This window comes from Paenibacillus sp. JT31N11, from assembly GCF_056269285.1.
In genome coordinates, this window is the sequence record NZ_JBWDNQ010000008.1 from 115,344 (window position 1) to 230,686 (window position 115,343).

The 115,343-nt window shown below is 51.1% G+C and carries 103 protein-coding genes and 1 riboswitch (2 of these 104 cut by a window edge); of the genes, 15 read left to right on the forward strand and 88 right to left on the reverse strand.

The genetic code is table 11. The features are described from left to right. Positions 1-560, reverse strand: the start of a protein-coding gene (gene arfA, locus AC0YNV_RS24890; protein ID WP_475770439.1) for an arabinosylfuranosidase ArfA. It extends 964 nt beyond the left edge of the window; the window shows 560 of its 1,524 coding nt (coding positions 1-560); its start codon is at positions 558-560; the stop codon falls past the left edge of the window. 324 nt (positions 561-884) lie between these two features. Here arfA and AC0YNV_RS24895 point away from each other — a divergent pair, with 324 nt between their 5' ends. From AC0YNV_RS24895 to AC0YNV_RS24910, 4 genes are all read left to right on the forward strand, one after another. Next, positions 885-1,862 (forward strand): ABC transporter permease, encoded by a 978-nt coding sequence (locus tag AC0YNV_RS24895; RefSeq protein WP_475770440.1) that lies wholly within the window; start codon positions 885-887, stop codon positions 1,860-1,862. A 12-nt stretch (positions 1,863-1,874) separates the two neighbouring features. Beyond that, a complete protein-coding gene (locus tag AC0YNV_RS24900) occupies positions 1,875-2,771 on the forward strand; it encodes a carbohydrate ABC transporter permease (RefSeq protein WP_475770441.1) in 897 nt (298 codons plus the stop codon). Between the two features lie 291 nt (positions 2,772-3,062). Then, entirely contained in the window at positions 3,063-4,874 is a 1,812-nt protein-coding gene (locus tag AC0YNV_RS24905; RefSeq protein ID WP_475770442.1) for an extracellular solute-binding protein, read from the forward strand. Positions 4,875-4,897: 23 nt separating this feature from the next. Further along, entirely contained in the window at positions 4,898-5,992 is a 1,095-nt protein-coding gene (locus AC0YNV_RS24910) for a hypothetical protein (RefSeq protein ID WP_475770443.1), read from the forward strand. 55 nt (positions 5,993-6,047) lie between these two features. On the opposite strand, the gene AC0YNV_RS24915 is transcribed toward AC0YNV_RS24910, so the two are convergent. The 19 genes from AC0YNV_RS24915 to AC0YNV_RS25005 form a co-directional block, all read right to left on the reverse strand. Next, positions 6,048-8,288 carry an AraC family transcriptional regulator gene (locus AC0YNV_RS24915; protein ID WP_475770444.1) on the reverse strand — a complete coding sequence of 747 codons (2,241 nt, stop codon included), beginning with the start codon at positions 8,286-8,288 and terminating at the stop codon, positions 6,048-6,050. 75 nt (positions 8,289-8,363) lie between these two features. Continuing rightward, entirely contained in the window at positions 8,364-9,320 is a 957-nt protein-coding gene (locus AC0YNV_RS24920) for a phosphotransferase family protein (RefSeq protein ID WP_475770445.1), read from the reverse strand. 242 nt (positions 9,321-9,562) lie between these two features. Beyond that, a complete protein-coding gene (locus AC0YNV_RS24925; RefSeq protein WP_210040846.1) occupies positions 9,563-10,819 on the reverse strand; it encodes a beta/alpha barrel domain-containing protein in 1,257 nt (418 codons plus the stop codon). A gap of 56 nt (positions 10,820-10,875) precedes the next feature. Beyond that, positions 10,876-12,327, reverse strand: coding sequence for a response regulator (locus AC0YNV_RS24930; RefSeq protein WP_475770446.1), 1,452 nt, complete (start codon positions 12,325-12,327; stop codon positions 10,876-10,878). A gap of 14 nt (positions 12,328-12,341) precedes the next feature. Further along, on the reverse strand, positions 12,342-13,631 hold the full coding sequence (locus AC0YNV_RS24935; protein WP_475770447.1) for a hypothetical protein: 1,290 nt from the start codon (positions 13,629-13,631) through the stop codon (positions 12,342-12,344). A gap of 22 nt (positions 13,632-13,653) precedes the next feature. Beyond that, entirely contained in the window at positions 13,654-15,216 is a 1,563-nt protein-coding gene (locus AC0YNV_RS24940) for a type 2 periplasmic-binding domain-containing protein (RefSeq protein WP_210040840.1), read from the reverse strand. A 44-nt stretch (positions 15,217-15,260) separates the two neighbouring features. Next, positions 15,261-16,130 (reverse strand): carbohydrate ABC transporter permease, encoded by an 870-nt coding sequence (locus AC0YNV_RS24945; RefSeq protein WP_210040838.1) that lies wholly within the window; start codon positions 16,128-16,130, stop codon positions 15,261-15,263. 34 nt (positions 16,131-16,164) lie between these two features. Next, positions 16,165-17,118 (reverse strand): ABC transporter permease, encoded by a 954-nt coding sequence (locus AC0YNV_RS24950; RefSeq protein ID WP_475770448.1) that lies wholly within the window; start codon positions 17,116-17,118, stop codon positions 16,165-16,167. Positions 17,119-17,204: 86 nt separating this feature from the next. Then, on the reverse strand, positions 17,205-19,019 hold the full coding sequence (locus tag AC0YNV_RS24955; protein ID WP_475770449.1) for a sensor histidine kinase: 1,815 nt from the start codon (positions 19,017-19,019) through the stop codon (positions 17,205-17,207). A 332-nt stretch (positions 19,020-19,351) separates the two neighbouring features. Next, complete coding sequence (locus tag AC0YNV_RS24960) at positions 19,352-20,719, reverse strand: family 4 glycosyl hydrolase (RefSeq protein WP_475770450.1); 1,368 nt, start codon at positions 20,717-20,719, stop codon at positions 19,352-19,354. Continuing rightward, positions 20,716-21,672 carry a carbohydrate kinase family protein gene (locus AC0YNV_RS24965; RefSeq protein ID WP_475770451.1) on the reverse strand — a complete coding sequence of 319 codons (957 nt, stop codon included), beginning with the start codon at positions 21,670-21,672 and terminating at the stop codon, positions 20,716-20,718. Before AC0YNV_RS24965 ends, AC0YNV_RS24960 begins: the two co-directional genes overlap by 4 nt. A gap of 46 nt (positions 21,673-21,718) precedes the next feature. Further along, entirely contained in the window at positions 21,719-22,744 is a 1,026-nt protein-coding gene (locus tag AC0YNV_RS24970; RefSeq protein WP_475770452.1) for a LacI family DNA-binding transcriptional regulator, read from the reverse strand. Between the two features lie 57 nt (positions 22,745-22,801). After that, a complete protein-coding gene (locus AC0YNV_RS24975; protein WP_475770453.1) occupies positions 22,802-23,713 on the reverse strand; it encodes a carbohydrate ABC transporter permease in 912 nt (303 codons plus the stop codon). A gap of 86 nt (positions 23,714-23,799) precedes the next feature. Next, positions 23,800-25,515, reverse strand: a complete 1,716-nt coding sequence (locus AC0YNV_RS24980) for an extracellular solute-binding protein (RefSeq protein ID WP_210040826.1) — start codon at positions 25,513-25,515, stop codon at positions 23,800-23,802. A gap of 49 nt (positions 25,516-25,564) precedes the next feature. Further along, entirely contained in the window at positions 25,565-26,524 is a 960-nt protein-coding gene (locus AC0YNV_RS24985) for an ABC transporter permease (RefSeq protein WP_475770454.1), read from the reverse strand. A 261-nt stretch (positions 26,525-26,785) separates the two neighbouring features. Beyond that, entirely contained in the window at positions 26,786-28,348 is a 1,563-nt protein-coding gene (locus AC0YNV_RS24990; protein ID WP_475770455.1) for a hypothetical protein, read from the reverse strand. A gap of 576 nt (positions 28,349-28,924) precedes the next feature. Continuing rightward, positions 28,925-29,956 carry a Cfr family 23S rRNA (adenine(2503)-C(8))-methyltransferase gene (locus AC0YNV_RS24995; RefSeq protein ID WP_475770456.1) on the reverse strand — a complete coding sequence of 344 codons (1,032 nt, stop codon included), beginning with the start codon at positions 29,954-29,956 and terminating at the stop codon, positions 28,925-28,927. A gap of 344 nt (positions 29,957-30,300) precedes the next feature. After that, positions 30,301-31,779 carry an Lsa family ABC-F type ribosomal protection protein gene (locus AC0YNV_RS25000; protein WP_475770457.1) on the reverse strand — a complete coding sequence of 493 codons (1,479 nt, stop codon included), beginning with the start codon at positions 31,777-31,779 and terminating at the stop codon, positions 30,301-30,303. A 318-nt stretch (positions 31,780-32,097) separates the two neighbouring features. After that, entirely contained in the window at positions 32,098-33,084 is a 987-nt protein-coding gene (locus tag AC0YNV_RS25005; RefSeq protein WP_475770458.1) for an SMP-30/gluconolactonase/LRE family protein, read from the reverse strand. A 270-nt stretch (positions 33,085-33,354) separates the two neighbouring features. On the opposite strand from AC0YNV_RS25005, the gene AC0YNV_RS25010 reads away from it, so the two are divergent. Continuing rightward, the gene (locus AC0YNV_RS25010) at positions 33,355-33,813 is read left to right on the forward strand and encodes a hypothetical protein (RefSeq protein WP_475770459.1); all 459 of its coding nucleotides are present in this window, start codon (positions 33,355-33,357) and stop codon (positions 33,811-33,813) included. Between the two features lie 135 nt (positions 33,814-33,948). Here AC0YNV_RS25010 and AC0YNV_RS25015 read toward each other — a convergent pair whose 3' ends face one another. The 5 genes from AC0YNV_RS25015 to AC0YNV_RS25035 form a co-directional block, all read right to left on the reverse strand. Next, positions 33,949-35,154, reverse strand: a complete 1,206-nt coding sequence (locus tag AC0YNV_RS25015) for an S-layer homology domain-containing protein (protein WP_475770460.1) — start codon at positions 35,152-35,154, stop codon at positions 33,949-33,951. A 328-nt stretch (positions 35,155-35,482) separates the two neighbouring features. Continuing rightward, complete coding sequence (locus tag AC0YNV_RS25020) at positions 35,483-36,826, reverse strand: FAD-binding oxidoreductase (RefSeq protein WP_475770461.1); 1,344 nt, start codon at positions 36,824-36,826, stop codon at positions 35,483-35,485. A 306-nt stretch (positions 36,827-37,132) separates the two neighbouring features. Beyond that, positions 37,133-37,516 carry a VOC family protein gene (locus AC0YNV_RS25025; protein WP_475770462.1) on the reverse strand — a complete coding sequence of 128 codons (384 nt, stop codon included), beginning with the start codon at positions 37,514-37,516 and terminating at the stop codon, positions 37,133-37,135. 391 nt (positions 37,517-37,907) lie between these two features. Beyond that, positions 37,908-39,422: an MFS transporter gene (locus AC0YNV_RS25030; RefSeq protein WP_475770463.1), complete on the reverse strand. Its 1,515-nt coding sequence runs from the start codon at positions 39,420-39,422 to the stop codon at positions 37,908-37,910. Positions 39,423-39,453: 31 nt separating this feature from the next. Continuing rightward, entirely contained in the window at positions 39,454-40,032 is a 579-nt protein-coding gene (locus AC0YNV_RS25035) for a TetR/AcrR family transcriptional regulator (RefSeq protein WP_475770464.1), read from the reverse strand. A gap of 305 nt (positions 40,033-40,337) precedes the next feature. On the opposite strand from AC0YNV_RS25035, the gene spoVB reads away from it, so the two are divergent. Continuing rightward, complete coding sequence (spoVB, locus tag AC0YNV_RS25040; protein WP_210040806.1) at positions 40,338-41,888, forward strand: stage V sporulation protein B; 1,551 nt, start codon at positions 40,338-40,340, stop codon at positions 41,886-41,888. Positions 41,889-42,047: 159 nt separating this feature from the next. Here the strand turns inward: spoVB and AC0YNV_RS25045 are convergent, their stop codons facing one another. After that, the gene (locus AC0YNV_RS25045) at positions 42,048-42,623 is read right to left on the reverse strand and encodes a TetR/AcrR family transcriptional regulator (protein ID WP_475770465.1); all 576 of its coding nucleotides are present in this window, start codon (positions 42,621-42,623) and stop codon (positions 42,048-42,050) included. A 185-nt stretch (positions 42,624-42,808) separates the two neighbouring features. On the opposite strand from AC0YNV_RS25045, the gene AC0YNV_RS25050 reads away from it, so the two are divergent. Next, positions 42,809-43,270, forward strand: coding sequence for a nuclear transport factor 2 family protein (locus tag AC0YNV_RS25050; protein WP_475770466.1), 462 nt, complete (start codon positions 42,809-42,811; stop codon positions 43,268-43,270). Positions 43,271-43,423: 153 nt separating this feature from the next. On the opposite strand, the gene AC0YNV_RS25055 is transcribed toward AC0YNV_RS25050, so the two are convergent. Beyond that, a complete protein-coding gene (locus AC0YNV_RS25055; protein ID WP_475770467.1) occupies positions 43,424-43,894 on the reverse strand; it encodes a PH domain-containing protein in 471 nt (156 codons plus the stop codon). A 186-nt stretch (positions 43,895-44,080) separates the two neighbouring features. Between AC0YNV_RS25055 and AC0YNV_RS25060 the strand changes: the two genes are divergently transcribed. Both AC0YNV_RS25060 and AC0YNV_RS25065 read left to right on the forward strand, forming a co-directional pair. Further along, positions 44,081-44,899, forward strand: a complete 819-nt coding sequence (locus AC0YNV_RS25060) for an alpha/beta fold hydrolase (RefSeq protein WP_475770468.1) — start codon at positions 44,081-44,083, stop codon at positions 44,897-44,899. Continuing rightward, positions 44,896-45,792 (forward strand): DMT family transporter, encoded by an 897-nt coding sequence (locus AC0YNV_RS25065; RefSeq protein ID WP_475770469.1) that lies wholly within the window; start codon positions 44,896-44,898, stop codon positions 45,790-45,792. Before AC0YNV_RS25060 ends, AC0YNV_RS25065 begins: the two co-directional genes overlap by 4 nt. Positions 45,793-46,136: 344 nt before the next feature. Here the strand turns inward: AC0YNV_RS25065 and AC0YNV_RS25070 are convergent, their stop codons facing one another. The 13 genes from AC0YNV_RS25070 to ku form a co-directional block, all read right to left on the reverse strand. Beyond that, complete coding sequence (locus AC0YNV_RS25070; RefSeq protein WP_475770470.1) at positions 46,137-47,594, reverse strand: DHA2 family efflux MFS transporter permease subunit; 1,458 nt, start codon at positions 47,592-47,594, stop codon at positions 46,137-46,139. A gap of 146 nt (positions 47,595-47,740) precedes the next feature. Beyond that, positions 47,741-48,334 (reverse strand): TetR/AcrR family transcriptional regulator, encoded by a 594-nt coding sequence (locus AC0YNV_RS25075; protein ID WP_475770471.1) that lies wholly within the window; start codon positions 48,332-48,334, stop codon positions 47,741-47,743. A 234-nt stretch (positions 48,335-48,568) separates the two neighbouring features. Beyond that, a complete protein-coding gene (locus AC0YNV_RS25080) occupies positions 48,569-49,045 on the reverse strand; it encodes a DinB family protein (protein WP_475770472.1) in 477 nt (158 codons plus the stop codon). A gap of 271 nt (positions 49,046-49,316) precedes the next feature. Then, the gene (locus AC0YNV_RS25085; RefSeq protein WP_475770473.1) at positions 49,317-50,264 is read right to left on the reverse strand and encodes a helix-turn-helix transcriptional regulator; all 948 of its coding nucleotides are present in this window, start codon (positions 50,262-50,264) and stop codon (positions 49,317-49,319) included. A gap of 96 nt (positions 50,265-50,360) precedes the next feature. Then, positions 50,361-51,515, reverse strand: coding sequence for a cation:proton antiporter (locus AC0YNV_RS25090; protein ID WP_475770474.1), 1,155 nt, complete (start codon positions 51,513-51,515; stop codon positions 50,361-50,363). Positions 51,516-51,743: 228 nt separating this feature from the next. Next, complete coding sequence (locus AC0YNV_RS25095) at positions 51,744-51,992, reverse strand: hypothetical protein (protein ID WP_475770475.1); 249 nt, start codon at positions 51,990-51,992, stop codon at positions 51,744-51,746. Between the two features lie 86 nt (positions 51,993-52,078). Further along, entirely contained in the window at positions 52,079-52,975 is an 897-nt protein-coding gene (locus AC0YNV_RS25100; RefSeq protein ID WP_475770476.1) for a hypothetical protein, read from the reverse strand. A 264-nt stretch (positions 52,976-53,239) separates the two neighbouring features. Beyond that, positions 53,240-53,461 (reverse strand): hypothetical protein, encoded by a 222-nt coding sequence (locus AC0YNV_RS25105; protein ID WP_475770477.1) that lies wholly within the window; start codon positions 53,459-53,461, stop codon positions 53,240-53,242. A gap of 37 nt (positions 53,462-53,498) precedes the next feature. Then, positions 53,499-54,815: a deoxyguanosinetriphosphate triphosphohydrolase family protein gene (locus tag AC0YNV_RS25110; protein ID WP_475770478.1), complete on the reverse strand. Its 1,317-nt coding sequence runs from the start codon at positions 54,813-54,815 to the stop codon at positions 53,499-53,501. Between the two features lie 120 nt (positions 54,816-54,935). Continuing rightward, on the reverse strand, positions 54,936-56,234 hold the full coding sequence (gene odhB, locus AC0YNV_RS25115) for a 2-oxoglutarate dehydrogenase complex dihydrolipoyllysine-residue succinyltransferase (RefSeq protein WP_475770479.1): 1,299 nt from the start codon (positions 56,232-56,234) through the stop codon (positions 54,936-54,938). Then, positions 56,227-59,151, reverse strand: a complete 2,925-nt coding sequence (locus AC0YNV_RS25120) for a 2-oxoglutarate dehydrogenase E1 component (protein ID WP_475770480.1) — start codon at positions 59,149-59,151, stop codon at positions 56,227-56,229. The genes odhB and AC0YNV_RS25120 overlap by 8 nt, the downstream gene beginning before the upstream one ends. Positions 59,152-59,393: 242 nt before the next feature. Beyond that, positions 59,394-59,897: a hypothetical protein gene (locus AC0YNV_RS25125; RefSeq protein WP_475770481.1), complete on the reverse strand. Its 504-nt coding sequence runs from the start codon at positions 59,895-59,897 to the stop codon at positions 59,394-59,396. A 268-nt stretch (positions 59,898-60,165) separates the two neighbouring features. Next, the gene (ku, locus tag AC0YNV_RS25130) at positions 60,166-61,257 is read right to left on the reverse strand and encodes a non-homologous end joining protein Ku (protein WP_475770482.1); all 1,092 of its coding nucleotides are present in this window, start codon (positions 61,255-61,257) and stop codon (positions 60,166-60,168) included. Between the two features lie 272 nt (positions 61,258-61,529). Between ku and AC0YNV_RS25135 the strand changes: the two genes are divergently transcribed. Beyond that, positions 61,530-62,450, forward strand: a complete 921-nt coding sequence (locus AC0YNV_RS25135) for a LysR family transcriptional regulator (protein ID WP_475770483.1) — start codon at positions 61,530-61,532, stop codon at positions 62,448-62,450. Here the strand turns inward: AC0YNV_RS25135 and AC0YNV_RS25140 are convergent. The 29 genes from AC0YNV_RS25140 to AC0YNV_RS25280 all read right to left on the reverse strand — a co-directional run bounded on the left by AC0YNV_RS25140 (position 62,445) and on the right by AC0YNV_RS25280 (position 93,927). Beyond that, positions 62,445-63,677: an MFS transporter gene (locus AC0YNV_RS25140; protein ID WP_475770484.1), complete on the reverse strand. Its 1,233-nt coding sequence runs from the start codon at positions 63,675-63,677 to the stop codon at positions 62,445-62,447. The two genes, AC0YNV_RS25135 and AC0YNV_RS25140, sit on opposite strands and share 6 nt — an antisense overlap. Positions 63,678-63,739: 62 nt before the next feature. Next, positions 63,740-64,573: a polysaccharide deacetylase family protein gene (locus AC0YNV_RS25145; RefSeq protein WP_475770485.1), complete on the reverse strand. Its 834-nt coding sequence runs from the start codon at positions 64,571-64,573 to the stop codon at positions 63,740-63,742. A 66-nt stretch (positions 64,574-64,639) separates the two neighbouring features. Beyond that, entirely contained in the window at positions 64,640-65,398 is a 759-nt protein-coding gene (locus AC0YNV_RS25150) for an ABC transporter permease (protein ID WP_210040757.1), read from the reverse strand. A 27-nt stretch (positions 65,399-65,425) separates the two neighbouring features. Then, positions 65,426-66,265 carry an ABC transporter ATP-binding protein gene (locus AC0YNV_RS25155; RefSeq protein WP_475770486.1) on the reverse strand — a complete coding sequence of 280 codons (840 nt, stop codon included), beginning with the start codon at positions 66,263-66,265 and terminating at the stop codon, positions 65,426-65,428. 44 nt (positions 66,266-66,309) lie between these two features. Next, a complete protein-coding gene (locus tag AC0YNV_RS25160) occupies positions 66,310-67,362 on the reverse strand; it encodes an ABC transporter substrate-binding protein (protein WP_210040753.1) in 1,053 nt (350 codons plus the stop codon). A 60-nt stretch (positions 67,363-67,422) separates the two neighbouring features. Continuing rightward, positions 67,423-68,112, reverse strand: coding sequence for a cysteine hydrolase family protein (locus AC0YNV_RS25165; protein WP_475770487.1), 690 nt, complete (start codon positions 68,110-68,112; stop codon positions 67,423-67,425). A gap of 344 nt (positions 68,113-68,456) precedes the next feature. Continuing rightward, on the reverse strand, positions 68,457-68,894 hold the full coding sequence (locus tag AC0YNV_RS25170) for a disulfide oxidoreductase (protein ID WP_475770488.1): 438 nt from the start codon (positions 68,892-68,894) through the stop codon (positions 68,457-68,459). Further along, complete coding sequence (locus tag AC0YNV_RS25175; RefSeq protein ID WP_379113835.1) at positions 68,894-69,607, reverse strand: DsbA family protein; 714 nt, start codon at positions 69,605-69,607, stop codon at positions 68,894-68,896. Before AC0YNV_RS25175 ends, AC0YNV_RS25170 begins: the two co-directional genes overlap by 1 nt. Positions 69,608-69,745: 138 nt before the next feature. Continuing rightward, the gene (locus AC0YNV_RS25180) at positions 69,746-70,807 is read right to left on the reverse strand and encodes an oxidoreductase (RefSeq protein WP_379113837.1); all 1,062 of its coding nucleotides are present in this window, start codon (positions 70,805-70,807) and stop codon (positions 69,746-69,748) included. 169 nt (positions 70,808-70,976) lie between these two features. Then, positions 70,977-73,403, reverse strand: coding sequence for a bifunctional diguanylate cyclase/phosphodiesterase (locus AC0YNV_RS25185; RefSeq protein WP_475770489.1), 2,427 nt, complete (start codon positions 73,401-73,403; stop codon positions 70,977-70,979). A gap of 214 nt (positions 73,404-73,617) precedes the next feature. Then, on the reverse strand, positions 73,618-74,748 hold the full coding sequence (locus AC0YNV_RS25190) for a response regulator (protein ID WP_475770490.1): 1,131 nt from the start codon (positions 74,746-74,748) through the stop codon (positions 73,618-73,620). Between the two features lie 145 nt (positions 74,749-74,893). After that, positions 74,894-75,673 carry a DeoR/GlpR family DNA-binding transcription regulator gene (locus AC0YNV_RS25195; RefSeq protein ID WP_475770491.1) on the reverse strand — a complete coding sequence of 260 codons (780 nt, stop codon included), beginning with the start codon at positions 75,671-75,673 and terminating at the stop codon, positions 74,894-74,896. Beyond that, entirely contained in the window at positions 75,674-77,098 is a 1,425-nt protein-coding gene (locus AC0YNV_RS25200) for an ABC transporter substrate-binding protein (protein ID WP_475770492.1), read from the reverse strand. A gap of 142 nt (positions 77,099-77,240) precedes the next feature. Further along, positions 77,241-78,668, reverse strand: a complete 1,428-nt coding sequence (locus AC0YNV_RS25205; protein ID WP_475770493.1) for an MBL fold metallo-hydrolase — start codon at positions 78,666-78,668, stop codon at positions 77,241-77,243. Positions 78,669-78,737: 69 nt separating this feature from the next. Then, positions 78,738-79,598 carry an HAD family hydrolase gene (locus tag AC0YNV_RS25210; RefSeq protein ID WP_475770494.1) on the reverse strand — a complete coding sequence of 287 codons (861 nt, stop codon included), beginning with the start codon at positions 79,596-79,598 and terminating at the stop codon, positions 78,738-78,740. A gap of 45 nt (positions 79,599-79,643) precedes the next feature. Further along, positions 79,644-80,537 carry a carbohydrate ABC transporter permease gene (locus AC0YNV_RS25215; protein ID WP_210040736.1) on the reverse strand — a complete coding sequence of 298 codons (894 nt, stop codon included), beginning with the start codon at positions 80,535-80,537 and terminating at the stop codon, positions 79,644-79,646. 14 nt (positions 80,538-80,551) lie between these two features. Next, positions 80,552-81,628, reverse strand: a complete 1,077-nt coding sequence (locus AC0YNV_RS25220) for a carbohydrate ABC transporter permease (RefSeq protein ID WP_475770495.1) — start codon at positions 81,626-81,628, stop codon at positions 80,552-80,554. A 271-nt stretch (positions 81,629-81,899) separates the two neighbouring features. Further along, on the reverse strand, positions 81,900-83,342 hold the full coding sequence (locus tag AC0YNV_RS25225; protein WP_475770496.1) for a nicotinate phosphoribosyltransferase: 1,443 nt from the start codon (positions 83,340-83,342) through the stop codon (positions 81,900-81,902). Between the two features lie 197 nt (positions 83,343-83,539). Continuing rightward, a complete protein-coding gene (locus AC0YNV_RS25230) occupies positions 83,540-84,061 on the reverse strand; it encodes a hypothetical protein (protein ID WP_475770497.1) in 522 nt (173 codons plus the stop codon). Between the two features lie 91 nt (positions 84,062-84,152). Further along, the gene (locus AC0YNV_RS25235) at positions 84,153-85,802 is read right to left on the reverse strand and encodes a nucleoside recognition domain-containing protein (RefSeq protein WP_475770498.1); all 1,650 of its coding nucleotides are present in this window, start codon (positions 85,800-85,802) and stop codon (positions 84,153-84,155) included. After that, positions 85,796-86,923, reverse strand: a complete 1,128-nt coding sequence (locus tag AC0YNV_RS25240; RefSeq protein WP_475770499.1) for an NAD(P)/FAD-dependent oxidoreductase — start codon at positions 86,921-86,923, stop codon at positions 85,796-85,798. Before AC0YNV_RS25240 ends, AC0YNV_RS25235 begins: the two co-directional genes overlap by 7 nt. 210 nt (positions 86,924-87,133) lie before the next feature. Further along, entirely contained in the window at positions 87,134-87,328 is a 195-nt protein-coding gene (locus AC0YNV_RS25245) for a DUF1572 family protein (protein WP_475770500.1), read from the reverse strand. 20 nt (positions 87,329-87,348) lie between these two features. Beyond that, entirely contained in the window at positions 87,349-87,600 is a 252-nt protein-coding gene (locus AC0YNV_RS25250; protein WP_475770501.1) for a DUF1572 family protein, read from the reverse strand. Continuing rightward, complete coding sequence (locus AC0YNV_RS25255) at positions 87,597-88,631, reverse strand: DUF3500 domain-containing protein (RefSeq protein ID WP_475770502.1); 1,035 nt, start codon at positions 88,629-88,631, stop codon at positions 87,597-87,599. Before AC0YNV_RS25255 ends, AC0YNV_RS25250 begins: the two co-directional genes overlap by 4 nt. 136 nt (positions 88,632-88,767) lie before the next feature. Then, on the reverse strand, positions 88,768-88,941 hold the full coding sequence (locus AC0YNV_RS25260; RefSeq protein WP_475770503.1) for a DUF2197 domain-containing protein: 174 nt from the start codon (positions 88,939-88,941) through the stop codon (positions 88,768-88,770). Between the two features lie 106 nt (positions 88,942-89,047). Continuing rightward, positions 89,048-89,593: a QcrA and Rieske domain-containing protein gene (locus AC0YNV_RS25265; protein WP_475770504.1), complete on the reverse strand. Its 546-nt coding sequence runs from the start codon at positions 89,591-89,593 to the stop codon at positions 89,048-89,050. Continuing rightward, on the reverse strand, positions 89,586-90,476 hold the full coding sequence (locus tag AC0YNV_RS25270) for an alpha/beta hydrolase (RefSeq protein WP_475770505.1): 891 nt from the start codon (positions 90,474-90,476) through the stop codon (positions 89,586-89,588). Before AC0YNV_RS25270 ends, AC0YNV_RS25265 begins: the two co-directional genes overlap by 8 nt. Positions 90,477-91,797: 1,321 nt before the next feature. Continuing rightward, complete coding sequence (locus AC0YNV_RS25275) at positions 91,798-92,478, reverse strand: glutamine amidotransferase-related protein (protein WP_475770506.1); 681 nt, start codon at positions 92,476-92,478, stop codon at positions 91,798-91,800. 120 nt (positions 92,479-92,598) lie between these two features. Beyond that, positions 92,599-93,927, reverse strand: a complete 1,329-nt coding sequence (locus AC0YNV_RS25280) for a voltage-gated chloride channel family protein (protein WP_475770507.1) — start codon at positions 93,925-93,927, stop codon at positions 92,599-92,601. Positions 93,928-94,215: 288 nt separating this feature from the next. Beyond that, positions 94,216-94,279: riboswitch (Fluoride riboswitch) on the reverse strand. A gap of 207 nt (positions 94,280-94,486) precedes the next feature. On the opposite strand from AC0YNV_RS25280, the gene AC0YNV_RS25285 reads away from it, so the two are divergent. After that, on the forward strand, positions 94,487-94,642 hold the full coding sequence (locus AC0YNV_RS25285) for a DUF1540 domain-containing protein (protein ID WP_210040708.1): 156 nt from the start codon (positions 94,487-94,489) through the stop codon (positions 94,640-94,642). A gap of 152 nt (positions 94,643-94,794) precedes the next feature. Here the strand turns inward: AC0YNV_RS25285 and AC0YNV_RS25290 are convergent, their stop codons facing one another. The 4 genes from AC0YNV_RS25290 to AC0YNV_RS25305 all read right to left on the reverse strand — a co-directional run bounded on the left by AC0YNV_RS25290 (position 94,795) and on the right by AC0YNV_RS25305 (position 99,620). Then, entirely contained in the window at positions 94,795-95,781 is a 987-nt protein-coding gene (locus AC0YNV_RS25290; protein WP_475770508.1) for a D-alanyl-D-alanine carboxypeptidase family protein, read from the reverse strand. A 214-nt stretch (positions 95,782-95,995) separates the two neighbouring features. After that, entirely contained in the window at positions 95,996-97,084 is a 1,089-nt protein-coding gene (locus AC0YNV_RS25295) for a sensor histidine kinase (protein ID WP_475770509.1), read from the reverse strand. Then, the gene (locus AC0YNV_RS25300; protein ID WP_210040706.1) at positions 97,074-97,769 is read right to left on the reverse strand and encodes a response regulator transcription factor; all 696 of its coding nucleotides are present in this window, start codon (positions 97,767-97,769) and stop codon (positions 97,074-97,076) included. The genes AC0YNV_RS25295 and AC0YNV_RS25300 overlap by 11 nt, the downstream gene beginning before the upstream one ends. A gap of 51 nt (positions 97,770-97,820) precedes the next feature. After that, positions 97,821-99,620, reverse strand: a complete 1,800-nt coding sequence (locus tag AC0YNV_RS25305; RefSeq protein ID WP_475770510.1) for an ABC transporter ATP-binding protein — start codon at positions 99,618-99,620, stop codon at positions 97,821-97,823. Between the two features lie 179 nt (positions 99,621-99,799). On the opposite strand from AC0YNV_RS25305, the gene AC0YNV_RS25310 reads away from it, so the two are divergent. Further along, positions 99,800-100,165 carry a glyoxalase superfamily protein gene (locus AC0YNV_RS25310; protein ID WP_475770654.1) on the forward strand — a complete coding sequence of 122 codons (366 nt, stop codon included), beginning with the start codon at positions 99,800-99,802 and terminating at the stop codon, positions 100,163-100,165. Here AC0YNV_RS25310 and AC0YNV_RS25315 read toward each other — a convergent pair. Continuing rightward, a complete protein-coding gene (locus tag AC0YNV_RS25315) occupies positions 100,134-101,132 on the reverse strand; it encodes a serine hydrolase domain-containing protein (RefSeq protein ID WP_475770511.1) in 999 nt (332 codons plus the stop codon). The two genes, AC0YNV_RS25310 and AC0YNV_RS25315, sit on opposite strands and share 32 nt — an antisense overlap. 219 nt (positions 101,133-101,351) lie before the next feature. On the opposite strand from AC0YNV_RS25315, the gene AC0YNV_RS25320 reads away from it, so the two are divergent. Beyond that, positions 101,352-102,131 (forward strand): alpha/beta hydrolase, encoded by a 780-nt coding sequence (locus AC0YNV_RS25320; RefSeq protein WP_475770512.1) that lies wholly within the window; start codon positions 101,352-101,354, stop codon positions 102,129-102,131. Between the two features lie 57 nt (positions 102,132-102,188). Here AC0YNV_RS25320 and AC0YNV_RS25325 read toward each other — a convergent pair whose 3' ends face one another. Together AC0YNV_RS25325 and AC0YNV_RS25330 are read right to left on the reverse strand one after the other, a co-directional pair. Then, positions 102,189-103,505: a beta-propeller fold lactonase family protein gene (locus tag AC0YNV_RS25325; protein WP_475770513.1), complete on the reverse strand. Its 1,317-nt coding sequence runs from the start codon at positions 103,503-103,505 to the stop codon at positions 102,189-102,191. Between the two features lie 183 nt (positions 103,506-103,688). Continuing rightward, the gene (locus AC0YNV_RS25330) at positions 103,689-104,669 is read right to left on the reverse strand and encodes a LysR family transcriptional regulator (RefSeq protein WP_475770514.1); all 981 of its coding nucleotides are present in this window, start codon (positions 104,667-104,669) and stop codon (positions 103,689-103,691) included. A gap of 349 nt (positions 104,670-105,018) precedes the next feature. Here AC0YNV_RS25330 and AC0YNV_RS25335 point away from each other — a divergent pair, with 349 nt between their 5' ends. Beyond that, positions 105,019-105,228, forward strand: a complete 210-nt coding sequence (locus AC0YNV_RS25335; RefSeq protein ID WP_475770515.1) for a helix-hairpin-helix domain-containing protein — start codon at positions 105,019-105,021, stop codon at positions 105,226-105,228. Positions 105,229-105,456: 228 nt separating this feature from the next. Here AC0YNV_RS25335 and alr read toward each other — a convergent pair whose 3' ends face one another. Genes alr through AC0YNV_RS25350 form a run of 3 tightly spaced genes read right to left on the reverse strand, consistent with a single transcriptional unit; the run spans position 105,457 to position 109,102 of the window. Next, entirely contained in the window at positions 105,457-106,590 is a 1,134-nt protein-coding gene (gene alr / locus AC0YNV_RS25340; protein WP_475770516.1) for an alanine racemase, read from the reverse strand. Positions 106,591-106,611: 21 nt separating this feature from the next. Beyond that, complete coding sequence (locus tag AC0YNV_RS25345) at positions 106,612-108,015, reverse strand: UDP-N-acetylmuramoyl-tripeptide--D-alanyl-D-alanine ligase (RefSeq protein ID WP_475770517.1); 1,404 nt, start codon at positions 108,013-108,015, stop codon at positions 106,612-106,614. A gap of 7 nt (positions 108,016-108,022) precedes the next feature. Beyond that, positions 108,023-109,102, reverse strand: coding sequence for a D-alanine--D-alanine ligase family protein (locus tag AC0YNV_RS25350; RefSeq protein WP_475770518.1), 1,080 nt, complete (start codon positions 109,100-109,102; stop codon positions 108,023-108,025). A gap of 217 nt (positions 109,103-109,319) precedes the next feature. Here AC0YNV_RS25350 and AC0YNV_RS25355 point away from each other — a divergent pair, with 217 nt between their 5' ends. After that, entirely contained in the window at positions 109,320-109,868 is a 549-nt protein-coding gene (locus tag AC0YNV_RS25355; RefSeq protein ID WP_475770519.1) for an NADPH-dependent FMN reductase, read from the forward strand. A gap of 6 nt (positions 109,869-109,874) precedes the next feature. Here the strand turns inward: AC0YNV_RS25355 and AC0YNV_RS25360 are convergent, their stop codons facing one another. The 9 genes from AC0YNV_RS25360 to pucD form a co-directional block, all read right to left on the reverse strand. Next, positions 109,875-110,531, reverse strand: a complete 657-nt coding sequence (locus tag AC0YNV_RS25360) for a FusB/FusC family EF-G-binding protein (RefSeq protein WP_475770520.1) — start codon at positions 110,529-110,531, stop codon at positions 109,875-109,877. Between the two features lie 264 nt (positions 110,532-110,795). Further along, on the reverse strand, positions 110,796-111,257 hold the full coding sequence (locus AC0YNV_RS25365) for a nuclear transport factor 2 family protein (RefSeq protein ID WP_475770521.1): 462 nt from the start codon (positions 111,255-111,257) through the stop codon (positions 110,796-110,798). A gap of 267 nt (positions 111,258-111,524) precedes the next feature. After that, a complete protein-coding gene (locus AC0YNV_RS25370) occupies positions 111,525-111,734 on the reverse strand; it encodes a hypothetical protein (RefSeq protein WP_475770522.1) in 210 nt (69 codons plus the stop codon). Positions 111,735-111,886: 152 nt separating this feature from the next. Further along, positions 111,887-112,249, reverse strand: a complete 363-nt coding sequence (gene uraH, locus AC0YNV_RS25375; protein WP_475770523.1) for a hydroxyisourate hydrolase — start codon at positions 112,247-112,249, stop codon at positions 111,887-111,889. Further along, positions 112,246-113,274, reverse strand: a complete 1,029-nt coding sequence (gene pucL, locus AC0YNV_RS25380; protein WP_475770524.1) for a factor-independent urate hydroxylase — start codon at positions 113,272-113,274, stop codon at positions 112,246-112,248. Before pucL ends, uraH begins: the two co-directional genes overlap by 4 nt. Before the next feature lie 35 nt (positions 113,275-113,309). Next, the gene (uraD, locus tag AC0YNV_RS25385; protein ID WP_475770525.1) at positions 113,310-113,819 is read right to left on the reverse strand and encodes a 2-oxo-4-hydroxy-4-carboxy-5-ureidoimidazoline decarboxylase; all 510 of its coding nucleotides are present in this window, start codon (positions 113,817-113,819) and stop codon (positions 113,310-113,312) included. After that, a complete protein-coding gene (locus AC0YNV_RS25390; RefSeq protein ID WP_475770526.1) occupies positions 113,816-114,019 on the reverse strand; it encodes a hypothetical protein in 204 nt (67 codons plus the stop codon). The genes uraD and AC0YNV_RS25390 overlap by 4 nt, the downstream gene beginning before the upstream one ends. 2 nt (positions 114,020-114,021) lie before the next feature. Next, positions 114,022-114,528, reverse strand: a complete 507-nt coding sequence (locus tag AC0YNV_RS25395; protein WP_475770527.1) for a (2Fe-2S)-binding protein — start codon at positions 114,526-114,528, stop codon at positions 114,022-114,024. Further along, positions 114,525-115,343 carry the 3' portion of a xanthine dehydrogenase subunit D gene (pucD, locus tag AC0YNV_RS25400; RefSeq protein WP_475770655.1) on the reverse strand. It continues 1,557 nt past the right edge of the window, so the window shows 819 of its 2,376 coding nt (coding positions 1,558-2,376); the start codon falls outside the window, past its right edge — the gene reads right to left on this strand; its stop codon occupies positions 114,525-114,527. Before pucD ends, AC0YNV_RS25395 begins: the two co-directional genes overlap by 4 nt.

Sequence of the window (115,343 nt, forward strand, 5' to 3'; positions counted from 1 at the left end):
GCCGTTTTATGACCGATCTGCCAAGGTCCGTCCATTTCATTGCCCAGACACCACATCTTAATGCCGTGCGGCGTCTCGCAGCCATGCTGCTTCCTTAAGTCACTCCAGTACGTTCCTCCCGGATGATTGCAGTATTCGAGCAAATTTATGGCGGCATCGATGCCGCGTGTACCCAAATTTACAGCCATCATGACATCCACATTTGCTTTCCTTGACCAGCTTACAAACTCATTCGTCCCAACTTGATTGGTCTCCACTGATCTCCAGGCCAGATCAAGCCGGCGGGGACGGGCTTCTTGAGGTCCGACACCGTCCTCCCAATTATACCCGGAGACCATATTCCCGCCAGGGTAACGTACGACAGGGACGTTCAACTCCCTGACCAATTCGATGACATCGTTACGGAATCCCAACTCGTCGGCCAGCGGGTGATCCGGCTCATATATCCCTCCATAAACCGCCCTTCCCAAATGCTCGATGAAGGATCCGTATATTCTCGGATCTACCTCTGATATACGAAATTCCTTGTCAACGATCATAACCGCTTTAAACTGAGTCATCCTCTCGCCTCCATGGTTAATATAAATGTTATTTAATTAACATTTTAACAGTATGATACACGACTTTAGTTTGTCAATTCATGAACATAAACACTTTCGGAACACGGATCAACATGATTCCACTCAACGCGGGATTTCCGAAATTGTGCATCAAGTCATTATTGCTGCTGCAGGCCGATTTTTAGTTTCCTATGCGAAATGAACGAAAGCGGTTCGTCATTGTACATATGGTGCATGCAAGGGAATCTTGTTTGTTGAACAATAGATCCAGATTCCTTATCGTAATGGAAGTACGGAACAACTAGTGAAGGAGGGAAGCCTTGTATGGAGAAGGCAGACATGGATTTGGATCTCCTCAGTACGGACCGGGTGAGCCGGTCCAAGGGGCGGTCGGACTCCTCGTCGTTATGGAAAGCTTGCGTTAAGAATAAAACCTTATACTTGTTCTTGCTGCCGGCCATCATCTGGTATATCGTGTTCTATTACGTCCCCATGTACGGAATTACAATCGCTTTCAAGGACTTCACGATTGACAAAGGAATTTTGGGCAGTCCCTGGGTGGGCATGGAACATTTCAAGACGATGTGGAACTCGCCTGAGTTTACCAGGGTACTTAGAAACACGCTTGTCATCAGCGGATTAAAGTTACTTTTTGTGTATACTTCCGGAATTGTATTGGCGCTGGCCCTGAATGAAATTTTCCATGAGAAGTTCAAGAAGCTTGTACAAAGTGTCACTTACCTGCCGCATTTTCTGTCCTGGGTCATTATCGGCAGCATCATGGTTGAGCTCCTCTCTCCTTCCAGCGGACTGATCAATAAAATCATCATGCTTTTTGGAGGGAATCCCATTTATTTTCTGGCGGAAGAGAAGTGGTTTGTGCCTATTCTGATTCTGTCGGACATCTGGCAGAGCTGCGGCTGGGGCTCCATTATTTATTTGGCTGCCATCGCAGGCATCGATCAGCAGCTTTACGAAGCAGCTACCATGGATGGCGCAGGCAGATTGAGGAAGATGATCAGCATCACACTGCCGTCCATTGCCAACGTTATTGTAATTATGATGATCTTCAATATCGGCTATATCATGAACAGCGGCTTCGATCAAATCTTCAACCTGTACAATCCGCGCGTCTACGAGGTGGGTGATATCCTTGATACCTATGTCTACCGGGTCGGGCTCGTCCAGATGAATTACAGCTTCTCGGCGGCGGTAGGTGTCTTCAAGAATGTCATCGGTCTGGTGCTGGTTCTGTTAGCCAATCGATTGGCTCGACGTTTTGGGCAAAAGGGATTATGGTGAGGAGGATATGACATGTCAACTGCCGGACAGCGGCAACGCATGAATGTGCTGGATTATCTGAATTATGCACTGCTTATTTTTTTATCGCTTTCCGTCTTATATCCGATCCTGTATTTGTTCTTCCTGTCACTCAGCTCGCGGGAAGCGATGGCGGGTTCAGGCGGCAGCGTATGGTTCTGGCCGCAAGGCTTCACTCTTGAAGCGTATAAGGGCTTTTTAAGACAATCGTTTATCTACTCCGGTTATTTCTATACAATTTTCAGGACGGTGGTCGGAACCTTCCTGTCCGTACTGCTCATGTCGTTTGCCGGTTACGCCATCTCCAAGGCCATTCCTTTCCAGAAATCCGTTACACTGTTTTTCGTATTTACAATGTTCTTTACCGGAGGGCTTATCCCCACTTATCTCGTTATTAAAAGTCTGGGATTGATCGACAATCCATTGGTCTATATATTGGCGCCCCCCTTCCTGTACAACACGTTCTATATACTGATTCTGAGAAACTTCTTCATGACGATTCCGGATAGTCTGGAGGAATCAGCCCGGATAGATGGAGCTAGCGATACACGTATTTTCTTCAGCCTGATCGTCCCGCTGGCAGCACCGGCCATCGCAACCATTAGCTTGTGGGTAGGCGTTAATCACTGGAACTCCTGGTTCGATTCCCTGATCTATGTCCAGAACCCGGACCTTCAGGTTATCCAGGTTCATATCCGTAAGCTTGTCATCGAACAAAGCGCCTTGCTCATGAGCGACGCCTTGAGTTCCATAGACAAGAAGAATGTCCCCTCGCCGGAAAGCATGCGGGCAGCAGCTATATTGATCACCATGCTTCCGATTTTGTGCATTTATCCGTTCATCCAGCGTTTCTTTGTCAAAGGGGTTGTCATGGGAGCGGTCAAGGGCTAGACACGCCCCGTCACGCCGCTTTCGCATGATCTGAAGGAGGTGATGCTTGGCAAGATAGGCGCAGCGCTGCATTGAAGCAGATGTACACATTGAAAAAGGAGGGGAACAAGCCGCGGCTAAACTGATTCCATCCTTTCGGATCTTTCAAGAAAAGCCGGTCCGAAGCACAATAAACAAGAGCGCCTCATACAGACAATGCGGCTGTTTCAAATCGAAAGCACCACTGTTGCTCCCAGCAAGGATATCGTCAAGGTATAAAAATTCAGTCCACACCAAAACGGAGGAATCACGATGCCGAAAATGACAAAAAAATCAATGATGATGCTGTCGTTAGTCGTGTTCTTAATCTTCCCCGCCCTGATCGGCTGCTCCAACAGCCCGGGTTCCAACACCGGCTCCGGCAGCACCGACAGCGGCACGGAAGCAGCGCCGGCTGCAGAAGCCAAAGACCCCGCCGATCCGCTGTCCGAAGCGGCCGACAACAAAATCATAGAAGCCGATCTGGCGAAGGTCGAGACACCGGAATATTTTGCAAATAGCACGCAATATGAATATACGATTCAGCTGGGGCCTACCCCGCTCAGCGAAGAAACGTATGGGCAGCGCTATTTTGAGAAGAAATTTAATGTGAAGCTCAAGTTCGTCAATATTGACGAATCCAACCGGAAGGAGCAATTGAATTTGATGTTTGCGACAGGCACGATACCGGATATCGTTCAAGTCGCGCTTCCGGATGTATCCGATTACAGCAAGCAAGGTCTGTTAGCCGAGATTCCGGTTGAGATGACCAAGGAAAATATGCCGAACTATTTTAAAGTCATAGAAAAGTACGACCCGCAGCTGCTCTCGATCACCAATGTCGATGGGAAGAACATGGGACTTGCCCGCTTCAATCCGAACGGCGGAGTTCCGCGTCCTGCAAGCATCCGGGCGGATTGGCTCAAGAATGTCGGAATTACCAAAGTGCCGCAGACCATTCAGGAGCTTGAAGATGCCTTTGTCAAATTTCGCAACGACGACCCGGATCAAAACGGAGCAAAGGACACGTATGGGATGTCCAATCCCAGCGATTTTGCCGGAAACCAATGGTTTCAATCGATATTCGGCGCCTATAATACCAATCCGTTCAACTGGGTGGAGCGGGAGGGCAAGCTGCAGTTCGGTCTGACCACGCCCGAAACCAAAGAAGCGCTGAAGCTGCTCAACAAATGGTATAAGCTGGGCTTAATTGATCCGGAATTTATCACGGATAAGGGACGAAGCAGCGATGCCCTGGATCTGGCCACCAAGTTCGCACAAGGAAAGCTCGGATACATCGATAATCTGAACTTCGACGACGTTCAGTGGGATAACGACGGGCACCTCAGCTTCCGCTGGGTAGCCAATCAACCGGACTGGCAGAAGTGGTTCGAAGCGAATAAAGACGATAAAGCCAAACTGTATTCAACCAAGATCTACACCGATTTTGACGAGAATGCTCCAGGACCGATCTACATTACCATGCCTCCGGTCAAAGGGCCAAGCGGAGCAAGCGGTTATCAGCGGGAAGGGTATCAAAACTCCGTCCTCGTATTCGGCAAGCAGCTGGCAACGGATCAGGACAAGTTTGTGAAGCTGCTGAAAATCATGGAATATCAGCATACGGATGCGGACGCTTATCTGCATCTAGGCTATGGTCCCGAGGGCTTGATGTGGATTACCGACGATAAAGGCAATAAACTGTTGAATACCGATTGGCCCAAGCATGAGCTGTTCCACCCGCAATTCAAGAAACTAGGCGTCAACTGGATCACCAACATCATGACGTGGACCAATCCGGATTTCATGGCGATCTGGGGTCCTCAGACAGAGCAGCGCTACGAGCTGACAGGCGACATCATCCGCGAATTCCCTTATTACGAGAACCAGCTGAAGGTCGTTCTGCCGTCTCAGGGAAAATATACGGAGCTGCTTGACACGAGAGTCAAGGAATACGTTATCAAAACGGTTACCGGCGATCTGGATATCGACAGCACCTTCGACAAGACCGTGGAACAATGGTACAAGGATGGCGGAGAGGCGCTTACGAAGGAAGCAAATGATTGGTACAGCACGGTCAAATAATCCGATTAGTGAGGTGCAAAGCAGTGAAAGATACGTTAAGCCCCGAGGAGTTCAAAAAGAAATATCCGAATATTCATATCACAACCAAGGATCATAAGCCCTATTCGGGGGCTCATGTACTGGATAATCCGCCGAGATTTCATGAGAAGCTGCTCGATTACGGTGAACGGCCCTACTGGTCTCCGGACGGCAAAAGAATAGCATTCGTCGGAAGCAATTACGGGGACATATGCGAGATTGATTTCGAAACAAGAGAAGTCCGCAACCTCACCAGGGACCTGGGAGAGCATCACTCCTTTCTGCGTGTCCTCTTCCTGCCTAACGGAGATTACCTGCTGATCGGACCGAAGAAATTTAAAAACCGCAGCATCAGCAGACATGTGGAATCAGAGCTCTGGATTATGGATAAAGACGCATCGTCTCCGCCCAAAGCACTCGGGAGAGCCATGTATGAAGGCTGCGGCGTCTCCGCCTTGTCCAACAAAATCACATATTCAATGAATGGCAATCATGATCCCCGGCTCAAATCGCCGCTGGACTTCGAGGTTCATGTCACCGAGATTGAATATGGGCCGAACGGCCCTGAGCTTGGCCTTGATAAGATCATCCACCGAACCGACAGCGGAGGCCGGCCCGAGCCGCAGGATTTCCGCCATAACGATACGGAGGTGATAATGGCGGAGTATTATAATAACGCTTCCACTTCACCCGAGGACTGGAACGCCAAGGTAAAGGGGATCAACATTGCAACGGGGGAAGTTCGGACCTATATAGACGAAGCGTTGACCCACAATGAGTGCGAAGGAATCTTCCCGGATAACGAGCATATCTGTCTGGAAAGCTCACGGGATTTCGAGAACTCCTTCCCTCCCATCGATCTCTGGAAAATGAAGCTTGACGGAACGGGCCGCCGGGTAAGGATGACACGTATGTTCGAGCACCCGCCATGGCGGATGAACAACTCCAACGTTAGCCCGGATGGAAAATGGCTGGCGTACATGGTCAATACGCTGACCGATGAACCCGGCTATGGCAGAGGACTGGGACTGTTGAATCTGGAGGAATGGGAGAAGAGCGATTGGGCTCAGCAGTGGGAGCTGCCTATTCCGAGAAAATAGCCATCATAATCGCATCATTTTAAAGGGCTGTCCTCTGCAGGAGCAGCCCTTTTTATTATTTCCGGTAATCCCCGGGCGTGATGCCCTCGTTGTTCTTAAACATCCGGATGAAGGAAAAGGCATGGATATATCCAACCTTCAAGGCCACCTCATGAACGGGATCTTTGGTTTCCCGGAGCAATTCTTTGGCCTTCTCGAGGCGAACCCTGACAAGATAATCCACAAATTTCTCACCGAACTCATCTTTGAACAGACGGCTCAAATACCGGGTGCTCAGATTAAATTCATCACTCAGCTGGTTGAGCGAAAGATCAGGATTTGCATAATTATCTTTGACGTACTGTTTGACTTTGTGGATGATTTGGTGCGTGCTTCTGTGCTCCCTGAGCTTTCCGATTTCCTGAAAGCTCATGTTCAAAATCAGCCTGGCGCTGGCTTGAAATTCTTCCAGCGTATCGAGATTATCGAGCAGCTTGTTCAGCTCAGGCAGGCTGTCCTTTTTCCAGTAATCGCAGATGGATTCGGACAATCCCATTACTTCACGATCTAAATTATAAATTAGGTTGTGCAGGATATTCGTCACATCGTCACGAGAGATCATGCTGATCTGGATCGTGTGAAACAGCTCCTCGAAACGGGCTTCCCATTCCGATTCGCCCAGCTTGAAGGAAAGAGTTACGGTCCTGATCAATTGGATGGGCTGAAACATATCCGTCCTGCGTTTGGATGGCATCTCCTGACTGAGAATAATGCGGGAACTGCCCAGAACAGCTTTATATTTCAGCGCCTCCACCGCATCCTCGTAAAGGAGGGGAATATCATCGACCAGATCTGAAGTCCCTCCCATTCCGATTGTAACGGTAAACTTCAAATGACCGGTCACCCAATGAATAAATGCAGTGCAGGCCGCCTCGATACTTTCTTCTTCGATTTGCTGGCCATTCTCACCGGCATGCTCCAGGAGAAATACAATTCCGAGACGGGAGCTGCCGATATATTGGGTCCACGCCCTGATTCTCCGCTCCTCTGCAAGCTCGGTAAGGACGCTGCTTATGACAAATTTAAGCAAATACTGGTCGCGTTCAGAATAAGAGCTGCAGAAATCCGCATACTTGTCGATCTCCATCACGGCGACCTTCGCCCGTTTGAACTCATAATTCAGTTCCAGCCGCTCCATCGCCAATTTCCATTCTTCAGCACCAATCTGTCTGGTGCCGTCAAGAAGCTCATTAAAAAAATGCCGCCGCATGCTGACTTGATCCTCTTCAACCCTGCTCTGCAGCTTGACTGACTGCTCCAGCAGCTTGTCGATGGCTGTAGATATGAACCGCATTTCATCATCATTGTTCCTGGATAAAAGCTCGCTGCTCTTATTGACGAATATTTCATTGATATGCCCGACAATCGATTCAATCGGTTTGTAGTTCCTTCTGGTTACATATACGATAAATACTGATCCGGCAACAATGGATAAGAACCCCAAGGTTACCCAAATATACGGAAATGAAGAGAAAAACTCAAAGGCGTGTCTTTGCTTCAAACCGCTTTGCACATTCCATCCCAGATAGGGGGAATGAGTGAGTGAAACTTTATTACGCGGATTGTCCTGTACCTGTGTGCTTCCTTCTTCCGTACTGACAATCAGTTGCTCCTGCGCATCGATAAAATCCACGTAATTGATTTTCAGACTTGACATATTCATTGTAAAATCACGAATCGAATTTGTACGTATGTTGACTACAAACAATCCCTGCTGGCCGGAAATGATCGGAACTCTCCGGACGAGCGAGACGACATCCTTGGTGGTAAAGGTTCTCGGGTCCTGGTAAGACCTTTTTCCCGTCCAGGAAACAATGCTGGAGGTTTCCAGCTGACCCAGCAGAAATTCGCGGTCTGCAAACGTATCCGCATGTGTGAACATATTATTGGTCAGAACCAGTTGGTCCGACAAACGGTACACATAGATGGAATCAATGATCGGGTAGCTCGCAATCATATTATTGAGAGCCTGAATGCTTTGATAGATCATATAAGAGCTGTTTTCATCTTCAAAAAATTGGCTCAGCGTATCATTAGTCATAATTTCTTTTATGATCAGTTTATCAACGGGCTTCAGCAGGTTTTCCACGGATTGGGCGATTTGTACATTAAAAGCCTGAGTTGCTTTATTGGTGGACTCCTTGACATATTGGCTGAAAGCCAGAAAGAACAGCAGGAACAAAATCGAGGTTATGACAAAAAATATTGGAAGATATGAAAATAAGGAGCGATAAAACCAGGTTCTGCTGTTGCGCATTCTGTTATCTCCTCTTATTTAACCTCCCAATCCTGGCCACTCAACCCCCGAGCCGGAGAACAAGGTAATGGTATATCATTCTATTTTCGACGGAATGTTTTGGAATCCTCCATTCCGGTTCTGTGAGATGCAGGTCAGCAGTTGATTAGCGTGGCGTTTCATATCCTCCGGACGCTGCCTAAAGGCGCTGTAGGCGATATGATCGAGACCAATGTGGATAAGGCAGCAGTGAAGACGTTCCTCCATCTGTACGGGCAAGTCTCCGCGCTTCTCCCAGTGGAGATCCAGAATTTCCGGCAAGTTAATCCCCTGCCATTCCGGATACCAAGGCCACCAGTAAAGAAACCAGGCGATGTCATAAAGAGGATCACCATAGAACGCATTTCCCCAATCGATTACCCCGGTTATCCTCCCGTTGTCCACCAGCACGTTTCGGTTCAAGAGGTCGTTATGGACGATTCCCCGGTACTCCGGAAGCTTCGGCGCAAGCAGGCGCAGTCTTTCCATCCCGACATCGAAGGCCCGTGCCTCCTGAGGTGAAGCGTCAAGCCGGTCGCGCCAGCCCGCCAGTCGATCCCGGGGCTCGGCCACAGAGAGAAGCTCAGCTCCCCAGCGCGGTCCAACCCCCTCCGGACGCCAAAGGCCAACATTCTGTGTGCCAGTGAAGTCAAGCTTCTGAAGTTCATGGAGAGCGTCCAGCAGCTGCGGCAGGACAAGTCGTATTTCCGGTCCATTCAGCTCATCGAGATGCTTTCCCGGAACCCGCTCAGATATGGCGTAAAAACCGCTACCCGTCTCGCCAACCTCAAGAACCCTCGGAATCGGGAGCGTCTTGGATGAGTAAGTTCCCATCACATGATCCTTTTCAAAGTCGTCACGATAATCGCCGAAACGGATAACCATTTCATTCCCGTCGAGCATGAAGGAATAGGCTTTTGACCAATCGCCGGCAGCGAGGGGCATCAGATTTTGGGCACGGTTACCATAGCGGGCCTTTAAAAAACGGTTCGCCGTGTAATTGAAATTCTCCATTGTGATTCCTCCTTTTTGGAATTGCTTTGGAATTCCATTCCTTTGCAAACTAACCTTACAGCAAAATCAACGGTATCCTTATTTTACCACGATATTTTTCTGCTTGAACATTTAGCTGCCGGGATTTGTGCAGGGCTGAAATAAAAAAAGCGACAACCGGCCCCTTGCAGCGCGGTTGTCGCTTTTTACTTAAACGAGCCTAATCGTCTATCTTAAAATCCCGTACGGTCAACAGCACCGTATCACCTGAGCTTGATTTCGCAATCGGCCATCCCCGCTTTGATCGCCTCCAGTCTTTCTATCGTTGCGCCGTCATAAAAGCCGTACGCCAGACCGTCTGCCCCGCCCAGCGCAACCGTGCGTATTCCCTTGCGGATCAGGTCCGGCGTTGCCTTGGCGCGGGGAGCGATGCTGTCGATGATGATCTTATCCTCGCCCACCTGACGTCTGACATTGGCAAGCCATTTGCCTTTGTTCAGCACACGCTCTTCATCGCCGGTCTGCTCGGCATAGTCCATGATCCGGATCGAATCCACATATTTGCCGATCTGCGTCAGATCCTGTCCGATGAATTCAGCCTCTGGCCAGCAGGTGTTGAAGCGGAAGTCGACCTTTGCGTTGGCGGCATGGATGGCCTCCGATAATTCCTTGAAGTAGCGGGTAATCGAATCGCAGCGGAATTTAAGCCATTGGTACAGCTCCGGGCTTTCCAGCAGGAACATGACCGCTGACGAGCTGCCCCTCTGCAGCAGAAGCCAATCTTCATTCGCCTCCAGGGTCGCTCTTTTCATAATATCCGCATAATGCCGGACCGTGGCCCTGATTTTGTCCCAGTCCAGCCCCGCCTTGCGGGCTTCCCGCTCGCAGTTCTCACAGAAGCAGCCGCCAAGCGTAACGCCAAGGAAGGGATGGATGGATAGCTGCCCTTGATTGAGCAGGAACGAGCATGTCTGAATCATGTCGATATCGTAATGGGTGACCAGGTCGGTCGCAATCGCACACATGTACGCCCTGGCATCCGGGCTGTTCCAGCAAAGCTGCTGGTTCGAGAAATAGCCGTGACCCGGCGGATTTCCGTAGATGTCGCGCTGGATGCAGTCGGCGAACTCTCCCGCTCCCCGCACAGAATCAAGCGGCGTATGGGAAATTTCGGCTCCGGGACTCATCCCCCGTTTGCGAAGCGCCGTAGTGAAGATTTCCAGCCAATCCGTTCCCTGCAGAAATTCGCGGTCGCTTGGCAGCGGCTTGATCCGGGAATTTGTGTACGATTCCGGGTGAATGGTGAAATAGCTCCGGCTGTCCTCGGCCAGATAGCGTTTGCGCACGGGGTTGTGATGATAATAATTGTCATGAAGCGGACGTTTCTCATGATGCATGACGGCGAGCATATACGCTGCGTTGTTGCCTGCATGGTTTTGTAAATGATCTAAGATATTTTCAATCCCTTCGTCGTGCATATCCCATGGATAAATTCCGGTTGTCAGTTCCTTCCAATACATGCCGATTACCTCCGATGGATGATCTGGATTTTCTTGGCCCATTGACTCCTCAAGGTCTATTTCGCATTAAACTTGGACGGCGTAATCCCGTAGAATCTTTTGAAAATTTTACAAAAATAATAGTAATCGTGATAGCCGGTCATACCGCTGACCGTATCAACTGAATATTTGCCGGACTGCATCAGCTCCGCAGCCGTCTCCATCCGCAGCTTTGTTACATAGTAACGGAATGTATAGCCGGTCGCTTTTTTGAACAGCTCGCTGCAGTAGCTCATGTTCAGGAAGAATTTGTCGGCCAGCTCGCTTAGCGAAAGCTCCTTGGCATAATTTTGATTCACATGCTCAAGCAGCGCCATAAAGTTCCCGTTGTAGCTCGTATGACGGTCAGGCGCTTCCACCGGATGGCAGACGTTTCTGATCATACCCGCAATGGCAGCGCACAGGGAGGACAGGCTCCCAAACCGGCTGACCAACTCCTCATAGTCAAGAAAATCATTGACAGCGGCAGCCTGACCGCATTCCTGCCTCTGACTGATCATGACGGCGAACTGATTCCATAAGCAGGCGGCGTGATAGATGCCATAATTCTCCTCCCGGAAGAGACCGGGAAGACTCTCCATGATTGAGCTGATCTCCTCATCGTTTTTAGCCAGCATCAATCTTTCCGTCTTCCTGACCACTTTATCGAGTCCGGCGCTGCCGGCTGCGGTGAATTTGACGGCACCCGGCTGCCCGCCGACAAAGTAATGGGATGCCGCCATATCAGCCTCTTTGATCAGCCTTCCCAGATTCCCGATGTCATCCGCGGCGCTGCTGATTCCGACATACGCGCTTGTCCCTCTGGCCCAGCTGTCCATAATCGGGATCAGCTCCTCTTCATCCTCCTGCCTGTCGCCATTGAGGATCATCAGGGTCCTGGCATCCCCGACCGCAACGGCAAGATGATGGACAGACGTGATGAATGGCGGCATCTTGCCGTTGTCATCGTGCGATTTCCCTGAAACCATGATAACCTGCCAGTATTTCCCCTTCGGTATAAACCCCCTTGTCTTCAATACCTCCAGCGGGCTGCCCGAACCGGAAGTCAGCTCTTTCATCATGTTCGCACCGGCGCTCCGCTCCTGCTCCAGATTCTGATCGAGCTGCGCCTTCAGCTTCTGAAGCAGCAGGCCGGCTTCATCCGGATCGATTGGCTTGAGCTGATAGTCGAAAGCGCCTCGACGCAGCGCTTCCTGCGCATATTCGAATTCGGCAAAGCCGCTTACGATCACAAATTCACTCTGTATTCCAGCCTTTCTCGTCTTGGTCAGCAGTTCAATGCCCGATATCTCAGGCATTCGGATATCGGTAAATACGACATCCGGTTTGGTGCTGCATATGAGATCGTAAGCTTCTGACGCATCGGTTACCTGAGCTGTCACTGTAAAGCCTTGTTTCTCCCAGTCAAACAGCTTTCTTATTCCTTCCAGGGACCATATCTCATCGTCAACCAACAGAACGCTGTACATATGCAACCCCCAATTTATTTTCTGATTTCGATTCCCGCCTCCTGCATTCCCTGCTTCACCGCATCCAGCAGCTCGAAGGTTGCACCGTCATAGTGTCCCAGCGACAGCCCGTCGACGCCGAGCGTACTCAGAATCTTGATGCTTTCCCGCACCAGCTCCGGCGTCGCGTTCGGTCTTGGAGCGAATGCCGCGATCAGATCCTTGTCGTAGCCGATGCCGCGTCTGATCTTGAGGATCGTATTCTTCTTTCGCTTGAAATTGTCGGGAGCGCCGTACTGCTCCGTATAATCGGAATCCCGCACCGAATCCAGACTGTCCTTCACCGAAGCGAAATCGAGTCCGGCAAGCTCGGGATACTTCAGGTAATTGTTGTAGCGGAAATCGACATTTTTGTTGGCTGATTTAATCGATGCGTTAATTTCGGTGAACAGAGCGGCAATGGACTTCATCCTGAACTCCAGGAATTGATAGAGGGACGGATATTCAAGCAGCAGGCCCGTTTCCAGCAAATCGCTTCCCATCAGCACATGGGCATCCATGACCGCATCAAGGTTGTTATAGGCGCTTGCATGTACAAAACGCTCCAGTTCCTTCAAGTCGCTCACGATCTTATCCCAATCGTAGCCCATATGGATGGCTTTCGCCTTGCAGTGGCCGCAGAAGCATCCGCCTTTCAGCACGCCCAGCAGGGAGCCGACCTTGTTCTCGGGATCGTTCTCCATGAACCAGGGGGCTTTGACGGGTTCGCCTGTCGCGAAAAGCATCATGCAGGTCTGGATAAAATCGATATCATGATTCTTGACCGTATCGTAAAAGATAGCTTTCATGTAGGCTTTGACATGGTCGTTGTTGCAGCAGAAATGGCGTTCAATAATGCCGCCGTGTATATTTTTTTGCAGCACATCGGGAAAATCGGTCTTCGCTTTCTCGCAATCGTAGAAGGTATGGGAAATTTCGGCCCCGGTTTTCAGGTTATTCTTTCTTCCGTATGCGGTAAGCTCGTCAAGCCAGTCTTTCTCCTTCAGAAAATCCCTCGTCGAATACAGCGGCTTCAGCGGTGTATCCGCAAAATTAGTCTCATCCATTCTGTAATAAATGCGGCTGTCCTCGGGCAGATAGAATTTCCGCTTCGGATTATGCGTGTAGAACAGGCTGGTGAGCGGTCTCTTCTCCTTATGCATGATGCCTACCAGATAGACACTGTTGACAAGGCTGTGTTCCATTACATTGTTCACGCAGGTCTCGACTCCTTCGTCGGCGAGGTCCCACGGATAGAGGCTGGATGCTACTTCTTTGATATACATAACGCATTTCTCCTGTCTGTTTTTATTTTTGTCCGCCCGGGAAGAATTGATCGTAGCTGGCGGCAAATTCGGTTGCGGACTTGATTACATCGGGATCCTGCAGCAATTTCTCTTGATAGGCCCTGAATTCATCCATGGATATCGCGCCGGTGATTGCCTTTGCCTCCATGGATTCAAACTCATCCTGCACTCTGGACCATGCGCTGCTCCACGAATCGGATTGCAGTACATTGAACAGTTCCACCTTTGCATCGATATCGTAAAGCGCCTTCATCTCTTCCCGGGTCTGCAGATTGTAGGACATCGGGGCAAGCGGGCTGTCGACCTTGGCGAATTCGGCTGTGGAGAAAATAAACGGCGCATTAAACGAGCTGTTGACTTCCTTCTTGCCCAGATCAGTCAGCGAAGGGAAGCCATCCTGCATGGTGTAGTTGACGCCTTCAATTCCGAAATTGACGAAATTATAATATTTCTCGTCCGTCGTCGCATTGAAAAATTGCAAAATCCGCTGCATTTTCTTCTCGTCCACTTTCTTGGAGATTACCATCCCGCCGAAGTAACCCAGATCATAGATGTGCGCGTAGCCCTTGGGCCCTTCCAGATAAGGAATCAGCGTCAGCTTCGCTCCCGGCTGGGTTTTCTGCAGATCCTGCTCCATATCGTATTTATGCCAGGCGTTCTTGACAAAAGTAGCCGAACGGCCTGTCGTGAACATCTCCTGCTGCTGCGTGCCGTTGATCAGAGCAAATTCCTTAGGAATGGCCCCGTCCGCATAGAGGTCTCTCATGTACTGAACATAGTCCGCATAATTAGAGGTTAAATTCGCATGGATGATGCCGCCGTTGCTGTCCCGAAAGGGATCTCGCGTGCCAAAGGCGGCTGCGAAGAAGCCCGAAACCGGTATCGTGCCGATCGTATCGATCTTCCCATTGCCGTCCGGATCGCTTTGTGCAATGACCTTCATTACATTCTCGAACTCTTCGATAGTGGTCGGTACCTGCAGATTCAACTTGTCGAGCCAGTCCTGCCGGATAAACAAGGCGGAATCGAGATTTCCGCGGGTCCGCGGGATAAAATAATTCTCCCCGTTCACCTTGCTGAGCACCCAGGCATTCTGATTGGTGTATTGCTTGAAGTTCGGATACTTGCTAAAATCGCCCAATTCCGTGGTCAAATCCCAGAATGCGCCTGCTTTAACCGCTTTCAATACACTTGGCGCCGTAATGCTGGTGACCTGCATAATATCGGGTATGTCGCCAGATGCCAGCACCAGATCCAGCTTCTGCTGATAATTGTCCGCCGGTACCCAGTCCACCGAGTAATCCACATTAAACTCCTTCTCCATGCTCTTCCAGAAGTCGCTGTCCTTGGCAGGCGCCTGCTGATAGAGATTGGCCATTCCTTTGAGCACGAGCGGAGCCTCCTGCTCGCCATTCTCCGCTGCCGCGCCTGGCGCATTCGTTTCCTTCGGATTGTTGTCCGAGGCGCTTGGCGTGTTCGTCGATGTCGAGCTGCAGGCCGCCAGGATGGACAACGTAATCGTGATGCATGTCACAAGCAATAACCTTTGCCGCTTCTTCCCCATTTCGCTTTCTCCCTTCCGTACTTGAGATGAAATTCATATCGAGCTCAGCCCTTGATAGAGCCAAGCATGACACCTTTAATGAAATACCGCTGCACGAAAGGATATACCGCCATAATCGGCAGCATGGCCAGCACCACTGTCGCCATCCGCACTGTCTCGGAAGGAAGATTCAGCATATCCACCGAACCGGTGCTGCCCGCACCGCTTGTCGAAGCGTCGACCAGGATGGATTTGACGTAAAGCTGCAGCGTTGTTTTCTGGGAGTCGGTCAGATAGATAAGCGCACTGAAATAGGTATTCCAATGTCCGACCGCGAAGAAGAGCGTAAGGGTGGCGATGGAGGCCTTGGACAGCGGAATAATAATGCGGAAGAACGTCCCGATCTCGGTGCACCCGTCGATCTTCGCGGAGTCCTCAAGCTCCTCCGGGAGGGCATCGATGAAGCTCTTGGCAACGATCAGGCTCCATGAGTTCGTTAGCACCGGGAGAATCAGCGACCAGAGACTGTTCATTAATCCAAGATTTTTGATCAGCAGATAATTCGGAATAATCCCTGCACTGAATAGCAGTGTGAAAATAACAATGCCCATGAACAAATTCCGGTGCGGCATCTCCTTCTTCGTCAGCGCATAGGCCATCGTGTAGGTAAACGCAATATTGAGCGCCGTTCCCACTACCGTTATGAACAGGGTGTTCTTCACCGAATTGATGAAATTCGACGTCGAGAGAATATACGAATAGGATGCGAGTGATAATTTTTCCGGGATAATATACAGCTTAAACGGCACATAGATCGATGGATCGGTTAACGACACGCTGACAATGTAGAAAAAGGGAGCGATACAAATCAATGAGATCAGGCCGGACACGATATAAATGACGACATCCGCAACCGACATTTTTTTGGAATGCATAGCACCTCATCTCCTTCAAATCCATTATCGCTTTTCAATAGATACCGGTATGCCCCATTCTTTTGACAATGCGGTTGGAGATGATGACCATGATGAGTCCGGCGAGGCTCTTGAATATGCCAACTGTCACCGCAATGCTGAAATTCCCTTGATTGATCCCCTGATTGTACGAATAAGTATCGAATACTTCGGCAACGTCCCTTACGAACGGATTGCCCATCAGCAGCACCTGCTCGAAGCCTACATCCATGACCTGCCCGAGCCTCAGAATAAAGAGCACGATAATGGTGGGCAGTATCGATGGCAGCGTAATCCTCAGCAGCCTCTGCATGCGGGAAGCCCCGTCAATGGTCGCCGCTTCGTACTGGGAGGGGTCGATCTGTGTGATAGCCGCCAGAAAGAGGATCGTTCCCCATCCAACCTCCTTCCAGGTGTTCTGAACCAGCAGCACCCACCAGAAAAGCTTCGGATTGGAAAGGAAGGCCACGGGCTCGCCGCCCGCATTTACAATAAACTTGTTCACCAGCCCGATATCGGAGCTGAGCATGAAGAAGGTAATCCCTGTAATCACTACCCAGGATAGAAAATGTGGCATATAAATAATGGTCTGATTCAGCCGTTTGAACTTGGCGGAGCGAATTTCATTGATGAGCAGTGCAAGAATAATGGGAGCCGGGAAGTAGAAAATAATATTCATCAGGCTGATGACCAGCGTATTGCGGAACATCATATAAAAATAAGCGCTGGAAAAGAAATCAGCAAAATATTTAAAACCAACCCACGGACTGCCCCATATCCCTGCGAAGGGACTGTAATCCTTGAAGGCGATAATCAGGCCCCACATCGGCGCAATTTTAAAAATCAGGAAATAGATTAATCCGGGCATGACTAAAAGATAGACATAGCGGTATTTGTAGTACAATCCTTTTCGTTTATCCCATTTATTCTTCAAGATGCGCTTTTCGCTGCCTGCACGTAACGGATACACCTATACTTTTCACCTCCATTCATTTATGGTCATGCCATCAACGTATGAAACCGCTTTATTAACAATCTAATCCAATCCGGGCAGCATTAAAATGTACGGTTTTCGGAACTATTGGACAGATTTCGGTTTTCGGTTTTGGCAGGCAGCTCGATCACCACCCTGGTTCCTACCAGCTGGATGCTATTGATCGACAGTCCATAACGAGTGCCATACAACAATTTAATCCTCCTGTCGATGTTAATAATGCCGATGCTTTTCTTTTTCATGGCGGCAGGCATCTCATCCAGCATGTCTTTTTCAAAGAAGCTGCTTCTTATCTGCTCCAGCACCTCCGCGGACATTCCCTTTCCGTCATCCTCGATAGTAAACCGGATCGTGCCGCTGCCGTCCGCATGCCCCCGAATAATCAGGGTCCCTGCTCCCTTCTTCTGCTCGAGACCGTGGAATACGGCATTCTCCACAATGGGCTGCAAAATCATCTTTGGGATGATGCAGTCCATGATCGCTTCATCTACCTCATAGATGATGGTAAACCGGTTCCTTTGGCGGATCTGAATGATTTTAAAGTACTCCTTGATACAGCCGATTTCATCTCCTACCCGCACATCGTTGTTTTCCTTGATGCTGTACCGGAAGATCTTCGCCATGGCGGTTGTAATCTCGATAATCTCCGGCACCTCCCGGGTTAAGGCGATACCTCGGATGCAATCCAGCGTGTTGTACAGAAAATGTGGATTGACCTGACTCTGGAAAGCCGAGAACTGTGCATTCTTCTTGGCCAGCTCCGCTTTATACAGCTTCTCCTGCGAGGTTACCACCGCTCCGGTCATCGTATCGATATTATCCAGCATTTTATTCAGCGCTCTGGCCAGCAGGCTAATTTCATTGGCCGTATGGATGGTCAGCCGCTGACTGCTGTACCTGTGCCCGATCGAATTCATGAAGCGGGCCATTTTTATGATCGGCGTGGCAATGCTTTTATTTATCGCAAGTCCGAATCCCGTCAGGACGATGACAATTACAACTCCCATGAGAAGCGCAAACTGCTTCAGCGCGAACAGATCCTTGTCAATCTCGACATTCGGAATAATCCCGATAACCCGCCAGTTCAAATTGCTGACCGATCTTTGGTATACCAGCGAATTTTTACTGCCGTTAAACCCTCCGTCGAGGCTAGCCGTCTTCTTGTCGGCCAACGCGGCGCGGATCAGCTCCATGTCCTTCTGCTTCAACTGCTTGTGGTTGGAGGCCACAATGTTATCTTCGTCATCTGCAATAATAAAGAGTGAATTATAATCGGGCTGCAAGCTTGAGACGGTACTGATGAAGCTGTCCGCGTTATAAATGACGACGGTAATAAATTTGTCGTTCGTTACCTCCGAAATGAACGACTTTGTTATACATACATAAAATGCTCTGCCGTTCTCGCGGTCGTTCAGCAAATAATGGGTAGGCTGCTCTAACTGGATAGTGCCGTTATTGAAGCGTCTCTTGATTTCATTCAGCACCCAGAAGTCCTCGCTTCGATTGGCGCCGATATTGATCATATCGAGATCACTAATAATAATGCCGCTGATACTCCTGTTCGAGAGCATGATGGATTCGATCATGAGCTGCATGTCATTGCTGAATTTGAGCAGCTCATCGATACGCTGTGTGTTTATAAATTGGTTGGTAATATTGTTATAAGAGGTAATGTTGGCAATATTATTAATATCCGTTGTAAATGTAACCGCTTTCGTAACTAATTGGTTTGAGGCCTCTTTCAGAAATTCCGAATAGTTTCTTCTGTTGATCGAGTCAAACCAGCTTAGCGATATCGCCTGGAGCATGATAATAATGCCGATGGATATGCATATCAGAATCAGCAGCTGAGACTTCAACTTGATCTTGCTAATCATGCGCTCCCTCCTCTAACGCTGACACCAGTTTGCTGACGGGGACATGCGGGAATTTAATCATCTCCATTCCGGGACTTGGCTGTAGAGGCGGGCCGGACAGGCAGTGAAGCCGGCAGCACGCCCCTATCCCTTGGCTGCATTTGACAGGGGTCAGACTGATGTGAGGCCAAAAAAGAAAAAGCTCCCGGCCTTTGTGAAGGATCCCGGGAGCATGAACAATTTGACAAGACCAAAATACTACCTTTCGAATATTCTTGCAAGACTTATTTTCCATTTTCGTATTCCGCGACTGCCGGCTGCGCCGTTATTCCAATCAGAATTCCACCTGCGCTTTAAGTCCAGTCGCCCAGAAGGTCCCGATAAGCCTCCATATAATCCCCGATAAGCCCTTTTGCAAGCGAGTACGAGTTGACAAGCGGATGGACGGTGAGCGCCTGAACCGCCAGCTCGCGCGAGCGCCTGGCCACAGCTTCGACAGTCAGCCGCTCGAACAGCTTCACGTTTTTCATCAGCAGCGTCATATCCTCCGGTACCGATCCTATGAACACGGGCCTCGCCCCGTCCTTCGTGATCGTACAGGAAATCTCCACTACATCGTCGTCCGCGAATCCCTCGATGGCGCCTTCATTCGGCACCGACAATACGATATTATTCTCTCTCCCCGTCTGAAGCGATTCGACAAAATCCAGCATAACGCCGGCATAGCCCAGCGAATTCGGCAGCTCCAGCTTCTCTGCCGCGGGAATGGCCCTGGCTTGCGAATTGGTCTCGATTGCCATATAAGACGCTTCCCGTTTCTGCGTATAGTACAAATAAGTTTGAATGGCGGCATCGGGATTAGCCCCGATATCCATGTGACGAAGCTGCTCCAGCATGGCTCTGTTGTTCTCGGCAATCATTCCGCCCCGCGTCATCTCCGCGTCCCGGATATTCGCAAAAGCCTTCTCGCGATGATAGTAATAGTACAAATATTCGTTGGGCAAATACGGCAGCGTATGCAGCAGATCGGGATCGAACATCGCAAATTCGCTGACCCGGCTTGTGAACCCGATATCGTTCTTCAGCTCCGGCAGCAGATCCCGGCCGCGGTACACAGCCTTGCTCATCCACGACAGATGATTCAGCCCGAAAAATTCAACATGCAGCTCCCGCGGATCGATTCTGAGGGTTTCCGCCATTCGCAGTTTGGTATGGCCGGGTGTATCGCAGATGCCGATAACCCGGTCGTAACCGGCACTTCGCAGCGCCTGGGTTACAAGCCCGGAAGGGTTGGAGAAGTTGAAGATCCAGGCGTGCGGAGCAAGCTGTTTGGCAATTTCACAATACTCCATCAACACGGGAATCGTCCGGATGGCCATCGAGAAGCCGGCCGGTCCGGTCGTCTCCTGCCCGATGACGCCGTGCTTCAGCGCAATCCGCTCATCGGTGTAACGGGACTGCTCTTTGCCGACACGGACGGTCGTTACGATATAATCGGCGCCGCGAATCGCCTGCCGGCTGTCGGTAGTCATCGTCAGCTTCAGTACGATGCCGCTCCGGTCGATCACGATCCGGCACAGCTTGCCGATAATGCCGAGCTGCTCTTCATCTGTATCGTGCAGCGTCAGCTCGGTAATTCCGGCAGCCTCGGCTTTGAGCGTCAGACTTTTTGTGAAAAGAACAGCCCGCACACCGCCTCCGCCTATCAATGTCAGCTTCATGACGAGACCTCCTGATTTACCGATTGATCCTGGTTTGCGCGGATGAAAGCCTCCAGCTCCGCCCGGTCAGGCGCCCCCCCGCTTCCTCCGTACGAAGCGACCGAAAGCGCACCGCATGAATTGCCATAGCTGAGACAGGTACCCGTGTCCAGCCCGTTAAGGAACCCGTACAAATATCCGGCGTTGAACGAGTCTCCCGCACCCGTGGTATCTACCGCTGTTACCGGATATGCGGGACGGTGCATTCTGATACCGTCCTTATGTGCAATCGCGCCCTTGGGTCCGAGCTTGACTACAATATGATTGCTGAATGCCGACATATGCTCCAGGCTGTCTTCAACCTGTTCAAGACCCGTATAGTGCAGCGCTTCGGTCTCGTTCATCAGAAAAACATCCATATAGGTCATCAGCTCAAAAACGCCCTTATTCCATTCGCCCGTATCGTCCCAGCCAACGTCGCAGGACAGCGTTACGCCCTTCGCCTTCAGCGCCCTTGCCAGCGCAATGACCGCAGCATGGTTGCGCGTTCCTTTATAGCAGGTCAAATGAACGTGCTTGCCCTCCGTAATCCGGTCGAGATCAAGCTTGCCGACGTCGAGCTCCTGATTCGAGCCTGCGTAAGTGATGAACGACCGGTCCACCTGTGGATTGATGGCGATCGTAACGCCGGTATTGTAAATTTGACTGGTTCCCAATAAACTGGTATCGATACCATATTGAACGAACTGATCCCGGATAAAGTGTCCGTAGCCATCATCTCCGAGAATGCCGTTGAAAGCAACCTTCATGCCGAGCTTGGCGAAGGAGATGGAGAACAATGCAGCTCCCCCGCCAACGTGCATCATCATGTTGTCCACGAATATTTCCTGCCCCGGCTGGGGGATTTCATTGCATCCCACCACTACCAGGTCGATATTGGCATCGCCGATCACAACCGCATCGAATTTTTTCACTGCACTCTCCCTCTTCCGCTCCAGGTCTTTGTATGACCCCAGTTTTTCATGTCTCTTGCTGTTTGACGACGGGTCTGCAGCTGTCCCGGACAACCAGGCGGTGCTTTAAAATCAGATCCTTCTTGAAGCCCGTTTGTTGTTGCGTCATGAAGTCGATCAGGGAAAGAACCGTCACCTTGCCCATTTCCTCAATCGGCTGCTCCATGGAAGACAATCGCGGTCTTACCAGCTCGGTCAATTGAGAACCGTCAAATCCGATCACGGAAATATCGTCAGGGACCGAGAGCAAATGGTCGTTAATACAGTTCATCGCGCCTGCCGCCATATCATCGCTGACCGCGAATACCGCCGTCGGACGGACGCGGCTCGCCAGCAGCTCCTTCATCCGCTCGTAGCCGCTCTGCGGCTTGTAATCGCCGAACCGGATGTAATCGTCCTCAATGGGAATATGGTTGTCTTCCAGAGCTTTCCGGTATCCGGCATATCTGCTTTGCCCGGACGTTACGTCCCGCATATCGCCTCCGATAAAAGCAATCCGCTCATGGCCAAGGCCGATCAGATAGCAGGTCGCGTCGTAAGCCGCGCTGTAATCGTCGATTATGACCGACATAAACTTCTGGTCCGCCGGTCGGACACTGGAAAAAATAACGGGTATATCCAGCTTGTCGAGGAACGCGCGGATCTCGTCGTCCAGCTTCTCGTGCATGATGACGATCCCTTCCACGCGCATTTCCTTGAATATGTTCAAATATTTCAATTCTTTGCCGGTGTCCTCATGAATATCGCATACGAGCAGAAAGTAGCCCGCTTGGCTCGCCGTCTGTTCAACGCTGCTCAGAATGGTGGCGTAGAAGCTCGAAGTCAGATCCGGAACGATGATCCCGATCAGGTTTGTCTTCTGGCGGACAAGGCTTCTGGCGATATGGCTAGGTGAATAGCCCAGCTCGTCAATAACGCGCTGCACCTTTGCTTTCAGATCATCCTTGACATATTTTTCACCGTTCAGCACTCTTGAGACCGTCGTGGTCGATACTCCAGCCTGCTTGGCGACATCCTTGATTTTCGGTTTCAACCCTCTCATCCTTCCCGTCTAAGCACTACTGACAAACAAACTATATTTTACTCCAGATTATTCCTTTATGGAACCAATCATTGCGCCTTTGGCAAAATACTTTTGAATAAACGGATACACGCAAATGATAGGCGCAACGACGACCATAATGGTCGCCATCTTGAGCGAATCGCCCGTAAGCTGGATTTTGGCAAGCAGATCCTGTTGATTGGATCCCGCCGCCGTCATCAAATATTCGCGGATCGCATCCTGCTTGGTCAGCATCTCCTGCAGCAGGGTGGATAGCGGCCGGAGATCGGCTTTTCGTACGAAGAAAGAGCCTGTAAACCAATCATTCCAGTGGCCCACCGCCGTAAATAGGGAAATCGTCGCAAGAACCGGCTTGCTGAGGGGCAGGATGATGCGCCAAAATATGCTGAAATCGTTGCAGCCGTCAATTCTGGCCGCTTCCTCGAGACTTATGCCGATTTGCTGAAAGAACGTCCGCATAATGATGATATTCCATGCGCTGTACAAGCTGGGGATGACATAAACCCATATTGTATTTGTCAGATGCAGACTGCTGAGCAGCATATAATACGGAATAATTCCACCGGAGAACAGCATGGTGAAGAAAATCATCAGCGTGATAAATCTCACGCCCGGCAGCGTTCTGCTCTTCAAGGCGTATGCCGCCATGGCCGTCAGGAAAACGCCCGCTGCTGTACCCAGCACCGTCCGGAACAGGGAGATGGCAAAAGCTCTGCCGATGTTCGCGGAGGTGAATACCTCCTGGTAGTTCTCAAGCGTCCAGACCCGCGGCCAGAACGAGATGCCTCCGCGTTCCGCATCTTTGCCCGCATTAAAGGAAAGCGCCAGAATGTTGAAGAAAGGAAGCACAATTGACAGGCACAGGAGAATGATCAGCGCGTAATCGACGAACTTGAACAACTTCTCTCCGGTTGTGAGCTTGTAAAATTCGTTGCCCACGTCTTTCCCTCCTCATGCGATCGGCTGCGTTCCCAGCGTTGCCCGGACAGGAACGCAGCCCTCTTTAGGCTTTTATGATGAACCGGTTACTGCAAAATGAGCTTTGTTTTCGGATCGGAATCTTTTTGATCCAGCAGCTTCTCGTAATCTTCCAGTCCGGCCGCCTTCAGCTGCTTCGCTGCCGAGTCCATGATTTCCTTGGCTTTATCCATGCCTTTCGCATAGAAAGCGCGGATCATGCTGTCATTGTAGTTGTCCAGCGCCGTCTGCAGATCGGTTCCCGACGGGAATTCGTTGATAAATGAGAGTGGACGGTAGCCGTCGACCACGACCTCCTGTTTCTTCTTCTCGTCATAGCCCCAGTAATCTGCGATTTTATTTTGCGACTCGTAGAGATTCGGCATAACCGACAATCCGTATTCCGCCTCGCCGAAGTCATCGAACCGATTGGCGTCGGTCAAGCCCAGGTACTGCCCCCAGTTGTTTCCCGCTCCCTCAAACCCCAAGGCCTTGGCTGCTTCCGGATCCTTTGCCTTCAAGTCGAGAACCTCCTGTTTTACAACCGGATTGCCCTTGGCATCAAGCGTATAGTCTCTGCCTTCAAGGCCGTATTGCCAAAGCAGCTTGCCTTCGCGGCTTGCAAGGAAATCGGCGAAGTCCATCACCTCTTGCGGTTTTTTCGTCGTGCTCGGAATCGCCCATATGAAGGAACCTTCCTTGTACGTCCTCGTCATCTGGAACGGACCGTCGACGTAATTGATCGGTCCAAGCGGAAGATAGGTCATATCTTTATTGAAGTCCAGGTTGTTGTGCATTTCGCTGATGATGCCGAACGACCCGTTGATCGCCCCTTCTGTCGCCTTGCTGCCTTCCATGGCGTAATAATCGGGCGCCATCAGCTTCTCGCCCAGCATCTTCTGAACCAGCTCGATGCGTTTCATCATATAATCGGTCTGGCTTTCGTGAATGATCTTGCCGTCCTTGTCCTTATAAAACTTCTGGTCAACCTTGCCCCAGGTAACATCCCGGAAGAGCGTGCCGACCTCATGGTTGCCATTCCCCCAGTACTGCGGACCGACCGGAATGACCGCCTTTCCGTTTGCATCCTTGAAATTGCCGGCCTTGATTTTCTGTGCCAGCTCGTACACTTGCTCAGTCGTCGTAATCGTGCGCGGGTCGATGCCAAGCGCATCGGCGATATCTTTCCGGATAAAGGGACCGCCGAAAAATTTGAGGCCGTCATGGGGCTCGCCCTTGGCTATGCGCATATGGATGAAGTAGCTCGAGCCATTGAACTCGGGACGGAACATGATTCCATATTTCGTATCCAGCGGCAAGTAGTCGTCTTCCAGATAATTCTTGTAAACCTCGGTGTTTTTCATCAGGGGCGTCAGGTCGGTGAGAACGCCTTCCTTGGCTGCCTTCGCAAGGACCGGCATTTCCGGACGGGCGCTGTTGTCCAGGTAGGAGACGATAAAGTCCGGCAAATCGCCGGAAGCGAATCCGGCAATCATGCCGTCTACCGCGCTGCTCGCATTTACGGCTTCCAGCTTGAGGGTAATGCCGGTCTTCTCTTTGATGACCTTCGCAATGTCTGGATTGATGTCTTTGCTCACATCGTCGCTGTCGATGAACAGCAGTCCCGTTACCGTCCGGTCGGCAATCCATGTCGCCGGCTTCCCGGCATTGTTCTCGGCCGTTTGACCTTCATTGTTTGCCGGCTTTGCCTTGTCCGTACAGCCAGCCAGCAGCATGACGGCCGTCAGCGGCAGTGCAATCCATTTGCCCCATTTTGTAAGCATACTCATCCTCTTTTCTGTCATTTTTTTATGATGATTCGGAATGGTATCGCTACCATATCGATTCGTCAAGAAATTTTTTGGAGGCGCGATTGGCCGAAATAACCAGAATCAGTCCGATCAACCCCTGCATGAGACCAACTGCCGTGGCATAGCCGTATTGTCCATTTTGCAGACCAACTCGGATAATATATGTATCGAGGATATCCGCCACTTCCATATTGCCCGGCGTTCTCATGAGATAAATCTGGTCGAAGCCCGCCTGCAGAATGCTGCCCAACCCGAGAATGAACAGGATCGCAATCGTCAGACGTATGCCCGGCAGCGTAATATGCCAGATTTCATGCCATTTGTTGGCTCCATCTATCTTGGCTGCTTCGTACTGCTCCGGGCTGATGCCGGCAATGGCAGCCAGATAAATGATCGAATCCCAGCCGATGCTCTGCCAGATATGGCTGCCGAACATGAGCGGATAGAAATAGCTGCTTTCCATCATGAAGAACGTGCTGCCCTCTCCGCCGAAAAATTTGATCACTTCGTTGACAATGCCGGTATCTGGAGCGAACACGCGCTGCATCAAGCCGATTACGATGACCCAGGAAAGGAAATGCGGCAGATAGGCGATGCTCTGCGTGATGCCCCGGAACCTCTTGCTCCGTATTTCGTTGAACATGAGTGCGAGAAGGATGGGAAACGGCAAGCCCAAGAACATTTTGACGCAGCTTATAATAAGGGTGTTGCGGATCAGGGCTCCACTTTGATAGTTGTCGAAGAAGGATTTGAAGTAAGTGAACCCGACCCATGGACTTCCCAGAATCCCCTTATTGAATTGGTACTCCTTGAAGGCCAGAATAACGCCGCCCATCGGGATGTAGGAGAAGATAATGAAGAATGCGATACAAGGCAGCAGCATCAAGTATAAAATTCTATGCTCAAGAATTCGCTTCATCAGCTTTGACTGCATCTTCATCTCCGCTTTGCTTCTGCCCCTAACCGGCAGCTCGGTTTGCATGGTCGATCACCGTCCCTATTTTGGTCTGCCTGACAATGGTAGCGATTTCATGTTGCTCAACAGCTGCCAGGCTTTTGTGAATCTGTCATAATTCTGATCGAAATCCGTATCCTTCCGTCTCTATCGTTGACTCCCCCAGGATGGGACAAACGCTTTAACCCGTCATGGACAACACCTCCCCAATAAAGTAAATAAACGCAGTCCGACAGGATAGAAGGATACTGGAATCGATACCCATAAAAGCGGCAGCTGGTTATATCTTTAGATTACATGGGCTGTAAGGCTGCGGCTGCGGAAATTGAACACAAATGTTACAACAGTATTCTCACGTTCGATTTCCAGTGTTGACCGGGTTTCCGATCCGCTGCGCGGATAAGTGTCGATCGAATAGAGCTGGGACAGCGTTCCGTATGGCGCTACGGCATATTCGAAGGATCCCCGGAATGGAAAGACGAAGGAGCGTTTATAGATGCCGTCCCCAACGTAGTACATCCGTGTTGTTTCACTGTTGGAGTCATGGTTGATCGCGCCCAGGTGATGCTGGAAGCTGCCGAACAGGATGACGCGGGCAGGCAGCTTGATGCCGGTTTCCGGGTCATAGCTGTCCTCGGCTCCATAGGAAGTGTTTGGCAACGGGTTGCCAGCCTTCTGCCGCAGGTCGGTTTCCGATTGCCACAGTCGTTTAATCGTCTCTTCCTGTCCAAAACCGAGCGGACATCCTTCGCCGGGCGTATTCGCCTGATAGCAGCTGCTTGAGCTCAGTTCTCCCGTACCCCAAGCAGTCATCTGAATCCGGCAGCTGCCCAATGTCCTTCGCACGGGCATTTGCAAATACGCGTTGGTATTGTTCACAGCCGTCCATTTCAGGGCGTATTCGAGAAACCGGTTGCGGCTCTCTTCATCCTGTGAAGCAAACCATGAGATCTGATCATAACCCCACCATTCCATCCATGCCCGGCGTTCGTAAGGAATGCCTTCCTTCTCATCGAAGAATTGTCCCCCCCAATTGTCGAGCTCCATTATTACCGGCAATGCATCGCAGCTCCAGCCGCTTGGCGTTAATCCGCCTTCACTGAATCCTTCCTGCACCAGCGCGAGCTTGTCGCCCGGTGTATCGAGGATCGGCATCCGCGAATACGGCATGGAGTGGAAATCAAACAGAAGTCTGCCCTTCACATTCACCCCGTGCGTATGCGCGTCGAGCAGCACAATGCCGCGTCTCGCATTGGATTTGGCATAATCCCGTATTTTTTCGAATAACGCGATTGTTTTCGTAAATCCGGTATCTTCGGCGGTGTATAGATGAATCTGTCCCATATGAATGGCCTCGAAACCGGCATCGATATAGCTCGCGGCCCTATAGAAGAACCACAGCCTCGTCTCCTGCTTGTCGATATTCGGAATTCCGCCGTTATCGTCCCAGACGTATCCATGCGGCTTCCCATCAAATAACATATCTGAAAAACGGAATGTCCGGCGTTCAACCGGCAGCTGGAATGCCTTGAACACCCAGTCCGGTATTTCAATGTTTTCTACCCCTTTGAATATGGCCTCAAAAATGCATGTCTGCAGCATAATGTCCGGATCAACCTCATGTACGCGTTCCGCCAGTGTCCTGGACTTTCTGAAATGCGCTTCATCATCGGGCTCCAGCGTCCATACACCGGAAGCGCGGCCGAGAAACTTGGCTCCGATGTTCCTGATCATTCTCAAGTCATCGTCCAATGTGTCGCTGTTAACCAGATCTGCGGCCGTAATCGCTCTGGAGAGATATCGTTCCAGAGCTTCCCGGCTTATGCTGCCGTTAAAATTAGAGTGGTTCATAGATGCCTCCGTTTATCGATTTGTTAATCATCCTATATGGTATCGATACCATATAGAGCAATATAAGAACATTTTACCTTAGATCCAGGTTGAAAAGAAGAGAATGATAGGAAGTTGGTATCGATACCATAAAAGCGTTTTCAGTGGGAATTGATTTTAGTATAGGTCACCTTTATACGCTTGTAAACATTTTTTTTCTATGCATTTTACGATGCTTATGATAATACTGGCATGCAGCTGCCGGGCGACCTTCGACGCCCTCTGCTTGCGTCATTGAGCAAGGCTGTCGTCTTTAAGTTTATTCGTCATTTTGCCGGACAAGAAGACACGGCACTCGCCGTCCTGTGGCGGCACTGCAAGTTTCTTCCCTTAGAAATATAAGCAAAGCAGCGGTCAAATTTTATACTTTCTTATCGTTTAAAAAGAAGCAGACAGCCCTAAGCAACTTAAGTTGCTTTCAGACTATCCGCTGCAGTTTCATCTCAATTTTTCACACATGCAGAACACCCGTCCAGAGTACGCTGCGTCGAAACAGCCTTTCATTCTGAAATGGTTTGCAACGAGATTCGGGATGGATTAATTTGATCCATACAGCTGCCCGCAGGCTGCATTAATATCTGATCCAAATTGGGTTCTGACCGTGACATTGACTCCCCTTGACTTCAGGATCTGAGCGAACTTAATGACACTGTTCCGGTCAGATTGGCTGTAGCTTTGGGGTGTCTCATCGGACGAATTGTACGGTATCAGGTTAACATGATAAAGATGCTCCCATGCCCCCCTTCCCCGCAGCAGCTCAGCAACGGCTTCCGCATGTTCAGTTGAATCGTTGATTCCCCTGAGCAGTATATACGCAATGTACACCTTTCTTCCCGTATGCCGGATATGATTGTCCAACGCATTCATCACTTCTTGCAGTGGGAAACGGTCATTGATGGGCATCAGCCCGCTTCTTTGCTTGTCGAAAGGCGAATGCAGCGAAAAGGTCAGGTTGACCTGCGGGAAATCCTTCATCAGTCTGTGTATTCCCGGCAGCAGACCGATTGTGGAAACCGTAATTCTGCGATTGCCTAAACCGAATAGTTGCGGATCGGTCAGTATCGTCAGCGCGTCAAACAGATGCGGATTTGCAAGCGCCTCCCCCATTCCCATAAAAGAGACACTGTCCAGGGTATGGCCATTCAAGTGAAAGTGCAGCAGCTGGCCGGTTATTTCATCGGTTGTCAGATTTCTTTTCAAGCCGATCGTTCCTGTAGCACAGAAGCTGCAGCCAAACCCGCATCCACATTGGGAGGATATGCAATACGATTCCCAACCGCGTTTATAACTTAACCGGACTGCCTCGATACGCTCGCCGCCGGCTATACCGAACAAAATCTTGCTGACCTGATTTGACGATTTCTCGATTAACGGCGTGACGCTGGATACCTGATTTCCAAGCTCATGGATCAATTCGTCACGCAAAAACTTGGGTATCATGGTCATGTGCTCAAATTCACCGATTCTTTGCTTGAAAATAGCGTCAGTGATTTGAAGATATCTGTAACCCGGCTGTTTCAGGGCGGCGATTATTTGCTGAATCTTTTCATATTTTGATTTTGGCTTCATTATTTTCTCCCTCTTGCACGGAGAAAAAGCGCAAAAAACACCAGCAGACCCGGTGTTTTTTGCGCTTTACATTAACCAGACTATACGGCTAAAAACACCAGGCGAATATCGATGTCATCGCGTAGTGAATCTATATATAGAAGGATAAAGCTCCGGTAGCTGCATCGTTATTTTGTGAACCATGTCAACGATCATGTTAAATGACAGGTCCACATAAACATCTACAACCTCAATCATCGCGTTCATCCTCCTTTAGTAGTTACATTGACTAAATACGTCAACAACCTAACATGAATTCTTACCATAGTCAAGCTTCAAAGAAACTTAATGCTCATCAAATCACATTAGAGTTCAATAGTCTTTGTAGCAATATTTTTGCAAAATTCACTGTCATGCTCCACAAAAAGAATGGTTGGCGAGTACTCAAGCAGCAGCTCTTCAATTTGCATGCGGGAAATAATATCAATAAAATTAAGCGGTTCATCCCAAATATGCAAATGAACCTTCTCACAAAGACTTTTGGCAATCAGCACTTTCTTTTTTTGGCCGCCGCTAAAAGCGGAAATATCCTTTTCAAATTGAACCCTGGAAAAATCAAGCTTTCTTAAAATCGATTTAAAAAGGCTCTCCTCAATCCCGTTCCTGGCAGCATAATCAGATAAATTGCCCTGTAGATGGGATGTGTCCTGTGAAACGTAGGATATTTTCAGCTGACTGCCCTTTCTGAAAGTACCCGTATAGTTGATATCCTCACCGTAAACAAGCTTGATAAGGCTTGATTTTCCGGAACCGTTTTTACCTGAAAGCGCAATTCGGTCGCCCTGCTCAATCGTAAAGCTTATATCGGCGCAAACCATCTTCTCACCGTAGTAGATCGATACATTTTCAAGCTCAGCAAGCTGGTTTTTGTGAAAAGCAAGCTGCGAAATCTTTAAGCTCTCCGAGCCTTCGATATTTCTAAGAAGCTTGGACTTTTCATCAATGGCAGATTGCTGCCTTTGCTCCATCGATTTGGAGCGTTTCATCATTTTAGCAGCCTTGTGGCCAATATACCCTTTATCCACCTTGGAACCGGAATTTCGTGTTCCGTTTTTTGTCTTCTCCACTTCATGTGACCAATTGCCCGTTCGTTTGGCGGATTCTGACAAGTGCTTGATGTCTTTTTTCAGTTTATCGTTCTCTGCAAGCTCAAAGTTATCCTGCCGCTTTTTATTTTCCCACCAATCGGAGAAATTCCCTTTTTGAATTTCTACGTTGGTTTTATTGATCGACAGTATATGGTCCACGCAGTTATCAAGAAATGATCTGTCATGAGAAACCAGAATAAATCCGCTTTTGGTTTTGAGATAATCACTGACAAGTTTTCTTGCATCCATGTCAAGATGATTGGTTGGCTCATCAATTAACAGGAAACTGTTTTCCTTAAGGAATAATGCAGCAAGCAGCACTTTCGTTTGTTCTCCGCTCGATAGTGAATCGAAGGGCCGGTATAAAACATCCTCAGAAACCTTCAGCAAGGAAAGCTCACGCATTAACTCCCAGTGTAGATAATCCGGAAAAATGTCGTTGATTACATCAAGGGTATTGTTTTCCTTGTTTTGGACATGGAATGGAAAATATTCAAAACTGACATTAGCAGAAATATTTCCGCTGTATTCATATTTGCCAAGCAGCAAATGAAGAAAAGTCGTCTTGCCTCTGCCGTTTCGTCCCGTAAACCCTAATTTCCAATCGGTATCGATTTGAAAATTGACGTTTTCAAATATGTTATCGTAGCTGCCATCATAGGCGAATGTCAGGTTGGTAACATTTATTAATGACATGAAATAAATCCTCCTGTATACAAAAATAAAGAGCCGCAAGAAAGTTACTTCTTGCAGCTCAAATAAATACAGTTAATCCAACCCCCTGTGGAGTTAGATAAGGATATATTGTTTGAGTTGAAAAGAAAGTAACTTTCTTGCCCATAAAAAATAAAACATGCGCAAAATACCGCTTTTATTGTTTTATTATTTGTTATGGTTAGCAAGAAATATTACATTATTCTTTTCAACTCCAATCACTAAATTACAGGTATCTTATCATACCCATTTTTCGATTTCAATAAATAAATCATGGGCATTAGCGATTTGTACCCCATGTTATTTCCTTTTTAGATCAATTTGGGCAATCGAAGCACCGATTCCCGGTTGATTGGGCGAATTGGTTCCACGGTCGACGTCAAAATTGCTTGCGTATAAGGTACGCCCCACAAAATGAAGGCTCGCCGGGAACTCCAAGGGTCCATTATTGTTGTTGGACGTTATTTCAGTTACTTTGCCTGAGCGCGATATTTTTACAATCGCATTCCGTTCATTGGCTGCGACATACAGCGCGTCATGGGGACCAAAAGCAATGCCGTCAGCTCCGTAAAGCAAAGGACTCTTCGCAAACCGTTCAACTTCTCCGAAAGCACCGTCCTTGCCAATCCTGACGCGATTAATTTCACCTGAGCTGGTGTTGGAAATGTACAATCGCCCATCCCGGCCGAAAGCCAGTCCGTTGACCACGATTAACTGCTCTGGTCTCTCCGCCGTAATTCCGCTCGCCCAAACAGTGCGTTCGCCTTCTGGAGTCACAACATAGATATTGCCGGTAGCTCCGCCGCTGACGTATAAATTCCCTTTCCGGTCAAACGCCAGTCCGTTTGCTCCGTCTACACCTTCGGCGAACGTTTCCACTTTCTCCGGACTGAACGGTCCTTTTTTCAGATTCTCTGAAGACACGCGGAGAATAACCCCGCCTTGTCCCGCACCTCCACCGCTTGCCATATACAGATTACCTTTTTTATCGAACGTCATGCCAGTAGCCTGTCTTGGCAGAACCGTCAGCGTTTCCGTCGTGCCTTTGCCCGGCTTGATGCGCAATAATCGCTTGGAATCCAGATCAATGGTATAAAGCCGTCCTTTCTTGTCACCGGTAAGCCCTTCAATTCTCATTCCTGCCGCATTGGCCGGATCCAGATCTGCTGCAATGGACACTTTAACCTTATCCTGCTTGTTTTGACCGCCGGAAGCAAAAATTGCGGAATTAAGCGACACCAATCCTATCAACGCCACCACCAATACCACCATGACCTTTTTACGCACTTCCATCATCTCCTCCTTCAAAATGAGAGTTAAAATCCTGATTAACATTTTACCCGATATCCATAAATATGAAACGAAAGCCGCAATCAGTCACATACTTAAAAAACAGGGTTATGGATGATCTCCGCTGCCGTCTCTCCCTGACATCCTCTCGATCCGTTCCAGCAACATATCTTTGTGGACCGTATGACCGCTTCCCAAGTCTTTGATAAAGCCGCTTGTTTCGAGTATATTATGAGGAAACCTAACACATGAGAAGGTGGCTAAACAATGACTTTAACCAAATTGCCCCCGAAAGAGAAAATTCATGAAGCATATAGCGCGATTGCAGATGGCAGAGTCATAATTGAAGGAAATTCAGCCCAGGTATCATCATCCGATCATACCAAAATATACACCGTACAATGGGACAACGACGTTTATTCATCTAATGACAGTGCTTCCTACTGGCAGGGATACCCTGGTTATCCGATCCTTGCTGTTTTAATGCTTCAAGGTAAACTGTCTCTTCATGCAGCCACTGCAGGGTATTTCAAGGGGATCAATTGGAAACAACTGAATGTCGAGCATAAAGCAAATTATGCTGCTGCGGTTTCGGTCATCATGGAGGATCTTCGGCAGACAGGAGTGGATGGCACTGCGATTCAAGATGAAGTTGAGAACGTATACAGTGAGTTAAAGGAATTAGACATCAGAACGAAACGAAGCTCAGCCCGTCCGCCACATTGACAGGCAAAGGAGACATTCTAATCATTTATAAAGACTTGCTTCGTGTAATTGGACGGAAGAAGCTCCCCGCGCATGCAGACAGGCAAGCTGAGGAGCTTTTATAATAACGAACCGCCGTAAAGCGAAAATGTTCTGCTACACGACTTTAATAGAGGTTACAAGACCGTTGGTAAGGGTAAGCTCGACTGATTGTCCCAATTTCAGCAGAGCCGGGTTCCCGACAATAACGACATCAGGAGAGACATTCAGCACAATCGCTGACGTACTGTTGTTCGCGTTCTTGGTGATCGACAGCGTGTTAATCTTACCCTTATCATTGAGTGCGATCGAATTATATTCCCCTGTTTCAGTGGTTACAATCGGTTGGACCGCCGTTTTGGTCACTTCAATAAATACGGCTTTGTTCATGTAAGTACGGACGAGCACTTCATCGCCTGCGGCCATAGCCGACGTTGCCGACTTCACATCATGACGGAATATGAACACGCCCGGGTCGAGCGGGATCGCCACTTCCGTATTGTCCGGCTTTACGATTACGATCGAGCCGTTGGCTGGAGCCGCTTTCAACTTTCCGGTAATGGCTTGTCCATCGTTGTCCGGCAGCTGCTCGTCCGTTCGGTCCAGCAGCGCAGCCAGCTCCCCGCGCGTGACCGGTTGGTCGGGGCGGAACGTATTGTTATTGTAGCCTGTTATGAGGCCCTTCTCCAATGCAACGGCAACATAGCCCACTGAAGCGGCCGGGATTTTATCCGCATCCTTGAAAGACAGCTGCGTATTCACTTTCGCTTTCGCGTCCGCTTCCAGACCCAGCGCTTTCACAAGCAGCGTCGCTGCAAATAACCGCGTTGCAGGCTTGTCCGGCTGAACAACCATATCCGTTTCGGAGAACAGGTCTTTCTCCAGCGCCACGGCTACATAGCCGACAGCCCAAGGATATTTGCTCGCCAGCTGGTCCGCGTCCTTGAAATTCAGCTTTGTGCTCATTTCCGCTTGGGATTCGGCTTGTTCGCGCAGCCCCATCAACCGGACTGCCGCAACGATCGACTCTATGCGGGATATGCTTTGCTGCGGTTTGAACGTACCATCGTCATAGCCGTTGAAGACCCCTTTGGACGCAAGGCGGATAATATGCTCGAAAGCCCATTTAAGCTCCTTCTCGTCCTTAAAGTTCAATTGAATATCGATATCGGCTTTTTTGCCATGACTTTGCGCTTTTCCATGATCGTCGTTATTATTATGTCCTTTGTCTTTGCCGTCTGCAAACGCGCTCGTTGCGCCGCCAGCAAGTGTTAGTAACGCCACCGATGCAGCTACTGCCCTCTTCAAGATTGCTTGTTTCATCGTGTTGCCACTCTCCTTTACGATTTGCGGACCAGGCCGCTTCTGCTTTCGCATATAACGTTCGGGAGTGGTCAAGGGATTTTGGGGGGTGGTCGCATAAACTTAAATGGAATCGTCCGCTGGGTTACAGCCGCTGGACTTTGACTGATTTAACCTTGTAATGTCTGAAAACCATTTGGATAACGACGCTTCACTCTTGTTGCCAATGCAAAAACACCTCCAACGTTGTCCCCCGCATCTTACGACATGGGATCATACTCTTGAAGGTGTTTTTAATTTGTTTCACGTCAAGGGGGCAGCCCCTGCTGGCAAAATAATAGTCCTATGCTTAGGGAGCCGGGGGAATACTTTGCGGATTATTGAACACATTTTTAGGGTCATATTTAGCTTTTACTCTCCGTAATCTCGGGAAGTTCGCCCCATAGTAAACCGGACCGGAATTTTTAATCCCCTGGTCTGGAACGTTAATATATGATCCTACGATGTAGGGCGCAAGCTTCCGGCGCGTATTGCGAACGACGGCGATATTTTTAGCAGCTTGGGATGGCTTGATCCATGAGCTGTTCCACTCAACGTAAAATTTCGCTTTACGCCAGTAGAATGCCGTAGCTCTAGGCGCCACACGGCTTACGGCTCCGCCCCAGTTGAGGAAGAAGAATCCCGCGTCTTTGCCTTCTACCTGCTCTAAAAACTGGCGCATGGACTTGATGGCCTTATCCGGGAACGGACGCCGGCCGAAACCGCTGGAGAACTGGTTGCTTTCCCTTTGCGTAAGGACAGGATCTGGAGGCAGCAGGAAGTCCACGACTTTCGGGTAGGGTAATAAACGAATGAGTTTGCTCGTTGTCGTTCCGATGCTCGTCATGGGCTTTAATAGGCGGATGGCCTCCGTTTTGGATCCAAGGAACAGACCCTCCATGCTGACGTTGCCGCCTTTTTTCGGACCGATCGTTAATTCGCTGCCCAGCCTGGTATTGACGCAAGGCGCCCATTTTTGCCAGGCTTTGAGCACCTCCTCGAATTGCTCCCATGGCCAGGTGATGCGATATACGGTAGCCTTGTCCGGAGCGGGATGCACTCTGAATTTGTATCTGGTGTATACGCCAAAATTGCCGCCGCCTCCCCCTTTGGAGGCCCATAGGAGATCGGCGTTCCGATTTTTGTTGGCACGAATAACCTTTCCCTTCGCGTCAACCATTTCGAGTCCAATCAGATTATCGCTGACGAGGCCAACCGTCCGCTGAAGCGGCCCGATTCCTCCGCCGAGCGTGATCCCGCCGATCCCAACGGAAGGGCTGTCTCCGAAAGGAGCTATATAACCTAGTGGCGCAAGCGTTTTAGCGATTCTTCCCACTGTATTGCCCGATCCAACAATTGCAGTGCTCTTTTTTTTGTTTAGCGTAATTTTCTTCATTTCGCTTACATCGATGACAAGGCCTCCGTTGACCTGTGAAAGATTGACTTCCAGCGAATGTCTTCCGCTTCTCGGCCGAATGGGGACATTATTCTCGCGGCCCCATTTTATGGCGTTTGCCACATCCTGTGTTCTTTGAGCAAAAACAAATACTTTGGGGAATCTATTCGTATGGGGATCCCAATTCTTACGTGCCACTTCATAGCCCGGGTCTCCTCTAAAGATAACTCGCCCGGTAAGCTTCGTTTTGGATTTCACTTATCCAACTCCCTTTGAGCAATTTATTTCACTGTATCCAAACAATAGTGACCCTATAACGTATGAAGGACATCAGTCTAAGGAGTGGGCTGATTTAGAATATTACGGATATAAGGTTGATTGAAGTTATGTTTTATTCATCGAAGTAAACGTTAAACAGCCCCCACCATGCGGACATGATGAGGGCTGATGCTATCCTATCGCTATTATTTCAGTAAGTGGCAAGCTGGAGGCAGCGCCGGTGGCCGCGGAAGCCGCTTGTCAAGTGCTTCGGAACCGCTAGGGTCCATCAAGATTGCTGCACAATTAAATTCCTCCATTAAGCTCAATTAGGTTCCCGCCAGGGTCACGTAAGTAGGCGACACGGTGACCCCATTCAGGCGTGTCATGTGGTTCCTTAACAATTTCAACATCTCTGCTCTTTAATTGATCGTATACTGCGTCAACGTCATCCACTCTGAAGATGATGGCAACCTGATCATGGGCGCTGAATTCATGGGGCCTGCGCATGTTCTTGACGGGTTCGCTCCCCATCCGGGGCTCTAATGCGATATTGATGTCCCCCGTCCGAAACTCGGCATACGGAGTGTCTTCATTTCCATGGAGGACTTCAAGTCCAATGATGTCTCTGTAAAACAAAAAACACTCTGGAACATTCGGCACTAATAAGCGTACATGTGAAACTTTCAAGTTATTCCCTCCTAAGAACATATTGTTCATGCCTGATAAGTTCGGATAACACTAAACCTGAGCAGACTTCATTATTCCCCTTTGCTATCAGAATAACATGCTGCCGGAACAAGGATTTCTTATAGATTGCGGAGTTTTGATAGCCGCCGCCCCGGCCGGTTTCATAAATGAGGTTGAAAGCCATCACGCACCTTCACACCACGCGCGGGGAGTCGCGCATGGTGCCGACATGACAGGGTGCTCGCTGACGATAAAATCCATCCACGCAGCATAACAGGTAAGGATGCGAATCTTCAGACTCTTGCTCAAACCGCCTCGCCGCCAAGTGTAGACGGGAACGAAACAGTATGAGAAAAGCCAGTCATATGGACGGCGCTCAACATGGCGGTCCTTAAGCCTGGACGGCAGCCGTCTGCTGCTCCGCCTCTGTCTGAGGCGTCAGCACTTCCCGCTTCATGAACCAGCAGATCAGGAAAGCGCCTGTGGCGAATACCGCTCCGATCAGGAACATCTCTTGAAACGCCTCCGCGAACACCGTCTTGATGCTCAGCACCAGATCGGCCGGCAAGCCTTGCGGGATGCCACCGTTCATGATGGAAGCCGCGGAACCGGCCGGGAATTGGTTCGACATTCCGGCAATACCGTCGTGAATATGGCGGGAGAGCATACTTCCGAAGATGCTGAAGCCGAGGGTCGCGCCGAGCGATTGAAACAGTTGCACCGTTGCGACCCCTACGCCGGTATGCTCCTTGTCGACGGTCTCCTGCACGATCAGGTTGTCGCTTCCGAAGAGGACGCCGATGCCAAGACCCAGGACGAAGAAGGCGACAAGGATATAGATGACGGTCGTTTCGACATCGATGCGCGAGAGAATGAGATATCCGGCGATCGGCAAAATAAAAGATACGATGAACAAATACTTGTAAGCAACACGCGTGATAAGGAATCCGCAAAGGACGCTCATGGGAATGGCGCCGGCCATGAAGGCGAGCGACAAGTAACCGGAAGCTGTCGGGGTCAGGCCCATGACATTCTGAGCGAAGAACGGGAATCCCGACATGCCGCCCATGACGCCGAGCATCGTAACGAACACGATCAGCGACAGCACGACGACGGAACGGTTGCGGAACAGCTGCAGCGGAATGATCGGCTCCGCGGCTCTCGCTTCGATGCGGACGAACAACAGGATGAACAACGCGGATAGCACGAGCAGGCCGATCACGACGGGAGACGACCAGGCATAGCCTTTGACGTCGATCAGAACCGGGGCGAACAGCAGCGACAAGATCGCAAATACGAGCGTCGCTGCGCCAGCCCAGTCGATCTGCTTCTTCTCGGGGCTGACCGATTCGCGCAGCCCCTTGGCAACGAAGAACGCCGCAATAAGGCCGACCGGAATGTTAATCAAAAAGATCCAGTGCCAATCAATATGGCTGACGAAATAACCGCCGATCGTCGGTCCGATCAGCTGCGGCAGGATCAGCATCGGCCCTACGAGGCTCTGTACCTTCGCGCGCTGTTCCAGCGGAAAGGAATCGCCGATGATGATCATCGCGAGCGGCATCAAGCCGCCGGCGCCAATCCCCTGCACGCATCTTCCGAGCAGCAGCATCGTCATGGATTGGGATAAACCGCAAATGATGGAACCGGCCATGAACATCGCGACGCACATGAGATAAATTCGTTTGCGGCCGTACAGGTCGGCCAGTTTGCCGAAAATCGGCATGAAGACCGTAATGGACAACATGTAAATGCCGGCTACCCAGCCGAACAGCGACAAGCCGTGCAGTTCCCGGATAATCGTCGGCAGTGCGGTCGATACCGCCGTCTGGTCCAGCTCGGAGAAGACGAGACCGAGCAACAGCCCGATCATGATAAAGCTCTTGTTCGTGGATTCATTAATCAACTGGATTTCACCGCTTTCTTCGATGTTAAGCTTACTTGAGGAGCAGCCGGATCATGAAATCAGGCGTGGGACGCCGATAGCCTTCCAGGTTATCGGAGCGTATATTCATCAACCCGGATAGCGTGCTCAAATACCACATACTCAGTTCGCCCGGGTCACCGTCGATGAACTCCCCGTTCTCCTGCCCTGACTTGATGATGGGTGCCAACGCGACTATCATCGCAAGAGGATCGTAATCTGACATCAGCTTCGCCACTTCGTCCGGTACGTCGCGGGCTGTCATCACCTGCTGCATCAGGATGAAGGCATGGTTGTCTTCCTGTAGAATTTCCTGGGCCATCATACGGATCTTGTCCGTAGGCGTACCCGGCATCGTTCCGACGAGCGAGAACGCTTCCTTGGCGCCTTCCACCGCAGATTCGACGAGCTCGGCCAGAATCTCATCCTTGGATTTGAAATACCGGTAGGACAGCCCGTCGCTGATTTTGGCTTCCTTGGCAATCATGCTCATTTTTGTACCGATCAAGCCGTGCTGGGCAAATACCTTCAGTGCCGCCTTCTTAATCTGTTCCCTGCGTTCGTCGCGAATATGTTCCGAATCGTTGGTCATGCGCCTTCCTCCCCTTCATTTTATTTGAGTGAATAATTCATTCATTCACTTTGTGAACTCATCTTATTCATTTTCGGGACCAATGTCAATCCTTTTTTTCGCATAAACATATTTCAGATTGATTCGGTCTTTCCGCCTCTGGAAGCGCGCCCTGCTGATGATTTTCTTGTGAAGCCGCACCGTAGTCGGCTATTATGGATAACCGGCATCCAGGCAATAAATAGCCTGTCCGCCACCAGCTCGTTCGCATGCTTTCCCGAATGATGAATACATTTAAGTATTCGATAATCAGGAGGAACCAAGCTATGGCACAACCGGGGCAAACATTCATGAGAGGTACGCTGGTGTTATCTGTTGCTGCTTTTATCAACCGTATTCTCGGCTTTATCAGCGGCATGTATGTCGCTCGCGTATTGGGCGCGGAGGGAATCGGTCTCTTGATGATGGCACATCCTCTCGTGCCGCTCGTCATAACCATTACGGAGCTCGGCTTGCCGGTGGCGATCTCAAAGCTGGTCGCGGAGGCCAGCGCCCGCAATGAGCGTGTGAAAGTAAGACGCATCCTGCATGTCTCGCTCGCTGTCACCGGCGTCTTGAGCGTGGCGCTTACGACCATCTCGTTTCTGGGCTCCGAGTGGATCGCATCCATCCTGCTGAGCGACCAGCGCGCCTATTACGCGATGCTCGCGATCACACCGATCGCGCCGATTGTCGCCGTCTCTGCGGTGCTGAAGGGATACTTCCGCGGCATGCAGGAGATGAAGACCATCGCCGCTTCCGATGTGCTGGAGCATACGGTTCAGATCGCCTGTGTACTGGCCATGGTGCATCTGCTGCTGCCCTATGGCATTGCATATGCGGCTGCGGGCGCAATGGCCGCCTCTGTCGTCAGCGAAGCGATCAGCCTCTTATTCCTGATGACCAGCTATAAGCTATACGGTGAATCGAAGGCTAGGGGAGAGACCTGGGGAAGCCACCTGAAGCAAGGAAGAAGCACCCTTTCCGAGCTGCTGAAGATCGGCCTGCCAACGACAGGCCATGGCGTTATTCAATCGCTATTCGGCGCATTTCAGCCCCTGCTCATTACAACAAGCCTGGCGATGGCCGGTATTGGCACGGTTCTCGCCACCAAGCAATTCGGAATGTTGGCCGGATATGCCTTTCCGCTTCTGTTCATGCCGAGCTTTATTACGCAATCCCTGTCCACCGCGCTCGTACCGGCCATTGGCGAGGCAGCCGCGAACAAGAACGGTCTGCTTATCCATGAACGGATGAATCAGGCACTGGGCCTGGGACTTCTGATCGGTGCGCCGGCGACCGTTATTCTGTTTGAATGGGCAACTCCGCTCACGACGCTCGTCTATAATGCGCCGGAAGCGGGATTGCTGCTGAAAATACTGGCGCCGATGTTTTTCCTGCATTATTTCGACGCACCGCTGCATGCGATCCTGCTCGGACTCGGCCGTGCGAATGCAACGCTGTGGAATTTCGTAGTAGCCACCGTATTCAAGGCAGTCTCCATTTTCGTATTCGGCAGCCAATTCGGCATCATTGGCGTCACATACGGCATCGGTATCGGCATCATCATGCAAACGCTGCTGAACTTCTTATCGATTTCAAGCTCGATCGGTTTTTATTGGAGCATCCAACCCTATATCAAGGCTGGCCTCTCCATGGTGCTGATGGCGTTATGCGGGCGCTGGACCTTCGACTATCTGACCCTCCAGGAGCTGCCGCTGTTATGGAGCGTAATAGGCTCAATTGCCGCTTCTCTGCTTCTTTACTTCGCTGCGCTCTTGTTGATGGATACGTTGAAGTGGAAATACACACGGGGTACGATTTCGATACCGCGGTAAGCGGTTTGTAACATGGCAAGGTACGGTGTTGGAAGGAGCGGGAGTCTCAAGCTGCGGTGTGATTCCCGTCCCCCTCTTCCGGTTCTCGCATCCATTTCCCGTCTATTCAAAAAACCTCCATTCACTAAGGACAGAAAAGCGGTCTGCTCAAAGAAAATGCTAATGAGCGCCTCCAGGAATATACTTCGAAACCCGCTCGGCGAGGCCGGCGACAGTACGTCCGAAGATCAGGTCATCCTTGAGCGCTCTGGCAAGAATTAAACCTCCCTGGATCCCGCCAACCGCCTCCTCCGATACACTCGCGGCGGTTTCGCGCGTGGTTCCCGCCCGTACAAGAGCTTCACACAAGGCGTCGATCCATCTTTTAAAATATTGACTAATGACCTCGGCGAAGCGGTCTCTGGTCTCGTCGAGGGCAAAAGCGCCCACCAGACAAATCCGCTTTCCTGAATTAAAATACGTTTCAACCTCCTGCCACATTTCTTGAATAGCCTGCTGAGGATCATGTTGTTCGAGAGGCTCAAACACCTTGCTTACGAACCATGCATCAACATGCGCAAGAATCTCGGCCGCCATTTCCTCCTTCCCGCCCGGAAAGAAGTAATACAGGCTTCCTTTCGAAAGTCCGGTTCTTGCCGTGATTTTGCTCATGGATGCGCCCTCGTAACCGAGCTCCCGAAAAACCTCGGCAATAAGCGGAACCACATCGGTCTTCTCGAAAACGGTACGAGTCATAGATTATTCCCCTCTCTATTCGAATTGTTCCAGTATAGACTGATCGGTCTATAGATGCAAGGGTTCCATTCGACTATCCCCCAACGGATCTTCCGCCATACCCGATGGCAGAAAATGAAAACAGTTGCTTTTTATAAACCGATCGGTCTATACTAGGACAATCATATTATTTAAGGAGTGATTACATGGCTGCTCTTGTACCGCCATTCACGCGGGAAACCGCGATGGCTAAAGTTCGCTTGGCTGAAGATGGCTGGAATAGCCGGGATCCGGAGCGTGTGTCAATGGCTTATTCGGAAGATAGCCGCTGGCGGAATCGAGCCCAGTTTCCTGTCGGCCGGGCCGAGATCGTCGCGTTTCTCACACAAAAGTGGGACAGGGAGCTGGAATACCGGCTGATCAAAGAGCTTTGGGCGTTCACCGATGATCGAATCGCGGTCAGATTCGCGTACGAATGGCATGACGACAGCGGACAATGGTTCCGCTCCTATGGGAACGAGAATTGGGAGTTCGATGCTCACGGTCTGATGAAGCGAAGATTTGCGTCGATCAATGACTTGCCCATTCAAGAGTCTGAACGAAAATTTCACTGGCCTCCCGGCCGCCGGCCTGAAGGGCATCCCGGTCTCTCCGATCTTGGCCTGTGACACACTAGGCGATAGCGGTATCCATGACTTGTATGCCAGATCAATTTGATTTGTCACATTCAGCCAAATGCAGGAATTCGGTATTAAAAAAAGCTTGCCTCCTCCACAGGATGCAAGCTTTTTGCCCGAATTTCTTTTTCAGAGAAAATGAATCTACTTCTTGCTATCCTTCCTGCTGATCGAAATCCAATCCGCCAGTTGTCGGATATCTGACTCTGAAGCGCAGCGTAAAGTAAATTTGGCAGCTCCTCTTCCCGCAGCAAGAGCGATTTTCAAATTCGCAAGCTTTCTTTGTTCCTGAAACGGCGTCTGCGACATTTGAACCCATTGAATGCGGCGTTTCGGTATAAGCGCCTGATAGAGCGAGAAACCTCCATATCGAACCCCAATATGCCCGTTAGCGGCCGACCAACCCATCTGTCTGTAAGCCATTTGCTCCGTCAGCAGAATTACAGCCGGAAGCAGGAGCGTTAGCCAGCCAAGGCTTCCCGGAATCCAAATGATCGCCGGAACGGCAGCAATCAAGCAGTAAAGCACCGGCGTAAAGACAAAATAGCGCCATGCCCTCGGCTGAAGTCCCCTCCATGCTTCAGGCAGCGTGAAAGATGGAATAAACCTCTTCAATACATCGGCGGCTTCTCCGCTTCGGACAATCCGAAAGCCAGAAAAACCTCCTTGACCTTGAACCGCCAATTCCGGTTAACGGTCATTTTTTATATTAATGACAAGACTTGTCACTATTGCGGGCTACAATTGGAATCAAGCCCGGCATACACGGGCTGGCGGACAAAAACATAAAAGGAGACATTCATGATGATTTCGCATCACACAATCGGCATTAGAAAATATTTCAAATCAGGTGCTGTGAAGCTTTCCTATCTTGATTTTGGTGGAGAGGGTCAAAAAATACTGCTGCTGCTGCATGGACATATGGGAAATGCCAGAGAATTTTCCAAACTGGCATCCAGATTCGAAGATTGGCGGGTAGTCGCCCTGGACCAGCGCGGCCATGGCTGGAGCGAGCACCCCGCTGACAAAGATTACACAAGAGAAAGCTATGCAGCGGATATCTTTAACCTGATTCGCCAGGAACTGGGCGGAATGCCTGTAACCCTGCTCGGTCATTCGCTGGGCGGAGTTAATGCTTATCAGTTTGCTGCCCTGTATCCTGAACTGGTCCATGCAGTTGTTGTAGAGGACATCGGCGTCGAATTAAAGCATGATATATCTTTTGTAGTTAAGCTCCCGGAGCGTTCCGCTTCGCTGCAGCAGCTAAGAGAAGCCCTTGTCCGTACAGGATTTAAGGCAGTCGATTACTTTTGCGAGAGTGCGTTTGAGGATGAATCAGGCTGGGGATTCCGCTTTGATATTAAGGGGATGGCCATCTCGACCCAAAGCATGAATGGAATTTGGTGGGAGGATTGGCTGGCTTCCACCTGTCCTATTTTGCTCGTTCATGGTAAGAAAAGCTGGGCTCTCCGACTGGAAGAAGCGGAGCGTATGAAGTCGCTGAGACCTCATACCAGGCTGGAGGTTTTTGAAGAATGCGGTCATGGTGTCCACTCTGATGACGTCAATGGTTTTTATCAGGCCGTAAAGAATTTTTTGGGCGAGCTGCGCCTGGAATGAAACAAATAAAAATATACTTGATGTTAGCCGCTTTTGCGGTCTTCACGGGACCCTCTTTTAATCTTGCGAAATATGCGGTAGGCTATTTTTCTCCATTCGCTGCCGCCGCATGGCGCTTTGGGTTTGCCGCTGCGGCCTTGCTGATTATTTTAATCGTTAAGGAAGGTATTGATAAACGTCAGATAAAGCGCAATGCCCTCTGGTATATCGTGCTTGGGGTTGTTGGAATTTTTGGATTCAGCACTTTATTTTTTGTGGGGCTCCAGTATACATCGTCAGTCAATGGTGCGCTAATTATGGCGCTGAATCCTTTACTGACCACTATTTTAGCCCGGATTATTTTAAAAGACAGGATTACCAAAAAACAGGCGGCCGGTATATGCCTAGCATTTATTGGTGTATTGTTAGTCGTTGTGAACGGATCAGCCGATACGATCAAGACGTTGTCGTTTTCAATCGGAGATGTAATCATTTTTGGCGGAAACTTGTGCTGGACCTTTTACGGCGTATTTGGACGTCGACAAATTCAGGATGGAAGTCCCTTATCCACAACCACGTATACGATGATCATTGGCGCTGTATGTTTAATCGCGGTTTCTCTGTTCACGACTGGCCCTGTAACGCTGCCTGACATTCCGGTCAGGGCTTGGGGAGCAATCTTATTTATGGCCTTTTTCACCAGCGTATTGGGCTATCTGTGGTGGAACAAAGGGATGAAGGAAATCGGGGCAAGCAAAACATCTCTATTTTTCAATCTCGTCCCTGTCGTAACCATGATTGTTTCGTTTGCAGCTGGCATTTCTGTATCCGTTATCCAAATATCTGGAGCAGTTTTGGTGATACTCGGGGTACTGACGGCTTCAGGAGTATTTCATAAGCAGCGGCATCCATAGCCATGATAGGCATGTCATGGGACGGACTGCCGCTGCCGTCATTTTACGATCATGCTTCCGGACTATTCCGGACCGACCTCCCCGCTGCCGAAACGGTCCCGATTCGTAAATGATGTCCTGCCAACCGCCCAGATAAGGATCCGCATAGTGAGCGAGCCTGCCCATACCCAGCGCATGATGACCTACACCTCCATTCCGCTCACATCGTGTCTGGCTGCCAAATACGTGCGGGCGGGGAGAGCGCCAAACATAGACGGCTGTAGTTGGGGAAACAAAAATAGCAGCAGATCAGGACGTTAAAAATTCCTGGTCTGCTGCTATTATTAAATCGTTGTTTCTGCGGGTTAACCCATTTCCATCATTGGAGCCGTGGTTCCGGCACCTTCCACTTTCGGACGTTTGAGCGTAGTAGCCAGCAGCAGGCCGACTAATGCAAGCCCAGCCAGAATCAGATAGGTGTAATGAAAAGCATGTGTCGTGGCATCCGGCATTTGCTTTTCTCCTGCAGCAACATAATGAGTCGTACGGCTTACAATAATCGTCGTAAGACCTGCGACAGAGAAGGATGTCACCACTTGCTGGGCTGCGCTGGTCAGGGAAGTAACCCGGCTGACCAGCTTTTGCGGTGCGGATTGGATCAGATGCGTGTTAAGTGCAAGAAACGACAGCCCCATCCCCATTCCAATTAACGCGCGGGGAATCAGGAACGACCAGGCGCTCTCGGTCGGATCAATGTTGGACACCAGATATGCGCCCAAGGTGACAAAAGCTAACCCGATAATAACGAGCGGACGCGCTCCGATGCGGTCATATAACCGCCCTCCGATCGGCATGAATATACCGGCTGCGATTGCCTGAGGAAGCGTCCATATGCCCGCATGGAAGGCACTCATCCCCATTAATAGCTGCATAAAGTAAGGCACGGTGAAAATCATTCCAAACATGACGAACTGCAGCACCCATTGAACCAGAATTCCACGGGTGAATAAGGATGAACGGAAAACTCTGAGCTCCAGCAGAGGTTCTTTTTTTCTGGTCAATTCAATGTAGATGAACAGCAGAAGGGAAACGACCCCTACCGCTAAACCGATAATGGTTTTGGCAGACGTCCAGCTGTTGCCTCCTTCGCTCAATCCGTAGGAAAGACCTACGAAGGCCAGCGGCCCAAAAATAATCCCCAGCATATCCAGCGAGCTTGAGGATTGCTTCGGGAACTTCGGCAGCAGGATCATCGTCAGAATCAATCCAACAATTCCGACAGGTACGTTAATCAGGAATATCCATTCCCATTTTACATAATCGACGAGGTAACCGGACAGGATGGGACCCAGTGCAGGTGCAAGCAGAATCGGAATCCCCATCATCCCCATAATGGCTCCTACTTTCTCTGGAGGACTGAGCTTGTAGGTCATTGCAAATGCGATCGGTGTGACCATGCCGCCCCCCAGGCCTTGCAGAATCCGGAAGAAAACCAGTTGATCCGAAGTCGTAGCGAATGCGCACAGCACGGAGCCGAGTGTGAACAAAACGAGGGAAATCATAAAGATAAGCTTCGCTCCAAAACGATCCATCATCCAGCCGGACAATGGAATTACAGCTGCCTGCGCGAGGGCATAGCCCGTTACAGTCCACTGGATGACTGCCAATGAACTGTGGAAATCCTCCACCAGTACGGGAATGGCCACATTAACCGCAGTACTGTCCAAAATAACCATAAAAATGCCAATAATAATCGCTATCAACGGTCCTACCAGCTCACGAACAGACTTCACGGGGGTAATGGCTGCTGTTTCTTCGGACATATACAGGAAATCCTCCTCATGACGCTTCTTTGTTTTAAATACTTAATCACATTAACTACTAGCAAATCCATATTGATCATTGCGGCAATGTCCATATTCTTATCATTTCCGGTTAAGCCTATACGGACATGCCTAGGAGACTAGCATCAGTCTTTGTTCATGAAGCTGTCTTCGAAATACTTGCCCAACATAACGGTCAGCGTATCGAATGCCCGATCATAGTCAAAATCGGGGTCCACAATTCTTTGCATGCCCAATCCGTCAAAAACGGAATACATAATCGATGCCACTGCCGATGCGTCTTCCTGGGATAGATGGGTGAACGTCCCGACTATGGAGCCGATCAACATCCGCTTTGTATGAAGCATTTCCTTTAAAATTGCCGATGTATTGCCCTCACGAAGGCCGATCGCATATAGCTCGTAGCGAAGACGATACCAATTCGGATCTTTCTTCGCGTTCTTTTTGACTTCCTTCAGAATTTTCATCAGGGCATCTATAGTTAACGGCTGATCGGATAATCTCGCCAATTGATTGAAGGAATCACAGTATTTCATGGTTTCGCGGCGGAACACTTCCTCAAATAGCAGATCCTTGCTGGGAAAATAGTAATTGATCAGCCCCTGGGCAACACCGGCGCAGCGCGAAATTTCTTTGGTGGATGCCCGGTCGTAACCATTCTCCGATAACACCTTGTAGGCAGCGACTATTATTTTCTCTCGCTTATCTGGCTCTGACATAGCACTCTCCTTCGTTACAAGTGATGAATTTGAATGAACGATCAAACAAATGATAGCATGTAATGATGGGAAGCGCAATTTCTGTTTTCACATTTTCGGATCTGACATTCATATCTGTGACGTTATTGCAACAAAAATCTCTTGATTGTATTTCGGGTATAAGATTACATCACTTGACTGGTGATGTAATCTTGTGCCCGTCTCAATTCATTACGCAGTGAACATATGCTCTTGTTATGACTGCATATGTTGAATGACTTTTAATTGGCTGGAAATAGTACCAAGATGGATCGCTTCATGGAAGAATGCAAAATTATAAAGCTCTCCGGCGGTTTCAAACCGGAACGGCCCCATTTCGAAAGGCGGCTTCAGCAGCTCGTCCAGTTCACCTGGAGATATCTCGGATATTCTGTGAAGCTGAACGGACAAGTGGTCAACCAGCTCCTCTTTGGATGGCGGCGACAAGGTCCAATCCGAAGGTTTGGTTCCGGAATTAAAGAGAATTTTGATGCTTTCCGGAATTTGCGATGCAGCCCCAAGACCAAGCGTAGAATAGGTGTCCATCCAATATACGATATGTCCGGCATTCCATCTGATGGTGTTGTTGAACCCTTCCGGTTGGACATCGAACAGCTCCTCGGGGATTCCCTGGACCTGCCCGATAACCAGCTGCCGCAAAATCTTGCCTGTGTGAAGAATGGACTGTGTCATGATAAAATTCCTCCCGTTCATATGATGGGTATTGGTTGTATGTGCAGGATCATCGTAGCCCGGGATCCAATGCCAGAACCATACTTTTCACTGCCATGCGGTGCCAAATTCACTGAAATTCAAGGATTTTCAAGTGAAAACGTAAATTTATACCATTTTATGGACGATTTATTTATGTATATCCAATTCCCTCATGCCTGAGAAAAACAAACAAGACCCCTTGATTACAAGAGGCCTTGAAGGTGATTTACAGTAAATTGGGCAAGCAGCGCTATCTGTATTTCGCCATAATTTCGGAGAGCTGCTCTTTCATGACATCAATCAGCTCGGGCGGATTCTCGACCGTGGCCGCAGTTCCCAGACCGATAAAGAACTTTGCAAAAAACAAAAGGTCATTCTTGGAAATCAGGTCGTCCAGCCATCCCGTACCATCCTCCCGGATATGCAGCTCGAGATGCCTGCCTAATTCAGTTTCGCATCTCTGAACCCCCTCTTTGCTCAGTTCTACATGAAGACGGGTCGGCATCGGTTCCTGCTGAATGTACGACATCCAATTACCAAGATGGACATGCCGCAGATCAATCGGGTTCACCCCGGAGAGATCATAGTCGGCCGAATGAATTCGGTCGCATCGGAATAACCGGAAATCGCCGCGAAGAAAACAGTAAGCCGGGCAGTACCAGAACCCATTGCTGGCATATATGCCCACGGGCTGGATTTTGCGGCATGACTCCCCTTCCCGCGAATCATACTCGATGCGAATGACTTTCTGCCGGATGGCACCGTCCAGCAGAATCAACAAATGCGGGGATTCCAGCTGCCTCGTTGGAGTAAAAAAATCGATCCGGTTCTTCATCTGGTCAATGCGATCCCTCACATCCCCGGACATATACAAATAAAACTTGTTCAGAGCAGATGAGGATTCCGTCTCGAAAGGCGTATATAGGTAGTGACGCAGGGCATGACTGGCAAAAAAGATCGCTACAGCCTCCTCCTCGGTAAACGCAATCGGAGGCAAAATTCTTTCCTTCAATACCTGGTATCCACCGTGAGGTCCCACCTCCGAATATAACGGAACCCCAAGCTCGCTCAATTCCTGCAAATCCCTCAATATGGTCCTGGTGGACACCTCAAACTCTTGAGCAAGCTCCTTGACCGTAAACTTCCGCTTCCGGTTGACGGTCATCATTAACTCCATAAGCCGTTTCGATTTGGACATGGTTATCTGCTCCAGCTCCATCATTCTTATAATCATGACAATCCATGTCACTATTATAAGCCGCAATTCAAGACAAAGCCAGCTTTGCTGCCAGGGTCAAAGAATTGGCGCTTTCTCACCTGCCGGGAACACCAGCTTGAGCAGCGGCGGCGTAAGCAGCGTCGTCAAAATCACCACCATTACGACGGAAGTAAAATACTCCGGCAGCAGCAGACCGGATTCCAGGCCGGCGGCAGCTATGATTAATGCCACCTCTCCCCTCGAAATCATTCCCGTGCCTATCGCAAGCGAGGACCGCGTGTTAAACCCTGTAATACGTGCACCCAATCCCCCACCCGCCAGCTTCGTCAAGGCGGCTACAACAGTAACAACAAGGATAAATATAATTTGGCCGCCAAGACCTGCAAAGGTAATATTCAAGCCAATACTGACGAAGAATACGGGAACAAACAACGTATAGGCAATCGGTTCGACCTTTGCTTCCACAGCATGCCTGAATTTGGTTTGCGAAACGGCAATTCCGGCTGCAAAAGCACCAATGATTCCTGCAACCCCCATCAGCTCGGCAAAATAGGAAAAGCCGAAGCAGATCACAAGGGCAGCGCTCATCACAGCCTCGCTGACTCGAAAAGGAGCCAGGAAACGCATAAACAGAGGAACGATAAACCATCCCGCAAATAGGACGATCACAAAAAACAGGAGCTTTTTGGTGAACATAAAGGCAAGGGAGCTATCATCGGCAGTTCCGAGCAGGCTCATCATGACCGCAAGCAGAACAACGACAATCACATCATCGACAACGGCAGCTCCCAGAATCGTAGTTCCTTCTCTTGAGTTCAACTGATTCATTTCTTTCAAGGTCTGGACGGAAATGCTGACAGAAGTCGCGCAAAGCAGCATACCCAGAAACAGTGAATGGGTATTCGACAATCCCATGGCGGCTGCAACGCCGTATCCCCCGATAAACGGTAAAATAATGCCTCCAACTGCGACAGCAAACGATGCCTTCCAGTTCTTCTTTAATTGATCCAGATCGGTCTCAAGCCCTGCGATAAACATGAGCATCAGCACGCCGATTTCAGAAAAATGAGAAATAAATTCATCTGCATGCACCCACCCGAGGACCGCCGGCCCCAGCACAATGCCCGCAAGGAGCTTGCCCAATACGGCAGGTTGACCCAGCCGGACCGACAGATCGCCCGCCGCTTTAGTCGATAAAATAATCAACGCCAAATACAAAATAAACTCCATTCTCCAATCACACCTCTCAAAGCTAGTCTAACCATCAAATCCGGTTTTACAAATCCAGGATGAGGACGAGAACGACAAAAAGAGAGCCTGCAAGATACAGGCTCTCATCCATAAAACACAGAAAGAGCCCGTAAGTGACAGGCTCCTCCAGGTCGTTCGTATTCAATTAGCTTCCTACATTGTACACGTTCATAAGGACAGCCGCAACCTCTTTTTAACGGAACGCCATTAAAAACCGCTCTTATATTTACGTTGACTGGATGAGCTGTTTTTGGTTTTGTCCTTGTCCTTCTCATCCTGCTGCTCGATATTCAGGTCTTCGAGGGGAATCGGATCCACATTGCGCTCACTCTGAAAACGGTCAAACAAGCTTTCCTTCTCCGTTGGGAACTGCTCCGGATTGTCCCGGTCCGGCTGATTGTTATGCTTGAGCTTCTGTTCTTCAATCGCTTTTTTGTCCGCATCTGCGTTTTCCATTGCCTCTCACCTCGTTTAAGGGTATATATTCCTTTACCTTAAACGGAGGTGATCCAAACCCGAATATATTTAATGGGATTAAATAATTACTCGTTCAACCGCTGCCGCATCATATCGGCCAGCTCCTCGGTGTTATCCCAGACGAAAGGCTGAAAATGATTGAACATCCCTGCCGGCAGGTTCACAGCATCCCTGCTCTGTACGGTCCAAATTACCGGGATTTGCAAGCCCAGCGCCAATCCGGCTGCGAAATACACCTCTGGCGACTGGCCCGTCAGATCGGCCACAACCAGCTTGCTCTCCGTAATGTTCCTGACATGATAATCGGAGGATTCGCTATCCTGGGCATCGTCGCCAAGCAGCGGGGAATACCCGCATTCTTCAATTCGGGGAAATACCTGCTCCGCCCAATCCGCCCGGTTCACAGTATCATGATCCAGGTATACGAGGCAGGACTTTAATCGTTTCCCGCCCGATAATGCTTCCGCCTTGCTCCACCCTTCCGCTGTCAGCTTGAAGGTCGTCCCGATCCGCTCGATCAGCAGCTCGTCCTTCAATCTTTCGATGATGTACACGAGCTCCTGCAAATTGAGCGAATACGTTAAATTGTAGCTGTCCGACAGCCGGTGGATGACAACCGGCTGCAGAGGGCTTTCGGAATGCCTGTACAGGTACTGCAGCAGGCGATCTGCTTTATCTTCTATCGTTACCGGGATCAGCGGTGATTGTTCGATTTTTTCCAAATCCTCGAAAGACAAGGAAACCGCCCCGCCTACATCTGTGGTTTCCCGTATGTAAGCGGACATAATCGGGAACATCTGGCGCTTGACCGCATAGGACAGCGCATGAAATTGCTCGTAGCTGTCTTTAGAAAGGCTATAGGAATCGCCTGGTGCGCATGAGCAGTTGGCAAAGCGTTCATATTCGCCGATGAACTGCACATGAACAATTTGATCGCAAAATAAACAACGTTTCATATCCATGGTCATAAACCACCCCTTCCATTTACCTTTCGCACAGTGTAACGGAAAAATGGGGGTTTGGGCGATTAAGCTTTTCTCATGAAATTAGGGTGGCTCTCATTAAGTATAATTATACCAGTGATAACAGGGTCTATTTGCGCTCATCTCTGCCAGATAATGACAGCTGCCAGATTAATTGGCTGCCAGCGGGCGGATTACCGTATTCGTAAACAACCATTTGCCCGCCTGGAATTTCCTGACCAAGCATATGAACGGAAGCCTCGCCTACTTGATGGAGGAAACAATTGTAATCGCCTGACGAGGCTCTGCCTTCGATTGCCCGGCGAACAATCCGGGAGCGGACAGTCCCTGGGCAACCTTTACATAATCCGTTATAGCCCGCCTAATATTGGGTTCTGGCGAGCTCACAGCTTTCTTCCACCGCAGCGTAATCTCAAGAGAAATCCACATATACCGCATCCGCAGATTCCTTTTGCCTTCATGCAACGTAATTCAGCAGCTCCCCGCTTCAATTGAGGACCAATTAATCCATTTCATAAATCGATCCGGAGCGGCTTGCAAAAAACTCGGCATAGACCTTCTCGGCGTAGGCATCGGTCATTCCGGAAATATAGTCGGCGACCATTCGCTCCCATGACCATTTCCCCTTCTGCTGCTGGTAGCTCTCCAGCCAATCCGGGGGCATGATGAGCCGCCCGGTTTCCTCGATTTTGAAGCTGTCCCATAAGCGTTTAATCATGATCTCACTTCGTTTATGCAGACGCTGGACACGAAAATCCTTGATCAAGGTAACCCAGGCCAGTTTCTTGAGTATTTCCATTGTGCGCAGCAGCTCCAAATCCTTCTCGCCCTCGCGTACAAACGTAACGCGTTTCCAGCCTGTGGCAGGATCGTCGATAATCCCGACCTGATTGGCAAACCTCCTTACCCAGCGGGCTTTCATCTCCCGTCTTGTACGGGAAGGCTCGCGGTTGCATTCAATATATATCGTCTCCCACTGCTGGACATATTGGCTGAGCACCTGCTTCACCATCTTTTTCATATCGACCTGTTCCCAGCTCATGACCCCGTTCCCGGGATCGTCCACGATCTCTGCGATGACATGCTCGATCAGCCAATCGTCCTCGAACAAATGGCGGTTCATCTGGATTTTCCCTGCACGGATGCCATCCTCGATATCATGGGTGGAATAGGCAATATCATCGCATAAATCCATCAGCTGCGCTTCCAGAGTCGCTTCTCCTTCGGGCATTTCCCACATCTGCCTGAGATAACGAATCCCTTCCCATTCCATACTGTAAACGCCTTTGAGCCGACCTGGATCATCGAGACTGAACGGATATTTATTGGTAGCCAGCAGTACAGCCGCCGTCAGATCCAGGCCGCTCTCGCTTCCCGCACGCTTCTCCAGAAACATCAAAATCCGGAAATTCTGCGCATTTCCTTCATAGCTCAAGCCGCATTCCTTCGTAAGAAGCAAATTCAGCACTTCTTCTCCCTTATGACCGAATGGTGGATGGCCCAGATCATGCGCCAGCGCCGCGCATTCCACCACCTCGGGATCCAGCATTAACCCCGGATGCTCCCTCTTGGCGATCCAGGAATAGCTTTTTCCCAGCCGCCTTGCCACTTCACGGGCTATTTGCGATACCTCCAGCGAATGCGTCAGGCGAGTACGGTAATAATCTCCCGAGCCTGCACCGAATACCTGCGATTTTCCCTGCAATCTTCGAAAAGCAGGCGACTGGATCAGCCTGGCGTAATCCTTCTCATACTCATCCCGATCTTCATTGGAATGGATATTCTCAGAATCGTTCAGTCTCAATTTGCGTACGTTCATATCCATCCCCCCAATACTCCTTGCCGATCTTGATAATTTATGATAACAAACCTTACATAGTCAAACAAGCCGACACCCGGCGGTCCGGATATCGGCTTATTTGGGCTGAAGCAACGGTTATTAGCCTTCCAACAGAAGGGATTCCGGATCCTCAAGCAGCTGCTTGAGCGTCACCAGGAAGCGCACCGCTTCCGAACCGTCCACGATACGATGGTCGTAGGAGAGCGCAACATACATCATAGGGCGATTGACTGTACGTTCTTCGTCGAGCGCGATTGGACGAAGCTGGATTTTGTGCATGCCCAGAATACCAACCTGAGGCGCATTCAGGATCGGTGTCGAGAGCAGGGAACCGAACACACCGCCATTGGTGATGGTAAAAGTTCCGCCCTGCAGATCATTCAGCGCGAGGCTGTTGGAGCGGGCTTTCTCAGCCAGGCTTCCGATTTGTTTCTCGATTTGAGCAAAGCTCAGCGTATCAGCCTGACGCACAACAGGAACAACGAGACCTTCCTTGGCCGATACGGCAATCCCGATATCATAGTAGTTCTTAACGACAATCTCGTCGCCTTGAATTTCGGCATTCAGCAGCGGGAAAGCCTTCAATGCGCCGACAACAGCCTTGGTGAAGAAGGACATAAAGCCGAGACCCACATCATGCTTCTTCTGAAAATCCTCTTTCCGTCTTTTGCGGATATCCAGGATGGCAGTCATATCCACTTCGTTAAAGGTCGTCAGCATAGCAGCTGTACGCTGTGCTTCTACCAGCCGGTTGGCAATTGTTACCCGGCGTCGCGACATTTTGCGGCGCTCTACCGGTTTGCCCGGCTCGTTTGCAGGAGCCGCTGCCGCTGCCGGCTGGGCTGCCGCCGGAGCGCTGCTGGCTGCGGCAGGCTTTTGTCCGCCGTCAGCATATGCTTTGACATCCTCTTCGCGAATGCGTCCCAGCGGATCGCTTGGCGTGATGCGGCTCAGATCAATTCCGCGCTCGCGTGCCAGCTTCCTGACCGCTGGCGAAGCATTGTAGGACGAGCTGTCGCCAGCCGATTCCTTATTGGAATCGTTCGCTGGCGCTTCCGCCTTTGGCGCAGCCGCTGCCGGAGCAGGCTCCGGTTTGGCCTCTGGCGCAGCGGGCGCTGCACTTTCCGTCTTGCCGCTATCGCCGGCAGAAGCGGCACCGCCTGCTCCAGCTCCGATAACGCCGATCGTTTCGCCAACGCTGACCGTTTCGCCTTCCTGGCGGAGAATCTTCTCCACTACGCCGCTTTGCTCGGCGCTGATTTCCATGTTAACCTTGTCCGTTTCCAGTTCAGCCAGCACATCTCCCTGACCTACCTGGTCCCCCTCTTTAACATGCCACTTGGATATCGTACCTTCTACGATTGACTCGCCCATTTCGGGAATTTTAATATCACTCATCGCCGTTATCCTCCTTCGCGTTAACTGTTAATGTGCCCCGGTTCAAAGCAACCGAAATGATGCGCTGTTGTTCCATGTTATGAATATATTGAAATCCGCTTGCGGGACTGGAGCGTTTCGGCAGGCCGATGAAGCGGACAACCGATTTGCGCGGCGCCCGTGCACGGATACGCGGCTCGATGTAATTCCAGGCTCCCATATTTTGCGGTTCTTCCTGAACCCACATAATTTCCTTCAGGTTCGGGAAACACGCGATAATACGTTCGACATCCCCTTTGGGGAATGGATACAGCTGCTCTACGCGTGCGATATGGAGCCAGCTCCAATCCGTAGGCTCGGCGGACTCATCGTCCTTGCCCGCCTCCAGTGCCGTTGCCAAATCAATCGAAATTTTACCGCTGCACAGAATGAGGCGTTCCACCTTCTTGGGGCTGCCGCCAAGCTCAGGCTGCTCCAGAACAGGCTGGAAGGCGCCTTCGCTCAGCGCTTTCGGATCGGAAGCCACCAGAGAATTACGGATCAGGCTCTTAGGCGCCATAATGATCAATGGCCTTGCTTCCTCGGTATTGGTGATCGCTGCCTGACGACGCAATAAATGAAAATATTGCGCTGCTGATGTCAGGTTGGCGACGGTCCAGTTGTCTTCAGCCGCAAGGGACAGGAAACGCTCCAGCCGTGCGCTTGAATGCTCAGGCCCTTGTCCTTCATAACCATGAGGCAGCAGCATGACAAGACTTGAATTCTGCGACCATTTTACCCGTCCTGCTGAGAGGAACTGGTCGATAATGACCTGGGCCGCATTGGCAAAGTCGCCATACTGGGCTTCCCATATCACAAGCGTTTCAGGCGAATAGACGTTGTATCCATAATCAAAGCCGAGTACCGATGCTTCGGAAAGCGGGCTGTTATACACGGCGAAGGAAGCATTCGCTTCGGGCAGTGTATGCAGCGGAGAGTGGGTCGCACCGGTTTGCGGATCATGCAGTACCAGGTTGCGGTGTGCAAAGGTGGCGCGCTCGGAATCCTGTCCGCTAAGGCGAATCGGCTTGCCGTCAGCCAAAATTGTGGCAAAAGCCAGCGTCTCGGCTTGTCCCCAATCCACTTTGCCGCCTTCTTCAAGCGCGTCGGCCCGGCGCATCAGAATACGCTCCAGCTTGTTGTAAACCGTGAAGCCTTCCGGCCACTTCAACAGGTTCGCATTGATCGAGCGGAGCTTGTCAAGCGGCACAGCCGTCTTGATTTCTTTGCTGCGCAGTCTGGCGCTTGCATCCAGTCTTCCCGTCTTGCCCTGTTTATCGTTTTCCTTCACTTCATCCAGGGCCGCCTGCAGGCGGTTCAGACCTTCCTGCTTGGTCTGTTCCAGCTTCTCGTCTGTAACAAGGCCTTTTCCTTTGAGCACATTCTCATAAATCGATACGACACGGGGATGATTACGCTGCTTCTGATAAAGAAGAGGTTGGGTCGTTTCCGGATCATCCGTTTCGTTATGGCCGTATCTGCGGTATCCGATCATATCGATCAGAAAATCCTTGTGGAACTTGTGGCGGTACTCGCAAGCCATACGTACAGCTGCGATGCAGGCCTCAGGATCATCTGCGCTGACATGGACAATCGGAATTTCATAGCCTTTGGCCAGGTCGCTCGCGTAATGCGTCGAGCGCGAGTCGCTGCTCTCGGTTGTAAAGCCGATCCGGTTGTTCACGATAATATGAATCGTACCGCCGTTCTCATACCCCGGCAGCTTCTTGAAGTTCAACGTCTCAGCCACGATTCCTTCTCCGGCAAAAGCGGCATCGCCATGAATCAGCACAGCGGCTGCAGCTCCGAAATCAGGCACCGGATAACCCGGCTTCGACCTGTCGTCCTGCGCAGCACGGGTGAAGCCTTCGACAACGGGGTTCACATATTCAAGATGACTTGGATTGTTCGCCAGCGAGATGCGCGTTTCTACCGTCTCTCCCGCCTTAACCGAACGGTGGGCGCCAAGATGGTATTTCACGTCTCCTGTCCAGCCGAAGCTGATGCCGATCGAGCCTTCGGATGGAATGAGGTCCTTGTTGGGCGCATGATGAAACTCGGAGAAAATCTTGCCGTACGGCTTGCCGAGCACATGCGTCAGAACATTCAGCCGCCCACGGTGGGCCATCCCCATCAAAATATGCCGGGCACCGTCATGAGCCAGCTCACGCACGATTTCGTCCAGCATGGGAACAAGCATATCATTGCCTTCAATGGAGAACCGTTTCTGTCCAACAAATGCGCGCTGCAGGAAGGTTTCGAACTGCTCGACTTCAATCAGCCGGTTCAGCAGCTCCGTCCGCTCAGTCGCAGTAATCGGCTTGCCCGCCATTCCTGTTTCCGCCTGGCGGTTAAGCCAAATGCGCTCGTTCTCCTCATGAATATGTCCGAATTCAAAACCGAACGACTGCGTGTAGGTCTCCTGCAGCTTCTGCAGAGCGTCCCAGCCGTTTTGAATCGATTCCGGCGCTTCTTCCCAAATAAGCGAGGCGGGAATCGCCGCCAGATCCTCCTTGGTCAAACGGTAGGTCTCGGGCTTCAATAAACTCGTATCTGTGCCATTCGTCAGACCCAGCGGATCATTATGCGCCGCCAGATGTCCATATGTGCGAATATTTCGAAACAGTTTCCCGGCGTCGACCACTTTTTTCAAATACGCAGGATCTGCTGAAGTTATGGTTTGAGCTGCTGCAGCCCCGTTCTTGACAGACTGTTCCTGTGCCGCAGGAGCAGCTGCAGCCGGTGAAGGCGGTCCCCAAAGCTCGAACAGCTCCCTGTAAGATGAATCGACATCATTCGGGTTAATCAGATATTGTTCGTACATTTCCTGGATATAACCCAAATTGGGTCCGTAATAAAACTTCCATGGTGACTGATTGATTTCATGGTCCGTCCTCATTACCGCCTACCTCCGATTATGTTAGATAAATGGTTTAGACTTGCTTCTTTCCCGGTTTTTCAACGTTCACAAGCTCATCCCTACATCATTATACGCAAGTATCAGGTGGGGAACAAATCAAATTCGGTATAGGTATTAATCAAAATCTGTATAGATTCTTAAACTTGCGGCCCGTACAAAAAAAGACCCTGCTGTCGGAGCAAGGGTCCGTTATGAGATATTCTAACCAATTTCGACAATATTTATGGGATATACTGCTGAACGATTTTCACAATTTTGTTATTCTCCATCGTCAAATGGAACGGATAGCCGCCGACGTCGAACGTATCGTTGTCCGCAAAGATTGCCCGCAGCTTGTTGACATCGATCTTTTCGTTCCAGTTAATATCCATCTCATTCACATCACCGGTGCGGTTATAAATCTGCATCAGCACGATGGCATCGCCCGAAACTTCGAATGTACGCAATTTGTCGTTCTCATTCAGGATATAATAACCGTCGGGAGCTCCGTCCAGACCGGAGTCCTTGTTGTGCTCCAGGAATACTTTATTGGCTTCATCGCCTTCGAACCATTGAATGTAGTCGGCGGTGACATATGTTTTGCCGTTAGCCTGATAGATTTGGTTGATAAAGGCTGCGTGGGTATCCGAGTTTGTCGGCACAGCGTGATAATCATTGTCACCAGCGAAGCTTATCTGCGTCAGCATCAGAAAAGCAACGACGGCAATCAGCATAATCTTACGCATATGTAACACTCCTTTGAAGACAATTTGCGAACCTGTTTCGTTTTACCTGATCCTTCATTCTATATACATGTCTTGGACATTCTATGCGTCTGCTAAACAAATGTTCTTTCATTCACCAGATACCTCCCTGTAATTCAAGCTGCTTATCTATAAGAACGATTCGGCGGGCAGGAATGTTGCAGAAACAAATAATTTGGAATCACACGCAGCAGCTGTGCTTATAGCTGGTTCCCTTTCATTCGGTGCAAAAGAAGCCCGGCAAGACGGATCAGTCCGCCTTGCGTACGTTCCTGCTCCCTTTCTTTCGGGCTCGCGTCGTTTTGGAAGACTTAGCGTTATCCGTCTTGGACTTCGAAGACTCCGGAACGGTTCGGTTATCGGTTGCTGATTTACGGCTGATCTTCGCTCCTGATGTTCGTTTGCCTGCTTCTTTGCCAACCGACCCAGCCTTCCCATTCTTGCCCGCATTCCGTTGCCCGGTTTTCGTTATGGCTGTTCTGGATGCCGCCCTGCCCCGGTTTGATTTTCTCTTGGGAGCGGGAGGTTCCTGATTCTGCGATTGTTCCCCGTCAGAATCGGTCCCTTTGCCGGATTTGGGCTGCTGCAGGCTGGCCTTCAGCGCTGCCATCAGGTCGATGACATTGGCAGGCTTCTCTTCCGGCACAACTTTTACTTCCTTGCCCTTCAGCTTGCCTTCAATCGCATCCATCACACGCCCGCGGAACACATCCTTATATTGACCGGGGTTGAAGCTGCTGCTCAGCTGCCCGATCAGCAGCTTGGCCATATCGAGCTCCCGGTCGTCGATGCTGACCTTCTCGGGAAGACTGGGAATCTCGGCTGCCGGTCTGATCTCTTCTTCATAGAACATTGTAACCATTGAGAGCACATTGTCGTCGATCACACGAATCGCGGCCAGACTGCTCTTGGAGCGGATTGTCACATTGGCTATGCCGATTTTATTCGTCGCTTTCAGTGCTTCGACGAGCAGGGAATAAGCATGTTTTCCCGTCTTCTCAGGTGCAAGGTAATAGGTTTTCTGAAAATAAATCGGATCAATCTCTTCCAGATCAATAAAGTCGAGAATCTGGATTTCGCTCGATGCCTCCGAAGCCAGCTTCTCCAGCTCTTCCTTCTCGAACGTGACATAATGCCCGGGCTCATATTCGTACCCCTTCACAATATCGTCCCAGCTCACATCCTCCTTGCATTTGGGGCAGGTTCGATGGTACTTGATCGGCAGATTAAAATCTTTATGCAGCATCCGCAGCGGGATATCGTTGTCTTTGGTAGCCGTGAACATTTTGACCGGCACATTCACAAGTCCGAAGCTGATTGCGCCCTTCCAGATCGTTTGCAAGGTGAATCCCTCCTCGTTGGCCTTGCCTTGTATTGATTTATAACCGCGATGACTGATGGTCAATCCGGCATATGTTTACAGTCATGCAAAAAAATGCGATCCCGGCCTCGGCCAAAATCGCATTTTGTATGTTCCATGTCAGATTTAATCACATATTTTTGATTAATTCATAGAAAAAACCGAATAAATATGCTATAATGGGCTTCTAATATAAAGATTTCAGCTGATTCCTTGCATTGTATTGACACGATCCTAACACAGGAGGGATTCCGTTGAATATCGTACATCTGGAAACATTTTTGACGGTGAGCGAGTGCAAGAATATCTCGGAAGCCGCCAAACGATTATTCGTTCCTCAGCCTACCGTGTCCAACCGCATCAGATTTATGGAGGAAAGCTTGGGCTGCGAGCTGTTTGTCCGCAGCAAGAAAGGCGTAGAGCTTACCGAACAAGGACGTATCATGCTCCCCTACGCCGAGAATCTGGTCGAGACTTATAATCTCGCCGTGCAGGCGTTGAGCGTCAAACCAAGCCGCAAGGAGTTGAATATCGGCAGCACGCTTCCTTTCACTTTTCCATTCATCCTCGACAAGCTCGAACATTTATACAGTCATAATCCTGAACTCAGTCTGCAGATGCTCAGTGTGGATTCCGGCGATGTCGTCCACTCCCTGAGCCACCGCAATATTGATATGGCTTTTGCAATTCAGACGACCAACCAGAAGGAAGTCGAGGAGCACCAGATCGGCTCCGAAGCGCTGCATTTGGTGCTGTCCACGGACCATCCTCTGGCAGCCAAGGAATTTGTGCCGGAACTGCTTGAGAAAGAACTGGAATTCGTCGTTTATTACCAGACCTATTTCGATATGTTCCAGCATCATCAATTGATGAAGCTGCCCTACAAACGGCGTTTCCTCACCAACCATGCCGGGCTGATCAAGCAGCTTGTCATGAGGATGAACGCCATCTCGTTTCTTCCACTATCTTTTGTATCCAATGAGATCAAGCGCGGCGAGCTGACCTATATTCCGCTGGAGGCGGCCAGTTTTCAGCTGTCCATCCCTTATTACCTGATTTTCCGCAAAAACGAAAAATATTTTGAAGAGATTTTGCTGGGCAAATCGGAATCCTCGCGCAAGAACAGTCAACCATTGCTGAAATGGCCCCCCAAGCCGGATGCCAGCCGGCTATGAAGCTTCCTCATAAGGCGCCGGGCGCTGAAGTCTGTGCTGTCTCCGATACACAAGACCGGCGCCCAGCAGCAGCAGGCCCATCGTGCCGAATCCCAGCGTCAGCCCAAACACGGTAGTAACTGCGCCGAAGAAAAGCGGATTGGTCAACTGCACAACCCTGTTCGACATTGTCCGGATCGTCATCCCCATGCCCTGTTCTTTGGGCTCGACCGCGTGCGAAACCATAATAAGCGCCATCGGCTGATTGATGCCGGTGCTTGCTCCCCACAGAAACATAACGACAGACAATAATCCGATCCCCGGCTCGAATGCCAGCAGAACCAGACATAATCCGCCCACGACCATGCTGCTCATCATGATCCGATATTGTCCCAGACGATTGATCACGTAACCGGTAACGGGACGGATCAGCAGCGTGGATAGTGCCGAAACGGATAAGATAGCGCCAATAGCAGAATGCGTCAATCCCAGTTTGTCGAGATAGAGCGGGAAAAAGGTGGTCCGCAGATCAACCAGCATGAACATGATCCCGTTCAGAATGATCGCCACCGAGAACGTTTTGTTCCGCTTCATCAAGCCATAGCCGCTACCGTAGCTCTGGAGCAGCGCCCGCTTCCAGTTTGAACTGCCATCCGCTTCAACCTGCTTCGGCCTGGAGGTATTGGGCAGCAGGACTGTCAGCAGCAGGGCAACTGCATTAATGCTTGTAAATACGATGAAGATTGTGGGGTATCCGCCCCAATCCGAGAGAAAACCGCCCAGTGACGGACCTGCAAGCTGGGCAAGCGAATTGACGAAGGTAAAATTGGACAGGACCTGGTTGCTGCGCTTGCGGTCCGCACTTTTGGATACGGACAGCGAGGCGGCGGTCTGAAGTGCTCCCCAGCTGAGCAGTCCGCCGATCCCATTGATCACCTGTCCAAAAAGCACAAGTCCGATCATTCCCCGCCCGCCGCCGACAATGAACGCGGCGCCGCTTGCCAAGCTTATAATCGAACCATACAATACCGCACGGCGTGTGCCGATTTTATCGATCCAGCTGCCTACCGGCATGGCGAACAGAATCGGCAGCACGGAGTTGAGAGCCATAAATACGCCGATGGCTGCCGCCTGATAGCCCTGGTCAGAGAAGTAAAGCGACATGACCGGTCGAATCATACTGTAGCCGAGCCAATACAGCACGGCCGAAATAAAGACGGATAGATATGCAATTGCTGCTGTTTTCATGTCAGACGACCTCCAGGCTCCTGAAGCAAAATCCTGCGAAGATGGCCAAGAGTCCAGGCTTCCTAGCCTTGTTTGAAGGCATCGATAATTTCTCCGCCCTTGGCAAACCACACATCCTCGTGGGAGGCAATATAGCTCAAAGCCTTATCCAAATATTTGATCCGGTGAGGCACTCCGATCAGGAACGGATGAAGCGCAATACCCATTACACGTCCGCTTGTCCCGCCCTCTTCATAAAGCACATCGAATGTATCGCATATGCGTCTGCAGAAATCCTCAGCGCTGATGCTTGGCATATTGAATAACGGCATGTCATTCAGCTCGATCGAATAAGGGATGGAATACAAGCCGTTATTCATGTGGTAAGGCAGATCATCGTTTACCCAATCGCAGACATATTCCACGCCATGCTGCTTGAGCAGATCGAGCGTATCCCATGTTTCGGCAAGACCAGGCCCAAGCCAGCCGCGCATCGGACTGCCAAGTCCTTCGACAATTGCCCGGGTCTGCTCAATGACCTCGCACTCCCCTTCCTTCGTGAGCGTGTTCAACAACACTGAATTGGTCATCCCATGCCCCATGAACTCCCAATCCAGCTTGATCGCCTCTTCCATAATGCGGGGATAAAACAATGCCGCTTCACCATTCAGCGCGACCGTTCCTTTGACGCCGTTCTTCTCCAGCACCTCCATAAGCCGCCAGATCCCTACGCGGTTACCGTAATCGCGGCGGGAATAATTGCGGATATCCGGTGATGGAGTGAATTTATCGATGTGAAAATGCTCAATGTTGGGAACGACCCACACGGCCACTCTGGCGCCATTCGGCCACTTCACAGGGGGACGGTCAACAATCGCTTCATATGGAAAAAAGGGAAAAGGATTCGTATCGCCCATTGCTGTTCATTCCTTTCTCTTCAAAATCCGCTGCATGCACTTCCTGTAATCCGCGCTGCCGCGTGCTCATCCTTCATGCGCTGCGCCTCTCCACCGGAGGAAATATTTCTCAATCCGCAAAAACAGCAGATTGATCAAATAACCGAGGATGCCCAAGGTGAATATTCCCGCGAACATCTCGGGAACCCGGAATATACGCTGCATATCCAGGATGAAATATCCGATCCCGCTATTGCCCGAGATCATTTCCGCTACAACGGACACAATCAGCGCAATTCCGATGCTGATCCGCATTCCGGTAAGAATGCTTGGCAGCGACGCCGGCAGAACAATCTGCCAGAGCGTCCGGAGTCTTGAAATGCCGAATGTACGCCCGGTGTCGATAAGCACCGGATCGACACCCCTTACCCCGCCGTATGTGTTAAGCAGAACCGGAAATATGCAAGCCAGAAAAATAACAAATATTTTCATTTCATTGCCGATGCCAAGAAACAGAATAGCGATCGGGATATAGGCGGAGCTTGGTATCGGCCGCACAAACTCGGTAATCGGCTCAAGCAGCCGGTAAATAAACCGGTTGGTGCCCATAAGCAGGCCCAGAGGAATGGCGATGACAACCGCTATGCCGAAGCCGGCAAAGATACGTCCGAGACTGGGCAGCAGCTGCTTCAGCAGCTCTCCGCCAAACAGACTCTCGCCCCATGACTTCACAATCAGGCTGATTCTGGGCAGCGAGACAGGATCGACCATTTTGGTAGCCGAAGCCGCCTCCCACACCATCAGCAGAACAACAATCAGCAGGAATCCCGGCCATCGATTCTTCATCGGATTTGCTGCCTCCTTTCACACCTGTTAATGGGAATCGCCTTTTTCCTGGATAAAGATGCTGGAAAATAATCGCTGGCGAAGCGCGATGAAGCGGTCGTCCTCGCGCGTCTTGATCTGATCGCGCGGATAGGGCAGATTGATCAGCAAATCCTCCTTGAGCGCCGCAGGCGCTTTGCCAAGCGAAATAATATGGCTGGACAAGAACACGGCCTCTTCCACGTCATGGGTGACGAACAAAATCGTAATGCCGAGCTTTTCCCAGAGGCTTAGCAGCAGTTCCTGCAAGATTGCCCGCGTCATGGCATCCACGGCGCTGAATGGCTCATCCATCAGCAGCACCTCCGGCTCGCAGATCAGCGCCCTGGCAATCACAACACGCTGCTGCATGCCGCCTGATAGCTGGGACGGATAATAATGCTCATAGCCTTCCAATCCGACCAGACGGACATATTCCATACATTTCTCGACGGTTTCCTTCTTGTTCAGCTTCTTGTGGCTTTTGAGGCCGAATTCAATATTCTGGATGACGGTGCGCCAGGGCAGGATTGATTTGGAATACTGCTGGAACACATAGATCATGCCTTTCGGAGGACCGGAAATTTCCCGGCCCCGGAAGACGATTTTACCTTTGGTAGGCAGCTCCAAGCCCGAGATCAGCTTAAGGAGAGTCGACTTTCCGCAGCCCGAAGGCCCGACGATGGACAGGAAGCTGCCCTTGTCGATGCTGTAGGACATGTCGTTGAACACTGTTACTTTGTTGCCGTTCACCGCAAATATTTTGTGGATGTTGGCCACTTCAATAATCGTTTCACGCGGCGCCTTTTCCGGAAAAACAGATATTTTCGCAGAGTTCATGGCTGGCATGCTGAATCATCCTCTCATCCGTTGATCTGTTCGATGCCCGGCGCTTATTCAACAATGAATGATTTCAATGCATCGGAGAAAAACTCATCGGTCGTATGCGCCTTCTCCATCTCGCCGCTTTCTACCATCATATCGATGACAGCCTGCCACTTCGCCGGATCCACTTTGTAATTCCAGCCGATCATCGGCATATCCTTGACAAGCGCAGGATCAAGTCCGGTGTAAGCTGCAACCTCCTGCTTCGCCCGGGTCTCATCGCCATTGAGGTAATCCATCGCTTCCTTGAGGGAATTTGTGAAGCCCGTAATGATGTCTGGATTATCGGTAATAAATTTACTCTTCGCAAACCATGCGCCAAGCGGCTGTTCAGGTATTGATTCGATGTTCGGCCAGGAAATAACTCTGCCTACTCCTGAGCTTGTCAGCTGAGTTGTATAAGGATCTACGGTTACAACGGCGTCAACCTGCTTGGACTTGAGCGCGTCAGCCTGGCTTGGCGATGGAGTTTCGATAAACTGTACCTTGCTGATATCGACGCCCGCCGCCTTGATTACCTTCTGCACGCTTACGGCATTCTGGCTGTGCAGGGCGGAGATGGCTATCTTCTTGCCCGCCAGATCCTTCACGCTCTGGATCGGCGAATCCTTCAGCACCTGGATGGAGCCGGAATCCGGCGATTGCGCTTTTGCCGTTTCATTCTGGAATATGACCTTCAAATCAAAGCCCCGCTCGATCGCGGTGAATGCCGTGCCGGGAATCGACAATATGATGTCTACATCGCCGGACTGCTGGGCAGAAACTGCGTCGCCGCCGGACTTGAATTCTACCATTTCGACATCCAGACCGTTCTTCTCGAACATGCCCTGCTCCTTGGCGGTATACACATTGGTCAGCCCCGCTATTTTCAATACGCCGACCTTCAGCTTCGTCAATTCAGCCGGCGCGCCTGTGTTTTCCGTTCCCGCCGAAGCTTCCGTTGTTCCTGTGCTGGACGCGTTCGATGCTGAGTTATTGGCATTTCCGCCGCCGCAGGCGCTGAGAATCAACAATAACGCGATCATGCAGCCTGTCATTTGAGCTAATTTCCATTTTTTCATCTGTAACACTCCCCTGTACAATCATTCTCTTTAGTTTGACGATACTGAGATTCTTCCAAATTAACCCGCCACATCCTGCATATCTTTCATTTCCGACTCCAGCTCCTCAAGCGAGAGTACGGACGCATATTTGGCCTGCATATCGAACAGATTGCTGCAGTGCGCATAATAGGAACGGTCAAAGCAGCAGTCGTCAACGACGAAAGTGGTGTAGCCATGCGAGCAGGCATCCACAGCCGTTGCCCTTACGCAGCCTGAAGTCGATACGCCGCAGATGACGAGAGTATCGATTCCTTCCTTCTGCAAATATACCGTCAGCGGAGTCAGAAAGAAGGCGCTCGCCTTGGTCTTGCCCAGCTTCCACTCCTGTTCAAGCGGATGGACGGCTTCGGGAAAGTCGTTGAAGCCCGGCACAACTTCATGCGTACGCGCCGCCCGTTTGGTTGCCTTGCCGGTATACGGCGTACTGCGCGAGTCGCTGTGCGTGAAGACGATCGGCAGCTGTTTGCTTCGGAACATCCCGATCAAGCGGCTGATTCGCGGCATCGCTTCCCATGAAGCCGGACCGCAGGCGGTCGGAAATTCTTCGATCGCTTCCTCAAGTGTCAGACCCTCGGACCCCGTAAAGCCGTAAGTGACATCGACCACGATCAGCGCCGCTCTGTTTCCCGGCTTCAATTCTGTTTGAAATCCGGCACTGCTGTAAATTGACTGCTCGGATTCGGGAATCATCTTCATCCATTCTCTCATCTATACGCTGCTCCTCTCGGCTTTCGAATGTGGTGAGTTGTTTCTTAAACTAATAGTATGTCATATAACCTGCCTTGCATAATACATATATTCGATTAACGTCATAAGAAAATCGTTTGAAAACCCTATCAAACCCGAAAACCGACTTGATTTTCGATTTTTTTCTATTATATCACATATATATAACACAATAGGTCATGGTAGTATGTGTAATGAAGGTGTATCGCCTGGACGACTTCGTCCCGATGCGGGGATGGATGCCTGTTCTTGGGAATCATTATTTCAACCATAGAAAAAAAGCTGCGCATTCGCGCAGCTTCTTCTTCTTTGCCTAAAACGGCTGATTATTCGGATTCTTCTACTGCGGTTCCCCTGTTTCTTCCCATAAACAAAAACACGGTAATGAGAATAAATGCGGTCAGTGCCAGAATTGGAATCGTGATGAACCCCAGCCAATTGATATAATCAGTGTTGCACGGAATGCCGCTGCTGCAAGGCAGAATATCGGCGAAGCCTGGAACCTTCTGCTCCAGGACATGGTAGATCGAGATGCAGCCCCCCAGAATGGACAAGGGCAGCGCATAACCGATGATTTTCCGGTCATTCAGATAACTGGCCCTGCCAAGCAAGTAAACAAGCGGGTACATGCATATCCTCTGCAGCCAGCACAGTTTGCACGGCTCAAATCCCATAACTTCACTGAAGTACAAGCTTCCGCCGACAGCAACCAGGGATACGACCCAAGCAAAGTATAGACTTAACGCATGTAACCTCGCCTGCATCAAGATTCACCGATTGCGCTGTCGATTGCTTTTTTGAGTGCCTCGTAATTAAATACGTCCTCGAACTTAACCCCGTTAATCAATAGCGTAGGCGTGGCAGTAACTTTAGCATCGTTCTGGGCGAATCTTGTATGCTCGGTTACTTCATCCATATAGGTCTGATTGTCAATATCCTGGCGGAGCTTGTCATAATCGACTTTAATACCCGCCGACTTGGCTAAATCCGTCAGAAAGTCCGGCGTTGCCCATATACTTTGTTCTTCCGCCTTCTGATTCTTGAATAAAGCGTCATAATATTTCCAGAACTCTTCATTGCTCTGATGGAAAACGGCTTGGGCAGCAAGTGCCGCTGTCGTGGAATCCTGATAAATGATCGTATCGTTCATGAAATAAAGCGAAGCTTTACCGGTATCGATATAATCGGTCTTTAACAGCGGCATGATATTCTGCGAGAAATATTGGCAGGAAGGACATTTATAATCGCCGAATTCGACGATTTTGACCGGTGCCTCGGCTTTGCCGAGTATCGGCAATTGATCGTAAGCCACTTCAAGCGGTTTTGCTTTCGGTTGAAAAATAATAGCAACGGCAATCAATGCTATGACGACAACACCTGTAGTCCACATGATAATTTGCATTCGTCTTTGTTTCTTTTTCTTCTCTTGCTCTCTTTTTGCTTTGTTGGATAACTTGATTTCTGATTTGTTCTGCACAGACACCCTCCTAAAAGACACAATTAGATCTATTATAACCGATTTTCCTTAAAAATAGCTGAAAATAGAAGGGCTGGATATGAAAGAATAGTGAAATAGGAGCGGCTCTGGCCGCTTGTTATTACGGTGGCTGCTAGATCAGCTGCCGACCTCGATCATCCGGCCTTCCCGATGGCTTTGATAAGCCAGTTCAATCATGCGGATCGCCATTCCTGCTTCTTCGGGCTTGACCGCAAGCTCTGCCCCTTCAAGCAGATGATCGCTGATATTCTGATAAAAGTCCTGATAGGCTCCGGGCAGCGTCCGTATCCGGCCTTGCAATTCCAGCGCGCCCATCACAGCATGAAGCTTGCCCCACTGCTCCTCCGGTTCGGCTCCCCAATCCGGCGATCCCGGCGTCTGACCGCCACGCAGCGCTCTCTCCTGCGGATCGACGCCATATTTGACATAAGAACCCTCGGTCCCGTGAACCACGTAACGCGGACCCGGTTCTCTGATCAGCAGCGAGGAACGGAGACTCACCTTCAGACCATCCGCATAACCCAGTCCGATGTCGAAGTAATCATCGGCGATGCCGCCCTCGCGCTGGATGCGGATGTCCGCGGTGATTGTGTCCGGAAGCCCGAATAAAGTAAGCGCCTGATCCATGAAATGAACACCCAGATCATAGACGGTACCGGATCCCTGCACATCACCATCCCGCCATCTCCCCGGATTTACAACCGGGCTGAAGCGATCCCAGCGGAATTCCGCTTCAATTACACGGCCCAGCAGCGACTGGTCCAGAACCTGGCGGAGCGTCATAAAATCGCCATCCCAGCGCCTGTTCTGATAGACGCTGACTACGACATTCTTCTCCCGAGCCAGGGAAATCAGCTCATCGGCTTCGGAAGACGTTGTTGTAAAAGGCTTCTCGACCACGACATGCTTGCCCGCCATAATCGCTTCTTTGGCCAATGCATAATGATTGGTGCTCGGCGTTGTAATGACCACCAGATCGATATCATCATCTGCATATAACTCCTGAACGCTGCCCACTACGGTCACCCAAGGATATTTTTCCTTGGAAGAGGCCCCATTGCGCTGCACCACTTTGGCCAAGCTCATATTCGCGACGTTCGTTATGACAGGAGCGTGAAAGGTGCTGCCCGCATAGCCGAAGCCAACCAGTCCCACCTGTAAGGTTTTCTTGTTCATCATAAGCCTCCTATTTTCCAAGATAGTGAATCACTGCCCTTAATAGTTCTACATCCTCATTCGGAAATCCTTTGGCGGATTGACCAGCCGTTCCATGGCAATAGCCTCCTCCTTGGCGGATGCCCCGCGGCAGAGGTGGCCATGCAGACAATATGCTCCTTTTTCAAGGGGGTTAGAAACGCAGCGGAACAAAAAACTCCTTCTCCACCTGATGGGCGGATAGCGGACGGCTGAAATAATACCCCTGAATTTCCTTGCACTGATTATGGGTGAGAATATCCAGCTGATCCTTCGTTTCGATTCCTTCCGCCACCACATCCAGATTCAAATGATGGGCCATGGAGATAATTGTCGCTACGATAGCTTTATCATTGTCATTCTCGGTTATTTCGGAAATAAAGGAACGGTCGATCTTGAGCTTATGGATCGGGAACGTCTTCAAATAACTGAGTGAGCTGTACCCTGTTCCAAAATCATCAAGGCTGATCCGCACACCCAGCATATTCAATTTATTAAGAATATCGATGGATACAATCGGATCCATCATCATGCTCTCCGTAATTTCAAGCTCCAGATACTTAGGCTCAAGCCCTGTCTCAGCAAGCACGGCCTCAATATATTCCACCAGATTGGCCTGATGGAACTGACGGGCTGATAAATTGACCGACACGGGAATCAGCGGTCCGCCATGCTCATGCCATTCGACCATTTGGCGGCAGGCTTCATAAAGAACCCAGGTGCCAATTTCATGAATCATTCCCGTCTCTTCAGCAATCGGAATGAAGCTGCCCGGCATCATCAGGCCTTTTGAAGAATGATTCCAGCGGACCAAAGCCTCCACACCAATCATGCGGCTGTCTTCCGTACGGATCTGGGGCTGATAATAGACAAGCAGCTCCTGGCGCTCAATGGCTTTTCGCAGCTCCCCCTCCAATTCAATACGATCCATCAAATGCTTGTCCAGCTCCTGCGAATAATAACGGTAACCGTTCTTGCCATGCTTCTTCACCTCATACATCGCCGCGTCGGCCAAGCGCAGCAGCTCCTCACCGCTTTCGCCATGCTCAGGAAAACTGGCTATTCCGATGCTTGCCGATATATAGAAGTCGTTGCCCTGGAGATGGAATGGCTGGCGGAGCAGACTCAAGATCCGTGTGGCCAACAGGTCGGCTGCCTGGTCGGTCTCCGAACGGCAAATAATCGAGAATTCGTCCCCGCCCATACGGGCAATGGTCACTTCCAGATTATCGGCGCCGGCAATAAAGCGCTCACTTAACGCCTTGAGAAACAGATCGCCGTATGTATGTCCCAGTGAATCATTAATAAGCTTGAAGCGGTCAACATCAAGCACAAGCACGGTAAAAGAACCGCTTCGCTTTTTGCATTCCTCGATCGCCTGGTCGAGCATCTGGTTGAACAGTCTGCGGTTAGGCAAGGCGGTGAGCTCATCATGGAAAGCGAGATGCTCGATCAGGCTTTTGTCCCGCTTCTCCTCGGTTACATCCCTCAGGATAACATGGCTCCCCACAATCCTCTCGTCAATAATGACCGGAACCTGGGTTACATGGATTTCCACCTGATGTCCGTTCGAATTCGTTATAACGGTTTCATAACTATCCGGCCGCTCACCGGCAGGTTGACCTGATAATGCTTTGTCCCTCGCCTTCTGCTCTTCAACTGCCTTCAAACCGATGGCGGAGATATGCTTGTTTGTGAATCCCTCTATGACAGCGCCAGCAATTTTGTTTACAGCGGGATTCATTCCCATAACCTCGCCCTTGGTATTCACGGACAGGATGCCATCGGCATTGTTCTCGTATAAGGACCGGTACCATTGCTCGCTCTCCAGAATGGTCAGATCCTTTTGCCGAAACCGCTTGTTGACCAGAATGCCAAGAAAAGTCAGACCAAGAAGCAGGAACGTGCCTGCTGCGATAATATAGGCGAGCAAAGTCTGATCAATCAGCATCCCGCCGGCGGCGACGTTATCCATTCTCTCATGAAAATACGCTCCAGCCATACCGGTGTAATGCATGCCGGCGATTCCGCCGCCCATTACAAGCGAGCTTCCAAGCTTGAAGAGCAGCGCATAACGGACCGTCTGTTGGCGGAAATAATAGAGCATTCCAAGCGCGGCAGCCGACGCTGTGACGGCAATAATAACTGACAGAGAGACCATCCATGGATCGTAACTGATATCGACCGTCATAGCCGCCATTCCGATATAATGCATGCCGCAGATTCCTGCAGCCATCAGTCCTCCTGACAACCATATCTCTTTCCAGCCCATACGCTGCAGGTGCGCGGTAAACAATGCAATCAGCGATACCCCGATGGCCAGCACGACAGAGAGCAGCACCAGCTTGATATCATAGGAAATGCGTATAGGCAGGCGCATGGCAAGCATGCCGACAAAATGCATCGACCAGATGCCAAGACCCATGGAAAAAGCACCGCAAACGAGCCAAAGCAACCGCAGCTTGTCCTTGCTTGTATAGATCTTTCCGGTTAGGTCCAAAGCGGAATAAGAGGAGGCCACTGCGATCAAACAGGATAAAATGACAAGAGATTCATGAAAACTGCCATGCATATGATTCATAACGTTAAACTCCCTTACCATCATGATGAGTAATATTTCCCTATAGATGGGTAATATTAGGGTCTTTAGAACTGAGTCCAACGACTTATTTTATTATACATGACGAATCTGAAACATTTTTGAAATACCTTCGGGCATCCCCCCGTCAATGTCAAAAAAGCCTTGGCGCCTGCTTGCGCCAAAGCTCAATGAGCTCCTATTTAGACGGAATACATTACTCCATCGTTTGCTTCCAATTCATATACCATTCACGTACTGCCGTCTTGGGGCTGGCGTCATATTCGCGGCTCAGCATGCCCTGCAGCAATGCGAATTGCTGTTCCAGGGAAAAGCGGTCGCCCGTTTCCTGATACAATTGCATCAGCTCAAAATAAACCTGCTCCTCGGTCAGATTTACCTTCTGAACCTGAAGAAGAAAAGAAATCGCCTCCGAATTCCTGCCCTTGGTTTTATAAAAATCAAGCAGTTGATGCCTATGATACTGCCAAATCGCGCGCAAGCGGCGTTTCTCCGGCTCTGCCCAAAGAAACTCATGCTCCATCAGGTAATCGCCCCGATACATCGCAAACAGCTTCAAATGAAGCTCCAATGTCGCTTCAGTCAGCATAGGGGCTTGCTCCAGCTGCTTTTCCCATACCATCACATCCACCTCGACTCCGCCAAGCTCGAGCCGGTAGCCTTCGTCCTGATTGACGATCCGGATCGTCAGATTCTCCTTGGCAATGAGCATCCTGATCTGATAGATCGTGGTGTACAGCTGCGTGATGGCTCTCTTCCAATCAATCTCGGCCCACAAATGCTCAAGCAGATGCTGCTTTTGAACGGTTATTCCCTGGTGCTGGAGCAGATAGAGGAATAATTCCTGCGCTTTGAAAGTTTTCCAGCGTACAGCGGCTGCCCCCGGGACCCGGCCTTCGATCAGAAAGGACTTGAAGCAATGAATCATCACTGGCAGCGCGGCATCTGAACGCCTGGCCGAATAGAGGGTCAGCATTCTTCTGACCCGCGCACAGGTCTTGATCAATCGTTCACGCTGGATTGGTTTGATAATATAATCCTGGGCAGTCAGCTCGAATGCTTCAACGGCGTGCTCCTGGTAGGCCGTTACGAACACAATTTGGATATCGGGAGATTCGCCGAGAATTTGTTCTGCGAGCTCCAATCCGCTGATGAAAGGCATATGGATATCCAAAAAAACAGCATCCGGCAAGCCGGCGCGCATGTCCTGCATGACCACTCGCGGATCCTGGTAGGATCCTATAATTTCGACCTGACCGATGGCCGTAAGCTCGCTCTCCAGAAGCTTCAAAGCCAGGGGGTCATCATCAACCAAAATAACTTTCAAGGATCAAGCTCCTTTCACACGCTCGTTTCGCAATCATTCCTTTCGGATTGTCTTATTTAGTTTCGACGGTTCCTGACATTTTCCTCTAATACTCACGGTGAGATGCGATGGGAGGAAATCATGCTTAGACTTATCTCGCCTTTAGCTATTCCTCGTTGACTTCGCTGCTGCCGATAATCAGACGGCGGACCGATTCCCGCAGGCTGTCGCGCATGTCCGGAGGGATGCCTTCATCCGTCACCAGCGTATGGATGCGACTCAGCTCCATGCCGTAGAGAAAGCCGCTGCGGTTCGCCTTCGACGAATCAGCCATCAGAATCAGCTGATTGCTTTGCTCGACAAGCATCTGCGCGATTTGCAGCGGCTCCCATTTGGAGTAGTACAGCCCTTCAGCGCCAAATCCCATGCAGGAAAACAAAGCTTTGTCAAAGCGGTACTGACGAAGCTCGCAGTGCAGCTTATAGCCGAATGTCTTGCCATCCTCATCCACTTCGCCACCGACCAGATGAACCTTCAATTTCCCCTTTTTCTGGACCAGATTCAAGGTGACCATAGCCGAGTTCGTCACGATGGTCAGATTTTTATTCTCCGGAATGAACCGGGACAGAATCAGCCCGGAAGTGTTTCCGTCGATAAAAACGCTGTCACCGTCCTCCAGCAGCAGCACGACTTCGCGGGCGATGGCTTCCTTGCGCTCCCGGTTAAGCTGCATCCGGTCATAATAGGGCATATCCCAAGTGGTTTGTTCTTTTCTGACTGCGCCGCCATACGTTCTGCGAAGAAATCCCTTCTCGTCCAAAATACGAAGGTCCCGGCGGATAGTTTCCACCGAGACATTATAAGTTTGGACAAGATCATCCACAGAAACGCTGCCGACTCTACGGACGGCTATCATAATCTCGTTTCTTCTATGGACGGAACCCATTTATTTGAATTCTCCGAGCACCTTGGTCGCATCAGCCTGCGCCTTCTTCACCGCATCTGCCGGAGAAAGCTTGCCGGCGATCATCGCCTGCAGCGCCTCGCCTACGGATGTATCCATTTTGCTGCGCGCAGCGCTCGAAACGTCGATGCGGGCATAGGGGAACACTTCGTCAAAAGCTTGCTTCTTCTGCGGGTTATCCGCATAGTTTTGCTTCAGCAAATCGGTTTCCTGCGCGGACTTCGTAGCCGGGAAATAGCCTGTTTTGGCTGCATAGATCGACTGTGCTTCCGATCCCGCGAAATATTTCAAGAACAGCCAGCCTGCAAGCTGCTCTTCCGGAGTGGTTTTGAACAGCACCTGGTTGCCGCCGTACAGCTCTGTTACTTGACCTCCGCTTTTGCCTTGCGGGATCAGGGTGATGCCCCATTGGAATTTATCCTTCACCAGATCAAGCTTGGAGCTTGTACGAGCTGTTGTACCGATTTCCATCGCGGCTCTGCCGTTCGTGAATTCCTGCTCGGTGTCCTCTGCAAGAACAATCGCCTTCTTGTCGATCAGGTTCTTGATCATGGCCGCCAGTTCCACAGCCTCCGGGTTGTCATAGTTCACACCGCTTTGATCCAGCTTGATCGGATCAATGCCGTAAGTGCGCAGCCATGTGCGGAACGTGCCGCCATTGTTGGCATTGCCCATAACCAGAGCAGGCTTGCCGGTTTTCGCTGTAATATCAAGCGCCATTTTCTCAAATTCCGGCCATGTGGCTGCCGGTTTGTCGTAGCCGGCCTGTTCCAGCAAATCAATGTTGTAGTAAACCCCCATCGAGGAGTTCCCGTGCGGCCAGCTCATCGTTTTGCCGTTATACTCCGGAATACGTTGGCGGGCAAGCACACCCGGCATAATGTCGTCCAGATCCGTCTGGCTCAGTCCGTTCACCGGATCGCTGATGTAGTCGTCAAGCGGGACGATTTTGTCCGCCTTCATGTACTCGAGCGTGTCGCTCTCGTACGACATGGCTACAGCAGGGAGGCCTCCGCCCTGCAAAGCGGCACGCACTTTTTTGTTAAGATCGTCATAACTGCCCTGGAATACTTCTCTCACAACGATTTTGCCTTCGTATTCCTTGTTGAAGTCGCTGACGATCTCCTTGATCGCTTCGCCGTATATCGTGGCTTGAATATGCCAGAAATCAATGGTGACGGGGCCATCCTTGCCGAGCTCGATTCCTGCTGATACGCCTGTCGGAGCGTCAGCTGCCGGGGCGTCGGCAGCTGGTGCATTTGCCGCCGGAGCATTTGCTGCCGGGGCATTGGCGGCCGGGGCATTGTTATTGGCCGCCGGCGCACCCGCTGAACAGCCTACAGCTGTAATAAGCATCAGGGAGACGATTGATGTTTTCCAATGGCTGAACATTTTACGCAAAATCACATTTACCACTCCTAGGTTTTTGTAATTACGTGTTCTGTCACTTCTGAAAAAATTCGACGGCTTCGAGCTTGCATAGCTGCGAATATCATGCCACCGCTGATTCGTTCGCCGGTCCTCATTGTGCGGCAAGGATGCCTTCGTCTTAAATCGTTGTCAGACTGCTGCTTCCAATCAGCTCGGAAAGCTCGAAGCTCTCCCCTGGCGCCGGGTAATATTTGCGGACGCCGCTGCTGTTGAAAAGGGTCGGATGCATGCTGTGCAGCGGCACGACCAGCTTCGGTGCGATCGCTGCTGTCAATTCGCTGATTTCCTGCGGTGCGGCATGGCCGCCAGTTGCGCAATAATGGTACCTTACGCCGAACTCGTTCAGCCATCTCAACAGCGTTTCGTCGGTCGGCGTAAGCGGATTGCCGTCGGCATGAACATAGACAGAGCCTGAATGGACAGAACCGCTTATCTCCAGCTCTGCGATTAATGGCGTATGCGGATAGGTTAGGTAGACCGCGTAATGAGATTTATCCGCTCCAATATCCTGCAGCTCAATCGTCTCGTAGGGAAGCTCCGCTTCCTTTGCCGGTTGCGGCCCCTGTGACCAAAGCGGCGTACGGAGCAGCCGGATCACATCGCGGCCGGCTTCCAATGCGGGATGCCCCTCGAGTACCTGCAGCTTCCTTGAGGCTGTGTGCCAGAGAACTGCCGTGCTCTCATCCATGACAAGCTTGCGGCCGGCTTCCTGCGTCCTGATGATCAAATCGGCCACACGCTCTACGTTGCGGGCGAGAATATTGACGTAGACAAGGCCGTCTGTTTCCTGCATGGCGCGGCGGCATTCAAGAGCGACCTCGACTTCAAGCCGATCCTTGGGCTTGCGAAATAAAGTATCCTGGCGAAGCCGGGTGCCTTCCGTAATCAATACGTCGATTCCTGTGCTCCGGCAGCGCTCGATGAAGCGGTCCAGCCGATGATGATTCCGGCCGTGGCGGCGCCAGTCGGCGGTGAAGGCGATGCGGTGCTCCGGACCATGAATAATGAAACCGGTCACTCCTGGCGAGTCGTGATCCACTTCAATGAATTCGATGCGGAAGGTGCCGAAATCCACAACCTGGCCATCCTCGACGATGCGGATATCCGCACGGGTATCCGGATATTCGCCCGCCGCCACGACAGCCTCGTGCACGGCGTAAGCGTCGCGGTGCATCCATACCGGAAGGTTGGGGCGAAGCGACGGCAGCAGGGCCATATGATCCTGGTGAATATGGCTTACGAAGCCGTGCAGATTGTCAACATGCGGCATTTCCTCCTTGCCCCAGACCTGGAGCAGTTCCGCTTCGCCCAGATCACCCAGGAGATCAGGATCGTACAGGTCGAGCACCGGAGGCGCCATCCTGGTCAGCAAATAGCTGCGGATGCCGTAATCCGGCCGTACTCTCGTATCTCCGTTGAAGAAACCGCGAGCCATTCCCAGATCGAACACAATGCCGGTGTCTCCACAGCTGTACATAATGTGGACACCGCCGATTGTTGTCAGACCGCCGTAAAAGGTAAGACGCTCCTCTTGCCGCTTGCTCATTCTTCCAACACTCCTTTGATCACCCTTATTTTTATGTTTGTGCCCGGTTATGGGCGTGATGCTTTCGTTCTAGAAGCCGGAGATCGGCTCCGTGCTTTGCTTCGCCTGCTGCCTGACATGCTGCAGCTCAACCAGCATCGCTGCCAGTTCATCAAGCGTGTCCAGCCGGACATCCCATTGCGCAGGCTCCGATGAGGGATAAGGAGACAAGAATACCGTTCGGCCGCCCAGCTTTTGTACCGGGTACAGATCATTCCAGGCATGGTCGCCAATTGAGAGGATTTGATCCGCCTGCAGATTCTCCCTATCCATCAGCTCCTGCATGTACCGTTCAAGACCATTCGGCTTGCCGGCGCCATACACGATTTCATTAAACAGCTTCAGACAATCGAGCGCCGCAATAAATTCGCGGCCCGTATTCTCCGGCGAGTTCGTGAGCAATATCCGCGTCCGCACCCCGGTCAGATTCCCGATAGCGGCATACAGATCATGATGGCGTTCGAAGCTTGAGGCGCCCTGCAGCATTTCTTTGCGCACCTGCTGAAACGCCTGCTGGCGCTTCCCTTCGGCAACGCCGAATTTGGCGGCAAAAATACTCACCAGACTCCAGGCATCTCCCGCATAGATGGATGCAGTCCCCGTCTTCCCCTGAGTGACGCCCAGCTCCTCGCCCTGCCAATTCCGAAAGACCGATTTCGTGTCTGTTCCCCGCGTCCATGTATCCGAATCGGGATGATACCAGTCCCCGATGCCGCTTCCATGCCGGCCCTCCAGCATGGAGGCCATATCGTCCAGAAAGACGCTCAAGCTTGCGCTGTGATCGCTGTCCTCAAACAACAGCTCCAAATAACGTTTGTAAAAGGTCCCATCCTGGTACAGCGTACCGTCCAGATCAAAAATCACGATTTCAATATTTTTCAGCCAGTCCATATTTCCCCTCCAGAGCAGTCTCTTGTTGTCTATTCCCATATTGGGTCAACCCTTCAATCCCGTGGATGTAATGCCTTGGTGGAACCATCGCTGGGCAATGAGATACAGCACCACGATCGGCGCGATCGTAAAGGTCGCTGCCGCCATCAAATGATGGTAGTTCGGGCCTTCCTCGCTGACAAAGTAGAGCAAGCCTACCTGCAGCGGTCTCAGCGATTCACTGGATGTAACCAGCAGCGGCCACAACACGCCATTCCATTTGCCGATAAAGGCCAGCAGCGCTGTCGTAATAAGCGATGGCAGCACAAGCGGAAGCAGCACCGTCCACAGATAACGTCTGTTCGACATCCCGTCCACCTGCGCGGCCTCCCAGTATTCCTTTTGCACCGAGAGAAAAGCCTGTCTGAGCAAAAATATCGTGAAGGCTTCCGCCAGAAACGGCAGCATGATGCCCATATAGCTATCATAAAAGCCCTGCCCGCCGGAGCCTGCCCAATCATTGCCGCCTGCAAGCGGAATATGCCGCATCGTGACAAAGTTCGGAACCAGCGTCACATCAAACGGAATCAGCATCGTCACGACCACCAGCATAAAAATCAGGTTCTTGCCGCGAAAGTTGAAATGCGTGATGGCGAAGGCGATCGGCACACAGACGAGAAGCTGCAGCGCCGTCCCAAGCCCGGCAATAATCACCGTATTGATAAAATAGCGCTGAAACGTCGATTCCGGCTTCATCCAGGCTTCCGGATAATTTTTGAAATTCCATACCTCAGGCAGCATAGTCGGCGGCAGCCGGTTAATTTCCTCCCCGGTCTTCAGCGAAGTCAGGATCATCCAGATAAAAGGAAACACTACACAGCATGCCAACAGCACTACACCGATCAGCACGATCGTCCACATCACCTTCGAGGAACGCCGTGCACCTACCATTCCGTACATTCGTCATTCCTCCATTAATGCATATAATGAACCTTCTTCTCTCCATAGCGCAGCTGCAGCCATGTCAGCCCCAGCAGCAGGATGAACAGCAGCATGGAGACTGCTGATGCGTAACCAACCTGTCCATACACATAGAAGCTTCGGAAGATGTACAAAGGCAGCGACATTGTCGAGCCAAGCGGACCACCCTCGCCGCCCGAGAAGACATAGAATGCATTAAAGGATTCAAATGCCCCGATGACTGATACGATCGTAAGCAAAAACCAGGTCGGAGACAGCAGCGGCAGTGTAATATGGCGGATGACGTTCCAGGTGCGCGCGCCATCTATGCGGGCTGCTTCGGTCAGATCATGCGGAATCTGCGTCATGCCGGACAAGAACACCACAATCTGGAAGCCAAGGCTGCTCCATATCGAGAACAGGATGACGACGCCAAGGGCCCAGGTCGGGCCTGCGAACGCCGTTGGAATCGATGCCGGCCAGCTGCCGCCAAGCGTGTTCAGCAGCTTGACCAGGATCGGGTCAGGATCCGTGAGCCACTGCTGAGGCGTTCCGCCAAAGAAATTGACGGCCGAATTGGCAAGCCCCACGCTTGGATGGAAGATCCACTTGAACACAATTGCCGCAGCGACTTGAGAAGTAATATAAGGCAGAAAGAAAAGCACGCGCAGCAGCGTTTTTCCTTTGGTTATATGAAACAGCACATAGGAGACGAAGAACGACAGTAGCAGCGTCAGCGGAATCGTACCGATAGCGTAGAAGATGGTAACCATGAACGCTTGTCCGACTTCTCCCAGCTGCAAGCCCGACATGGGATCGTTCACGATGAGATCCTCTCTGAAGACGCGCATATAATTGTCGAAACCCACGAACCGTTCCGGCACATAACCCCATTTCCATAAGCTGATCCACATGCCGAACACAAGGGGCCAATAGCGGAACAGCAGCAGCAGTACCAGTGCCGGCAGGGCATACATCAAGCCTGTCAGGGCTTCTTTTCTTTTCCGTCTCGAACGAGGCTTGACGAGCTTGCGTTCCTGAACCTGTTCGATAGGCTTGGCATCCAAAGCGGCAGCCTCTTTGACAAGCACGGGGGATTCTCCTCTCTTGGCAGCTTCCTGATTTATCTTACTCCGTTCATTCTAGAGAGAAAGTGTTCGATATGGATTAGAGGCACGTAAAGAGATTGTTGTGAAGTTTACCGTTGTTTACATAAATCGGCATGTTAAAATGTTAAAACGGTCATTTCAGCAGAATAAACGGTTAACTCCGGGGTGAAATCGGTTATTTCACATTATCCATCCGATAAGCTTGCAAAAAAACCCGAGGCGGGCTTGCCTCGGGTTGATGCATTATATTCGTTTATCCTTGATGCTTCCGGATCAATTCCATCTTCAGCTCCCAGGCCTCGCGGCTGAGGTTAACCCGGAACATCTCGGGGTTGAGCTTCCGCAGATACTCCGGCCAGAATAACTGGATCTGCTCTTCGTGATACGTTCGGATATCCTCCAGCTTGGGCAGCGGATACGCAAGAGCGCCATCCAGAAATATCGGATGCAGCAGCGGCACACTTTCATAATCCTTTACCGTCCGGCTTCTATAGGAATGTACGGGATCAATCAGGTCCAGCGGTTGTCCATGCAAGATATCCTGCTCGTGGCGCAAAGCGATGTAATCTGCCTCGGCTTTCCCTGTTGCCTTGCTGATAATCCGGTAGATTTCCTTCACTCCGGGATTGGACACTTTATCCGGATTCCCCGATATTTTAATAACCGGCTCGTATTCCCCGTTCTTCTCTCTTGCGACCAGCTTGTATACACCGCCCAATGACGGCTGGTCAGCCGCCGTAATTAACTGGGTCCCTACGCCAAAAACATCTATTTTTGACCCCTGCGCCTTCAGATTCAGGATGATGTTTTCATCAAGATCCCCTGATGCGATGATTTTGACATAAGACAGCCCAGCGTCGTCAAGCATCTCTCTCGATTGTTTGGAAATATAGGCCAGATCTCCGCTGTCGATGCGGATGGATTGGATTTTTTTGCCCATTTGCTCCAGGTGCCTGGCTGTTTTTATGGCATTGGGGACGCCGCTTTTCAACGAATCGTAGGTATCCACGAGCAAAGAAACCTGATCGGGAATCGCTTCGGCAAATTTGCGGAATGACTCTTCCTCCGTATCATGATCCTGTATCCAGGAGTGGGCATGTGTGCCTTTTGTTGGAATGCCGAACAATTTGCCTGCACGCAGGTTGGAGGTCGCATGAAACCCGGCAATATAAGCCGCCCGCGCTCCCCATATGGCCGCATCCGCTTCCTGGGCCCGCCTGGTGCCAAACTCAAGCAGCGTTTCAGTTGGAGCCACTTGTTTTATCCGGGAGGCTTTGGTGGCGATCAAGGTTTGATAATTCATGAAGTTAAGCAGCGCCGTCTCAAGCAGATGCGCTTCGAAGACTCTCGCTTCGACACGAATCAAGGGTTCATTCGGAAAGACAAGGGTCCCTTCCGCTGCGGCATGGATATGTCCGGTAAATTTGAAATGCCGCAGCTCCTCGAGAAATCCATCCTGATACTGCTCCTCCTGCTCCTGCAGATACATGATGTCCTCTTCGTCGAACGCTAAATTTTGAATGTAATGAATGATTCGTTCCAGTCCGGCAAAAACCGCATACCCGTTCCCAAAGGGCAATTTGCGGAAGTACGCCTCGAAAACCGCCCTATTGTTCAAGGATCCATGCACCCAATGGGCATACATCATATTGATTTGATATTTATCCGTATGTAAGGTCAAATTCTCATAGTCCAAGCCAATCACTCCCTAACTCCACTATTGTCAACGCAGCCTGCATAAATACATTCCTTAAACAACTACCCGAGGGGCGCGAATTCAAACCATGGATTCCCAAGGGCAGCTGCCCCGATGTAGATATAACAAAACACTTCCCCTCTCAGCTTGGCCCAAACGGGGACCTTAAGCTGGATAAAGAAGTGTTTGGACTTCATCTATGACGAGCGTTCAGAGCTGTCCTGCCGGTTCACAGTCACGGTCTGACGCTGGCCTTCAAGGAATTGCTCCGCGCAGCGCCCGATCAGCAGGCAGAAGCTTCGATTATGTCCGATAAAGAAGGACGAGAGATCGTAACGGCCCCGCGAAGGCTCATGGATGACCAGCAGCCGGTGGCGCATATAGGCCATGGCAAATTGGACGAATTGCTCCGTTTGCTCCGATTCAAGAAAGGTAATATAAGCATACAGCGAATGATCCTCCGGTTCATCCAGCATGCTTACGCCCGCGCAGGAAAACTCCGTGCTGATATTCATTTGCTGAAACAGCAGCAATGCCCGGTGCAGCTCCACATCGACTTCAATGCCGTCAAGCAGGGCGGTTTTCTTCGGATGGCGGGTAGGAGGCTTCACAAGCTCCACCCACTCGGCTATTTCTCTTCTTCTGCGTCCCCATCGTTCTCTGGACTGGCCGCTTAAAATAATCTCTTCGTTCCCGCTGTCTGTCTGATTGGCTGCCAATATCTTCATTCCCCCTAGCCTTAAGAAGCGGAAGTTGCCGCTGCTTTCATTGTACATCCCTGCCGGATAAAAAGAAATTGCGGCTGCTCGATTATCCTATCACCATAATCATAGAGGCTGACACCACGGAAGTGACGGCCTGCTTGCCGGCCATTGATCCGGCGAACCGCCAGCCAAGCTCCTTGCGCACCGTCCACAGCGTCACCAGACAAGCCGTCAGCGTCGAAGCCAGATAGACAAGCACAAGCAGCTGCCCTGCGCTTAGCGTCTGCAGAAACGCGCCATTATCCTGATTGAGCGTCAAGAGCCCATCCTTGCGCAAAATGGAGAAAATAATCCCTCCGGCAGCTTCCTCCGGCAGGTGAAACCATCCAAGCAATGGAGCCGCCAGCCTCGCCAGGCGGTCCATAATCCCAAGCTTCTCCAGCAGCGTGGCCGCCAGGCAGATTCCGATAAAAATGGGCATCGCCTGCATCAGAAATTGCTTGATCACCGAACGGACGCGCCAGCCTACCGCGCGCAGCGAAGGGGGCTGCAGGAAGGTCTTCGTTTCATAAAGCGGCCTGTGCAGCTCTTGACCCTTGCTCCTATTCCAGATCCGGGTGTGCAGCGCTCCAATCACAAACAGCATCGCCAAATAGGGAACAAACAGCCACGGATGACCGCCTGAGCCAAAAACAGACAGGGAAGCTCCAATCTGATAGCTGCAGGCCGAACCGAAGGCAATCAGGGATACACAGGATTTCCGCGAGCATGTGCTGCAGGCTCTGCTCTGAAATACAGCCACCACATTGCAGCCAAACCCGGAGAGAACAGGAATCAGGTCCCGTCCGCTGAGCCCGATAACATGCAGCCATCCATCCAGTGCATCGGTTATCCGATCCTTCAAGCCGCTCTCTTCAGCGACAGCAACGCTGATCCCGAGCAGCAGCACCACAGGAAAAGCCCACAGGAACGAATACACTCCCAATGAAATCATGCCGTAATCGCCAATCAGCAGGGATTGGATGAAGGCCGGGCTTGCATTCAGAACAGAGCGGAGCGGATCAATCACATGCCGGTCGGCGATTGGCTGCAGCCATTGGGAACCCAGATAAGCAAGCAGAACAGGCACGGCAAAGAGCAGCAGCGTCGTAAGAAGAGCAAGAGGCCTTCCCAGCAGCGGATGCTCAAACCAGGTATGCTGCGGCGTTATCACCGGCAGCCGGGGTGCAGGCCGCAGTACGGCTTTTTTGCGGACAGGCTTCGCGGTATCGATATATTCCAGCAGCTGCTTTCGTTTCACGACGGTCAAGCTGCGGGAATCGACGCTTAGTACAGGGATGCCGAGCCAGTCCTTGTAGTGCAAAACAAGCTTATGCAGCTCATCGGACGCTTTATCCTCAAAGGTCAGAACCAACAGGGTTCGTTTGTCCTTCAGCATCAGGCTGTCCAGCAATAGAGGCAGTTCGACCTGCGCATGAGTGCCGCGGACAACCAGAACTACAGCATCCGCGCCCTGAATTTCACCAAGCGCCAGCCGGGTGGTGACACTGTCATCCTTCATCCGGATTCCGGGCAAATCGACCAGATCCAGATCATCCGCTAGCCTGGCCCGCCGGCTGCTCACGGTCGAGCCGCGAAAGTTGGACTCCTCTCCCGTATCCATGCCGGACAAGCCGCGAAACAGCGCCGATTTCCCGGAGGATTCGAAGCCAACCAGAACCGCGCTGCGCCCCTGCTCCTTCACATGCCTCAACACTGGCAATCCTCGCCGCAGCAGGACAAGTCCTCCAGGAGGAGACCTGCTCTGCGGTATTCCTCCAATGGAGCCTTGGAGAGTCCAAGCCCCTCGGCTATAGCTCCAGCCACAACGGCAAAGCGCTGACGGAATTTATATATGAAACAGAACAGGAGATCGCCGTGCACGACACCAGGGCCGGACAAAAATAATCCGGGAGTATGTGTCGATTCATCATTTTGGTTAAGCAGCGCATGGCCTTTACCGTCCATTTCGAACAAGGATTTCACAAGGCCCAGACTGCTCTTGAAGCCCGTCGCAAGAATGGGGGGATGCGCGGTTTTGACAAAACGCTCCGTTCCCGCCGCATCCTCGCAGTAAATCAGAAACCCGCCATCCTCGGATTCCGCCACCCAATGAACGCTGTGGCCGCTCAATAATTCTACCTGATCCCCGTTCTGAAGCTCATTCAATCGGTCCTTGGTGTAGGGAGACAGCTCCACGCTGGGGTCGCTGCTTCCCCGCTCGCTGAACCGGTCATTGCGGTCAATCAGTGTAACCTTCCTGCCAAGCCGTCCCAGATGAATCAGCGCATCCGCTCCGCTCTCATATCCGCCAATGATTACGAACTCCTCGCCCTCAAGGCCGCTCCACTCGCTGATCAGGCTGCTGTGATAGCAATGCTCGGCCCCTTCGAATCCATCCAATCGGGGATATTGGAATTCGCCTGCCGCCCAGATGACATAACGGCTGAACAATTGACCTTGGGTCGTTTCCAGTACAAACCCGTCCTCCACCGGTGAAACAGCCGTCACATCGATGCCGGTCCGGATCGGAAGCTCTCTGAAATCCGCTACCGCCTGCAGGTAATCCGCGTAATCCTCTCCGGACGGATGTTCGGTTTCCAGCGTGTAGGCAGGCGATGTCTTAAGCGCCACCGCGTTGAGGTCCAGCATGCCGTAAGCATTGCCGGTGAACGACGGGGTAATCATGCGCATCTCCTTCGGCCACATCAGGAAGGAGGCGCCCACTTCGCTTCTTTCCAATATGCCAAAACGCTTCACGCCCAAGTCCTTTAACACACAGCCCATTCCAATACCTGCTGCACCCGCTCCAATTATAAGGCAATCGAATTGTTCCATTGATTTGCACCTCTTTTGAATGACCTTCTTGATCATTTGTTTTATATAGTAATTTTTACGATAAAAGGCGATAAAAAAGAGCCGTCAGGCTTCAGCCACGCATTTATAGGGAGCAGCGCTTAGGCTATATCTCATATAGGCATCTGAATATCCCACTAATATGTAATTATTACGATTATAAAACGAAAATCAATAACAGTCAATTTGTCATTAAATCGAGGTTGACCGGTATTGATCCCTGCGGAACCATTTTGCGAGATATAGAATCTGTCCCATATGCTCGGAATAATGGGCAGCACATTGATGCAGCATGTCCAGGTGAGTCCGCTCTTTATTCCGGACAATTTGTGTTTCCAGCCACTGTTCGGGCCTCATTTCGTGCAATGTCTGGAGGATCAGATTCATATCGTCTTCAATAAGCCGCTTTAGATCGTCGCATGCAGCAAATACGGGGATCCATTGGGTCCCCGCTCGTATTCCCGATGCAAAATACCTTTGGCGATGCGCTCCTGAACATTGCTGTGAATATGTTGGATGAGTGCCGAAATACTGTGGCTGGCCGGATCAGGCGAGGCATTCACCTCTTCGTCGGATAGTTGGTCCAGCGCTTTCACGGTGCGCAGCCTGATTTCCCCGAATTTCCCGATCAGCCAGCTTCTATTGAATGCCTCATTCATTTGATTTGCTCCGTATGCCCATTCTCTTGCAGACCGAAGCAAGCGCCATAGTCGGCTGCCTTGTCCCGCCAAATCGTATGGATCTGAACCTTGTCCCGGTAGGCGGCGCCTTGCAATCCAGCCAGTTCAATCCATACCCGCGGTCCGTCTATCCGAATATACGATTTGCTGTTCATGACATCGGATGAGCCATTCCAGCCGATATAGGTTTGATTAATTGCCTCTTCCGACAAGTAGGCTTCCAGCAGCTCCTTGGCGGTATCTGCATGTGCCGCCATGACCCAGGATGCTATGGCATGACCGATCAGGTCCCTCTGTTCCTGAGAAAGCGCCGAAGCGGATAGTCCCTTCGGTGCTTCGGGAAAATCCCGGTCTTTGCCCGGACCGAGAATAATGTCTCCTATTTCTCCTTCAATTGCCGCGGTTCCAAGCTGCGATGTGCTTAAAGTATTCAGGAATGCGGCAAGCGCGCCGATCCGTCCGGCCATGGCTTCCACCTCCGCTTCATCCGCCTTGAAGGACTGTGGCTCTACACCGACGAACATGGGGGTCGCGCTGGTTTGTTTCCCGTTGCAGACAAGATTAACAGCCAGATGATGACCGGTGATCTGCAGCATCCATGGGGTGTTTGCCGACGGCTTGCCATAAATCGCGATGTAATAAAGCTCGCTGCCCCACTGCATGCCCCCCGCATCCTGCCGCAAATACTCATCGGCCCTGATGATCTCTATCATTGTTTTATAACCTTCGGCGCTGAGCGCTGCTTCTGCGAGCGCATGGGCCGCCTTGAGACTTTTCCCCTCTAAATCACCCAGCCTCAGCCCGTGACGAGCGGCATCTCGGATTGGGAGGTTCGACCATACCGCTGTGCTGGCTTCGTTGAAATCATATTGAAGGGCTTCTAATTCTTCGGCCGATAATGCAGCCATAAATTCCTCAGCCAAGGCTTCAACAGATTGTGTGGTCGCCCTGCCTGCGCCGCCTTGTTCCCCGTGTGACGAATAAGCCTGTATATTTTTATCTGTGAGCATATTTATTTTCTCCCCTCAATGGTCCATTCACATTGGATACACTTGATTGCCGGATATTTTTCTCCGAGGCCGCGAATCTCTTAATCTGAATGAGTACGGTTTCAACAGTTCGTATTGTCGGGCTGCTCGACACCTGTCAAAGAAGCCGTCTGCCAAAATTCAGTCTCGCCTCAAGCTCGACCTTCCATTTGCACTCTTCGCAGCAATGCATGCCCTTCCTGTTTTGCTTCACCTGCTTGAAGATTTTTGTTCCTGCCATCGCTATAAATTTTTTCTTGCACAGATAACATTGGACTTCATAATCCGCCATGTTTACCAGACTCCTTTTTTGAGAAGTGAGCGGCTTCTGCCTTCGTGATTCTCTTATGGTCCGGAACCGCGTTATATTATCCATGATATCACAACCGGTCATGCAATCATGAAGAAATGCTTCCTTTTATCGGTGCCAAAATATCGATATACACTTTACCGTCCGCGACAAGCGCCTCATACGAATCCAATCCCTGCGAAACCACGCCAACTGCGTTACCTTTGTCATCGAATTCGGCGCCATGACAAGGGCACTGGAAGAACAAATTTTTGGAGCCGCCGCGCTTCTCCACCGGAACCGGATCAATCTTACAGCCCAGATGCGTACATGCAGGCGACAGAATAAGCAGCCCGCCTTTCGCATCAACCGAGACGTAGACAAAACTTTTGACGGGTTTGGTCACCCAGGCGTCATGGATCGTTGCCTCATAATGGATCTTATTCATGCCCTGAAGGGCCGTTAACTGTCCAAGAATACCGAGTTCAGCCATATGGCTTGGAATCTCCTGGGAGGCAGGCACTCTATGCTTGAGTGCTCCATAATAAAATAACCCGGTGCTTCCCGCCACCAATCCCGTTATTCCTAACGCTAATTTGCCGGATGTGCTGAGGAAAGCCCTTCTGCTGATCTTTTGCGGAAGCCGTTCATTCATAGTCGTTCGCCTCCCTGGAATAGGTTAACTGGATCTCATCAAGAAAACGGTGGCTGACCAGAAAATCATCGATCCGTCCCAGCGCCTGCAGGACCTCAACCTCCGCTGCCGTATAATCGAACAGGATAAAAGCGTGCTTCAATTCTGCGTACAAGACCAGCTCCGCTTCATTGCCGGCCGCAGTGTAAGCTTCATAGAAGCGCACCGCATCCTCGGGTATAACAACCTCATCTTCTAATCCATGTATAATCAGCATCGGCGGTTGACCGGCTGCCACATTGTACAGGGGGGACAACGCTTGCGCATGTTTATGCCGTTCCATCCAATTTACCACAGGCTGCCCGCTCTCACGCTGCGGGATCATCATCTTCCATTTGCCTGTGAAATCAACGATTCCGTTGCAGTTAACCACCAGATCGACTTTCGCCGAAGTTGCCAGATCCTCTCCAGGCTCATCGCAGCCTGCCAGCGTCGCCATACTCGCGGCCAGATGTCCTCCTGCCGAGTCGCCGGCCACGGCGATCCGGTCTGGATGAATACCGAATTGCAGCGCATGTCCGCGAATATAACGAATCGCGGATTTGCAGTCGGAGATGCATTCCTCCACGCTGCGGGCAGCGCCGTCTCCCGGCAGCTCGCCTTCCTGCGGGAGAAGTCTGTATTGCACGCTGAAGTTCACAGCGCCGCGTCCGGCAAACATCCGGCAATGCCGCCCGAAACGTTCAGGCTCTCCGCTTCTCCAGCCGCCGCCGTGAATCCACACGATTGCGGTCCGTTTGTCATCCGCGCGCCAGCTCTCGGGCTTGAACAGAAGGAGCCGAAGCTCATATCCCACGCCGCGCTTATAAATGATTGTATCATTCTTCAGCTCTCTGTCCGGCATAATCGTTCCCCTTCATCGTAAGCAGAATAATATCTGCTCCTATTTTACCAGATACATGCAGGAAGTAACGGCTATCGCCGATCTCTGAGGACTGTAGCTTTCTTTATACCTCCGTTCATCCATGGCTGCCGCTCCCCATCAAGACCTTGTTAGAATTCACGGATACATTCATTCGGTCTCACCTTCTAAAGTATATTTGAGTATCCCTCTAGCTAAACCCCATCCTATTTTTTTCATCTCTAAAAATGCGGCCCAGTCCCCGGTACTTCATTCAATTGTTCGGTGAAAGGCTGAGCGCCGATCGGCAGCTCCAGCACGAAAAAACCTTCTTCCACACCTCGCAGGCCCGTTAATCGGCCCTGCAAAAGGGAAAAACCTTGCTGCAGCGCTGCTTTGGCGCTTTCATTGCACGATCGGTAGCTCCAGCAAGGAAAAACCTCCTTCCACACTTCGCAGGCCCGATAATCGCCCCTGCAAAACGGAAAAACCTTGCTGCAGCTCTGCTTTGGCGCTTTCATTGCACGATCGAAAATTCCAGCAAGGAAAAACCTCCTTCCACACTTCGCAAGCCCGATAATCGCGCCTATAATAAGGAAAAACCTTGCTGCAGCTCTGCTTTAGCGCTCGCATTGCACGATCGGTAGCTCCAGCAAGGAAAAACCTCCTTCCACACTTCGCAGGCCCGATAATCGCCCCTGCAAAACGGAAAAACCTTGCTGCACGCTGTTCCAACCACTAGCATTAATACAGGCTGCTGCGCCAAGCCCTGATTATACTTTGAGAGTATAACTATCAATAAAGCAGACGACATTTTTCTTGGGCTTCCAGTGGATCCCAAGAAGCAGCAGCGGCTCTCCCCGTATCGGTCGGCGTACCGGTGAAGACATTCGTCATGAAGGAGTCGTTCTTCTGGTATTGTCTCAAGCTAAGCCCTGCGGCGAAGGTGTATTGCGACAACATTCTGAAGTTAAGGTCGAATTCGACAACCTTCCGGAGGATTGCGCGGCGATTCCGGTGCCGAGGCTTATCCTTCAGCCAGTCCTGGAGTTGGCCCCCTTGACCCCAAGCTGCGCTTCCAGCTCATGGGAATAAATATTGCTGTTTAAAACTTCGCCGGCGGCGAAGTTGACACCGCTGTTCGTCATCCGGATCAAAAATCGGCAAATGATCAACGATCCGGGTTCCCGCCGTCCGGCCATCCCCTGGAAACGCTGGAAGATGGAAATTCCATGGCGGTCTGATCATGATGGAGGATTTACTGTGACACAGGAGAGAGCTTGCTTCACGCGAAGCGGAATGAGGAGTTATGCGGTACCTTATCTTAACGGGATGCGTGTTCCAGGAATGCATCAACAAGGCAATGGGGTGAAACGGGCGTTGAACGAAGCTGGGGAACAAATAAGGTGCCGATATAGAACGGATGCTCCGGCATTTCAATCACACGCGGCTCTCCGCTGCTATCTGATCCGGTTATGAGGAGACCGGCGTTCTCAAGTTCCGTTATGTAGGCGGCATTCAAACCAAAGCTGCATCTGAACGGCTCTGTCACCTCTTCCGTTTGGTAGATGTCATAGACGCGGGAAGTCTTCATGATGATTACTTTCACGTCTTGGCCTGCGAGGGAGCAGCTGAGCCTGCTTATGATCAGATTCCTGGCGGCAGGATTCTGCTCTTCATGACCGATATCCTCAATCTGCAAAACATTTCTCGCAAATTCCATCACCATATATTGAAAACCGCCGCATGTTCCAAGAACCGGAACTTGATTCTGCCGCGCATATTGAATCACCTGCAGCACGCCATCCAAGGATTCAGGAACGCCGGGAGCAATCCAATAGCCGTTATAATCATACATCCGATCCTTGACGCCGGTTGGCGGGATCCAGTCGATCCTGGCGCTTATTCCTGCCCTTTCGGAGGAATGGACAAGCGCTTCCTGCGCAGCCTGCTGTGAGGGATATGCCGGGTTGAAGTCCCCCACGATACCGATTTTCATTTTCATTGGAATTCCCTCCTTTATCATTGAAACGGCATTTCGAATCATGATTATTATACCAACGAATTAAAATACTGGTAATGGTCCCGGTTCATTTTCGGATGCCTTGCCTGGTTTAGGGCTTGATTACTTCACCCTTCTGCGGTAAGCAGCGAGCGTTGCATCAGGGTCGGATCCCCTCATTCCAATCTTGCCTGCACCAATCCGCTGCGACGTGTAGATCCCGGAATGACCGGAGAACAGGTAACCGACAATAGAGGCCATGAAGATATAGATCATCGCATCGGAGCCAAATAATTCAATGCCGAGAATAAAACAGGCGATGGGTGTATTCGTCGCGCCGCTGAACACAGCAACAAGTCCCAGACCCGCCATGAACGGCAGGCTGATATGCAGCAGGCTTCCAAGCGCATTGCCAAGTGCGGCGCCAATAACGAAGAGCGGCGTCACCTCGCCTCCCTGGAATCCGGCACCGAGCGTGAGCGATGTAAACAAGGTCTTCCATAGAAAAGCCAGTGAGTGAACAGGCTCCGTAAAGGACTGTACGAGCAGCGGAATGCCAAGGCCCAAATAATCGCGGGTACCCGCAGCATAGACAAGCGCGATAATGATCAGTCCGCCGATGAAGCTTTTCAGCGCCACATGAGGGAACAGCCGCGTGAACAACCTTTTACAGGCATGCGTAAGCTCGCTGAACAGCAGGCTGGTCAGCCCAAACAAAACAGAAGCGGCCAATACCTTCACGATAACGAGCCAGCTAATGCCCGGTATGCCGCTCATTGCGTATTGAACATGATGAATCCCCCATGACTTGGTGACGAGATCGCCGACGAAGCTTGCCGCAAAGCAGGGCAGCAGCGCCTCGTACCGCAGCATCCCGATGACCGCTACCTCCATGCCAAACACCGCACCGGCAAGCGGTGTCCCGAAGACGGAACCGAACCCTCCGCTGATTCCGCACATCAGCAGGATGGCGCGATCCGTCCGGTTAACCTTAAGCCTCTTCCCCAGCCATTCCGCCATGCTTCCGCCCATTTGCACGGCCGTTCCTTCGCGTCCCGCCGAACCGCCCAGCAAATGGGTAATGACGGTGCCGGCAAGAACGAGCGGCGCCATGCGAAACGGAATCCTCTCCTGACCGTTGTTGACCTGTTCCAGGATCAGATTGTTCCCCTTGGCAGAGCTGCCGCCAAGACGAAGATAAGCATAACTCACCAGTGCCCCGCCGAACGGCAGCAGAAACAGCAGCCAGGGCTGACTGATTCTCTCTTCTGTGGCATAGTCCAGCGCAGCCAGAAATAATGCGGAGGCCGATCCTGTCAAAATTCCGATTAACGCGCCGTATAAGACCCATTTCATAAAGCTTCCCGTGAGTACAAAATGCTGCAAGAGCTGGATACGCCCTGCATAACGCTTATAAAAAGAGGATTTGCCGCCTGCTGAACCGTCTTGCATCACATGAACCTCCTGTTGCTGCGCCGCCAGAGAGCGGCGTTTGCCGTATCTTCTTGGAATATAAGAAAATATAACACCTCTCATACTTTGCTTATATTTCTAAGGGAAGATACCTGCTGCGTCGCTAGAGAGCGGCTTCAGCCGTATCTTCTTGAAATATAAGAAAATATAACACCTCTCATACTTTGCTTATATTTCTAAGGGAAGATACCTGCTGCGCCGCCAGAGAGCGGCTTCAGCCGTATCTTCTTGCATCCGGACAAAAAAAACAGACTCCTACCAGTGTTTCCACCGGTAGGAGTCATCAGCCCGTTAAGGGCGGTTTGCGGCGAACTCCATCGCCGTTAATAGCTGACCTTATTCTATAGCATGTCGGCCGGCTCGGCAAGACCAATTTTTAATAGATTCCGGAAATGCAATTTGCCGGAGCTGCTGCGGGGGCGCCGAAACTAAATTACAATCTCTTCCGTACAGCAAGAAACAATAACTTGGCGGCACAGGTATAAAACAAGCAGGTAAACGCCCATCCTAAATAAATGGACGGGAGGTGAATCAATCCATGGCTAAAGATGTTTTATGTGAAGTAAACTCCTGCAAGCATTGGGCAGCGGGCAACCACTGCAATGCGTCTTCCATCTATGTGGTCAACAACCGGAGCAAACAAGCGAGCAACTCAGAGGAAACAGATTGCAGAACGTTCGAATCCAAACTGTAGATCCGAAATGCGGACAGCCTTTGCCAGAAGGCTGTCCGTTTTCTTCTTGACTTTATCGAGTTTATATTCACCCGTTTCTTCTTCATGCAGGATCTTATGAAGACAGTATTGCCAATGGTGATAATAATTATCAGTGAGAATGGAAATTACTTTTATCGGATCGACGCAATATTCTTTTCGGCCGAGGAACCGTGAATCGCCTTATCCATGGCAAAGCCGTAATTCAGCAGCGTTCTGGCATCATACCATACCCCTGTCGATGTGGAATGCAGCACCACCGCAATCAGGTTGGCGGATTGGCGGCTGGCGGATGCTACAAGGCAGTACCCCGCTTTTTCAGTAAAGCCGGTTTTGATCCCGGTAGCGCCATCATAATAATTCTCATCCGTATTTTGTAGGAGCTTGTTGCGGTTTACGAACGTTTGGGTCTCCTGCCCCGCAGTGACGGAACGCTCGGTCTCGCTGACGATCTGCTTGAACAATTTGTTCTTCCTGGCTTCCTTCGCAATGATCGCAAGATCATACGCCGTCGTATAATGATCAGGATCATGCAGACCGTGAGGATTGACAAAATGGGACTCCCTGGCTCCCAGCTCCTTCGCCTTATCGTTCATCAGATCCGCGAAACAGCGGATTCCCTCTTCTGCGCTGACCGCCCAGCCCAGCTCCTGACTCGAAATATACCGGGCAATCGTCCGGGCTGCGTCATTGCCTGATGGAAGCATCAAGGCAGAGAGAAGGTCGCGCAGCGAGAGCTGCTGTCCTTCGTATAGTCCGGCCGAGCTCTCATCCGGCGTTCGAAGCTGTGCCTCATCCCCGACCGTAACGATGGCATCCGGGTCACCTTTCTCCAGCGCGATCAGCGCCGTCAGTATCTTGGTCGTACTTGCCGGATAAAGCTTCATATGCGGATTCTTGCTGTACAGGATCTCCCCCGTCTTCTCGTCCATCAACAAGGCGGCTTCCCCCTGCAGCGTTCCAAGGGACGAACCTCCGCTGTTTAGTCTAAGATTGGAAAGTCCATGAACAAGATTGGATGTTTTCTGTCTCATCAATTCCCAATTCGTTAATATCGCATAAGCCATCGTGATCAGAATTACGAGCTGAACGGACTTTTTCATTATTGCGGCATTAAGCATGGCCTGCGGGCTCCTCTCCATTTTTCGAAGGGAAGAAATATAGGCCGGCTGTCCGGCAAGGGGCGCAGCCGTTTCTTCTTGTAGCCTTAGTATGAAGGCAAGCCATTAATGCCCGGATAAGAAAACATAACGAAAACCTTACGGTTCTCTAAATAAAAATAACAGCTGCATGCCGGGTTATGAGTGCCGGTATGCCGCTGTTAGATGATTAGGCTTATAGCTCCTTGAGCCTTACCGAGAAAACAGTCCGCTCTATATCGCTGCTCACATGAATGCTGCCCTCATGCATCTCCACAATTTGCTTGGCAATGGCAAGCCCCAGACCCGATCCGCCCGTATGCGTGGAGCGGGATTTCTCCACCCGGTAGAAGCGGTCGAAAATATGCGGCAGATCCGATTGCGGAATCTCTTCTCCATAATTCACGACGTCGATCAGGATATGCCCATTGTTCCGGCTTCCGAAAATATCCAGCACCCTGCCGTCTTTGCCGTACAGGATGGCATTTGTGATCAGATTCTCGAAGACTCTGCGCAACCTGTTGCCGTCCGCAAATACATACAGGGCCGGTTCTTCAAAATGCAAACGCGCCGTAATTTGAGCCTGCTCCAGCTGAAGCTGGAACTGCTCGGCCAGCTGATGCAGCATTTCGATCAGATTGATTTTCACTGCCTGCAGCTTGAACTCATGATTGCGCAGCCGGGTGAACTCGAACAGGTCATGAATAATCTGGCTCATCCGCTCCGATTCCTCATAGGCAAGCGAAATGTAATAACGCAGCTCCACCTCGTCGCGGTACAGATCCTGCTCAATCAACCCCAAATAACCCGTGATCGAGGTAAGGGGAGTACGCAAATCATGCGAAACATTCGTGATCAGCTCATTCTTGGTCTGCTGGGAGCGGCGTTCTTCTTCCAGCGACAGCTGCAGCTGCTCGACGAACCGGTTAATATTGAAGGCAAGCTGGCTCAGATCGCCGCCTTCCTTGACCGGGACTTTATGCGTGAAATCGCCGCTCGCGATATGCTGGACATTGGCCATAATCTGTTCCAGGTACTGGGCGCGATAGATCCGTTTATCCCGCTTGAAGAAATAAAAGAGGGAAATAAGAAACAGCGGAAAGAATAAAACAATGAGAATATTCGGAAACCCGATATAATCCCTGATCAAAATATAGAAATCCATTAAATTGGCTTTAAAAAAAACAGTGTCGCGGAGATACGCCGCAGAGAACAGCATAATAAGCAGGACAGCTATCGTTGTCGCAGCGCTCCAGAAGAAGGGAATAACCCATCTAAGCTTCAATTTTGTAGCCGACCCCCCACACGGTGTGAATCAGCTTCTCGCCTTCCATTTCCTTCTCGAGCTTATCTCTCAGCCGGCTCATGTGGACGGTAACGGAATTGTTCGTCTCATAGTATTTTTCTTTCCAGATCATCTCGAAAATATCCTCCGAGCTGAAGACCCGCCCTGGCTGGCCTGCCAACAGATGCAGAATGCTGAATTCGATGGGCGTCAGCTTGATGACCCGCCCCTCAAACATGACTTTATGGGTCAGCTTGTCTATTTCAAGGGATTGAACATGAATAATATGATCGGCCTGCTGCTGCTTGGGCTGTGTCTGATAATACGTCCGTCTGAGGAGCGACTTCACGCGCGCCACAAGCTCCAGCGGATTAAACGGCTTGACCATATAATCATCGGCGCCTGTCATCAATCCCGTGATCTTGTCCATATCCCCGTCTTTGGCGCTGATCATCAATATCGGCGTCGTTTTGTTCTCGCGGATGCGAAGACAGACGCTGAGCCCGTCCAGGCCAGGCATCATAATATCCAGGATAACCAAATCCACGGGCTCCTCATCCATCAGCTCCAAAGCGCGCAGGCCGTCGCTTGCCTTGATAATGGAGAATCCTTCGTTCATCAGATAGATTTCGATTAATTGGGCGATCTTGGGATCGTCGTCGACGATTAATATTTGTTTGCTCAAAGCGCTCATCCTTTTATGTCAACTTTCTGAACTTCCTTTAAGACGAATGGTCTATACAGAAAGTTTAACATATTCGTCGTGATCATTCAGCCGCAGCTGCTGCGTGGCAAACTCGCGGTACATCACATGCGACTTGAGCAGCTCCTCATGCGTTCCGCTGCCGGTGAGCCGGCCTTTCTCGATAAAGAGTATCTGCTCTGCTTCCACGACGGTTGCCAGCCTGTGGGCGATCACAAGCGTTGTCCGGCCTGCCATCAGATTTTTGAGCGCTTCCTGCACGACGACCTCCGATTTGCTGTCCAGACTGGATGTGGCTTCGTCCAGCATCAGAATCTTCGGATCGCGCAGCAGCGCCCTGGCAATGGCAATACGCTGGCGCTGACCGCCGGAGAGCTTGATTCCCCGCTCTCCCACCTCGGTGTCGTAGCCCTTGGGCAGCTCGCGGATGAAGGTATCGGCATAAGCCATCTTCGCAGCCTGCACCAGCTGCTCCTGGGTCACCTCATGATGGATGCCGTAGCAAATATTTTCACGAATTGTGCCGGCAATCAAGGGACTTTCCTGGGAAACGTAACCGAACTGGCTGCGCCAAGACTGAAGCGAGAACGTCTGAATTTCATCCAAGCCCAACCGTATGGAGCCGGAGGTCGGTTCGTAATACCGTTCCAGCAGCGAGAACAAGGTGGTCTTGCCTCCCCCGCTCGGGCCAACTATCGCCGTCACCGAGCCCGGATTCACCTTGAAGCTGAGGTCGTGAATGACAAGCTCCTCCTGTCCGTAAGCGAAGGATACATGGTCAATGGAAATGACCTGATTCGAGCGCTTGACCTCGATGCCGCTCACATGATCCTCTTCTTCCGTATCGAGAATCTCAATGATGCGTTCCGTGGCTCCGATCGTTTTCTGAAACTGGGTAAAGAAGGTCGTGATCTGGCTCATCGGCATCACGATCTGGATCAGGTACAAAATAAAAGCAACCAGTTCCCCTGCCGACAGCGCGCCCGATGATACGCGTATCCCGCCATATCCGATAATGACGACCAGCAGCATCATCATCACGAAGAACATCAGCGGTGCAATCAAGGCCTGAACCTTCGCTTCGCGCAGGCCAAAGCGGAACAAATTCGTAATGCCCTGCTTGCCGTTCCCATACTCCTTGGCCTCGGCATTCGAGGATTTGACAAGACGGATTTCCGACAATACCTGGGTCAAAATCGTAGTGAAGGAGGCCGTCTCCTCCTGCAGTCCCTTGGATATTTTGAACATTTGACGTCCCAGCGGCACAAGGAACAAGGCGGCGACCGGAATAACGCCCAGCATGACAGCGGTCATTTTCCAATCCATATAGAACAGCACCACAATGGAGCCGATCACGGAGATGATCCCCGTGAAGAAGCCCGTCATATGCTCGGCGATTAAGGATTTGACGACGCCGGTATCATTGGTCATCCGGCTGATCGTCTCCCCTGTGCGGTGGCTGTCGTAGTAGCTTACCTTCAGGATCAGCAGCTTTTTCCACAGCCTGTCGCGCAGCTCGGCCACAACCTTCTGACCGATCCGGTTGAGCATATAAATGGAGAGGCCGCTGGCAATCGTCTGGACGACGAAAATCCCGCCAATGAGACCGATTTGACCGAAGCTCAAATTGCTGATTGAGAAGCCGTCGACGAGATTTTTCGTGAATAAAGGGATAATCAGCCCGACAAGCGTCGCAGCCACGCTCATGATGACAGCGATTGTCAGGATCGGGATTGAAGGTTTGGTCTGCCTGATCATCTTGAGAAATAATCTCCAATTTCCCTTGGAAGCCGGAGGCCCGCTTGCCTGGGTGGTGCTGACTGTTGTTTCCATCGTAAATGACTTCCTTTCTGCCTGTAGGGCGGCACGCGAATGTTGAGGTTATGTGCTTAAGCTTACATTCGTTTTTTGAACGGAATATGAACACCCTTGACAGTATTTCCGCTTCAGTGCCATGATCGGATGTAGAACCAATACGTTTGGAGGGATCGTAAGTGGCAGACAAGATCACTATGAACCGCGTGACACCGATACTGCGTATTTTCGACGAGGCCAAGGCCAGGGAATTTTATGTGGATTACCTTGGCTTCAAGGTGGAATGGGAACATCGTTTTGAAGAAAATTTTCCGCTTTACATGGAAGTATCATTCGGTGAATGTGTTCTGCACTTGTCCGAGCATCACGGAGACTGCAGCCCGGGCTCGGCGGTACGCATCGCCATGACTCAGCTGAAGGCCTACCACAGCCGGCTGCTGGAGCAGAATTACAAGTACGCTAAGCCCGGAATCGAAGAAACGCCATGGAATACAGCCGAGGTGCGGATCGCCGACCCTTTTGGCAACCGGATTATATTCTATGCTCCCTTGCAAGCGGAATAATCCAATCATGGAGCAGCTGCTTTGCACAGATGGAGCGGCTTCTTCCCTCCGGTTCCTTGCGAATGGCGGTCACGAGTGCAAGCTCCGGTATAACGAACAGATACTGGCCGCCATATCCCTTGGCAAAATAATAATCGACGCTCCCATTGAGCTCTCTGGGAGAAACCCACCAATGATAGCCGTACTCCCCGAAGATCGGCGGCTCATAATGCTGCAAGCCCTGGTGATGCCTTGATGTCGAGCTCTCCACCCAGGAAACCGGGACGAGCTGCTCGCCGTTCCACATTCCTCCTTGCAGATAGAGCTGCCCGAACTTCGCCATATCCTGCGCGCTTATATGGAGGCCCGTTCCTCCCTCATGAATACCGGAGGAGCTGTTCCACCTGGGCCTTATGAAGCCAAGCTTGTCGAACAGATGCCGCTTTGCGTAGTCGTAAACCGGTTCACCCGTCGCTTTCCTCAGAATGGCGGACAGCAGATGCGAGCCTCCCGAATTATAGGTAAAAGCTTCGCCAGGCGTATGAGCCATAGGCTGGTCCAATATGAAGGAAACCCAATCCGGGGTGCGTCTCATCTTCCAGTACGGCTTATCGAAATCAGGCCAGTGAAATCCTGGCGTCATGGTGAGCAGATGCTCTATCAGAATTCCGCGCTTTCGGGGATCTTCCGCTGATGCCACTTCTGCAAAATAATCCGCAATGGGCTGCTTCACCCCTTGTATGCAGCCTTCACCGATCGCAATGCCGATAAGAGCGGATAAAATGCTTTTGGTCAGGGAGTAGACGGCCCCGACGCGATCCTCGCCTTTGTCATGCCAGCTCCACGCCGTCCTGCCGTCCAGCAGAACGACTGCATCCTTGATTTTGCTGGACTCCAGATGGGCTGCGGCTCCGGTTTCAAGCCTCCGGAAGGCTTCGGTCGTATGTTGATCCGCTTCCTTCAAGGCAGCGTCACTCGTTATTTGCAAGACAGCTCACTTCCCTGCTTAAGTTTATAATTCCGCTTGTACGATCCATCTGCAGATACGTTATATTATAGGCTGTTTCACCATCCATAACCAAATAAACCAAGACGTATGCCTCACAGCGGCCTCAAAATGTTATCCTTTTGGAAGGACTTCCGATTTTTATGTTGAACATATAGGGCGTAGCAGGAAAATTTCGATTTTATGGGGGAATGGATTTACATGGCACTTATTCAATGCGATTTTTACTCGGAGGCGCTCGGGCTCAGCACTTCAATGAATGTGATTTTGCCTCAGACGACGTATTCCCAAATTGGAATGGAAACGCAGTCACACGGAAACAAGCACCGGACGCTGCTGCTGCTTCACGGCTTGTCCGACGATCACACTATCTGGCTCCGCCGCACCTCCATCGAACGTTATGTTGCGCCGCTTGGCCTTGCCGTCGTTATGCCCGCCGTAGGACGCAGCTTCTATACCAATATGGTCAGCGGTCTGGATTACTGGACCTTTATCAGCGAAGAGCTGCCTGCGCTGGCACGCTCCTTCTTCCCGCTTTCGGACCTGCGGGAGGATAATTTCGTCGCAGGCCTGTCCATGGGCGGATATGGCGCCTTCAAGCTGGCGCTCAGCCATCCCGATCGTTATGCAGCCGCGGCAAGCTTGTCCGGCGCGCTTGATGTGACCGGCTTTTACAAGGACCGGAACAAAGACCTTGATCTGATTTATGGCAGCGTCGAGCAGCTGCGAGACAGCCCTAATGATTTGTTCAGACTGGCGTCGGATGCCGCGGACCATCAGAACCCTCCCCAGCTCTTCCAATGCTGCGGCACCGAGGACTTTCTCTATCAGGATAATTTGCGTTTCCGCAAGCATGCCGGGGATCTGAAGCTGCCGCTCACCTATGAGGAGGAGCCGGGCAGTCACGATTGGGGCTACTGGGACCGCAAAATACAGCGGGTGCTGGAGTGGCTCCCCCTTCATGAGCACAGCAACGCATAAGCTTGCTTCAACATAGTACGGCATATAGACCTTCAATCCGGGATTGAAGGTCTTTTTCTACATGAGCATGATAGGCGTGACGGCAATTCCGGACGGGAAGCTGCCCGTAGGCAGAACGGCGACCGGCATATGATTCTGCGTGTCGATAACGGCGACATATCCGAAGGTCAGGACGGTTGCGTAAACTTTGGACCCGTCGCTGGTCACGGCCAAATCGCTCAGCTGGCTTCCTTCGGGCAGATCGATCATGGTGAGCATTTCGTTGCGCGACAGATTAATCGCCATAATTTCGTCGCTCCCCCGGTTCGCCACATAGGCGAGCGACCCGTCAGGCGTGATGACGATGCTCTGGGGATCACTGCCGGGAATTAAAGCGATCGTCTTCACAATCGTTCCGGTCTGGCTGCGAATGACATAAATGCGCTCATAATAGATATCCGTTACATAAATGAATGTGCCGCAGGGGGTAATCGCAAGAGCCGAAGGCTGGCTTCCTTCCGGCAGCTGGAGCATGGAAATCGTGCGTTTTGAAGTATCCAGGACAACGACGGCTCCTGCGCTGATGAGGCAGCAGTAAGCGTGTTTTCCGTCCGGCGCAACCGCAATATAGGATGGGTCGCAGCCCTCCGGCAGCGGGATCAGCTTGAGTATCGCAAGCGAATTTGTATCGATGATGGCAATGTAATCCGCCACGAGAGTTGAGACATACGCGATTTTCCCGTCTGGAGCAATGGCTGCTCCCAGCGGTACGGCATTGGCGGGGAAATGAATCTCGGCGCGTATGGACTGGGTGAAGGAATCGATCACTTTCACTGTCTTGTCTCCCGGACAGGTCACGTAGACGTTCGAGCCATCAGGGGTGATGGCCACCTGTCTTGGACTGCTGCCGGCGTTCAGCGGCAAGGTCGCAATCCTCGTATCGGTAGAGGTATCGATAACGGTGAGACTGTGCTGGGTGTGATTGGCCACATAGGCCAAGCCTTTCTCATCCCGGTTCGCGGTCCGCACTGCGGGCATTGGATGGATATGAAGCATATTTCCGTCCGCATCCAGCTCAACCGCCATGGCTGCAACATCGCGTCCGCCAGGACCCCCGGCGACGATACGAATGCCGAAGCTCTGAAGATTCTGCAGCGTATGGCTGATGGCAAATGCGGATTCCTCCTGCTGCGCCGGCGCAAGTGCAACAAGCCGAATCGTGCGCACCTGCTCGCTCCCGAATTCCCCCTCATCCCGGACAGATCCGGAATGGAATCTGTAGCTTTGAATGCCAACCACAGCATGATGCCTTCCCCTGTTAACAGCTCTGATGGCGATCGTTATCGAATTGGGATGATTGCGGTTCAACAGCATTCCTGTATCCAATATCGGCATTCAATCCGCCCTCTCCATGCTTTCATTCTCTATGCTATGAAAGGATAGAAGAATGCGCGAGGGGTATCTCACTATATCACGAAGATAGATTTATTCCGCAAATCAAATTGTGCTTTCCCGGCATGTAGTCCGCTACATTAATCCTTTGCGCATGCAGAAACATCTTCCAACTGCCCCGGAAAATCAGCGGGGACGTTCATGCATGACAGTCTGCTTATGCGGCAGTCCGACCAGGTGATTAGCCTTGATCAGAGGCACCGGAGCTGCAGCGGGAGCCTGTACCCATTTGGTTTTCACCGTATCGTTCAGCATACGGATGAAGCTGCGCCCTGCGTTGCCGATGAATTTGTCCTTGCGGTAAATCAGGCAAATTTCCTCCTGCGGCCTGGGACCGGAAAGCGGTATCAGCTTAATGTCGCTCAGGCCGAGGATTTCCATGGGCACGCGGGATACAATCGAAGCGCCCACACCGCTGCGGATCAGCTTGATCAGGGAAGAGGAATTGGACGTCTCGATATGCGGCATCAGCTGGAATCCCAGCTTACGGCAGTGCTCGTTCACAAGCTGCCGGCACTGGTGATCGCTCGTGAGCATGACCGTCTTCATATTCTTGATGTCCTCAAAGCCAAGGATATCATGAACGGCATAAGGATGATCAGCCGCGACTGCGAGAATCATTTCATCTTCATACAGCGGCACGGCCATCAAGCGCTCGTCAGGATCCGGGCGCATGGCTATACCCAGATCGGCTTCCGATTGCAGCACCTGATCGACCACCCGCGTGGAACCAAGAATCGCAAGCGATACCTCAGGATAGGCGCTGTGATAATCGGCTACCATCTGACCGAGCAGCAGATCAACCGCCCCCGGAATGACACCGACCCTCAGCCTGCCTCGTTCCTGGGTACGCATTTCAGAAAAATAATCCTTCACATACTCGATACGCTGAAAAATTTCCTCGCACTGCTCGTACAGCACCTGCCCTGCTTCCGTGATCGCAATCCGCTTGCCAAGCCGGTCAAATAATGGGAGCTCCATCTCTTCTTCCAGCACCTTGATCTGCTGGCTTAACGTAGGCTGGGAGATGCCAATAGACTCCGCTGCTTTGGAGAAATGCAGCTCCTTGCAAAGCGCCCGGAAATATTCCAGCTGTCTCAGTTCCACTTGATCTCTCCTCATTCCCTGATTATAGTCTGTTGCTATTATAATAATAGATATTATCGTATTGATCAATAATAATTCGATCCCTATACTCGCAGGTGGTATTCTTGCTGCGATATGCACTTTCGCGCTTTATCGTCAAAGCCGCGCCGATGAAGCAAAGGCCGGCGCACGGAAGCCGAATCCTGCCGGGGCGGTTAGCGCGGAATCATAAATGGAATTTTATGGATAGTTTACTTCTAAACCTGATTGGTAATATGCTACGATAAAGGCAATAAAACGGAGTATTCCATTAATAATAGGGAATTAATCTACCCAACAAAGAAAGGGGGATACCAGGATGGAGAAAGATATGAACAGCGAAACTGGACTGGAAAGCAATCTTCCCGATGGTTTAGCCAAACCTGCACGACGGGCGCTCATTGCGGCCGGGTATTTGCGGCTTGAGCAGCTAAGCAAGCTCCGCGAGTCAGATCTGCTCTTGCTGCACGGCATGGGGCCCAAGACGCTGGGTCAGCTCCGCGGCGCCCTGGCTGCCAGGGGCGAAACATTCGCCGAGTGAGCAAACCACCATATAGCTGTCGAAGAAAAAGCAGGCACTTCAAGTATCCTGCTTTTCTCTGATAGCATATAAATTTATACCATAAATTATTAATGTCATTAAATTATAGACTTGAACCGGCATCTTGCTTATCCTCTGGCTAATAATCGCAGCAAAAAGAAAGCTCCCCGTCAAAAAGAAGCTTTCTAACAACCAGTTATTCTCCGTCCCACTTGTTCCTGTATGATCCTAATCGATATAAATGCGGGTCACTCTGGTTGTCAACGCAGCCGATATCTCCTGCCCCGCACCTCCCAGATTGGCAGCCAACTCCTCACAGGTGATGCGCTCGCGGCCATTCTCACCGATTAGCGTAACCTTCGTGCCTACCGCATATTCCCGGGGCAGACGAATCATTATCTGATCCATCCCGATCTTGCCGATTACCGGTACTCTATGTCCGTCAACGATCATTGGTGAATGCCGCAGGCTTTGCGACCATCCGTCGGCGTAACCGATCGGAACCGTTCCCACCCACTCATCCATGCCTGCCCGGTATGCCTGGTCGTAGCCCACATACCCGCCTTTCTTCAGCCGTTTCACCTGGATCAGGCTGCTGTACAGGCTTAATGCGGCATCCAGCTTCACAGCGCCCGCTGCTGTCCGGGGGCCAAAGCCATACATGGCCGCTCCGATCCGCACCATATCCATAGCCATCTCCGGAAAGCGCAGCGCCGCAGCGCTGTTCGCGCAATGGAAGACATTCACATGAACCTGCGAGCTTGCGACCCAGGCTATCATCTCCCGAAAACGGTCAAATTGTGTCCTCAAGTAACCGGTATCGGCGCCGCCTGCAGTGGCGAAATGGGTAAACACCCCGTCCACGATGATGTCGGATGCGCGCAGCCAAGGGAGCATTTCCTCCCATTCCGGTTTCTCCCGGATTCCGAGCCGGCCAAGACCTGTGTCCATTTTGACATGAACCTTGAGCGAGAAAGGATAGAAGGTATGCATACATACCCGCCTCATTTCTTTGAACCATGCTGCCGACGTAACGGTCACCATAAGATCGTATTCAATCGCGATTGGAACCTCCTGCGGCTTGATCGGCGTCAGAATGAGAATCGGCAGCTCGATGCCCTGCTTCCTGAGCTTCAATGCTTCGCTCAAATAAGCAACTCCCAATGTATCGGCTCCGGACCTTACCGCTATTTTAGCCGTTTCCAAAGCGCCGTGACCGTACCCGTCCGCTTTCACGACAGCCATCAGCTTGGCGGATGCAGGCAGGCGCTTTTTGATTGTGCGCAGATTGTCCCCGATGGCCGATAAGTTTACTTCTGCCCACGTGTTCCGGTATATCTCCGATGCGACAGTTGTTATCATGGCTTACCCCTCCCCCTGCCTTCAGCCAGCTTTCAGAACCTGATCCTTCAATAAACTTGAAACAACGTCCTCCAGCTTCAGCGCCCTGGAAGCTTTAATCCAGATCAAGGCATCCTGCTTGAGGATGGTTTTAATATGACGGACCATCTCCTGCTTGTTCGTATAGTGAAATACATGGCCTGCATTCATCCTCTTAAGGGCGCTGCGGGCAGTGTGTTCCGATAAGGGACCAAACGTGAATAAATAGTCCAGCTGCTCCGCGTCGGCCAGTGAGCCAAGCTCCTCATGCAGCGAAACTGCCTGCTCGCCCATATCCTGCATATCGCCCAGGACGGCTATTTTTTGCCGGCTGCCCGGAAGGGTATATAACGTCTGCAGGGCTGCAGCTGCGCTTGCGGGATTGGATTTATACGTGTCGTTGATAATGGTGAAATGATCGGTGCGAACGACCTCATTGCGCATTCCTGTCAGCTTGGCCTCGGCAAGTCCCGCTTTCACCGTTCCCGGGTCCATGCCAAGATTGGATGCGACCGCAATCGCGGCGAGAGCATTCACCAGCTGGAAATGTCCTATTAACGGGATAGTTAATGACATTAACAAGTCCTGGGCAATTTTGAAGCTCGTTCCCTCCAAATTCATCTCATGGCAGACGGGGTGATAGTCATTGTGAGCTTCCATCCCGAAAGTCTTGAGATCAAAAGGCCATTCCTGCGCACCCAATCCCGTCCGAAGCATAGGATCATCGCCGTTGTAATAGAGGATTCCATCCCGTTTCAAGCCATGAAGGATTTCCAGCTTCGCCTTCAGGATATTCTCTTTGCTGCCCAAATCGCCCAGATGAGCATCACCGATATTCGTAATAATCGCTATATCCGGAAGAGCCAGGGAGGACAGCAGCGCGATTTCGCCAAGTCCGGACATGCCCATTTCCACGACAGCCATCTCGGTATCCTCATTCAGCTCCAGCAGTGTAAGGGGCACACCCAGATGATTGTTCAAATTGCCGGACGTTTTCTGCGTTTTGAACGACTTTGAAAGACAGCCTGCAAGAATATCCTTCGTTGACGTTTTGCCGTTGCTGCCCGTTATCGCGATCACCTTCACCGGCAGCTGCATCCGGTATTCCCTGGCAAGCGCCTGAATCGCCGTAAGCGTATCAGTCACCAGCAGCACAGGAATCCCGTCAATCGGCGGATTGGGCTCAGACTTGTTCCAGAGCATTGCTGCCGCGCCAGCTTCAATCGCCTGCCGGGCAAATTCATGTCCATTGAAGCGCTCGCCCGCAATCGGGATGTAGAGATTACCCTGCTGCAGCGTGCGCGTGTCAATGGAAACTCCCCGAATTTCGGCAGCCGCCTGCTCCTGTGGAATGCTGTTTATCGCCCGTACCATAACAGATAGTTGCTGAATCGTTTTTTGTATCATCTTCAAATCACTCCCTTGAATACTGTATCAATTGTTTTTCCGCATGGCGGTTGAAGGCATAATCGATCAGCTTCTCTATCAGCTCCGAGTAGGTGGTTCCATCAGTCCGCTCCCACATAACCGGGTACATGCTGAAGGCTGTAAATCCCGGAAGCGCATTAATCTCATTCACATACAGTCTTCCCGCATCATCGATGAAGAAATCCACGCGCGCCAGTCCCGAGCAGTTCAACGCCCGATAGGCAAGCTCTGCCGCCTGCCGGAGCTGCCCGGCCAGAGCGTCCGGAATGTCAGCGGGAATGGACATCGTCAGACGGCCGTCAATATATTTCGCATCATAGTCGAAGAAGGCTTTATCCTGAAGGAACTCGCCAGGGACAGAAACCAGCGGGCGTTCATTACCCATTACCGCCACTTGAATTTCTCTTCCCCGCACCTCCTTCTCCACGACGATTTTACGGTCGTAACGGTAAGCTTCCTCAATGGCATCTGTCAGCCGCTCCTTGTCCAGACATCTGGTGATGCCAATGCTGGAGCCCAAAGAGGCAGGCTTGATATAGCAGGGAAATCCGATTTCCTCCTCGACCCGGCTCAATATGCTTCCCTGGTCCTCTATCCACTTCATGTGCGGGAAAGTCAGATAATCCGCCTGAGGAAGGCCCGCCGCAGCCAGCACCTCCTTGGTGACAGCCTTATCAAGCGTTAAAGCGGACGCGAGCACACCGTTGCCGACATAGGGCACATTCAGCAGCTCCAGCAGTCCCTGGATCGTGCCATCCTCGCCATTTGCGCCATGCAGCATGGGCAGCACGACTTTTTTGCCTTGCACCGTGAATAAACGGGTCAGAATGCTGCCAATCGATCCAGCCGGCTCTTCCTCGGCAGCTTCGAGAACCAAATCGCTGATTGCAAAATCTTTGCCGGTGAGCTTCCCTTGGCTGCACCAGCAGCCTTCCCGCGTTATATATATGGGGTAAAGATCAAATTTACTTTCATCAATCGCCTGCATAACGGTATAGGCTGTTTTCAATGAGATCTCATGTTCAACAGATTTTCCTCCATAGAATACATACAGCAATGTTTTCATATAAAAAAAGCCTCCCGGTTGTCTATCGGTTATCTCGTACTAGCATAACCAAAGAAACTAAAGAGACTCCTAAAAAAAGCTTAAGAAATCATTAAGAAAATGGCACTGTTTATAACATCGGGCTTGGCCAATCAAGGATTCACGTCTATTATAGACGAGCCCGGGTTAGGGAAGGTATGATAATAAACACATCATATCGAGAAAGAAGGAATACGAGATGAGCCAACGATCCATGAACATATTAGCGATATCAGGCAGCCTTCGCGCCCAATCCTCCAATACCAGACTGCTGCAGGCAGCAGCCGCATTAGCGCCTTCCGGAATGCATTTTACTTTCTACGAAGGGCTCGACAGCCTGCCTCATTTCAATCCCGAGATCGATACCGACACCCCTCATCCTGCTGTAGCCGAACTGCGAGAGCGGTTGAAGCAGGCGGATGGCGTGATCATCTGTACCCCGGAATATGCAGCCGGAGTGCCGGGATCGCTGAAGAATGCGCTAGACTGGATCGTGTCCTCCGGAGAGTTTATGGACAAGCCGGTATCCGTTATCAGCGCTTCCCCCAACCCGCTTGGCGGAGACAAAGCCTTTGCTTCCCTCCTGCTGACGCTGAATATGATGAGCGCCAAGGTAGTAGAGAATGCTTCGATGACCATTCCGATGATTACAATTAAGCTGAACGCAGCAGGCGAAATAACCGATGCCGCAACATCCGATTCGCTGCGCAATGTTCTTCAGGCGCTTGCTGGGGCAATCCCGGACTAAAGCGTGCTACTTCGCATTCACATCCAGGATAAAACGCTCCAAGCCGCTTGGATCCGTGATGCGGCTGTTGCATTCATGGCTTTTGAAACACATATAATTCCCGATAGCCTTGTAATACTCGGGAGAGCCTGAGACTTTTTTTCGGGAAATCGCCGTAACCAGCGCCACTTCTCCAAAACCCTTGCATATGCAGCATAGATCCTTCCTGCTGTTCAGCGAGTATTTCCCTTCAACGCCGATCATTTCACCTTGATGCTCATAAATCAGATACATCCGGCTCGTCCCGATATCGGGCCATCCGAAATAGGTATAGGAATAATCATGCTGAAGCGAAGGATCCGGCAGCCTGACCTTCTTGTTTTTGGGAAAAAGCTCCCGGACCAGCTTCTCCGTGACCTCCGGAAATGAGATGCGGTAAGCCGCCAGAGCGTCCAGATAATCTTGAAACTCCTGTTCCGTCCGGAGCTTGATGATGAACAGCAGCAGTTCCTTCTGAGTATCGGTCAGCTCCGGGAACGCGGCCAGTATTTTGGTTTCCACGCTATATTTGACCGCCTCAATGACAGAGGCATCAGAACTTGTACGGATTGTCCGGCCGAGATAGGCGGCCTCATTGTTAATGACATTAAATTGATGATTGCGTATAAAAGGCTTCTGCATCATGGTTCCCCTTCCTTGCACTTGCACGCCCTTTCTATTTTTACAAAAATTCAATGATTTATCAATCCCATCCATAAAGAAAAAGAACATAGGCCAGCTGCGCACACACAGCCTGGTCCATCTCCATTAAAATACTGCTTCCTTTCTCCTGTAAGGCTTTGCTGCTTTGCTGAGAATGAAAAAGACGTTACCCGGATGATTTCACCCGAAAACGTCTTCACTCGTTTAGATTAAAGAGTCTACGCTGTGCAATTGTCATAGCGAGAACTATAGACCAAGCTCGGAGAGACCGGGATAGTTATCCGGTCGCCGCCCCAATGGCCAGTGATACTTTCGTTCATCCTTGCTGATAGGCATATCATTGATTGATGCGTAACGGCGCTTATTCAAGCCATTCGCATTAAACTCCCAGTTCTCATTCCCGTAGGACCGGAACCATTGGCCGCTATCGTCATGCCATTCATATGCGAAGCGTACTGCGATCCGGTTGCCGTTGAATGACCAAAGCTCCTTGATCAGCCGGTAATCCAGCTCTTTATTCCACTTTCTCGTCAGAAAGGCTATGATCTCTGTTCGGCCCGCAGGGAATTCGGCCCGGTTCCGCCAGCGGCTGTCTTCGGTGTAGTCCATTGCCACCAGCTGCGGATTACGGGTGTTCCAGTCATCTTCCGCCTTGCGGACTTTTGCAGTTGCCGTTTCCAAAGTAAAGGGCGGCATAATAATTTGCATACAGGTTCTCCTTGTCTATTGTCATACCGCTTTATCAATGCGTCAACATCACTCGAATTTGAAAAAATCGTTTTTTCACACTGGTCATTTGTACCATTGTATGAAGCTGCGGATAATGTGACACCAATTGACGTGCTGCTTTCAGACAAACTTATACATTCTATAAGGTGAAAAAAAGCCTTGCTTGGCGCATGCAGGCCTCCTCACTATTCATAGAAATCCCATAAGCAAAATTGGCTGACAGCAAGCTGTACCATGCTCTTCCCATCAGCCCTGCGGCCCTTCAGCCAGCAGCTGACGTATTTCCTGCAATCTGGCTGCCATCGTCTTCAACTCAATTGCCAAAAAATCCTCATTGGCCTGTTCAAATGCAAGCTGCAGCTGTCTCAGGCTTGCTTCAGCAGCCGGTAGCAGCCCGTAGGCTTGCTCGGTGTGCCCGTAAAAAGGGTGCACCTTCATCTCTTGTTCATTGTTCATAATCTTCATTCCCTCCATCCGGTCAGCATTACTCTAACATCCGGATTGAAGGAATGTCCAGTCCTGATAAAGCCGGCAGTTGAAATTCTTACAGGTCAAGAAACCCCGTAACGACGCTGCAATTGCTTCAACAAGCCGGTTCCCCGAAACGGTTAACTGCCCCGGTATATGCTGTATCCCCCGGGAGCGACCAGAAGCGGAACATGAATCGGCGAACCTGCCTCGTGTACCCGGAAGCGTACCGGAATCTGATCCAGAAACGTCTCGTTTTGCTCCCGCCCCGGCTCACGGCTTGCAAAATAATCTCCAGCCTCAAACACCAGCTGGTATTCGCCAACCGCCAGGTCGCACGCGGCAAGCAGCGGGGCTTCCAGGCGGCCATCCGCATTTGTCTCCACAATCTTAATCAGCACAGGTTCGCTGCCCTCTTGAAGCGACCACAATTGGATACGCATACCCGATGCGGGCAATCCTCGTGAAATATCCAGCACATGCGTTGTCAACCCGCCGCTCATTCTTCAGTCCCCATTGCGCCGTCGGCAGGACGGCCTGCCGTTCCATCCTCTTCGCCGCCGGGCAGAGCCTTCCCCTCTCCCTCATCCGCCAAATCCTCCTGGGTCATGGAGAAGCCCTGAAATCCAAACGGCGGCCGGGCCTCAGTAAATACGCCAGCTTTGGATTGCGGATCCGGCTCAACCACCGTCTCCCAGGTACGGTTGTTGGACTCGAATCTGATCTCAGCCAGCTGCGGGAACCGCTTCAGCAGCCTTAGTCCGATCTGCACAATCAGATATTGGATCGAAGGCGTCTTATATTCATGAAAAACGTGATGGGCAATATCGCTTACCTGTGAAGCGGAGATATAGCGCCCTTCTCCGGCGTCGAGCGCATCGTTAATATGGGTATACCGCCAATGGATATTGAGAAATACAAATAAAGGCCGATCGTAGCTATCCGGCAGCGTCGTATATTCATCCCGGATAAAACCAAAAAAGGAGCTCCCGCTCACTTTGATCAGCTGCAGATCGGACAAGCTGCTCCAGCCCTCCATGATCTGAACGCCAGGATTGGACCGGGCAAGCTCAAGCTTGGCGCCGGCATGTTCATTATGCGACCGCCTGTACACCAGCCCGCTGTCTTCAAAACCCGCTTCGCCGTTTACCTGCAGCGTTTCGAAAGGAATCCGGTCCGCCGCAATCTCGACCATGGTGATGTGCGTGTATTTCTCCAGAAACCGGCGGCCCAGATAAGCGATAAATCCTTCGGTAGTCGCGCCTTCATAATCACCGGCATGGCGAAGGATGAAATTTTTCATCGAATCTGTCGCAACAACCCATGTATTATCTCCTTCGATAAAAGAACCGAGCAAAAGATCGCTGCTCACGGCAAATGTAATATGATGAGCGAAGATGACATTGGAATCGCCTCTATGGGCGGACTCGGGAATGGCGGAGACAGTCAGCGGTTTGGCATAGGTGCGGTATGCCATCACGTCGCCTTTTCCGTAATAAAGCGTGCGGCCACTGCTTGTTTTCATCATGCATGTCATCCCCTTTCCTTGATGTTGGAGACCTGTTATTTCGCATTTTCCTCGATCAGATCATTCAGACGAAACCAGGCAATCTGGGCGATTTCCCCTAAGGCCTTGGTCCGCTCTTCTTCCTCGGTGTTCTTCATCCTCGCATTCATATCCGCAAGAATCTCCTCCTTTGCCTTCCCGCGGACCGCCAGAATATAAGGAAATCCGTATTTTTCAACATATTTGCCGTTTAATTCGGCGAATGCGTCATGCTCTCCTTCAGACAGCTGATTCAAGCCTGCCCCCTGCTGCTCCTTGACCGAATGCACGCTTACCTGCAGCCTCGTCGCAAGATCGGGATGCGCCTGGATCAGCGCCAGCTTCTTGCGGGACGAGGAGCCGTGTACGGCCTGCATCATCGCGTCATGAAGCTCTCTTACCGTATAGAACGGCCTGTTTCTCCATGCCGCCTCGGCCACCCATGGGGAATTCTCGAAAATATCGCCAAGCCTGCGCACGAACAGCTCACGACTGAAAGTATTTAACTGCCAGAGGGAGATTGTCATGACCGGCAACCTTCATGAACGGCATGACCTGTGCAGCTTGAGACGCTAATCTCAACATTGACCCGTCCAAGCGGCGCTACTCCATCCTTACCTGCCAGAAGTGCGCCGAAGGCTGTGCTGCCTTTGGTTATGGCCTGACTTGAAATTTCCATACTTCTGCGCAATAGAGCGCTATGATAATCTCTGTATTCTTCCGCCATTATCATTCTCCCCTTCCCATATCAATCGCGCGCTGAACGGCTCTGAGGATGCCGCCGTAGCCGGTGCATCTGCAAAGATTGCCCGATAATGCCTCTTCCACTTCCGCCGCCGTCGGCGATGGATTGTCTGTGAGCAGCGCGGTCACCGAAACAATCATGCCCGGCGTGCAATATCCGCATTGATAGCCGCCTTCCTCCAGAAAAGCCTGCTGCACGGGGTGCAGTCCGCCGCGGTCCAGGCCTTCGATTGTCGTGATTTGCTTTCCCGAACACTGATATGCCATAGTCAGGCAGGCATTCACCGGATTGCCGTCCATCAGGACCATGCAGGCCCCGCAGCGTCCAATCTCGCAGGAGCGCTTGGTCCCGGTCAGCTGCAGATCCTCCCTGAGCACGGACAAGAGCCTTTTGGACGGATCGACCTTAAGCTCGACCTGCTCCTCATTGATCGTACAGTTCAGCGACGGTCCGGCCTGCGGTACCGTTTCCCTCCACGACTGGCCGCTCATCTGCCGCTCACCGCCTTCCGCGCAAAGGAAGGGCGCTCCTGCAGCTCGGACGGATCGATCGGCAGTCTGGTGATCCATCTGCCGACAGCGTCATGGACGGCTGCCGTAATCGCCGGAGCCAAACCTACCGTGCCTATCTCGCCAATGCCCCTTGGTCCGTACTCGTCTCCTTCAGGAAGCTCCTCAATCGGCAGCACTTCAATGCCCCCGCGCATATCGGCCATCGTCGGGATGAGGTACGTATCGAGATTCTTCGCGAGATATTGCCCCTGATCCATCAGCGAGTTTTCGGAGAGGGTATAACCAAGCGCCATGCTGCTCCCGCCTTCAATCTGGCCCAGATAACCCTGCGGATTCATTACGGGACCGGCTGCAACGGCATGAAATTGATCAAGGACCCGCACCCTTCCGGTCAGTGTGTTAACCTCCACCTTCACCGCCACTGCGCCATAGGAATAGATGAAATGCGCTCCCACCCTGCCGAACGAAGATGTCGGAAAATGAAAACCGGTCTCCGCTGTGAGAGGTTCACCCGCAGTCAGGGCAAGTTCTTTATAGGTGAGGAGCAGCTCTGGAGGTGCTGGTTGAGGCAAAGGCTCAGTTGATACCACACCGAAGCCTGCCGCATCCGAAGCGGCTCCGCCCGTACACTCCCGCTCATTCGCCTTGGCATAAATGCCGCCGGGACCGAGTGCCAGCTGATCGGACGGCAGCCCGAGCGCCTGACCCGCCGCCTCCAGCAGCTTGCCCGTGAAGAGCGGCTGCAGGTTGCGCAGCGATTTCCACATCATGCTCGTCGCCCGCGATGCGGTGCT

Coding starts and splice junctions, on each gene's coding strand:
- AC0YNV_RS24935 (WP_475770447.1), bottom strand. CDS start 13,631: ATGTATATCAAAGAAGTAGCATCCAGCCTCTATCCGTGGGACCTCGCC.
- AC0YNV_RS25120 (WP_475770480.1), bottom strand. CDS start 59,151: ATGAGGACGGACCATGAAATCAATCAGTCACCATGGAAGTTTTATTAC.
- AC0YNV_RS24930 (WP_475770446.1), bottom strand. CDS start 12,327: ATGTACAGCGTTCTGTTGGTTGACGATGAGATATGGTCCCTGGAAGGA.
- AC0YNV_RS25090 (WP_475770474.1), bottom strand. CDS start 51,515: ATGGAGTTTATTTTGTATTTGGCGTTGATTATTTTATCGACTAAAGCG.
- AC0YNV_RS25260 (WP_475770503.1), bottom strand. CDS start 88,941: ATGGCGGATTATGAAGTCCAATGTTATCTGTGCAAGAAAAAATTTATA.
- AC0YNV_RS25360 (WP_475770520.1), bottom strand. CDS start 110,531: ATGATGCAGAAGCCTTTTATACGCAATCATCAATTTAATGTCATTAAC.
- uraD (WP_475770525.1), bottom strand. CDS start 113,819: ATGACAATCTCCCTCTGGCAGTTAAATACTTTCAGTCGTGAGCTGTTC.
- AC0YNV_RS25335 (WP_475770515.1), top strand. CDS start 105,019: ATGAACAGCGAAACTGGACTGGAAAGCAATCTTCCCGATGGTTTAGCC.
- AC0YNV_RS25240 (WP_475770499.1), bottom strand. CDS start 86,923: ATGGAACAATTCGATTGCCTTATAATTGGAGCGGGTGCAGCAGGTATT.
- AC0YNV_RS25080 (WP_475770472.1), bottom strand. CDS start 49,045: ATGACACAGTCCATTCTTCACACAGGCAAGATTTTGCGGCAGCTGGTT.
- AC0YNV_RS25350 (WP_475770518.1), bottom strand. CDS start 109,102: ATGAAAACATTGCTGTATGTATTCTATGGAGGAAAATCTGTTGAACAT.
- AC0YNV_RS25050 (WP_475770466.1), top strand. CDS start 42,809: ATGGCTGCTCTTGTACCGCCATTCACGCGGGAAACCGCGATGGCTAAA.
- AC0YNV_RS25150 (WP_210040757.1), bottom strand. CDS start 65,398: ATGAAGAATCGATGGCCGGGATTCCTGCTGATTGTTGTTCTGCTGATG.
- AC0YNV_RS25355 (WP_475770519.1), top strand. CDS start 109,320: ATGAGCCAACGATCCATGAACATATTAGCGATATCAGGCAGCCTTCGC.
- AC0YNV_RS25280 (WP_475770507.1), bottom strand. CDS start 93,927: ATGCAAGACGGTTCAGCAGGCGGCAAATCCTCTTTTTATAAGCGTTAT.
- AC0YNV_RS25145 (WP_475770485.1), bottom strand. CDS start 64,573: ATGGGCGATACGAATCCTTTTCCCTTTTTTCCATATGAAGCGATTGTT.
- AC0YNV_RS25160 (WP_210040753.1), bottom strand. CDS start 67,362: ATGAAAAAATGGAAATTAGCTCAAATGACAGGCTGCATGATCGCGTTA.
- AC0YNV_RS24900 (WP_475770441.1), top strand. CDS start 1,875: ATGTCAACTGCCGGACAGCGGCAACGCATGAATGTGCTGGATTATCTG.
- AC0YNV_RS25060 (WP_475770468.1), top strand. CDS start 44,081: ATGATGATTTCGCATCACACAATCGGCATTAGAAAATATTTCAAATCA.
- AC0YNV_RS25265 (WP_475770504.1), bottom strand. CDS start 89,593: ATGAATGAACGGCTTCCGCAAAAGATCAGCAGAAGGGCTTTCCTCAGC.
- AC0YNV_RS25305 (WP_475770510.1), bottom strand. CDS start 99,620: ATGGAAACAACAGTCAGCACCACCCAGGCAAGCGGGCCTCCGGCTTCC.
- AC0YNV_RS24905 (WP_475770442.1), top strand. CDS start 3,063: ATGCCGAAAATGACAAAAAAATCAATGATGATGCTGTCGTTAGTCGTG.
- AC0YNV_RS24925 (WP_210040846.1), bottom strand. CDS start 10,819: ATGTATTGGAAGGAACTGACAACCGGAATTTATCCATGGGATATGCAC.
- AC0YNV_RS25325 (WP_475770513.1), bottom strand. CDS start 103,505: ATGCCGATATTGGATACAGGAATGCTGTTGAACCGCAATCATCCCAAT.
- AC0YNV_RS24990 (WP_475770455.1), bottom strand. CDS start 28,348: ATGAACCACTCTAATTTTAACGGCAGCATAAGCCGGGAAGCTCTGGAA.
- AC0YNV_RS25310 (WP_475770654.1), top strand. CDS start 99,800: ATGAACCGCGTGACACCGATACTGCGTATTTTCGACGAGGCCAAGGCC.
- spoVB (WP_210040806.1), top strand. CDS start 40,338: ATGGCACAACCGGGGCAAACATTCATGAGAGGTACGCTGGTGTTATCT.
- AC0YNV_RS24980 (WP_210040826.1), bottom strand. CDS start 25,515: ATGCTTACAAAATGGGGCAAATGGATTGCACTGCCGCTGACGGCCGTC.
- AC0YNV_RS24955 (WP_475770449.1), bottom strand. CDS start 19,019: ATGATTAGCAAGATCAAGTTGAAGTCTCAGCTGCTGATTCTGATATGC.
- AC0YNV_RS25215 (WP_210040736.1), bottom strand. CDS start 80,537: ATGTACGGAATGGTAGGTGCACGGCGTTCCTCGAAGGTGATGTGGACG.
- AC0YNV_RS25180 (WP_379113837.1), bottom strand. CDS start 70,807: ATGATGAACAAGAAAACCTTACAGGTGGGACTGGTTGGCTTCGGCTAT.
- alr (WP_475770516.1), bottom strand. CDS start 106,590: ATGATAACAACTGTCGCATCGGAGATATACCGGAACACGTGGGCAGAA.
- AC0YNV_RS25195 (WP_475770491.1), bottom strand. CDS start 75,673: ATGGGTTCCGTCCATAGAAGAAACGAGATTATGATAGCCGTCCGTAGA.
- AC0YNV_RS25010 (WP_475770459.1), top strand. CDS start 33,355: ATGACTTTAACCAAATTGCCCCCGAAAGAGAAAATTCATGAAGCATAT.
- AC0YNV_RS25185 (WP_475770489.1), bottom strand. CDS start 73,403: ATGAATCATATGCATGGCAGTTTTCATGAATCTCTTGTCATTTTATCC.
- AC0YNV_RS25125 (WP_475770481.1), bottom strand. CDS start 59,897: ATGCGTAAGATTATGCTGATTGCCGTCGTTGCTTTTCTGATGCTGACG.
- AC0YNV_RS25015 (WP_475770460.1), bottom strand. CDS start 35,154: ATGAAACAAGCAATCTTGAAGAGGGCAGTAGCTGCATCGGTGGCGTTA.
- AC0YNV_RS24985 (WP_475770454.1), bottom strand. CDS start 26,524: ATGCAAACCGAGCTGCCGGTTAGGGGCAGAAGCAAAGCGGAGATGAAG.
- AC0YNV_RS25070 (WP_475770470.1), bottom strand. CDS start 47,594: ATGTCCGAAGAAACAGCAGCCATTACCCCCGTGAAGTCTGTTCGTGAG.
- AC0YNV_RS25165 (WP_475770487.1), bottom strand. CDS start 68,112: ATGAGAGAATGGATGAAGATGATTCCCGAATCCGAGCAGTCAATTTAC.
- AC0YNV_RS25075 (WP_475770471.1), bottom strand. CDS start 48,334: ATGTCAGAGCCAGATAAGCGAGAGAAAATAATAGTCGCTGCCTACAAG.
- uraH (WP_475770523.1), bottom strand. CDS start 112,249: ATGAGCGGCGGGTTGACAACGCATGTGCTGGATATTTCACGAGGATTG.
- AC0YNV_RS25245 (WP_475770500.1), bottom strand. CDS start 87,328: ATGAATCTGATCCTCCAGACATTGCACGAAATGAGGCCCGAACAGTGG.
- AC0YNV_RS25285 (WP_210040708.1), top strand. CDS start 94,487: ATGGCTAAAGATGTTTTATGTGAAGTAAACTCCTGCAAGCATTGGGCA.
- AC0YNV_RS25085 (WP_475770473.1), bottom strand. CDS start 50,264: ATGTCCAAATCGAAACGGCTTATGGAGTTAATGATGACCGTCAACCGG.
- AC0YNV_RS25210 (WP_475770494.1), bottom strand. CDS start 79,598: ATGGACTGGCTGAAAAATATTGAAATCGTGATTTTTGATCTGGACGGT.
- AC0YNV_RS24995 (WP_475770456.1), bottom strand. CDS start 29,956: ATGAAGCCAAAATCAAAATATGAAAAGATTCAGCAAATAATCGCCGCC.
- AC0YNV_RS25320 (WP_475770512.1), top strand. CDS start 101,352: ATGGCACTTATTCAATGCGATTTTTACTCGGAGGCGCTCGGGCTCAGC.
- AC0YNV_RS25110 (WP_475770478.1), bottom strand. CDS start 54,815: ATGAACGTACGCAAATTGAGACTGAACGATTCTGAGAATATCCATTCC.
- AC0YNV_RS25345 (WP_475770517.1), bottom strand. CDS start 108,015: ATGATACAAAAAACGATTCAGCAACTATCTGTTATGGTACGGGCGATA.
- AC0YNV_RS24895 (WP_475770440.1), top strand. CDS start 885: ATGGAGAAGGCAGACATGGATTTGGATCTCCTCAGTACGGACCGGGTG.
- AC0YNV_RS25290 (WP_475770508.1), bottom strand. CDS start 95,781: ATGCTTAATGCCGCAATAATGAAAAAGTCCGTTCAGCTCGTAATTCTG.
- pucL (WP_475770524.1), bottom strand. CDS start 113,274: ATGATGAAAACAAGCAGTGGCCGCACGCTTTATTACGGAAAAGGCGAC.
- AC0YNV_RS25395 (WP_475770527.1), bottom strand. CDS start 114,528: ATGAGCGGCCAGTCGTGGAGGGAAACGGTACCGCAGGCCGGACCGTCG.
- AC0YNV_RS25140 (WP_475770484.1), bottom strand. CDS start 63,677: ATGAAAACAGCAGCAATTGCATATCTATCCGTCTTTATTTCGGCCGTG.
- AC0YNV_RS25270 (WP_475770505.1), bottom strand. CDS start 90,476: ATGCCGGACAGAGAGCTGAAGAATGATACAATCATTTATAAGCGCGGC.
- AC0YNV_RS25365 (WP_475770521.1), bottom strand. CDS start 111,257: ATGCAAATTATTATGCCGCCCTTTACTTTGGAAACGGCAACTGCAAAA.
- AC0YNV_RS24920 (WP_475770445.1), bottom strand. CDS start 9,320: ATGGAGAATTTCAATTACACGGCGAACCGTTTTTTAAAGGCCCGCTAT.
- AC0YNV_RS25045 (WP_475770465.1), bottom strand. CDS start 42,623: ATGACTCGTACCGTTTTCGAGAAGACCGATGTGGTTCCGCTTATTGCC.
- AC0YNV_RS25255 (WP_475770502.1), bottom strand. CDS start 88,631: ATGCTCACAGATAAAAATATACAGGCTTATTCGTCACACGGGGAACAA.
- AC0YNV_RS24940 (WP_210040840.1), bottom strand. CDS start 15,216: ATGGGGAAGAAGCGGCAAAGGTTATTGCTTGTGACATGCATCACGATT.
- AC0YNV_RS25065 (WP_475770469.1), top strand. CDS start 44,896: ATGAAACAAATAAAAATATACTTGATGTTAGCCGCTTTTGCGGTCTTC.
- AC0YNV_RS25275 (WP_475770506.1), bottom strand. CDS start 92,478: ATGAAAATGAAAATCGGTATCGTGGGGGACTTCAACCCGGCATATCCC.
- AC0YNV_RS24945 (WP_210040838.1), bottom strand. CDS start 16,130: ATGCATTCCAAAAAAATGTCGGTTGCGGATGTCGTCATTTATATCGTG.
- odhB (WP_475770479.1), bottom strand. CDS start 56,234: ATGAGTGATATTAAAATTCCCGAAATGGGCGAGTCAATCGTAGAAGGT.
- AC0YNV_RS25000 (WP_475770457.1), bottom strand. CDS start 31,779: ATGTCATTAATAAATGTTACCAACCTGACATTCGCCTATGATGGCAGC.
- AC0YNV_RS25170 (WP_475770488.1), bottom strand. CDS start 68,894: ATGCAGGCGAGGTTACATGCGTTAAGTCTATACTTTGCTTGGGTCGTA.
- AC0YNV_RS25370 (WP_475770522.1), bottom strand. CDS start 111,734: ATGAACAATGAACAAGAGATGAAGGTGCACCCTTTTTACGGGCACACC.
- AC0YNV_RS25390 (WP_475770526.1), bottom strand. CDS start 114,019: ATGGCGGAAGAATACAGAGATTATCATAGCGCTCTATTGCGCAGAAGT.
- AC0YNV_RS25155 (WP_475770486.1), bottom strand. CDS start 66,265: ATGCCAGCCATGAACTCTGCGAAAATATCTGTTTTTCCGGAAAAGGCG.
- AC0YNV_RS24960 (WP_475770450.1), bottom strand. CDS start 20,719: ATGAAGCTGACATTGATAGGCGGAGGCGGTGTGCGGGCTGTTCTTTTC.
- AC0YNV_RS25205 (WP_475770493.1), bottom strand. CDS start 78,668: ATGAGCAAGCGGCAAGAGGAGCGTCTTACCTTTTACGGCGGTCTGACA.
- AC0YNV_RS25095 (WP_475770475.1), bottom strand. CDS start 51,992: ATGGAAAACGCAGATGCGGACAAAAAAGCGATTGAAGAACAGAAGCTC.
- AC0YNV_RS25250 (WP_475770501.1), bottom strand. CDS start 87,600: ATGAATGAGGCATTCAATAGAAGCTGGCTGATCGGGAAATTCGGGGAA.
- AC0YNV_RS25100 (WP_475770476.1), bottom strand. CDS start 52,975: ATGGATATGAAACGTTGTTTATTTTGCGATCAAATTGTTCATGTGCAG.
- AC0YNV_RS25035 (WP_475770464.1), bottom strand. CDS start 40,032: ATGACCAACGATTCGGAACATATTCGCGACGAACGCAGGGAACAGATT.
- AC0YNV_RS24915 (WP_475770444.1), bottom strand. CDS start 8,288: ATGCGCAACAGCAGAACCTGGTTTTATCGCTCCTTATTTTCATATCTT.